The following is a 115003-nucleotide window of genomic DNA, read 5'->3' on the forward strand; positions in this document are numbered from 1 at the left end:
TTTTTTTACCGTCAAGTTTTTTTTAAGATTTCAATAATTACAGTTTTTTATAATCGGTAGGTTTCATGTTTTTCCTTTTCTTAAAGTAATTGGAAAGATGGCTTTCGTCAGTAAAACCAAACTCGTGCGCAATTTGTTTAATGGGCAACTGATTGTTGTGAATTCGTTTTTCGATTAAAGTAGTTCTCAGATTATGGATGTAATCGCGATAGCTTATAGCAAAAGTCCTTTTAAAATAGGCACTGAAATACGTTTGAGCAATATTAAAATGATCTGCTATCACCTTAATCTGAACCAGCTTTGGGTTGTAAATGTTTTGATGGATATAAGTTGCAATTTGCTCGTTATCGATAGGGGCGGACTTCAATTGCAAGTTCATGCAACGGATGGTTTCTTTAATCAAACCAAAAATGGAAAGAATTTGATAAAAAACAATAGGCGAACTTGAAACATCGGTTTTGCAATTATAGGCCGTAATGTTTTCGATCGTATTTTTTAAAATGGTTTTGCAGGGATCGTCTAATTTTAAAAGGGTCTCCTTTAGCAATTTATTTCGCATAAAATCCTCGGGTGTGTTGAGGAGCAAATCGTCGCAGAAAAGATTTTTGTTGGAATCGAAATAATTGTCTGTAAACTTGATGTATACAAAACGTGTTCTTTTTTTTATCTCAAAATAATGCTCATCTTCCGGAGAAATCACAAACAAATCCCCCGATTTATACGGCAATAAGTTGTGGTTCAGATGGTGAATTCCGTTTCCTTTTTTGATATAAATAATTTCATAATAGGTGTGGGTGTGCGGAACATGAGGAAATACGTCATCTTCAAATTCATGAATGACAAGCTTTTCAAACTGATTAAATTTCGGCATAACTTAAATTTACAAGTTTATATCACAAATGTACAACTTATTTTAAGGTTAACGGTGTTAAATTTGCAGCATAGAAACTCTATTCCTTTCTATTTAATACAAATGAAAAAAAGTCTTATCGCACTCTCATTAGGAGGTTTAACAATTGGTATTACCGAATTTGTTATGATGGGTTTGTTGCCAGATATTGCCTCAGACATGAAGGTCTCCATTCCGGTTGCCGGATATTTAATTTCTGCTTATGCACTGGGTGTTGTAATAGGTGCTCCGCTATTGGTAATCCTGGGAAGAAATTTAGCACCCAAAAAAATGCTTTTGATATTAGCTTTGATGCTAACTGTTTTTAATGCGCTTTCGATTATTGCGCCTACCTATAACTTTTTATTCGCTTCCAGATTTCTCTCCGGATTACCGCACGGTGCCTTTTTTGGAGTTGGAGCGGTAGTCGCGAGCCGTTTGGCCGATAAGGGCAAAGAAGCCCAGGCAATTGCGATTATGTTTTCGGGTTTAACCTTGGCAAATTTAATTGGGGTGCCCATTGGTACCTATATAGGACATAATTTTATCTGGCGTTATACATTTGTTTTAATTGCTGCGGTAGGTTTGCTCACCTTTTTGTTTATCTATTTGTGGATGCCTAATCTGGAAAAAAGCGGGAATGTCAATATGAAAACCCAATTGCTGTTTTTTAAGAAAACAGAAGCCTGGCTGATTATTGGAATTACGGCCATTGGATTTGGCGGACTCTTTGCCTGGATTAGTTACATCGCACCATTGCTGACCAATGTTTCTAAGTTTGAAGCGGAGGATGTATCGTACATTTTGATTCTGGCTGGTTTAGGAATGGTAGTAGGAAATTTTGCCGGAGGGAAACTGGCCGATAAATATTCTCCTGCACCTACCGTATTGGCTTTGCTTTTTGTGATGGCGATTGATTTGATTCTGGTGTATTTTTTCTCCTTCAATCAATACGTGTCCTTATTCCTGACCTTTTTAACGGGAGCCATTTCTTTTTCGGTGATTGCTCCAATTCAGATGTTGATGATCAAAACGGCTAAGGGTGCCGAGATGATCGCTTCGGCAGCACTTCAGGGAAGCTTTAATATTGGGAATGCTTTGGGAGCCTTTTTAGGAGGTTTGCCTTTGTCTGCCGGATACAGTTATGCTTCGCCAAACTTGATAGGTCTTGGTATGGCGCTAAGCGGTATGGTAATTACGTTTGCTTTAATGCAAAAACATAAAGTCAATTTACAGCTTCAGAAAGCATAATTCTATTGTCATATCCTTATTAAGAGAAGTTTGTTATGCAAATTTTTTAAAAGAGGTTACCGTATTAATAAAAGAGTCTTTGAACCAATCGGGTTCGGAGGCTCTTTTTTTTGCCTTCTATTCATTTTGAATCGATTCGAAGCAGGGCTGTGGTATACTGTAGTTGTTATTAACAGGAATAGGATGTCATTGTGCCGCGGATATTTGTCCTTCAATATTAAATTCCGTTTTCTTGAAGCAGTTTGTTATGGTATTTTTTGCCCAAGAACAGAATTGCTAAAGGGAAAAACAAAACTTAATAATATGACAATGAGTTGTCTTGTAATCGATTGTTTTTTTTATGAAATCGCAACAATTGTCAAAAAAACAAAAATATATTTAATATTTATCACTAGATTAAATTACATATGTCACATAAAAAAGCGGTTTTATTTTTGATGTTTTATTTATTTTAGGAAATTTTTAGGATTTTTAATTTTTTATCTCAAAAAAATATTTAAGTTTGTGTAATCGATTACAAATTTTTTTAATGACGAAAAATTACCTTATTTGCAAGACCGTAAACAGCTCGAAAAAGTAGTTGCTGTCAAAGAAATCAGGAATTTATAAGCAGTAAAAAAAAGGTAACGGGATAAAAACGAAATAACCACTTAGAATAACCAATTAATAACCTAAAACAATCACCCCCATGAATTTTAAAGATTTATTTAACAAAGGAGCAAATTGTTGTTTTGCAGTTGTTTTCTTATTGTGCTTACTGGCCAGCAATCAAATGAATGCTCAAAGTATTACACTCGAAGGAACCGTTAAAGATGCTGCAGGACTCACGTTGCCAGGTGTTAATATTTTAGAGAAAGGAACAAAAAATGGAACTTCTTCAGATTTTGACGGACGTTACAAATTAAAACTGACCAATCCCAAAGCAATAGTGACGTATTCGTTTATAGGTTTTAAAACCAAAGAAGTCAACGCTGCCGGAAAAACGAAAGTTGATATTGTGCTGATCGAAGATTCAAATGCTTTAAATGAAGTTGTGGTGGTGGGTTATGGAACCGTTAAAAAATCAGATTTAACAGGAGCGGTTTCTTCTATTTCAGGAAATGACCTGAAGAAAGTTCCGGTTTCTAATATTGCAGAAGCCTTAACGGGTAGAATTGCCGGAGTTCAGGTTACTTCGAGTGAGGGTTCGCCGGATGCCGATATTAAAATCAGAGTACGTGGCGGTGGGTCCTTAACACAGGATGCTTCGCCTTTAATTATTGTCGATGGTTTTCCGGTAAACAGCATGAATGATATCGCGGCTTCAAATGTAGAATCGATGACCGTATTGAAAGATGCTTCTTCTACTGCTATCTATGGATCCAGAGGAGCAAACGGAGTAATCATTATTACTACTAAAAGCGGGAAAGACGGTAAAATGGCCGTTAGCTTCAATATGTTTTATGGCATGAAAAACATGGCCAAAGAAATTGACGTGCTTCCGGTGGATGATTTTGTGAAATGGCAATACGAATATGCTTTGCTGGATCAGACAGACAAAACGATAATGACCAATCCAAGCTCGTATACCAAGTATTTTGGCAATTGGCAGGATCGCGATTTGTACAACGGATTAAAAGGTACCGACTGGCAAAAGCAGGTTTACGGTCGCCGTGGTGAAGTTAACAGTCGTGATTTAGGAATTCGCGGAGGCAATGAAAAGCTGAGCTACAACTTTAACTACGCGTACTACGATGAAAAAGCCATTATGGTAGGTTCGAATTTTAAAAGAAACAACCTGTCATTGGCTGTAAAAAATAAAGCAAGCGACAAAATTGACCTTGGTTTTACCGTACGTTACTCCGATACAGATATCAATGGCGGCGGGGCGAACGATCAAAATCAGGCTTCATCGCTAGACAGCCGTTTGCGTCATAGTGTGGGTTATGCTCCAATTCCGATGCCGGGATTAACAACAGATAACGACGATCAGTCTGTAAACAGCTATCTGGTAAATCCGTTTTTAGCCATAACAGACAACGACCGTCAGCAGAGCAGAAAAAATTACAACTTATTAGGAAGCTTTGGATGGAAACTGGCCAAAGATTTAAAATTTCAAAGTGATTTGGGACTGGATAATTCCAATTACTCCGATTATCGTTTTTACGGTTCTTCTACTTACTTTTCGAGTACCGCTAAAATTGGCGCAGGTAAACCGGGTATGGTCATGAGCGATCGTAAAGATGTACGTTTTAGAAATGCGAATACCTTAAACTATGATTTCAAAAATATACTGGGAGAAAATCATCATTTAACGGCACTTTTGGGAGAAGAAATGATTACCAGTACTTCAAACACCGTAACAACAACCCTTTTAAATTATCCGGAATTCTTTAATCTGGATCAGGCTAAGAAATTAACCACTCAGGGAACTCCTTTTTCCGTTGATAATTTTTACAGCCCCGACGATAAATTATTGTCTTTTTTCGGACGTTTAAATTACGATTACAAAGATCGTTACCTGTTAACGGCTTCTTTTCGTGCCGATGGTTCCAGCAGGTTTTTAGGAAACAACCGCTGGGGGTATTTCCCGGCAGCGGCAGCCGCATGGAAAATTTCGGAAGAGAGCTTCCTGAAAGAGGCGTCCTGGCTGAGTCTTCTTAAGGTAAGATTGAGTTATGGTGAAGCAGGAAACAATAATATTCCGGTTGGACAAACGGTTCAGAGTTATATGTCCGGTACAAATTCCTTCATCAACGGCTTCGACAGCTATTGGTCACCATCGAGTGTTTTGGCCAATCCCGATTTAAAGTGGGAGACCACCGTAACACAAAACATCGGTCTTGATTTTGGATTTTTCAAAAATCGTTTAAACGGAACTTTTGATGTATATAAAAATGTAACGAAGGACTTGCTGATCGAGTTTCCGGTAGGAGGTACAGGATATAAAACGCAGTTTAGAAACATGGGAGAAACACAAAATACCGGTTTTGAAGCTACCTTGAATTTTATAGCCATTGAAAAGAAAAACTTTGGTTTAAGTTTTTCTGTGAATGTTGGGATGAACAAAAATAGAATTAATTCTCTTGGGGTGATGGATAATTTTGGGGTAAACACTAACTGGGCATCAACAGATGTTGGGAATGATTATGTAGTAAATGTTGGTTCTCCAATGGGATTAATGTACGGTTATCAAAGTGACGGACGATACGAAGTTTCAGACTTTGATTATGCGGGAGGAAAATATACTTTAAAAGCAGGTGTTGTGGATGCCAGCAGTGTTGTAGGAGCTTTGCAGCCCGGAATGATGAAACTGAAAAATGCCGACGGCTCTGCCGATAATAAAGTTACGGCCTCCGATCAAAAAGTGATTGGGAATTCAAATCCTAAACACACGGGAGGTTTAGTCATTAATGCGAATGCTTATGGTTTTGATCTTTCAGCTGCTTTCAACTGGAGTGTTGGAAATGATATTTACAACGCCAATAAAGCTGAGTTTTCAACCTCAAACAGAAACGGGCAGTACAAAAATTTAAGTACCGAAATGGCAGACGGTAAAAGATGGACAAATTTAGATCCGGCTTCAGGGCAACTGGTAACAGATCCTGCCGCTTTAGAGGCGTTGAACGCCAACACTACAATGTGGTCTCCTTATATGCAGAAATTTATGTTTACAGATTGGGCAGTAGAAGACGGTTCGTTCTTCAGGCTAAATACGCTGACTTTAGGCTATAGTACGCCTCAAGCCTTAACGTCTAAGCTGGGCGTAAGCAAACTACGATTTTATCTAACAGCAACGAATGTGTTTGTAATTACGAATTATTCTGGTCCGGATCCTGAAGTTTCAACAAGAAGAAAAACGCCGCTAACACCGGGAGTTGATTATTCGGCTTATCCGCGCAGCAGACAATTGGTTTTTGGTTTAAACCTTAATTTCTAATTTAAAACTTATCACAAAATGAAATATAAAGTAATAATAGCAGGATTGATAATCTCGGGTTTGTTGACTTCCTGTCAGGATTTAGGAGAGGAATACTTTGATACTCCTGCTCAATCAACATTAGACGAACAGCTTATTTTTTCTACGGCAGGACTGGCGCAGGGTGCTGTTGACGGAATAAAAGTCTCATTTGGAGAAGAACAGTCCTACCGAGGAAGGCTTTTGACTTATCAGGGTTTGAATACAGACACGGAATGGCTTTTGGCTTCTTCAAGTGACAATGCCAAATCAGATTTAGTAGTCTACGATGCTAAGGCTGATAACACAGAAATGAACTCGGCCAAAAATGCCTGGGCAATGATGTATGAAGGAATTGAGCGTGCGAATTTGTGTATCAGAGGGCTGCGCAAATATGGTAATCCGTTACCGAATACAGCGATGGGGCAGCTGTTGGGAGAAGCGTTGGCTTTACGTGCAATTTATTATGCCGATCTGGTACGAAACTGGGGAGATGTTCCTGCTCGTTTTGAGCCGGTTGCTACTTCGACCATCTACGTACCTAAAACGAGCCGTGATGAAATTTACAAGCAATTAATCGCTGATTTGGGCGAAGCTGCAAATTTGGTGGCATGGCCTAATGACACCGCGGCAACAACAAGTACAGAGCGCATCAACAAGGCGTTTGTAAAAGGTTTCAGAGCCCGTTTGGCTATGATGGCCAGTGGTTTTCAGCAATATTCAGATGGGGTGAGACGCAGTACAGATCCTGCGCTTTCAGTAGGTACCATGTACAAACTGGCATTAGACGAGTGCCGTGCTGTAATTGCGAGTGGTTCGGCACATTTAGAGCCGACTTTTGAAGGGCTGTGGAGAAAATTCAATCAGGAAAATATAGCAGCCGGAGGAGAATCTCTTTGGGAAATTCCCTTTGCGGCTACACGAGGCAGAGTCTTATTTACTTTTGCTGTGCGTCACGATGCTTCAGATCAGTTTCAGCAGATGGGAACAAACAAAGGAGGGGTGAACGGACCATTACCTTTTGTTTTTTATGATTATGATCAGACCGATAGCCGCAGAGATGTTACCTGTGTTCCATACAAATGGGGAGCCGCAGTAAATGGTAAAGCAAAACAGGAACTTACAGATTTGCAAACCTGGTATTTTGGTAAATACCGTTTTGAATGGATGAACCGTATCGTTACGGCACCAAATGACGATGGGGTAAACAAAATTTATATGCGTTATGCCGAAGTACTTTTAATTGCTGCTGAAGCGGCTAACGAATTAGAAGGGCCCGGATCAGCTGCCATTTATTTAAAAGAAATCCGACGAAGAGCTTTTGCTTCCGGAAGTCAGGCTGTAAAAGTAGATGCCTATGTCGATGGTCTGACCAGCAAGCAAACCATGATGAATGCAATTATCGAGGAGAATAAATACGAATTTACAGGAGAAATGGAGCGCAAATTTGCCCTGATGCGCTGGAATTTATTGAAAGCAAAATTAGACGAAGCCAAAATTAAAATGGCCCGTCTTAAAGCCCGCAGCGACGAATATGCGACTGTACCATCGACCTTATATTACAAATACAAAGCAGATAATACGACATTGGAAGTTTACGGGCTGAACCGTGGTGAAACACAGGCGCAGGGTGCTGATTACACTTCAAAAAGCTGGGATAAACTGGAGGACAATAAAATAACCACATTGTACAAAGCCGGAGTCAATCCTGATAAAAGACAATTTTGGCCCATCTGGCAAACTTTTATTGACGGAAGCAATGGTCAGTTAGTAAATGACTGGGTTTTCGGAAACTAAAAACAATTAACAAACAAACTATAGTTGTAGAATTATGAACGCAAAAGATATATTTAAAGGGTTGCTGGCTGTATTTTTATTGGTAGTTGCCGGTTGCGAAAGTTATAATGAAGCAGTGTTGCAAGATATAGGAGCCAACAGCCTATTTTCTCCAATCGAACTTAAAGCAGCGGTTAAAAATCAAACCACGGTCGAACTAAACTGGACCGCCAAAGAGGATGTTGATCATTACATCGTAGAATTCAGTGCGGATGATCCCGACTTTAAAACGATTTACAAAACAGTTAATGTTACGGCTAAAGAACTTCCGGTAAAAGTAGCGTTAGAGGGAGAAACGGTTTATTCGATACGGGTAAAGGCAGTCAGTTCAGCCGGACTTGCTGATTCGAAATGGTCGGTAACAACAGCAGCAACATTGTCCGAACAAATTTTCTTTCCTGTACAGCCTGCCGATATTGAAGCAACGCAGGTAACACTAAGATGGACACCGAACAGCGCGGTAACTCAAATTACCGCAGCTCCTGGCGGAATTGCACACACCATTACAGCTGCCGAAAAAACGGCCGGTGTGGCAACAGTTACTGGATTAACAGGGGAAACAGCTTATACGGCTACTTTGTTTAACGGAACTAAAAAGAGAGGAGTGGTCACTTTTAGCACCGGAATTGATATTGGAACCGGAATTTTAGTGAAACCTACAGACGATTTGAATGCAAAAATTGCAGCAGCAAACCCCGATGCTGTATTGGTATTGATGCCTGGGGAATACAATGTTTATACGGGAGAGATTATCCTGAGCAAACCAATTACAATCAGAGGTTTGAGAGCGGATAATAAACCATTGCTTCATAATAAATTTACGCTGAATGCGGGAGCTACAAAGGTTAGTTTGATCGATCTGGATCTTAACGGAGATAAAACCCAAAGTGATGCGGTGAAATACAATGACGTAAGTACGGCTTACGGGGCGCTTTTGATTAGTGGCTGTAATGTTCATGATTTTGTAAAATCATTTATAACACAAACAGCGACCGGTATTACTAAAATTGCGTCGGTAACGGTTGAAAATACTGTGGTCACCAATATTCTGACTGTTCAGGGAGACTGTATCGATTTCAGAACCTCGCACCTGGCATCGCTTATTCTTAAAAATAGTACTTTTAATAATTGTGCCACAGGCAGGGATTTCATCCGTATCGATAACGCGCTTAATATTACGGGAACAGGTTTAACAACAACCGTTTTAGTAGATGCCTGTACCATTTCAAATAAAGCGATGACTGCTTCGAATCGAATTTTGTATGTGCGTTTTGCCAGTAATGCTTCCATAATTCGAAACACACTTTTTGATACGCCATTGGCAATGTATACCAATCAGGCTTCAACTACAGCGCCAACTTTCTTAAATAATAATTATTTTAATTCGACTGCACTGCATACGGCTGGTATAGCGGCAGTAAAATATGATGCTTCGGGAACTTATGGGACTTTAGATCCGCAGTTTGTAAACAGCGCAGCAGGAAATTTTACCATTAAAAATCAAGTCCTAATTGATAAAAAAATTGGAGATCCGCAATGGAGGCCATAGTTAATTCAAAGGTTGTTTATAAAAAGGGATGTCATTGATTTGACGTCCCTTTTTTGTTTAAGGCAATGAGGAAAATTATTCAATATCCAGATCAAACTTTTCTAACAAACCGGCAAGTGCGGCATGAGATACTTTAGTTTTTTTGATTTTATTTTCTGAGGGGTCAAAAGCATAATTTCGTGACGTTCTAAAATCGGTTTTCTCCAAAATGCATTCCACAAAAGTGGCATTGGCAAGATCGCAGTTTTTAAAAACGGCATTCGACAAATCAGTATTTGAAAAATCAGAATCTTTTAAAGAACAGTCGACGAAACTGGTCTTCTTTAGTTTTTTGTAGATAAAAGTAGAATAATCAAGAAGGCAGTCCTGAAAAGACATCGAGAATAAAAAACTGTTGCAGGCACTAAAATCGAGACCCATTAATTTACAGCCAATAAATTTGATGTTTTTAAGACCTGTATTTTTAAGGATAGCGAGTGAAAGATTACAGTTTTTAAAGGTACAATCTGAAAAATCAATTGAAGTAAAATCGCTTTTGGAAAAGTTACAATTGATAAAATCGCAGTTTACAAATTCGTTATCCGATAGTTTCTGATCAGAATAATCAATAGTGTCAAAGGTTTTGTTTTGATGCAAAGCGGTTTCCATAGTAATAAATTGAGGGTGAAGAAAAGGGGTTGGGGAAATGTGATTCTATTCTAATTCGATACAGTCGAAAATCTCGTTCTTAAGAATCCTTTCTGTTATTTCTGTTTCACTGTCGATTCTTAAAATATTATCGCAGTCCTCCAGGTCAAAATTCCATATCGCATTGGGCAGCAATTCGTCAAGTAAGGCATTTGCGAATTCCAGCTTTGATTTTGTATCAATTGAAGTTTTGAAAACATAGATCATAAATTTGCTTTTTTTTACGGAGCAAATTTCAATAAATCCTTCTCCCTTTTATAGGATGCAAAAGGCAATAATTAGGATTTATCAATCAATTTTCGATATTGAATGGGAGTGATTCCTTCCTGTTTTTTGAAGAAACGGCTAAAGTAAGAATGATCCTCATGTCCTACCTGCATTGCGATTTCGCTTATCGAAAAAGTAGTTTGGTACAGCAGGTATTTGGCTTCAGTTATAATGGTCTCATCAATCCATTTGGCTGCAGACTTGCCTGTTGCTGATTTGACCGATTTGTTTAAATGATTGGGTGTAATATTAAGCAAAGAAGCATAATAATTAACCTGATGTTGTGTTTTGATGTTCGCGTAAATGAGTTTTTTGAACTTTGCAGCAATAACAGCTGCGGCAGTACTGTTTTTAGAAGTCTTTGGAGCACTTCTGTTCATTTCAAAAAACAAAGCCATTAAATAAGCCTGAACAATATCAGAATTGTTAGTTTCTGATTCAAGATAGGCTGCCTGTAAGCGATTAAAGAGATTGACTATGAAATGAAAGTTGTCTTCGGAGATGGAGATTTTAGGATTTCCTCCAATTTTAAGAAAATCAAAATCGTTTAACATTTCGCTGTTGCCGTACTTCCCGATTAAAACATCCGGATGAAACTGACAAATAAAACCAACGTGTTTGGTATTAATGTGCTCGATAGAAAAAATCTGCCCGGCAGGAACGACAATCATTTCATTGGGATGGGTCTGGTATTCCTCGAAACCAATTTTCACAAAATGAACTCCCGAGGTTACGAAAATTATAGTATGACAGCTGTGTTTTGATGGAGGGACGGCATAGCGAAGCTGCATCATTTCTTCTGTTTTTAAACAAAAAAAATGATCAGAATTCGATCTGAACAACAGTTGTATTGGATTTTCCGGTCCCAGAAACTTTTCCCGAAATCCTTTTGCACCGTATGTTTTTATCGTTCCGGCTGTCTTGTTTTTCATCATTTAATAATACAGTCTAAAATCGAGTAATTTGCACAGGGTATAGTGTTTTTGATAGAGTTCTTCTACGACTTCCGTTAGATCGTCGTTTTCTTGATACAAACTAAAGAAAGCTTTGTCGATTGTACTGCAGCTGGCTATTTTGTTATAAGTAGAGCCGTAGCCCGAAATAGCCCGTGCACCGGTAATGTCTAAAAAGTATTGTGCTTCGTCGTCGTTTAGATCAAGTACTTTTAAATTGGCAAAATGAATAATCTTTCCTTTCATCTTTCCTTCAAACAGCTCTGCAATTTCTTCCAGACTATAATAGTAATCATGAAGGCAGATGTTGTTAGGTTCGCCCGGCATTACTAAATAAATAATCTCATAATCCTTAAAATTATGGTCTTCATAAAGTAACACATTTAAACTTTCTTCTAAGCTTTCAATCGTGTCACAGGTTTTGTAAATGCTGGCAATCCCCTGATCAATAGCTATCTCTTCCAGGTTTTTTACCACCTGGGTAACAGTGCTGTTCTCTACGTCAGGAACACCTTCAAGGCAGAAGATGAATTTTTCGTAATCCATACCATTGTGTTTTCCGGTTACTGATCTGTGATGAAAAGATCCCCTTGTTTTCGTTTTCACAAAAGTATTTTTAATTGTCGAAAAATTACCGTCGGAAAGGTATTTTAACGCATTTTTGACATTAAAGAAAGGAATGTAGCTTCCGGAAATAAAAAATCCACTTTTAGTACACTAAAAATGGATTTTAAGATTGAGTTTCATTCTTTTGCCTTCTATGGATTTAAGTGAAGTTTTGTGATTAGAGAGTAAAGAGCGGGCGCAGGGTGATTTACTTTAATTGGAACCAACAGTTTTTGCCACCATTTTTGTTCTTCTATTATGGAAGGAGAAGGAGAAGGGTGATTGTAGTTGGTTGCGACAGCTACTCTTTTATGTCCGCACGCAGCACAAAATGTTGCATGTGGCGTTCGGTAAGGTTTAGTACAACTTTCACAAGGCGGGCCATAAAGATCAATTCGGTGGTGCATAATAGCATTAGGATCGGTTTCTTTAAATCCGGTTAATTGCTTATAATAATCAAGAAGTTCACTGAATCGCTCTGTCCTGGTCATATTACATTTTCCTTGTTCAAAGCCATCACGATAGAGTTTGGTTGCAATTCGGTATTCTTCTGTGTGTAACATAGGAACTTCCATTTTACAACGCCAACACCAAAGTTTTTCCATGGTTCGTTTTTTTAATGATTTTAATTTTATGGTTAGTGTGTTATAGTTTTCTTTTTGTGATTTTTATTCTTTTTATTTTGCTAAAATAGATTAGTTTTCAGAGAATAACTTACGGTTTCACGTACTTGGCAGCAAAATTCGTTTTTTAATACATTAATACACTAAGTAGAAATACCTGATTTTGCTTTGTGTTGCGAGGTGAAAGCCTGAGCGTGAAAACACTTACCATATTTTGTGCCGTTTTTTTTAAAGTAAGCGCTTCTCTGTGAAAAGTTTTATAATGCATCGATTTGCTCTTGCCTTTTCGCGGCTTTTTTAGTCGTTTCGGATACTGAAGTCAGAAGGGAGTGCTAATTGTTAAATCGGCTGTAGTAAAAAGATCTCTATTGGTCTAAAACATTTTGTAGGGATGCAAAGAAAACAGAAAAGAGGAAACCTCACTTTTGAGACTTCCTCTTTTTAGAAAATAAATTTTAATCGTAAACCATAAATCGGTGATGGTTTATTCTTCCTGCTCTAAATTATCAGCAGCCGAAATCTGATCCAGTATATTGGTTTGATTGGGTGAGATATAGTTTTTTACTTCAGGAGAAGTTTCTTTTTTAAAAAGAAGGTCTAATGCATTATAAAGTCGTAATAAAACCTCTCTGTCTTCTTTTTCAATTTCTAAAGCAGTATTAAAATTAAAAACATAATTATTCGAATTGCGTACTTCTACTTTTATCGTTTTTGATGTGATTTTAAATTTAACTATATCCATATTGTTCGAATTGTAGGTGTTTTTTCTAAAATTTCTCACTCCAATTCGTTGCTTTAGAAGTGATAACTTTAAATAAAAAACCCTAATCAATTGATGATTAGGGTTTTATTTTTTGTAGCGAGGACGGGAGTTGAACCCGTGACCTCAGGGTTATGAATCCTGCGCTCTAACCAACTGAGCTACCTCGCCAAGACTGCAAGTAGAACCGAGTTCCTCATTGCGGGTGCAAAGATAGAAATAATATTAAAGCATACAAGCATAAATTGAAGAAAAAAAAATATTTTTAAAAATGCATTGTTTTCGGACATATATTCTTATATTTCCAAAAAAATTAAAAGTAGCACATGGATCCAAAAATACGTTACGAAATCGAGTTTCCGATCAATTCTTCGCCACAATTATTGTATCAATATATATCAACACCATCTGGTTTATCTGAATGGTTCGCCGACAATGTAAACTCAAGAGGAGAATTCTTTACCTTTATTTGGAATGATTCGCAGGAGAAAGCACGTTTGGCTTCCAAAAAAACAGGTGAGAAAGTCAAATTCAAATGGGTGGATGAGAGTAGTAAAGACACCGAATATTTTTTTGAACTGCATATCCTGGTGGATGAATTAACCAAAGATGTGTCGTTGATGGTAGTCGATTTTGCTGAAAAAGAAGAAGTAGGAGAAGCTAAACAATTGTGGGAGAATCAGATCTCGGATCTGAAACATCTTATCGGATCTGTTTAGTAAAATTCTATTTTATACCTTATATTTGCCCTGAACAAAATTCAGGGTTTTTTTATGATCAATTTTAACGGAACTATAGTGGCAGAAGAAGAGAATGTATTAACTCAAAATCGTGCGTTTTTATACGGAGATGGTGTTTTTGAAACAGTAAAAATTGTCAATAATAAAATCTTGTTCCTTGAAGATCATTATTTCAGATTAATGGCTTCCATGCGTGTGGTTCGAATGGAAATTCCAATGAATTTTACCATGGAGTATTTTGAAGAGCAGCTTTTGAGTCTGGTGCAGCAAAAAGGTATTTCGGCAGCTGCCAGAGCCAGAATTACAGTTTTTAGAAAGGAAGGCGGATTTTATTTGCCTAAAACGAATGAAGTTTCCTTTTTGATTCACGCAACCGCTCTTGAGAGTGTCTTATATGCTTTAAATACGGCTGAATACGAAGTGGATTTGTATAAAGACTTCTATGTAACCAAACAATTATTATCGTCTATTAAAACTACAAATAAGATGATAAATGTAACCGGAAGTATTTTTGCTCATGAAAATGGTCTGGCCAACTGTGTTTTGCTAAACGATACTAAAAATGTTGTTGAGGTATTACAAGGGAATTTGTTCATGGTTCTGGGGAAAAAACTAATTACCCCGCCAATTTCTGAAGGTTGTTTAAATGGAATAATGCGCAAACAGATTTTAGCTTTGGCTAAAAAAGTAGAAGGCATAGAAGTGGTAGAGGAGGTAATTTCTCCGTTTGATCTTCAAAAAGCTGATGAATTATTTCTGACTAATGTAATCATGGGGATACAGCCGATAACCAAATATCGAAAAAAAGAGTTTACTAGTAATTTGGCTCACTTATTAGTGCAAAAACTAAATGAATCCATTTCTGAAAATTAATTCAGATATGGATTTTCAGGTGCATTTGACCAAATAACATAGTCGCCTCCAAGTTCAATGATTTGCTCTTTCCAAAAATGGGTGGTCGATTTTCCGATAATTTTGTTTTTATAACTATTATCGGTGATGATCCAGGAATTTCCCTGCATTTCATTCTCAAGCTGATTTTCATCCCAACCCGTATATCCTAAGAAAAAACGAATGTTATTTTTACTGATAGATCCATCGTTTATTAGGTCCTTGGTGGATTCAAAATCGCCTCCCCAATAAATCCCGTTAGAAATCTCAACACTGTTTGGGATTAGCTCAGGAATATTGTGGATAAAATAAAGGTTATCCTGTTCAACAGGACCTCCGTTATATATCTTGAAAGTGGCATCAATTTCAGGTATTAAGTCATTAATAGTATACTTTAAGGGTTTATTAATGATAAAACCTATTGATCCTTCTTTGTTATGGTCTGCTAATAAAATTACCGATCTATTAAATGATAAATCTCCAATTATAGAAGGCTCGGCAATAAGCAGGTGTCCTTTTTTTAATTTTTCTGAAATCATACGGCTACAATTTTTATTAAATTTAATCATAAAATTTCTAAAATCCCAAATAAAATCGTTAAACCGCATAAAAAAACCCTCCATAAGGAAGGTTTTGATTATATTATAAGTTAAGGGAACTTTCTTACTTAGTTCACTGCACCTTCTAATTCAGCTCCAGCTTTAAATTTTACTACATTTTTAGCAGCGATCTGAATTGTTTTTCCAGTCTGTGGGTTTCTACCGTCTCTAGCAGCTCTAGCAGATACTGACCATGATCCAAAACCTACTAACGAAACTCTACCACCTTTTTTCAAAGTAGCTCCTACGTTTCCTAAAAATGATTCTAAAGCTAATTTTGCCGCAGCTTTTGTGATTCCTGCATCAGCAGCGATAGCATCGATTAATTCTGATTTGTTCATAATATTAGTTATTAATTGTTGGTTAAAAAAAATTGTTAATACACAAATTTAGTAGGAAATCCGTTCCTTGCAAGTGTTTTCTTTAATTTTAGCAAAAATTGTTAATAACTTGCTTTTTTTGTTCATAAAGCGAGGCGTTAGCAGGTCAAAATCAGGTAGAAACCCCTGTTTTATTGAGCTTAATAGACTTTTGCCGTATCCGAAAAAGTGATGCCGTTTAGCAATTCTGCCACCTGCATTCTTTTTTTTCCCGGCAGCTGTAAACTTAAAATTTGAATGTACCCATCCTGAACGGCAACTTTTATTTCTTTTTTACTGCAAATCAGGCTTCCTGTCTCATGCGAATGTGTTTCGGAAAGTAGTTTTGCTTCGTATATTTTGATGCTTTGTTCTTCCTCTTTGTCTTTTAAGAAACACCAGGACGCAGGATACGGACTCAAACCACGAATTAGGTTGTTGATTTCGGCTCCGGATTTTGTCCAGTCGATTTTGCAGTTTTCTTTGTTTAATTTGTAGGCGGTTTTAATTTCGGCAGTATCTTCCTGGATAGTAGTTTTTACATTTCCGTTTTCAATCACCTTTAAAGTTTCAATCACGGTTTCGCTACCTAATAACATAAGTCGGTCGTGTAGTTGTCCGGCATTTTCTTCCGGTTCAATTGCAATTTCCGAGTTTAGGATCATTGCTCCGGTATCTATTTTGTCATCAATAAAGAAGGTGGTAACTCCGGTTTTGGTTTCTCCGTTGATGATTGCCCAGTTGATAGGTGCTGCACCACGGTAATTTGGTAATAGGGAAGCGTGCAGGTTAAACGTTCCAAGGCTTGGCATTTCCCAAACTACTTTTGGTAACATTCTAAAAGCTACCACAATTTGCAAATTGGCGTTCAACGCTTTTAGCTCGGCTAAGAAACTTTCATCTTTTAGATTCGTTGGCTGTAGTAAGGTCAGGTTGTTTGCCAGTGCATATTCTTTTACTGCAGAGTATTTTATTTTTTGTCCACGTCCTGCAGGCTTGTCTGCTGCAGTGATCACGCCAACAACGTCGTAATTGTTTTTAAGAATGGTATCCAGAATGCCAACAGCAAATTCCGGAGTTCCCATGAAAATAATTCTCAATTTTTCCATTATGATTTTAAAGTGTATTTATTATTCGCCAGTACGGTGATATGATTGTTTTCTAATAATTCCTGAAGCACCACAATAATATCGTTGGCGTCCAGTTTGATCTGAGTCTGAATTTCTCTGGAGGTCAGCGCGGTTGATTTTAATAAATGCAGAATTTTATCGGCAATCGAATCAGCTTCTGTAATTTTTCCTTTTCGGGTAATACAATAGGAGCAAACGCCACAGTTTTCAGTGGTTTCTTCTCCGAAGTAATCCAGTATCAGTCGGTTTTTGCAGGTTTTGCTCTCTTTTATATAATAGAGAACAGCCGAAAGTTGCTCTTTTTTGAGTTCATTCTGTTTTTCGAGGTATTTTGAAACACGGTTTATGGTCAGTTCATCCTCACGGACTTCGTTAAATAATATAGTCGCGTCGTTGTTTTTGGCTTTATATTCAATGATTTCTTTTCCTTTTAGTTTTTCTAAAAGAGTAGCAACCTGTTCTTCCGTGTGCTGTGATTTTTTTGCAATCAGCGAAAGATTAAAAGGGGTTTTCATTTCGCAAACTCCGGGATACGTTCTTAAAATCGTCAGTATGATTTCTTCGTCATTTGGATTCAGACTCGTATAACGAATCACTTCTTTTGATTCAATTAAAAATTGCAGGGTGATTTTTTCTGAAAATTCCTGTGTCATGGTAATAATTCCCTGCTGGTTTAAAAACTGTAAAGCATTGTAGGTCTTTAGGGTAGGGAAGTCGTATTTGTTGCAAAAATGATTCAGTTTGAAAGAAAAGGAATCGTCTAATCCTTCTCCGTAAGCAATTTGAAAATAAGTACAGAGTTTGATATACATGGTTTTGAGGAACTTCTTATCGGGTAAGATGCTCAAAAACTGCTGTTCAGTCTGGTTGGCATCTGAATTGTTGAAAAGCAATACCGAGAAAGCTTTTTCTCCATTTCGGCCCGCTCTTCCGGATTCCTGATAATAGTTTTCCAGGTTTTCGGGGAGCTGTGTGTGGATAACCGTTTTTACATTGTCTTTGTCGATTCCCATTCCAAACGCATTGGTCGCTACAATAACCTGTGTTTGTTCCGACATCCACAACTGCATGTTTTTGTCTTTTTCTTTAGGAGAAAGTCCACCGTGGTAATAAGTTGCGGTAAATCCTAACGATTGGAGTTGTGTTGACAGGTTTAGGCACGATTTTCGGTTTCGTACATATATAATAGAAGGCTGCGGGTTTTTCTTTAAAATTTGTTCGGTGCGGTACAGTTTGTCTTCCACTTCGAAGACCATATAAGCAATGTTTTTTCTTTCGAAAGATTGCTGAAAAAATAGGGGATCTTTGAGTCCCAACTCTGTTTTAATGTCTTCAATGACTCTTGGAGTTGCTGTTGCAGTCAGAGCTAAAAAAGGAATTTTTGGAAAATACTTCTTGAGTTCTGAAATTTTGAGGTAAGCCGGGCGAAAATCATGTCCCCATTGGGAAACACAATGGGCTTCGTCGATTGCAATTAAATTAATGGGGAGGTTTTTAATGCGTTCCAATATCCAGTCCGATTGAAGTCTTTCGGGAGAAAGGTATAAAAACTTGTAATTTCCGTATTGGCAATTGTCGAGAAGATCGATAATTTCTTCGGTATGTATGCCTCCTGTAAGCGCAATCGCTTTTATGTTGCGTTTCTGCAGGTTGGCTACCTGATCCTTCATTAGGGCGACCAAAGGCGAAATGACTAAACAAACGCCTTCCTTCATCATAGACGGAACCTGAAAACAAATCGATTTCCCTCCGCCTGTGGGGAGTAATGCAAAAGTGTCCTGACCATTCAAAACGGAGTCAATAATCTCCTTTTGCAACGGTCTAAAACTGTCGTGTTTCCAGTATTTTAAGAGAATTTCTTGCGCTTCTGGCATTGGTCCTGTTTTAAAGTTAAAAAATTTAGAAATCAGTTTCTAGTTTTACAACTTTAAACATATGCCTAAATTTTATCTAAGATATAAAGAATTCTGTTCTCAACCGTATCTTTAGGTACTTCAATTAAGTCGTAACCGTATTTTTTATAGGTATCAACAAGATGTTTCTGAATTTTTTGTGCCTGATCAAAATTCTCGTAACGCTCTGCGTCGCTCTCGTAAATTTCTTCCCAGGGTGGTAAAATAAAAGTTTTAGTATATTTAAAATCCTCACAGGCCTTTGCAAAACTCTCCGGATAATCATCATTGATATAATCCATATAAGCCACGACATCAGGAATTCCGCGGTCGATAAAAACTACATTGTGAGGTTCTTCATTTGCATCTTCGAATTGTTTAATTCGGCCATTCAATAGCATTTCGCTGAACAATAAAGGTTGTTCTAAAAATAATTGATCGATGCCTCTTTGTTGTGCTTCGAGTGTAACTTGTCTTGAAATTTCAGGGTAACAGCAGTAGCCACGAGCTACCAATTCGTTGATAAGAGTAGATTTTCCCGTTCCCGGGCCACCAATGAGAACTATAATTTGTTTTTGCACTTTCTAAAAATAAAGCGCAAATTTACCTAAACTTATTGGTATTTAAAAAGATTATTTTGCCTTAAGCGGACGATTTCGCAATTTTAAGAAATAAAGGTCCTGCTCTTCGCTGTGATCTTGTGATTTTAGGATTAAATTTCGCTACCTAAAACAATTACTCACAAAATAAATATTTTCCGGAATTTACATCCTTCTTTTTTGAAGGTATGATAATATGCGATTTAAATTTCTTTCCCTTTAAAACATCGTTTACAAAATCCAGAACATATTGTTTTCCGTCGTGAAAAAGGTAGCCGGAAAATTCATGTCCGCCGCCACAGAATGTAATAAGTTCAATATCTTTATGAAGGTCGTTCATTTGGTTGTACACCGCATAGGATCCAAATAAAATTAACCAGCCTGAAGCATTGGTTGGGCAGGAGCGATGTGAACCTGCACTATAAGGAACCGTTGTGTCGTTATTTCCGTGCGCCAGTAACATTGGAATCGCTTTTTCTTTGGTGATTAAATTGATATCCATAATGGCTCCGGAGCCTCCAATGAAACCGGAGTATTTGAAATTTTCGGGTAAATTGCTGGCGTATAAATTCATGAGTTTGTAATCCCAAAAAGAGGCATGAAAGCCCATTTCGGCACCCGCACTGATTCCGGAAATAAAGAATTTGGAGGTGTCGAGATTATACTGATTCGCATGCTGAATTAAAAACGAAGTAGCCTGCCACATATCGCTAACACCCATTTGAATCGCTTTTATTTTTTCGGTTAAAGTTCCTTTGCAGCCAAAATCACTTCCTTTCATGTACAGGGTGTAGGAAATGCTGGCAACCGCGTAGCCGTTTTTTGCCATAAACAGTCCGAAATCTTTTTCACTTGTACGTTCTCCACCAGAAAATCCACCGCCAAAAGCAAAAAGGATCAGGGGTGTTTTTTCGTTTGTTTTCTTTTGAGGTAAGTATAAATCTAAATCCAGTTTGATCGTGTCATTTTGGAAATAAGTCATGGTTTTAACTTCCTGTGCTTTCATTAAATTAAATATAAAAGTAACCAGAAGAAGGAAAATGCGCGTTTTCATGGTAATGTATTTTGAATCATGCAAAGTCGGGAAGGCGCAAAGTCAAATTATAGAAAATGTAAAAAAACTTTGCAACTCCGTGACTTTGCGAGCAAATTTCTTTGCGATGAATTCCCAAATATAAGATGAAATTTGACAAAGAGATAATGTTGTAAAGTTTTTTTCTCTGCACCTTTCAATCGCTGTAACTTTGCTCCTTTAAAACAAAGTTTTAAGTCTGAAAAAAATCTAAAATCTAAAATCGAAAGTCTGAAATCAAAACCGTATATTTGCGTTTATTTTTAATTACGAATGGAGAACGATAAAGAAAAAAACACCGCTGAATTTTACGAGAGATTAAAAGTTGAGTTAGACAATTCAAATACCTGGCCAGCAGAATACTTGTATAAATTCATTGTACCTTCAGTAGACGATAATGTAGAGCGCGTTGAAAAAGCTTTTAACAATATGGGTGCGGTTATCAAAACAACAAAGTCGAAAACCGGTAAATTTACCAGTGTTTCTGTTGATGTTACCATGCATAGTGCTGACGAAGTGATTGGCAAATACAAAGAAGTTTCTACCATAGAAGGTATAGTTTCATTATAACTTATGAACGAAAAATATAGAAAAGAAGTCGCGAATGATGTTGTTTTTAACTTAGAATATAATTCTGAAAGACAACGGTTAATCATTCCAGAATACGGTCGTCATTTGCAAAAACTGATTGATCAGGCTACTGCAATTGAAGATGCTGAAACGCGTAACAAAGCTGCGAAATACATTATTCAGGTAATGGGAAGTCTGAATCCGCACTTGCGTGATGTACCGGATTTTCAGCATAAATTATGGGATCAGCTTTTTATCATGTCTGATTTTAAATTGAATGTTGAATCGCCATATCCAATTCCGTCCCGCGATGTTCTGCAATTGAAACCGGATGTTTTACAGTATCCGCAGAATTTTCCAAAATACAGATTTTATGGTAATAATATCAAGTATATGATAGATGTTGCGAATAAATGGGAAGATGGCGAGATGAAAAATGCATTGGTATTGGTCATTGCCAATCACATGAAAAAGTCCTACCTGAGCTGGAACAAAGATACCGTTAAAGACGATGTGATTTTTGAGCATTTGTATGAGTTGTCGGGAGGTAAAATCAATTTGTTGCAAAGCACGGAAGAGCTTTTAAATACAACCGATTTGTTGCGTACCAACAAGCGTATGTCTAACAAAATTACGCCGCCAGGACAGCCAAAAATCCAAAGCAATAAAAACAATAAAGGGCCAGGAAAAACGAAGCCTTTTCAGAAAAATAATAATCAGAAATAAAAAAGGAGCTAAGTGTTTAAGGGGCTAAGGTTCTAAGTTTTTTCTCTTAAAAAACTAGTGCTTTAGGGCCTCAAACTTAGAACCTAAAATAAATAAATAAAAAAGTTGCTAAGTATCTAAGAAGCTAAGTTGCTAAGTCTTTTTTTAAGAAAAACTTAGAACCTTAGAACCTCAGTAACTCAGAACCTAAAAAAGAAATATGGGAATTTTTAAAATCGAAGGAGGAATTCCTTTAAAAGGAGAAATCACTCCGCAAGGAGCAAAAAACGAAGCATTACAAATTTTATGTGCCGTGCTTCTAACAGGAGAAAAGGTGAGAATTAATAATATTCCCGATATTATTGACATTAATAAACTAATCACTTTATTAGGTAATTTAGGAGTTAAAATTCAACGAAATGAGCCGGGTTCGATTACGTTTCAGGCAGATGAAGTTAACGTTGGATATTTGGAAACAGAAGCTTTCAAAAAAGAAGGTGGAGCGCTTCGTGGTTCTATTATGATTGTTGGGCCGCTTTTAGCTCGTTTTGGTAAAGGTTATATCCCAAAACCAGGAGGAGATAAAATTGGTCGTCGCAGATTAGATACTCACTTTGAAGGTTTTATTAACCTTGGAGCAAAATTCAGATACAACAGGGAAGATCATTTTTACGGAGTAGAATCTCCGGCAGAAGGTCTTATCGGAACAGATATGTTACTTGATGAAGCATCGGTAACCGGAACGGCAAACATTGTGATGGCTGCTGTTTTGGCTAAAGGAAAAACTACCGTTTACAATGCTGCTTGTGAGCCTTACTTACAGCAGTTGTGTAAAATGCTAAACTCTATGGGAGCTAAAATTACCGGAGTAGGTTCGAATTTACTAACGATCGAAGGTGTTGAAAGCCTTGGCGGATGCGAGCACAGAATTCTTCCGGATATGATTGAAATCGGTTCCTGGATTGGTCTTGCAGCGATGACTAAAAGCGAAATTACAATCAAAAATGTAAGCTGGGAAAATTTAGGTTTAATTCCAAACACCTTTAGAAAACTGGGTATTACTATTGAAAAACGCAATGACGATATTTACATTCCTGCTCATAAAGACGGGTATGAAGTAAAAACAGATATTGATGGTTCTATTTTGACAATTGCCGATGCACCTTGGCCAGGATTTACTCCTGATTTATTGAGTATCGTTTTGGTTGTGGCAACACAGGCAAAAGGCGATGTTTTAATTCACCAGAAAATGTTTGAAAGCCGTTTGTTTTTCGTAGATAAATTAATTGATATGGGAGCAAAAATTATGTTATGCGATCCGCACAGAGCGGTGGTTATGGGACATAATTTTGAGTCTCAACTGAAAGCAACAACAATGTCGTCTCCTGATATTCGTGCGGGGATCTCGTTATTGATCGCAGCTCTTTCAGCAAAAGGAACAAGTACTATCCAAAATATCGAACAAATTGACCGTGGATACGAGCGTATCGATGAGCGATTGAGAGCAATTGGAGCAAAAATCGTAAGAGCTTAAAAGAAAATTGCCACGAATTCACGAGTTAAAACAAAGATTGTGTACAATTCGTGAATTCGTGGCGAAAAAAATGTCGTTAAATGACAGATGAACAAAAAGCTGTAAAAGCTACTTATTTCAGTATTATAGGAAACACCTGCTTAGCCATCTTAAAAGGGCTGGCAGGTTTTTTTGGCAATTCTTATGCCCTAATTGCCGATGCAATTGAATCTACTACTGATATCTTTTCGTCTTTTTTGGTTTTATTCGGAATCAAATATTCCAACAAACCTGCGGATGAGAATCACCCTTATGGTCATGGTCGTGCTGAGCCTTTAATCACTTTTTTGGTGGTTGGTTTTTTGATTACCTCGGCTACCATTATTGGATATGAAAGTATCGCTAATATTCAGACACCGCACGATTTGCCAAAATCATGGACGCTTTATGTTCTGGGAGCAATTATTATATGGAAAGAATATTCGTTTCGTTTGGTGATGAAACGAAGCAAACAAACCAATAGTTCGTCACTAGTGGCAGATGCCTGGCACCATCGCAGTGATGCGATTACTTCTGTTGCCGCATTTACCGGAATCTCGATCGCATTGATCATGGGGAAAGGGTATGAGTCGGCAGACGATTGGGCGGCACTTTTTGCTGCTTTTTTTATCTTATACAACAGCTACAAAATTTTCAGACCGGCATTGGGTGAAATTATGGACGAAAATCTGAATGATGATTTAGTCGAAGAAATCCGTGTAAAGGCTTTAACCGTTCCCGGTATTCTTGGTACGGAGAAATGTTTCATCCGTAAAGCAGGAATGCGCTATCACGTAGACCTTCATGCCATAGTTTCGGCTAAGATTTCGGTGAAAGAAGGACATGAATTATCACACAAACTCCAGGATACCTTAAAAGAGAAAATCCCACAATTAGGCAATGTTCTGATTCATATTGAACCGGATGATTATCATTGTTGAACGTGAGGTTCTGAGCTACTAAGGAGCTAAGGTTCTAAGTTTTTTACTCAGCTTCCTAGCCTTAGGATCTCAGCACCTTAGTATCTTAGCACCTTTTTCTAATCTAGTGCATTCAAAATCTTCAATCCAAATACAACACCATTTTGCTGGATTCCTCCCTGACAGGAATGTACATAATCCAGTCGGAAGATTTTAAACTTGCCAAATCCTAAATTGTCTAAACCAGCGGTAAACTCCGTGTAAGGTTTTCTGTCCGGTATGGCTAGTGAATGAAAACCAATGTTCATGGTTGATTTTAAAAGATTCAAAATCGGGATTTTATTCATGATAAAACCTTTGTCATTGTGCTCCAAATGCATTTCAAAATAACGGTCATTCGTACTGTTGGTGTAATAAGGCATTAGGTTGAAAACATTCAGGTAACGATCACTGGTTCCGATATGAGTCTGGTTTCCGTTAAAATGTTTGTAATCGATAAACGAAATGTTATCGGCATTAAAGAATTTTGCGGCTTTAAAAGTCATGCCTAATACCCCTTTATTACCCAAAGATAAATCGTAGTATACCGCCGCTCCGATTTTTTCAAATTCATATTTCTTTTCACTGGCAGCAAATGCTTTTTCGACAGATAAGAAAAGGGTTGGGAATTTGTCGTCTTTAAAATTATATCTTCCGTCGGGTCTTGAAATGTATTTGTTTCCAAAGTTAATTCGGGCGCCTAAAGAAGTCTTAAACAAATGGTGCTGGCTAAATGCCGGAGTCGTAAAATCGTTTGGTGCCAATGGATTGTTTGACGAGTAGAAGTCCTCTTTTTTAAAGAATGAATAATCAGTAGTGTTAAAAAGCGGTTTGCGCTGCTCATAACCTATGTTTGCACTCAGGTTGACGCCATTTAGAATATTTTGCGAATAGTTAATCTGTGCAAACTCCAAATTGTAAAGCTTCATATAATTGTCTTTGAAAAACAATGAGCTTACAGAATTGACCAGCTTGCTGATTGGTTGAGCACCATTGAACTGGGCGACTTTCGTTCCTCCTGAAACTCTGATAAAAGCATAATTTATATTGTTGAATTTATGACTGAATTCTCCAGTAACTCTAAAGCGATCCTCTGAAAAGCCATAATTAAAAGTGGTGCTGATCGAAGTTGTTTTGCTCTCATCTTCACTCCACTTTTTAAAAGAGGAACCGGAATCTAAATTAAACCCCTGAACGGTATTAAAACTTAAAGAAGTCAGATTCAATAGTCCTTTATAGTCAAAAGAATGTCTTTTGAAAGTGTTTTTATAATCGTACCCCATTAGCAAATCTGTCACTTTAAACTTGTTGTTTTTGGCATCAACAGAGTCGGTGTATTTTTGAGATTTTCTGATAATGAGCAGACTGTCTTTTTTGGTGTAATCGGTACTTTCTTCGATCGTTAGCGGGATGGGACGAATGTTGTTCCAGAAAGCATCGTCTTTTTTGTTGGCATTAGGTTCAAAAGCAACCACTTCATTTCCGAATGTTTTCTTTTCAAAAGAGGCCGGAAATTCGTAATTAGAATATACATAATTAAATTTTCCCGAGAACTTAATTCCAAAAATACCGGCCGTAAAATCTAAGGTCTGCGCATTTTTGATCCAGATTTTGTTTTTTGTATTGTAGCTAAAGCTTTGGTTGAGGCTCATCACTTCTGTGAATTCGTTTTTCATGCGATAGCCTTTGATGTCCAGGTCAATAGCATAAATAGCAAAGCTGTCGTCGACTATGTAAATATAGCCTTCAAAAACAGGTTCTTTGTCGCGTTTTGGAATTACTTTGATTTTGTAAACCTGCTGCTTGTTGTCATCATAAAAAGAACCTTCGAGTTTGTATTTGTAATAGCTGAAAGCATTATCGGCAATAGGAGAAATGAGTTTTACATCAAAGTCTAAAGTATTTTCGTAAAAATCATAAGTCGACATTGAAGCGGTGTTATAGCTGTATCCCTTGTTGTTTCCTGAGATTTTAGAGGCAATAATCCGCTCTTTTAATTTGTTGGGTTTCTCAAAAGTAATTTTAGAGATGGTTTCAGATAAATACAGAATTCCTGTTCCCGTTGAGTCCAAATTAGAAGCCATATCGTCACCCAGATCTACTTTTTTCCCCAGAATCTTCTTAGGCAAATCTTTCACCTTAAACATTCCTTTCGAATAGAAATCTGCGGTATATCGGGCAACTTTATCGGAGTTGTCTTTTTTACTGGCAATGGCGCTTTTAATAATGGCGTTGGCAGGATTGTTTTTAGGGTCGATGACCACTTCGTTTAGGGCAAAGCTTTCTTCAGACATTTTTACATCCGGAAGTGTTGTTTTTGCATCGGCAGGAATCGTTATTTTTTGAGTCTTATATCCCAGATACTGAAAAACGATTTTGTTTTTGCCGGGTTCTTTTACCGTAAGCTGAAATTTACCCTGTTCGTTAGAAGTTGTTCCGCTATAGGTGTTTTCTTCAAAGATGGAAACAAAAGGCAAAGGAGCCCCTTTTTCGTCGGTTACGGTTCCCTTTATTTGGGCGAAGTTTGAAATAGAAAAAAATAAAAAGGCGAGGAAAGTATAGTTTTTCATGTAAGTGTTTCTCTCACAAAAATAGAATAACTTAAAAATGAGCCTATTAAAAATTTGTTAAATTAAAAGTTGCGAAATGTTAGCTGTAAAATGTGCGATGAACGATGTAAAATGTGTGATCTGAAACGTTTTATTTGTTTAAATTGTAAATTCAGGAACAACACATTTGGTAACGTTTTAAGAATCAAAAATCGCTAATCAAAATTAATCTGTTGCACCCAGCTCTCATCTTACAGCTTACATAGTACATTTTACAAAAAAGATTGAATCGCCAATTCGTAACTTTTTAGTCCAAAACCAAGGATAACACCTTTGGCATTTCCGGATAAGTACGATTGATGTCTGAAACTTTCACGCGCATAGGTGTTCGAAATATGTACTTCGATTACGGGAGTCGTAACAGCTTTCATGGCGTCTCCCAATCCGATAGACGTGTGGGTATAAGCTCCGGCATTCAGAATAATTCCGTCAAAAGTAAAACCGCATTCCTGAATTTTTCCAATCAATTCGCCTTCAATATTACTTTGATAATAGGACAGTTCAACGTTTGGAAATTTAACCTGCAACGTTTCAAAATAATCTTCAAAAGTTTGACTTCCGTAAACTTCCGGTTCTCTTTTTCCTAAAAGGTTCAAATTGGGTCCGTTGATAATGCAGATTTTCATGGGTTTAGTGTGATGTGTGAAATGTGATATGTAAAATGTGAAATGTGAAATGTGATATGTAATGCAATTGGTATTGCCATTGCATAACTGTAAAAATAAAAAAACCGTTCCAATTAATAGAACGGTTTTTGTAAAAGTATGTGATATATTTTTTAGAATAAGAATCCGGCAGATAGCTGAACTACAGAATTTCTAACATCTGCACTTGATGAAACATCTGTTAAACCTAAACTATAACGACCCTGAACAAAAATACTGTTAGTGATTTTTAATCCTAATCCGGCATTAAGAGCGAAGTCGAATGTGTTAGCATCATTAAATCTTACGTCGTCTTTTTGACTTACTAAGAAAGAAGCCTGTGGTCCAACTTCTAAACTTAATGATTTTGTCATATAAATTTTAGCCATTACAGGAACAGATAAATAAGCTAGTTTGTTTTTAAAGTCTTGTTGAGCATCTTTAAATTTATAAGTTGCACCTTGAGTAGAATATAAAAGCTCTGGTTGAATAGAGAATTTTTCTAATAATTTAACTTCTGCAACTACACCAACGTGGTAACTTGTGATACCTTCTTTGTCAAAAGCTACACCTTGTAATGATGCGTCTCCAGGTTGACTTGCAAAGTTAACCCCTGCTTTAACTCCAAATTGTACTAATTGAGCCTGAATTGTAGCTGAAGTTGCGATGAACAAAACAGCTGCTAAGATTATTTTTTTCATAAAAGTGTTTTTAAAATTGATGTTTTTAAATGTTATATATTAGTCAAAACTACAGAATTAGGATTTTATTGTTTTATATTTTGGTTTAAATAATTACTAAATTTCCCATGTTTGTTGATTTTTAGGCTGTAATTCACTCTATTTAAGAAGTTTATTGCGAATCACTTTTTGTATTCAAAATTCAAAATTAGTCAGATTTTTATTTCAAATTAAATTTTATAGCTGTTTTATTTAGTAAGTTTATTTTGATATTCGCGCTTTGATTTGATCCTTAAAATGGGACGGTAAAGCCTGCTAAATTAGGATATGTTTTTAGGTCTAAGAGCCTTAAGCTGTATTTACTATTTTATTTTCTTTAATGCAAGTTCATTTTTAATAAGGTTATCTTTATATTTGATCTCGAATAACCCAAAAAAACAAATTGTAATGAAAAGAATAATTTTGGCTGCTGTAGCAGTAATGGTATTTGGTTTTGCTAATGCGCAAAAAACTAGATTTGGAGTAAAAGGAGGTCTTAATATTTCAACGGTAGTTGGAGGTGATGTTGAAGACACTAAATCGCTTATAGGTTTTCACGTTGGAGGTTTTGCAGAAATTCATGTTGTTCAGCGATTTTTTATTCAGCCAGAACTTTTGTTCTCGACTCAGGGAACTAAAGTTGATGGATTTTCAGGGAATGACGCTGATATTAAATTGAACTATTTGAACATTCCGGTAGTGGCTAAGTATTACATCATTGATAAAAAATTCAACGTTGAAGCTGGTCCACAGCTGGGTGTATTGTTATCGGCTAAAGCAGAAGGTAATGACATTAAAGATTTTACCAGATCAGTAGATCTTGGTTTTAACTTAGGAGCGGGATACAGTTTTACAGACAATCTTTCGGTAGGACTTCGTTACACAATTGGTTTGTCTCCTCTTTCGGATAAAGATATCGACAATTCAGATGATTATTATGACAGTGCTAAAAATAGTAACCTTGCGTTATCTTTAGCGTATAAATTCTAATTTTTGAAAACAGTATTTGAGAACCTTCCTTAATCGGGAAGGTTTTTTTATGCCTAAAAATGTTTTACTTTGTACCTATGAAATGGGATCGTTACATAAAAGATTATCAGTCGTATCTGCGCATCGAGAGAGGTTTGTCTAAAAACACTATCGAAAATTATGGTTTTGACATCGAACGGCTGTGTCTTTTTTTGGAAACGAACCGCATCGAAATTTCTCCGCTTAAAATTGATGATGAAACGGTGCAGCAGTTTATTTATGCAGTTGCCAAAGAAGTTAATCCACGCTCGCAGGCGCGAATTATTTCGGGTCTGAAAAGTTTCTTTAATTATCTGGTGTTTGAGGATTATAGAAATGACAGTCCGATGGAGTTGATTGAAACTCCCAAAACCGGAAGAAAATTGCCGGATACATTATCGGTAAAGGAAATTGATGCGCTTATTGCAGCAATTGATTTGAGCACCAACGAAGGCGAGCGCAATCGTGCAATGCTCGAAACTTTATACGGTTGTGGGCTTCGGGTTTCCGAATTGGTTACTTTGAAAATTTCGGATTTATTTTTTGACGAAGGTTTTGTGAAAATTACCGGAAAAGGAAATAAAGAGCGTTTTGTTCCTGTGGGAAAAGTGACTCAAAAATACATACAGATTTATCAGAAGGAAATTAGGGGGAATCTTAAAATAAAGAAAGGCTGTGAGGATACTTTATTTTTAAACCGAAGAGGTAATCAGCTTACACGTGCTATGATTTTTACCATTATAAAAGATTTGGCGGTGAAAATTAACCTGCATAAGAGCATTAGTCCGCATACACTAAGGCATTCTTTTGCAACTCATTTACTCGAAAATGGTGCCGACCTAAGATCGATCCAGTTGATGTTAGGACATGAGTCTATTACGACCACCGAAATCTATGTGCATTTGGACAGGAGTTTTCTGAAAGAAGTAATGTTATCTTTTCATCCTAGGAAATAATTTTTGAAGCAGGAAGTCGTTTTTAAATCAAAAAGTAATATATTGTATAAAGTTTTGTGTTAATCAGCGAATAAAAGTGATTGTTTTAACTTTTGTTTTAGCTATTGAGATCATTGTTTTAATATTTCAATCTACATAAATAAGTGATATATGGTTTTTGATTTATATGGAAATGAGAATTGCTTAGAGGTAAATAATTTTTATAAAAAATTGCTTGCCGAAATGCCGGATTTGCTGTTTCAGTTTGTTGTCGACAGCGAAAACAGGTATACTTTCCCCTTGGTCAGCAAATCAGCTGATGCCATTTTTGAGCTTAGTGTAAAGGATTTTACCGATGACATTAAATTGGTTATTTACGATCGGATTTTTGTTCAGGATCGTGATCTCTTTTTTCAGTCTTTGGTCAAAGCACGTAAGGAAGTACAGCCCTGGAATGTTGAATTTAGAGCTCTTTTGCCTAAAAAAGGAATGCGTTGGTTTAAGGTTTCGGCCAAAACCGAACGGTCTCCTGACGGACGGGTTAGTTTCTTCGGGCATGTTTCGGACATTACCGAGCTAAAGGATAAAGAGGAAAAGTTACGGATTTCCGAAGAACGATTTCAGTTTGCCCTGGAGGCTTCTACGGCCGGAATTTGGGATTGGAATATGGTGACCAATACGGTCTTCTATTCGTCATTGTCCTTAAAGATCCTGGAGTTGGAATCGACCGATATTTTTGATGACCCGGAACGCTGGGATAAGATTGTGCATCCCGATGATCTTCCAAAATACTATTCTGATATTCAGGAACACTTTGATAATAAGATTCCCTATTACGAAAACTACCATCGTGTAATGACATCAAGTGGCAATTATAAATGGATTTTAGACCGCGGAAAGGTTATTGAAAGGGATGAGAACGGAAAACCATTGCGTGTAATTGGTACGCATACCGATGTTTCTTTGCAAAAAGAGAAAGAATTAGAACTCTTGAAAACAATGAAATTGTACAGTGATCAAAACAGCCGTTTGGTAAACTTCTCGCATATCGTTTCGCACAATTTAAATACGCAGGCCGGAAACATAAAGTCTATTTTGGATTTTATAGATGCAGATGTGGATAAACAAACGGTTAACGAAATGTTAGAACATTTGCGAACGGTTTCTAACGATTTGAACGATACGATTGCCAATTTAACCCAAATTGTTAAAACGCAAAGTAATATCAATATTGCCGTAGCGCCTTTGAGACTTTCGGAGTATATTGAGAAAACAATTTCAACCATTAAAGGTTATGACAAACAAACAAACGTTACGATTGTAAACAACGTTCCAAAGTATCTGACGATTAATTTTAATCCGGCTTATCTGGAAAGTGTTTTGCTGAATTTTACAACCAACGCGATCAAGTATGCACATCCGGACCGTGACCCTGTTGTGATCTTCGATTTTTCGATTGAACCCGAAGGCTATAAATCGTTAAAGATTACAGACAACGGTTTAGGGATCGATTTAGCGGTTTATGGCGATCTGTTGTTCGGAATGTATAAAACCTTCCACAAACATCAGGAAGCACGCGGAATAGGCTTGTATATTACCAGAAACCAGATCGAGGCGATGAAAGGAAGTATCTCGGTAGAAAGCAAAGTAGGAGTAGGAACGAGTTTTAAAATAATCTTTAACGATATTTAGAATAGAAGAAGTAGATATAAAAAAGAACGGCTATCAAATGATAGCCGTTCTTTTTTATGAATAGTGAGAAGATTACTTCGCGATATTTACCGCTCTGGTTTCTCTAATTACAGTAACTTTTACCTGACCTGGATACGTCATTTCGGTTTGGATTTTTTGTGAAATCTCGAAAGATAAATTCGCAGCATTGTCATCAGAAACTTTTTCACTTTCTACAATCACACGAAGTTCTCTACCAGCCTGAATTGCATAGGCATTTTTTACACCGCTAAATCCGTAAGCTACTTCTTCAAGATCTTTCAAACGTTGAATATACGAGTCTAAAACCTGACGTCTTGCACCTGGTCTAGCCCCTGAAATAGCATCACAAACCTGAACGATAGGAGAAAGTAATGATTTCATTTCGATCTCGTCGTGGTGTGCTCCAATGGCGTTACAAACTTCTTCTTTTTCACCATATTTTTCAGCCCATTGCATTCCTAATAAAGCGTGAGGTAAGTCACTTTCAGTATCCGGAACTTTACCAATATCGTGAAGTAAACCGGCTCTTTTGGCTAGTTTTACGTTTAAGCCTAATTCGGCTGCCATGATACCACAAAGTTTAGAAACTTCTCTTGAGTGCTGTAATAAGTTTTGTCCGTAAGAAGAACGGTATTTCATTCTACCCACCACTTTAATAAGTTCAGGGTGTAAACCGTGAATTCCTAAGTCGATAACCGTACGTTTACCAACTTCGATAATTTCGTCGTCAATTTGTTTTGCTGTCTTGGCAACTACTTCTTCGATTCTTGCAGGGTGAATACGTCCGTCAGTTACAAGTTTGTGTAAAGACAAACGTGCAATTTCTCTACGTACCGGATCAAAGCAGGAAAGGATGATCGCTTCCGGTGTATCGTCAACGATGATTTCAACTCCCGTTGCAGCTTCAAGAGCTCTAATGTTACGACCTTCACGTCCAATGATTCGACCTTTTACGTCATCCGATTCAATGTTGAAAACAGAAACGCAATTTTCAACTGCTTCCTCCGTTCCAACTCTCTGGATCGTATTGATGATAATTTTCTTAGCTTCTTGCTGAGCAGTAAGTTTAGCTTCTTCGATTGTGTCCTGAATATGAGACATTGCTTTGCTTTTAGCTTCAGCTTTTAAGCCTTCAACTAATTGCTCTTTTGCCTCTTCAGCAGAAAGTCCTGAAATTACTTCAAGCTGCTGCAATTGACTTTTGTGTAATTTGTCAACTTCAGTTTGTTTCTTGTCTAAAACTTCAATTTTGTTGTTGTATTCTTGTGTTTTAGCTTCAAAATCGTCGTTTACTTTTTTGGCTTTCGAAAGTTCGTTTGAAACTTGCGATTCTTTATCACGTACTCTTTTTTCTACCTCTGCTACTTTTTTATCTCTTGCTAAAATAACTTGTTCGTGCTCTGATTTTAGTTCGATAAAACGCTCTTTTGCCTGAAGGATTTTATCTTTTTTGATATTTTCTGCTTCTAAATTAGCATCTTTTAAAATGGAAGCTGCTTCTTTTTTTGCGTTTTTAATGAGGTTAGAAATATTGCTTTTTTCGATAATTTTAGCAATTGCAAAACCTGCTGCAATCCCTACAATACCTGAAATAATGATCGTTATTATGTCCATGTTTGTTAAAATTTATATATAAAAAAAGCCTACATTAATTGCTTGAATAAACTCGTAAAGACAAGTTTTGAGCTAACTCACTGTTCAAGTTTCCAAGCCGAAGCATGGCATACTATAGTAGCGACGATTTGCTCATTCTAAATTGTTAGTGTTGAGTTTACCAATTGTGAACTAATGTAGGCAGTATCTTAGTTGTTGTAAAAGAACGTTTAATTTTCGAGATATTGATCTAATAGCGAATTTAATCTTTTAATTCTTTCGATAGTTTCTTCACCATCGATTGCGTTATCAATTTGTTTTTGTTCGACTTGTGATGCAAATTGCAGGGCACACATCGCCAGAACATCCTGTTTATCGCGAACCGCGTAACTTTCTTCGAATTGCTTGATCATAGCATCAATTTTTTTAGAAGCACTTCTAAGTCCTTCTTCCTGAGCTGGCTCCACCGTTAACGGGTAAACTCTGTCTGCAATTGATATTTTAATTCTAAGCTTTCCGTCCATGTCGTTTTTTAATCTGATAGTTGTGCTATACAGTAATCAATTTCGCGAATTAATGAATTTATTTTAAGCTTTGTCTCTCTCTTGTTGTTGTCGCTGCCGAGCAACGAATTGGCTATCTTAAGTGTTTCATATTGCTTTTTCAAAGCTTCAATTTCTTCAGATTGTTTCTGGATAATTTGCGCAGCTTTGGTTAATTCTAATTGTAAAGCCTGATTATTATTCTCCAGGCCCTTTGATTTCTCAAAAAGCTTTTCGACTTTATATTCAAGAGTATCAATTATTTCGGCAATTACACTCATTATAAATCCTATTCATTACTTAATCCTACAAAGTTAGTATTCCTTTTTATTAATGCAATTTTTTATCGATTTTTTTACATTAAAAATAAACAAATAGATGAAATTCAATCGATTGTATTTTTGTAGCATTCTGCTCGGTTTTCGCCTCTTAATTTTTTATCTTAGCAAAAATGTTGCTTATGAGATTTTCACTGCTTAGTCTGTTTTTTTGTCCGTTTATTTTCGCACAGACCCAATATCCGAAAGATTATTTTAGTCCTCCACTTGAAATTCCGATGCAGCTTTCCGGTAATTTCGGGGAGTTGCGACCGAATCACTTTCACGCGGGTTTTGACTTAAAAACAAATCAAAGAGAAGGATTAAATGTACATGCCATCGCCGATGGATATGTGTCGAGAATTAAAATCTCCACTTTTGGAAACGGGAAATGCATTTACATTACCCATCCAAACGGCTATACTTCGGTGTACGGACATTTGCAAACACCTGTTGGTCCAATTCTGGATTATGTCATGAAAACGCACTATAAAGAAAAGGCATATGAGATCGAAGTATTTCCAAAAGCTAATGAATTACCAGTAACAAAAGGTCAGCTTATTGGACTTTCGGGTAATACAGGTTCTTCAGAAGGACCGCATTTGCATTTTGAAATTCGCGATACCAAAACAGAGTTTGTTATTAATCCGATGTTTTTTGGCTTCGATAAAAACATAAAAGACACTAAGAAACCAAGTATTTCGAGTGTTTATGTTTATCCAATGGAAAATACGACTGTAAATCAGTCCAGACAGCCATTGTTGTTAAATGTTGCCCTTCAAAAAGACGGAACCTATCTGGCCAGCAAAGTAAAAGCCAATGGTAAAATAGGTTTCGGAATTTCTGCTGTAGATTATGACGATGTTTCGTTTAATAAAAATGGAGTTTTTAATGTCTCCACTTTTGTCAACGGAAATCAAAATTACAACTATCAGTTTAATACCTATTCCTTTGATGAAATGCGTTATATAAATGCGTTCATCGATTATGGAAAATATAAAAAATCAGGACAGCGGGTACAGAAACTTTTCATGAAAACACCCTATGCGTTGAGTATTATTAAGACCGATTCGTTACGTGGCGTGGTTTCGGCTGAGCCAAATTTAACTTCGAGTTATCGAATTGAGGTTTCAGATTATTTTGGGAATTTAAGTGCGGTTACCGTTCCAATTGAGTACGACACCGCAACACCAATCGTAAAAGAGGAGCCTGTAACATCGAAATATTTTATCAAAGTCAATAAAGATTCGAATTTTGAAAAAGACAATATGTCTGTGTTTTTTCCGGCTGGAACTTTTTATGACGATTTTAATTTAAACTTTGATGTTAAAAATAATCGCATTCATATTCATGACGATACTGTTCCGGTGCATTCTAATTTTACTATTACCATTAAAGACAATTCGTTTCCGGAAGCCTTAAAGGACAAACTTTTTATTGGAAGATTTAGCGGAAACAACGCCAGTTATAATGGAACGCTACGAAAAGGAGATGTTTTTACGGCCAAGTCAAAAATATTAGGACAATATGGTTTGGTCTTAGATACCATTGCGCCAACCATTAAAATCGCAAAGCCAATTCAGGACAAGTGGATTACCGGAACGAAAAAAATTGAATTTACCATTAATGATGCTTCTTCGGGAATCAAATCGTATAACGGTTATTTAAACGGAAATTGGATTTTGTTTGAATATGAAAGTAAAACGAGAAAAATTACCCATACTTTTGATGATACCCTTGTGGCAGAAGGGGCAAATGATTTAAAAATAGAAGTGATTGATAATGTAGGAAATTCTGCTATCTTTGAAACTCATTTTTTTAGAAGCCAACAAAAATAAAACCAAAGCATTTGAATCAAAGTAAGTTAATAGCCGTTTTTCTTTTTTTATGCATGAGCAGTATTTCATTTGCTCAGAAGGCTCATGTGAAAGGTATAATTCTGGACAGCGAGAATCATCCTGTTGCGGGCGTAAATATTAGCGCTTCCGGGAATGTTTCACAATCCGATTCAAATGGTTTTTATGAAATCATTGTGCCGTCAGAGAAAAAGATCTCTTTGATTTTTACGCACGTCTCTCTAAAAATGATGAGTCTGACAGTGCATTTGATATCCAATGAAGTTTTTGTTTTCAATCCTCTAATGAGCAGTTCGGAAGAACAAATGGGAGAAGTTTTTGTTTCTTCTAAGAATAAAAAAAGGGTGCAGGGGATCACCAATGTAGATGTTGCCACCATAAAGAAAATTCCCGGAGCCAATGCCGGAATCGAAAATATATTAAAAACACTGCCTGGTGTAAATTCAAATAATGAACTGAGTTCTCAATATGCTGTTCGTGGTGGAAATTACGATGAAAATCTGGTGTATGTCAATGAGGTAGAAGTCTACCGTCCGTTTTTAATTCGCTCGGGACAACAGGAGGGACTGAGTTTTACCAATACAGATCTTGTACAAAATGTCGACTTTTCGGCTGGAGGATTTCAGGCAAAATTTGGCGATAAACTTTCCTCTGTTTTAGATATTACGTACCGAAAACCAACTCAGTTTGGTGCTTCTCTCGAAGCTAGTTTACTGGGTGGAAGTATGTCGGTTGACGCGGTTTCCAAAAATAAAAAATGGTCAGCCGTAACCGGTGTTCGTTACCGAAACAACAGTTTACTGGTGAATAGTCAGGATACACAAACCAATTATACACCGACTTTTGCTGACATTCAAACGAATATTAATTATGATATTTCTGCAAAATGGCAGCTTAGTTTCTTAGGGAATATTTCTCAAAACAAATATTTGTATCAGCCTTTGACGCGCGAAACAAAATTCGGAACCATTGATCAGCCTATGGCGCTGGCGGTGTATTATGAAGGTAAAGAGCGCGATCGCTACAATACTTATTTTGGTGCCCTGAAAACGACTTACAAAGTTTCTCCGAGTCTGACTTTAAAATTCATAGGTTCTCTTTTTCATACCGTAGAGCAGGAGCATTTTGATATACTGGCACAATATCGCCTGGGAACTATAGAAAATGAAGAGACTTCAAATGTTGATTTTACGCGTGGAATAGGTTCACAGTTGAGTCACGCCCGAAATGATCTGGATGCTTTGATTGCAAATGCAGAGATCAAAGGTTTTAAAGAATGGAAAAATGACAGCCAGTTGGAATTTGGTTTGAAATATACCCGCGAATCTATCCGCGATCGAATTAACGAGTGGGAGATGATCGATTCGGCAGGGTTTTCGATCAATCCACCGATTGCTTTTTTACCTAAAAACAGTCAGCACTACACACCTTATACCGGGCCGTTATTGCCCTATCAGGATGTGCGGGCAACAAACTTTAATACCATAAACCGATTTTCGGGCTATGCGCAGTATAATAAAAAAGCCGAAATTGGATCCAGTCAGGTTTGGTACCATCTGGGGGCTCGTTTTCAGAGCTGGAATGTTTCCGGAGCCGCTGTAGAGGGTAAAAATCAAACCGTTTTTAGTCCACGCGCCCAGTTTACTTTAAAACCGGATTGGGATATGGATATGGTTTTCCGACTTTCGGGAGGACTTTATCATCAGCCGCCTTTTTACCGTGAACTACGAGATTTAAAGGGCGTTGTAAATCCAAACGTCAAAGCGCAGGAATCGGTTCATATTGTTTTGGGGAATGATTACAATTTTAAAATATGGAACCGTCCTTTCAAATGGGTGACGGAACTTTATTATAAATCACTTTCAGATGTCAATGTGTATTCAATCGATAATGTGCGAATCCGATATGTTGCCAATAATAATGCGAAAGCGTATGCTCAGGGAGTTGATTTTAGACTGAACGGTGAGTTTGTACCCGGAACGGAATCGTGGATTAGCTTTGGTTATTTAAAAACCGAAGAAAATTATGAAAACAAAGGTTACATCGCTAGACCAACAGATCAGCGTTTGAAATTTGCCATGTTGTTTCAGGATTATATGCCAAGTATTCCGAGTGTAAAATTATACCTGAACTTAGTGTACAATACCGGTTTACCGGGAGGAGCTCCGGCCTATTCGGATCCGTACCTGTATCAAAGCAGGCTGAACGATTATCGCAGGGCTGATGTAGGTTTTGCGAAGGTTTTTGTAGATGGCAGTACTAAAGTTGCCAAAGCAAAATGGTTGAAAAACTTTAAAGAATTGTCCGTTGGAGTTGAGATTTTTAATCTTTTCAATAATCAGAATGCGATTACCAATACCTGGGTTCGCGATGTGTATTCTAAAAATCAGTACGCAATTCCAAATTATATGACTTCGAGGGTTTTTAATGTGAAGTTGAATGCGAGACTATGATTGTAAAACGTGAAAAACGAAAGAAGATTTTTTACGTTCCGGGAATGATTTCTTTAATCTTAATTCCTTTGTTTTGTTTTTATCATTTTTATAAAGTTGATGCTTTTAAGGTTTATGGGGTGTCGGATATTTATTTAGTTCCGGATAAAGAAGAATTTGAAAAGTATAAAATTAAAGACTTAAGAAAATACAAAGATTTTATTTTTAATGGTGACAAAACGCAAGAACTAAAATTGCAGGAACTAAGGTATTTTGTTCGGGATTTAGTTAAGAAATATGATACTTTGAATGGAGCGAAAATTCATTTTGGTTCAAAAACAGATTATAATACTTTTGTAAATGTTATTGATATTTTGAAAGTAGAGAAGGTTCCAACCTGGGCTCCGTATAGAGATGATATATGTGTATTAGCGAGTGCTAAACCTAAACCAAAGTCGAAAAAAGATCGTCGGTTTTTTTGTGGGACAGCCAGGTATTCAATAGAAAATACAAGTAGAATAGAGGAAGAAAGTAAAAGAAACGTACTTGATGTTTTTCAGGCTTCTTTCCTAAAACAACAATGGGGTATATTTATAGGCTATCTCGGGTTAGTTTTTCTCAATATCTTTACACTAGTAAAATTCAATAAAACTAGATAATACAATCAAAAATACTATATTTGATATCCTAATAGAATTAGCATACATGAAAAAATCCTTAACCTATATAGCCCTGGCAATCATCGGAACACTAGTGAGTTGTAAAGATGAAGTAAAGAAACCAAAAGTAATTTACGATACAGCCAATAAAACCAATGTTGTCGCAAAAACCGATTCAACACAGATTGAAATAGCCGATTTGCCTATTCAGATGGAAGGGACAAATTATTTAATTCATCCTGTTGGGGATCTGCGCGTTTTTGAAAAAGGAACAAAAGCACGTTACGGATCTTCAAGTGTGAATGATGTAAGTTTTACAATTTCTAATTTGGGCGAATTTGAAATCACCGGTTATCTGCAAAACCTGAAATTCCAGAAAGTCGATTCAGATTCTATACGTCCTTTGACGGATAAACCAGCCCTGATTTTGACAGCTACTTATTTAAAATCGGTTGCGGATAAAACGCAAAACCAAATTATGGTTTATACTTTAGCAGACTCCGACACCAATAAAGACGGTAAAATTGATACTAGTGATATTAAAACCTTATATTTGAGTAACATCAGCGGTGAGCGTTTTACTAAAATTTCAGAAGACTTTCAGGAATTGGTAGACTGGAATTTAATCGAATCAAAAAATCGTTTGTATTTTAGAACGATCGAAGATACCAATCAAAACGGGCAGTTCGATAAAAACGATGTACTGCATTACAGCTATATTGATTTAGCTTCAAAAAAATGGGAAGTGAAGAGTTATAAGCCTATTTAAAGGTGCTAAGATACTAAGGTTCTGAGGTGCTAAGATTTTGGGACCAAGAAAAAGCCCTTTAAAAATTAATTTTTAAAGGGCTTTTTCTTTTTAAGAGGATGCCTAAAATCATTTTAATCTGTGTAATCTGTGGCAGAAATAACTCAGAATCTTAGAGCCTTAGAACCTCAGCCCCTTAAAAAAAAACTAAATCAAAATATCACTTTCTAAATCAGATTTCTCGATATCGAGATCAAATCCCAGACGTTCCGTTAAATCGATTACAAGCTTTTTATACCAGTTTTCCGATTTCGGATGGATGTATATCTTTTCTATCAGTTGTTTCAGGTCAACGTTGATTTTTAAGCCATCATTTAGTTTAATGTCGCTTTTTGAAGTATCTGTAAGAATTCTGACCTCTCTTTCGTACTGAAAACTTTTACGCTTAAATAAAAAGGGGAAGAATAAATCATCAAACGGGATGTACTCTTTTTTGTAGTCGATATAATTTACCTCGCCAATGTATTGATCGAAATTGTTTTCCGGTCTTACAGCATTCTGTAATCTTCTAATGGTAGACTGAATTGCTAAACCCTCATTGTTTTTGGTGAAAATCTGCCACATGGCAAACGATTCATATTCGTTGATGTGCCAGCTGCTTATGGCTACCTGTTCTCTATGGGTTTTGTAGTAGTTTAAAAAATCAGGATTGTCGATGGCCAGTTTTTTAATCTCTTCGAATGTCGGTTCGCTAAAAGTGCCCTCGTATTGGTCCTCAAACTTGTCAGAGCGTGACATGAATAATTTCTTAGACAATAATAAATCAAGGAATTTAGACAAGTCTAAGTATTTCCAGACAATTGTATCCGGATCATCTGGCAGTTTTATATTCGGATTGTTGAGATACATGTTTTCAGATTTAAGGGGTACTAAATAAAAAAGCCACAGATTACTCAGATAAATATAAGATTTTAATTCGTGGATAGAAAAATAATCTTCGGTAATCTGGGTAATCTGTGGCTAAGCCTTTTGTTTTTTATTTAAGATTCGAAAGACTGCATGGTAACCAGTTTGTTATAGGTTCCGTTATGCGCAATCAGTTCGTCATGTGTTCCTTGTTCTACAATTTTTCCTTTTTGCATGACTACGATCAGATCTGCTTTCTGAATGGTCGAAAGACGGTGAGCAATTACAATCGAAGTTCTGTTTTGCATCATATTTTCTAAAGCGACCTGAACAAATTTTTCACTTTCGGTGTCCAATGCTGATGTGGCTTCATCCAAAATCATAATCGGAGGGTTTTTTAACACTGCTCTGGCAATCGACAGTCGTTGTTTTTGCCCGCCTGAAAGCTTGTTTCCGCTGTCGCCGATGTTGGTATAAATTCCTAATGGAAGTTCTTTTACAAACTCATAAGCATTGGCGATTTTCAGAGCCTCGATAATCTCGTCGTCTGTCGCATCAAGTTTTCCTAAGGCGATATTGGCTTTGATGGTATCATTGAACAAAATACTGTCCTGAGTTACCAATCCCATTAAACTGCGAAGCGACTGCAGGTCCATGTCTTTAATGTTGATGCCGTCAATTGAAATTGTTCCGTCGTTTACATCATAAAAACGGGTCAGTAAATTGGCAATCGTACTTTTTCCGCTTCCCGATTGTCCAACAAGTGCAACGGTTTGTCCTTTTTTGATCTCAAGAGAGAAGTCTTTTAAAACCGTTTCGTCTTCATACTTAAAGTTGATGTTCTGAACGCTGATGTTATTGTCGAACGATGTTTTTTCAAACGCCTTATCTTTTGATGTAATGGTGTTTTCCTGCTCTAAAATTTCAAGAACACGTTCAGCTGCGGCATTACCTCTTTTTACGCCGTATGAAGCTTTAGAGATTGCTTTTGCCGGAGTTAAAATGTTATAGGCTAATCCCATATAAGCAATAAAGGAAGGGCCGTCGAGTGTTTTTTCAATTAAAACCATTTGTCCTCCGTACCAAAGTAAGATGGCAATCACGGTGATACCCATAAACTCACTGGCTGGCGATGCTAAGTTCTGACGATTCCCGATACTATTGGATAGTTTAAAAAAACGTTCTGTTGAATTTTGAAAGATAGTGTTGAAGTAATTCTCGGCATTGTATCCTTTTACAACTTTTAAACCGCCAATGGTTTCTTCAATAGTAGATAAAAAACTTCCTTGTTCCTGTTGTGCCTTACCGGACTGTTTTTTTAACTGCTTTCCAATTAAAGAGATGATATATCCCGAAACAGGAATGAAAATAAAGACAAATAAGGTAAGTTTAGCGCTGATGATTAACATCGCGCATATAGTAAAAACAATAGTTAGAGGCTCTTTTACGATAAGCTCCAAGATGGCTAAAAACGAAGTCTGAACCTCATTGACATCGGCAGAAATTCTGGAAATAACATCTCCTTTTCTTTTTTCAGAATAAAAAGCCAAAGGCAATTCCAGTGTTTTTTTGTACAGTGCATTTCGCATGTCTCTTAAAACACCATTTCGTAAAAAATTAATGAAAAACATAGCAAGATAATCGGCTAAATTTTTCAATAGAAAGATCGAAATAATGAGTGCCACCATTACCGAAAGTATAAATCCGGGATTATTAGGATCTGTATTTTTTGTAATGTAATAGCTCAGATAGTTTTGTGCAAATTCTTTTGCATGGGTAATTCCTTCGTAAGTTGGCATAACATAAATCTTCTTTGTTTTATCAAATAAAACCTGAAGCATCGGAATTAATGCCATAAAGGAAAGGGTGCTAAAAAGGGCATACAAAATATTGAAAAAGATATTTAGGAATGCGTATTTTTTATACGGATATATAAAAGGAACTATTTTTTTAAAATTACTCATTTATTTATGATGTTGTTTTCTGCTATGGCAATGGCTCTTTCGAGTTTTTCCAGCAATAATTTTTTTTCAGGTAATTGGGTTAAATAAGCGGAGACTTTGATTTGTTCATCATTGTCAAGCATTAAGTAATTAATTTGTTCGGGAGATTTTTCACTGCACAAAATTAATCCAATTGGTTTATTTTCACCTTCTTTTTGTTCATTTTTCTCTAACCAGCGTAAATACAATTCCATTTGGCCTTTGTAGCCTGCTTTAAATTTCCCGAGTTTTAAGTCAATGGCAACCAGTCGGCGTAGGCCACGATGGTAAAAAAGTAAATCGATGTAAAAATCTTCATCATCAATTGTTATCCTTTTTTGACGGGCGAGAAAAGCAAATTCACTGCCCATTTCGGTGATGAAATTTTGTAATTGAGCTAAGATCGAACTTTCTAAATCTTTTTCAGAATAGGTGTCATGCAGTCCTAAAAAATCTAGGAAATAAGGGTCGCGAAAAGTTAAATCCGGACTAATTTGTTTTTGGTTTTTTAGTAAAGCCAGATCATTAACGATTGTTTCTTCTGGCTTTTTGCTGATGGCAGTTCTTTCAAAAAGCATACTATCCATACGTTCTTGCAGGGTTCGCACGCTCCATCTTTCATGAATGCTCATTTGGATGTAGAATTCACGTTTTATCTTACTTTCAATGTAAATTAAGGATCTGATATGAGACCAGGTCAATTGTGCACACAGTGTGTGCACAATTGTAAAGTCTTGTATTTCAGAGTTTAATCTAATGAAGCTGTGTAGGTTTCTTTTGTTGAAACCGCTTCCGTATTTATCAGAAAGAATAGTGCTTAGGTTCTGGATAAGTTTCTTTCCATAATCAGCGCGATCATTTTTTAGAATCTCTTCATTGATCGTTTTTCCAATTTTCCAATATAAGAGCGTTAGTTCCTGATTGACAGTCTTGGCAACAAAATGACGTGATTGATCTATTAGTCCAATGATTGAATCTAATAGTTCAGGTTTGTCTTTTGTGTCAGGTTTGTCACTCATTACTGTTTACTTCAATTGCATTTCTGCAATGATATTTTGTATTTTTCCGTCTAAATAGCTTTCTGCTTCATCAAAATCCTGAACCGATTCTAATTCAGCATTAACGCTGATGTAGAATTTAATTTTTGGCTCTGTTCCGCTTGGTCTTGCACAAATTTTAGAACCGTCTTCGGTATAATAAATCAATACGTTGGATTTAGGAACATCCATAACAGATTCTTCACCGGTCAATAAATTTAAGGCAATTGACGATTGGTAGTCTTCCATCATAATGACACGCTGACCGCTGATTTCTTTTAACGGATTTTCGCGCAGACTGATCATCATCTGGTTGATTTCTTCCAGACCTTCCATTCCTTTTTTAGTTATGGAAACCAGGTGCTCTTTGTAGAATCCATTTTCAACATAAAGCTGTAAAAGCTCTTTGTAAACACTGCTTCCGGCTGCTTTTGCCTGAGCGGCAACTTCGATGATTAATAAGGTTGCTGCAACAGCATCTTTATCTCTTACAGCATCACCAACCATGAAACCAAAGCTTTCCTCGCCACCTCCGATAAACTGAAGTTCAGGGAAATCTTTAATCATTTTGGCAATCCATTTAAAACCGGTCAATCCTACTTTGCATTCCACACCATAGTTTGTGGCCAGTTCCATCATCATTGGAGTCGACACAATTGTTGAACCAATGAATTGTTTTCCGTTAATTTTACCTGCTTTTTTCCATTGTTTCAATAAGAAAGCAGTCATTAAGATCATGGTTTGATTTCCGTTCAGTAAAATCATTTTGCCTTCGTTATTTCTAACGGCAACGCCAAGACGATCGCAATCAGGATCTGTTCCGACTACAATATCCGAATGTGTTTTATCCGCCAAAGCCAGGGCCATTGTCAAAGCTTCAGGCTCTTCAGGATTTGGGGATTTTACAGTTGGGAAATTTCCATCAGGAATGGCTTGTTCCGGTACGATGTGTACATTTTTGTAACCCGCCTGTGATAAAGTTTCAGGAACAGATTTTATCGATGTTCCGTGCAAAGAAGTAAAAACAATATGCAAGTCGTCTTTTGCCTCGGCCGGTGTATTAAAACTGGCATTTTCAATAGACGATTTTATAAAAGCTTTGTCGATTTCGGAGTCGATATACTCGATCAGACTTTCGTTGGCTTTGAATTTAATTTTATCGTAACCTAAATTTTCAATAGTATTGATAATTGCAGCGTCCTGTGGAGGAACGATTTGCCCGCCATCTTCCCAATACACTTTGTAACCGTTGTATTCCGGTGGATTGTGAGAAGCTGTTAGTACAATTCCGCATTGGCAGCCTAAATATTTAAGTGCAAACGATAATTCCGGGGTTGGTCTTAAATCAGAGAACAGGTAAACCTGAATTCCGTTTGCTGAAAAAACATCAGCAACAATTTTTGCCAAAGTATTACTGTTGTGACGGCAATCGTAGGCGATAACAACTTTTAAAGGCTGATTTGGGAAAGCAATATGTAAATAATCAGAGAGACCCTGAGTGTTTTTTCCAAGTGTGTATTTGTTGATTCGGTTGCTTCCAACACCCATCACACCGCGCATTCCTCCAGTTCCAAATTCCAGATTTTTATAAAAACTTTCCTCAAGTTCCTTAGGAGAAGTTGTCATTAATTCTTTAACAGCAGCTTGCGTTTCGCTATCAAAGGTTGGCGTTAACCATTCGTTTACTGCATTTAGAATACTAGGTGCTATATTCATCATTCGTGTCTTTTTATATTTAAATAATAATAGAGTTCAGGAACTATTTATTGTTATGAGTTCGTTTTATGCTGTGTTCAGAATTTACTCTTTTTACGGTTGGAAGCAGTAAGAAGAACCCGATTCCTAATAACAGTTTTGTGTTAGAAATTAACCTCTCGGGCTACTTTATAACGGGCTTCGTTGCTTTTGGTTCTCAGGATAATTTCGCCCAGAAAACCGGCCAGAAACAATTGTGTTCCCAGGATCATCGTGGTCAGTGCAATAAAAAACCACGGGTTACTGGTGATCAGGCTGTATTTCATTCCGTTATACATATGGTATAATTTGGAGATTCCGATATAACCTGCCAGTAAAAATCCAATAATAAACATCAAAGATCCAATGGCGCCAAACAAGTGCATGGGTCTTTTTCCGAATCGGGATAAGAACCAGATGGTGATTAAATCAAGGAAACCGTTTATAAAACGCTCCATTCCAAATTTAGTTTCGCCATATTTACGGGCCTGGTGAATAACCACTTTTTCGCCAATTTTATTAAAACCGGCATTTTTTGCCAAAACCGGAATGTAACGGTGCATTTCGCCCGAAACTTCAATGTTTTTAACAACGGCATTTTTGTAAGCTTTTAGTCCGCAGTTGAAATCGTTCAGTTCAACACCCGAAGTTTTTCTGGCGGCCCAGTTGAATAATTTCGAAGGAAGGTTTTTTGCCACAACCGAGTCGTAACGTTTTTTCTTCCAGCCTGAAACCAAATCAAATTTCTGCGCTGTAATCATTTCATATAAACCCGGAATTTCGTCCGGGCTATCTTGTAAATCTGCATCCATGGTAATGATAACATCACCCTGCGCTTTGGCAAAACCTGCATGCAAAGCCTGCGATTTTCCAAAGTTTTTCATGAAACGAATTCCTTTTACATTCGGATTATCGTTAGAAAAACCTTCAATAATATTCCAAGAATCATCTGTACTTCCATCATCTACAAAAATGATTTCATAAGAGTAATTGTTAGATTGCATCACTTTAATAATCCACGAATAGAGTTCTTGTAGTGATTCCTCCTCATTTAGAAGCGGTATAAGTATAGATAAATTCATTTATTTTTTTTATTCTTGTGTAGTTTTGCTTTTAAAAAATGCTGCGAAAATTAATCCAAAAATGGCACTGATAACGATTGCAAAAACAGATCCTTTTAATAATTCGAAAGTCGAGTAAGGGCTGCTTTCTTTCATTTTGTTAATGGCTTCATTGATAGACGAAGCAGGAGCTCCAAATTTCTGCATCATGTTTGCCGTGTATTTGATCATGATTTCATTCAGAGTGTCTTTCGCACCCGGATCAATAACATTAAATAAAACAATATTAAATAAGGTAGAAATTAAAACGCCAATTACAGCTGCCAAAAAGTAAGTTGTAAAAGCCTCCTTGAACGAAAAAACTCCTTTTAATTCTTTCTTAGTTTTAGAAAGTAAAATAATACTGATTGTCAGACTGATTACGATGCCGATAATGCCCATCCACCAGGCAGTGAACAGATTTAAATCGATTGCATATATTGTAGCAGTAAATAATGCAGATGCAATTCCAATCATTACACCGTAAGTAATTCCATTCTTTTTTATAACTTCATTAATCATATTTTTATATGTTTTAAAATTAATCCACAAATATAGTAATTCCCAATACACACTAGATATATATTAAAAAAATTAATACAAATCACAAGGCCGTTAAAATTATTGATTAAAAGATTTGTTAATTCGAAAAAAGTTGTAAATTTGCACACTTAAAAATAATTAAAAGTTTTAAACAAAAAAGAGTAGAGTTGTTTACACCTTTTTCTAACCATGGAAAAGCTTCAAAATAAAATTGCTCTAAACAATAAATAAAATAAAAAGATGAAAAAAGGAATTCACCCAGAAAATTACAGATTAGTTGCATTTAAAGACATGTCAAATGACGAAGTTTTTATCACTAAATCTACTGCAGATACAAAAGAAACAATTGAAGTTGACGGAGTTGAGTATCCAGTTGTAAAAATGGAGATTTCTAGAACATCTCACCCATTTTATACTGGTAAATCTAAACTTATCGATACTGCAGGACGTATTGATAAATTCAAAACTAAATATGCAAAACACGCTAAAAAATAATAGCTGTTTTATATCATACAAAAGCCTTCCATTCGGGAGGCTTTTTTTATTTAATAAAGACAAGTACAAAGTTTTACGTAAAGCCATTAAGGTTTCTATTTACAAAGCTTTGCGAACTTTGCGTAAAACCTCAGCGCATTTAGCGGTTAAAAAAAATGTGCTATATCTGTTACAGTACAAATGACACAAATAAAATAATTGTAACTTTGAACCCGATAACCAAATCAAGATTTTAACAAGTATCAAATTTAATTATTTATGAATTACATTCTTTTTGACGGTCCCGTCCGGAATGCTTTATTACCTTTTACTTTTACAAGACCTGTTGCCGATATATTAATTGGAATTATGACGATTCGCCAGAAATGGGAAGCACGTTTAGGTTCGACAATTACTACCATTACCGAAGATTATTTATCAGAAAAATTCCCAATGGTAGAATTGGAAGAAAATGTAATGATTAATGCGGCGTATTTGCCAAATGATACGCTTGCTGAAATGGTTTCTAACCTGACTACAAATCAGGCTATTTTTAAGGGAGAAGATGTAATCGCTTTTTTCACCAATGAAAATCAGGAAGAAGTTGATTTCGATTCTTATGAAATCATCCAATACAATGAAGATTGTCTGACCGTAGAACATACCTGGGATATCTTTTCTAAAAATGATGCTGCAATTCGCGAAGATTTTCAGTATTTGACTGAAGACCGAAAATCACAGCCAATTCCGAAAAGCGTCAATGTGATTGCACCCGAAAATATATTTCTTGAAGAAGGAGCGAAATTAGAGTTTGTAACGCTGAATGCTTCAAACGGGCCTATCTATATCGGTAAGAATGCTGAAATTATGGAGGGAACTGTAATTCGTGGTCCTTTTGCTTTGTGTGAAAATGCACAGGTAAAACTAAATGCCAAAGTTTACGGAGCTACAACAGTAGGACCGGGATCAAGAATTGGAGGGGAAGTTAAGAACTCGGTGCTTTTTGCTAATTCAAACAAAGGACATGATGGTTTCTTAGGAGATTCTGTTTTGGGAGAATGGTGTAATATTGGAGCAGACAGTAATAATTCGAACCTGAAAAACAATTACGAAGAAGTGAAATTATGGAGCTATGAGACAGAAGGGTTTGCTAAAACAGGACTTCAGTTTTGTGGTTTAATGATGGGAGATCATAGTAAATGCGGAATCAATACCATGTTCAATACCGGAACAGTAGTAGGGGTGAGTGCTAATATCTTCGGAAGTGGTTTTCCGCGCAATTTTGTTCCGAGTTTTTCATGGGGCGGAGCGGCCGGTTTTACAACCTATGTCACTAAAAAAGCTTTTGAAACCGCAAAATTAGTAATGGGACGCCGAAACATCGACTTCGATGCAACAGAAGCCGCAATCTTAGAGCACATTTTTGAGGAAACTAAAAAATGGAGAAAGGATTAAATTAGATAATTAGGCAATTAGATAATGAGATAATTTGAAGAGCCGTTATTTGCTTACGCAAATAGCGGCTCTCGTTTTTTAAAGATAAAATTTGCATTTCAAAAATTATCTAATTGACTAATTATCTCATTTTCTAATTATCAGATTGCCACATTTTCTAATTATCTAATTGCCTAATTATCTAATTAATCTATCTTTGCACCACGAAAAAAATGGGTGGTCAAATAAACGATTAACCGATTAAACAAATTCACAGAAGATAATGATTACAGTTAACGATATTTCAGTTCAGTTTGGTGGAACTACATTATTTAGCGATGTTTCTTTTGCTATCAATGAAAATGATAAAATTGCCCTTATGGGTAAAAATGGTGCGGGAAAATCGACACTTTTAAAAATAATTGCGGGACAAAGTAAACCTTCTACCGGAAGTATCTCAACTCCAAAAGATGCTGTTGTAGCTTATTTGCCGCAACATTTACTGACTAAAGACGGTTCTACTGTAATGGAAGAAGCTTCTAAGGCTTTTGGCGAGATTTTTAGAATGAAAGCTGAAATCGATGAAATCAATGAGCAATTAACCGTTCGTACTGATTATGAAAGTGATGCTTATATGAAACTGATCGAAAGAGTTTCAGATTTAAGCGAGAAATATTATGCTATTGAAGAAGTAAACTACGAAGCTGAAGTAGAGAAAATTTTGATAGGTTTAGGTTTTGAGCGCGAAGATTTTACACGTCAGACTTCTGAATTTTCAGGAGGATGGAGAATGCGTATCGAATTGGCCAAAATTCTTCTTCAAAAACCGGATTTGATTTTGCTGGATGAGCCAACCAACCACATGGATATCGAAAGTATTCAGTGGCTCGAAGAGTTTTTAGTGACTTCTGCAAAAGCAGTTGTGGTAATTTCGCACGATAGAGCGTTTGTTGATAACATCACAAACAGAACTATCGAAGTGACTATGGGAAGAATTTATGACTATAAAGCAAAATACTCTCATTATTTAGAACTTAGAAAAGACCGTCGTATACATCAGCAAAAAGCTTACGATGAGCAGCAAAAAATGATCGCAGACAACAGAGCGTTCATTGATCGTTTTAAAGGAACTTTTTCGAAAACGGATGCGGTTCAGTCTCGTGTTAAAATGTTAGAGAAATTAGAGATTGTTCAGGTTGATGAAGTAGATACCTCGGCATTACGTTTAAAATTCCCACCAGCTGCACGTTCAGGTCAATATCCTGTTATTGTAAAAGAAATGTCTAAAACGTATGGGGATCATGTTGTTTTTAAAGATGCTAATATCGTAATCGAACGTGGTCAGAAAGTGGCTTTTGTTGGAAAAAATGGAGAAGGAAAATCGACCATGATTAAAGCGATCATGAAAGAAATCGGTGTTGATTCAGGAAGTGTTGAAGTAGGTCATAATGCACAAATTGGATATTTTGCACAAAATCAGGCTTCATTGTTGGATGAAAACGCTACTATTTTCGAAACGATTGATGCTATTGCTGTGGGGGATATTCGTACGCAGATCAAAAACATTTTGGGAGCCTTTATGTTCCAGGGTGATGATATTACCAAAAAAGTAAAAGTACTTTCAGGTGGAGAAAAAACACGTCTGGCCATGATTAAATTGTTGTTGGAGCCTGTTAACTTATTGATTCTGGATGAGCCTTCGAATCACCTGGACATGAAAACCAAAGATATTATTAAAGATGCCCTGAGAGATTTCGACGGAACTTTAATTCTGGTTTCTCACGACCGTGATTTCCTTGACGGATTGGCGACTAAAGTTTTCGAATTTGGGAACAAACGCGTAAAAGAACATTTTGAAGATGTGGCAGGTTTCCTGGCGCACAAAAAAATGGATTCTATGCGTGAAATAGAAAAATAAGATATTTTCATAAAATACTTGATGGTGTGTAAATCCTAGAAACAATAGCTGCACTTCGGAGAGAAAACGAAATAAATTATACCTTAAAAAGCACAAGAAATTCAATTCTTGTGCTTTTTTTATGGTCGTGAGTTAACGAATTAAATTTCTTTTTTAAGAACGGCTCTCTTTTTAAAGTACAAGGCAATATAGGCAAGAACAGAACAGATCAACCCAATAATAATCATATTCCAGACCGCTGTTGTGGTTTGCGAATACGTGCCATCTTCAATAATTAATATTCTGAACGCTTTCAAAAAGTGGGTGAGTGGAATTACATTGGCAATGGCTTGTACCGCCTGAGGCATCTGACTTAAGGGCCAGGTGAAACCACTCAGGATAAAGCTTGGCGTGGCAATGACCATTAAAATTTCGGTTGCTTTCAGTTGATTCGGCACTACGATGCTCACAAGAATTCCGATAAAAGAGACGGAGAGCACAAATATTCCGGCGATGAAAGTCAGCGGGGCCAGATTTTCATAAAATGGCAGTCGGAACCACAACGTGAAGAGCCAGTAGATGATCCAGATTCCAAAGCTCATGATCAGGTACGGAATGATTTTTACAGCTAACATTTTTAAAACAGAAGGGCATTTTTTGACCAGATCCTTAAAAGTTCCGTTTTCAAATTCTGATGCAAATGATAATGCCAGCCCTAACAGTAAAACCTGTTGAAGCACGGTGGCTAAAACTCCGGGCCAGAGAAAATACATATAGTTCGTACTTCGATTGTATTTTTTAATAAAAGTAGTTTTGAAGGGCTCGTATTGCGAAGCAAGTAAATTTTCGGGTACACCTTGTTTTCTTAAAGTTTCAATCTGAATACCGGCTTTTAAAGTTCCCAAACAAATTTGTATCGCTGTGGAGGCATAATTAGCGGTCAAAACATTGGAAGTGTTTACGATGGTGGTGATTTCAGGATACTTTTTGGTGAGGGTCATTTTTTCGAAATCCTTTGGAATAATAACCACGCAGGCGGCTTCTTTTTGAATGGCAATTTTAGAAAGGTTGTTCTGATCGTATAAAAGGGAGGAAATAGAAATCACTTCATTATCCTCAAACATCTGGATTGCTTTTGAGCTTAACTCAGAGCGGTCCTGATCGACCACAATAATAGGTAAATCAGTAACCTTGCCTTTTCCGTAAACATAGCCCAGTAAAACGCCATACAGGATTGGTGCGCCAATAAAAAGGATTCTCAGGACATTATTTTTCCAGAATAACTGAAATTCCCGTTTAAGCAATGAAAAGAAATTTTGCATAGTTAAAGAGATAAGGTGACGGTCGTTTTGGTAATGAGATCTTTTGTTTGCTCAATGTTGGAAGGTGTTATTTTTATTTCAAACAAGCTTTCCTGCATTTCATAATCAGGATAGGCCGTGGCGATATTGCCATAAGCTCCCAATTGTTTTATAGTCGAGACGATTCCTTTGATGTTTTCTTTTTTATAGGGAACGTGAACGGTGATTTCTTGTCCTTTTTTAAAATCGCCCAATTGTTTTTCGGGAATTGTAAAACGAAAATAAGTGCTGTTGGAGATGTAGCCATTAAATAGGGTGTAGCCAGGCAAGGCCAGTTCGCCAAGGTTTAAAGTAATCGTCTCGATACTCATGTTTTGCGGGGCAAGTATATAGCGCTCCTTGTTGGCGGTTTCTACTTCCTGCAAGGCTCCAAGCGCTCGGTCTTGTTGTCCGAGTGCCATCGTTTGCTGTTCGATTCGCGCTCCTTTTTTAGCATCGTCCAGTTCGGCAATCACAGCATTGTATTGTGCCTGTGCGCCCTGATACTTGGCAAAAGTTTCATCATAAGTTTGTTGTGAGATCAGAGAATCCTTAAGCATATTGGTCAGTCGTCGGATCGATTTCTGAGCAAACTCATATTGTTCTTTTAAGCCCATTTTTTTGGCTTCCAGTTGTTTAATCTGATTTTCAGTAGCACCCTTTACGGCCATTTTATATTGGGCTTTCGCAGATACGACGGCTCCTTCGGCCTGATTTTTTTTGGCATCTACTTCAGGAATATCCAGTATCGCCAGCGTGTCTCCTTTCTGAACCTGATCTCCTTCTTTGACAAATATTTTCAGAATCTTGCCCGGAATTTTACTCACAACGGCAATTTGCTCTTTTTCTATTTTCCCCTGAATTAAATCTCCTTTTTTTGCTTTCTGACAGGCCAAAAAAAGGAAAATGATTGTGGTGCTAATGATTGCTTTTTTCATAAAACAGAACTTTTATTTGGATAGTTTTTTAGACAAATCGCCCGTTGCAATTATAGTTTCAATAGCAGCAAGCCTTTGTTCTATTAAAGTAGTGGTCTTGTTTACAGATGCTTTATAAGAGTCGTTCTCTGCTTCAAGCCGTTCCGAGATGTTGATAAGACCTTCTTTGTATTGCTTAATGGCAAGCGTTAAATTATTGCTGGCTACTTTTTCCTGTTGTTGCGTGATGTCTATTTTTTGGGTTAAAACGGTATAATCGACCAGATTCTTTTCGAGTAGCAATTCAAGTTTTTCTTTGGCATCGTCAATTTGGTTTTGTACCTGTTCAATATTAATCTTAGCCTCGTGTACTTTGTGTTTTCGTTCAAAACCTGAAAAAACTTCCCACTTCATGGCGGCTCCCACAACCCAATTCTGACTTATGGTTAGCTCATTGAGTCCCAAATACAAGGCCTGGTTGATTCCGGTAACAATGGGTGTCGTGGCGTTGGCATTGAATAAACTCGAGTAAGAAACCCCTCCAAAAGCCCCAAGGGTAGGTAAGTAAGTTCCTTTTTCCTTCTTTAATAAATATTCATAAGCTGACTTAAATGATTCCAGTGCTTTTATTTCCTGTTTGTTTTGGGTACTTAATTTTTCATCCGTAATTAAATAAGGCGTTAAGGTATAATGAACATTGTCGATATCGGCAATGGAGTAACCGGTTAAATATTGAATTTTTTTGTAAATCAGCTTTCGTTTGCCATCCAGTTCAATCTTTTTGGAAGCCAGTTCCAGTGCCGCCAATTTTATCTTATCCCGGTCATACGGAATCGCAAGTCCTTGTTCGATTGCTTTTGTAACCCGTTTGGTTTCCGTATCAAGTCGGTTCTCGCTGTCTTTGATTAATTGGTCTATTGCTTTTAATAATTCCAGCTGATCAAAAGTGTTGATAACCTCTTTTGTGATTTCGTCTTTTTCAGATTCTTTTAAAAACACAGTTCCTTTCGTTTTTTCTTCAATTGCTTTCGCTCCGTTAGGGATTTGCATGCCGCTAAACAAAACGGTTTTTGCCATTACACTTCCGTTAAAAATGTTGCCGTAGTTTTTAAAAGCAGTTTTTCCATCAAACAAAGGATAGTTTACAACAGGTATTGTAGTCGTAGGAAGGTCAACGGTAAGTTTGTTGTCAAAATAGGAGTAAAGCGCACTGGCCTCGATTGTTGGGATGTACTTGTTCCAGACTCCTTTTTCCTGAAGATTTAATTTTTCGATATCTAAATCTTTGTTTTTTAAGGAAGCACTTTTTTCGATAGCCTTTTGAATGGCTTCTTCCAGAGTAGAAGAAACGGCGATCTGACTGTGCGCAAATTGGAAGGAAAGAAGAAAAAGAAAAGGAAGTAGATGTTTTTTCATTGCAATTTTTGTTTCAGTTATTGGACAAATCGTACGACAGTTTTTGTAAGATGACACAAAGAATTGGGAGGCAATCAGAGACCGATTGTAACAAAGTTAAGAATATTAGTCTTACATTAGTGCTGTTGAGGTATTTAAAAAGCAAAGTGCATTTAATTTTTTTTAGTATTTTATACTTGTGTAACAGAAAGTTATTGCGCCGTATTGGAGTTTGTCTGTTTTTTCATACCTTAGTAAATGTATTTCCAAATTAACTTATTTTTAACATGAAAAAGAGTTTTATATTTTTGGTAGTTTTGGCAGCTCATTTCTTTAGCTTGCCTCTGTTTTCTCAAACTGATAACGAACCTGTTGCTTTAGGTTTGCCAGGTGATAATCTTAATTTATATGCGGTTTTAGATGTCTTTCAGAAATCCAAAACTTTAGAGGAATTTGAAAGAGTGCTGAACGAACAGGACAGTAAGGTTAATAATTTAGATTTAAACAATGACGGAGAGATCGATTACATTGAAATCGAAAGTCAAAAGAAAGGGAACAGACATGTGATTGTACTTCAGGTTGCTATAAACAGTAAGGAAAAGCAGGATGTAGCGGTTATCGAAGTAGATAAAGACAAAAAGAACAATGTACATGTTCAGATTATTGGAGATCAGGATTTGTATGGTAAAAACTATATAATAGAACCTTCAGATACAGTAGGAGGAACACCAAATCCAGGGTATAATGGAGGTGGTACCGTAATTGTAAATAATAACACCACAAACAATTACAATACAACAGCTGCTAATCCGAACTATGTAACTGCAAATGTAAGTGTATGGCCGGTAGTGCTGTATTTGTTTTCTCCGGTATATGTAGTGTACCGATCTCCTTGGTATTGGGGGTATTACCCTTCTTACTGGCGTCCGTGGCGTCCTGTTTATTATCACGATTATTGGGGATATCATGGGCATTATTACAGAGAACCTTATTATCGAAGAACGGAGAGATTAAGAAATCAGAGGTATTATAATACGTATGCATCAAGAAGAAATTCATCGGCAGTAGTTCGAAATTACAGAACCAGTGGCCGCTACAATGCAACTTATAACGGACGAGAGTACAGAAGACCGGCTCCGGTGACCAATACAAGACCAACCCGACCGTCTACAATGCGCCCGGGAACACGTCCGACTAATCCGTCAACCCGTCCAGGAACAACAAGACCCGGAAACCGTCCGGTTGATCCGTCAACAAGACCAGGTACAACAAGACCGGAAACAAGCAGACCCGGAACTACAAGGCCAACAACACGTCCGGTAACGCCAACGAACCCGTCAACACGTCCGGCGGTGAGACCTGCGCAGCCTTCCAATCGGCCAACAAATCCAACTACCCGACCAGTAACACGGCCAACGCAGCCTACAACACGTCCTGCGACCCGACCGGCTGGTACCAGAAATGCGACACCGCCGTCTACAAATCGAGGGTCGAGTCCTAATAGAAGGCAAGGTTAAATGGTGAATGTTAGATTAATTTTTGATTTACAGTATTTATGAATAAATCGCTACTCCTAAAAATTGTTCTTTTTTGTATAGTGCCATTTTTTATGAAGGCGCAAACTGCTCCCGCTGAAAATGAGGTGAAGTATCCGCAATTTCAGTTCAAAGGACTTTTTCAAGCGCGCTATTTGGAAAGTACGGGTAAAAATGTTGATGTTTTGGGAGTTCATCATTCCACTGGCGATGTAACACAAAGCTCGTTTGATATTAAAAGAATGCGTGTCGGGTTGAATACCAAACTGAGCGAAGCCACAGAGGTTGTGATTTTGGTGAATTTAGCCGACTTTAAATCAGATCCGAAATCGAAAGTTCTTGAAAATGCTTACGGAAAATATACATTTAGCAAATATTTGGCGTTAACAGGAGGTAAGTTTCGTCCGGCATTCGGTATAGAAGAGCTGGTTCCTGTAGACATTATCAAATCATTTGATTTTTCCAATCAGTATTATGAGTTTGGTAAAAACGGCTGGACGAGTTTTCAAATTGGAGCTTCGGCAAGCGGGGCATTTGATCTCGGGAAAATCCCTGTAAATTATGCGATATCGGTTTTAAATGGTAACGGAAAAAATCAGGAAAAGGACAATGATAACGGCAAATTGTACGCAACCAGATGGGTTTTCGGTTTGTCTAAAGAGCATAAAATTAATCTGGGTTTAAATGGTGGAATTGGAAAAAGATCAGATCAGAAAGTTTTTGCTTTAGGGATTGATGTCACCAGTGATTTTAAGCTTACTGACCGGTTTACTTTTGATTTGCAAATAGAATACAAACAGGGAACCAATCACAATTTATATTTTTCATTACCAGCAGATACCCGAACCCCAAATGTGGATGATTATCAAATGAGAGGGATTTACTTTTTACCCAATTTAAGATATCTGGTTGATTACAAAAAACTGACTTCGCTGGAATTGTCCTGTCGTTTTGAGTCGTTTGATAATAATTACAAAGTCAATTCTAACGTTCGTCAAACCTATACACCAATGTTAAGCCTTGAATTCGGAAAAGCATATACGGGACGAATAGAATTAGGATTTGAAATAGATCATTTCGATAAAAATATTCCCGATACCTCATTTTACAACGACAATCTATTCCTGATTCAGTTACAACTCCGTTTATAATCTAACTTAATTCCTTTTTTATGAAAGAAGTACAAATACCTCAAACCCTGATAACACTTGCAGCCGGACTTGCCATTTGGTTTATTCCTGCGCCGGATGGTGTGGTTAATGAAGCCTGGCATTTGTTTGCGATTTTTGTGGCAACCATTCTTGGAATCATTTTAAAAGCAGCTCCTATGGGGACTATGTGTATGATTGCGATTGCGTTAACCGCTTTTACACAGGTTCTGGCTCCTGGAGATGCAGGAAAATCGATTACGCTCGCGCTGAAAGGGTTTGGCGATAAGGTAATTTGGCTCATTGGGATTTCGTTTTTTATCGCAAGAGGATTTATAAAAACCGGTTTGGGAAACCGAATTGCTTTTTTGTTCATCAGGATATTCGGAAAAAGTTCACTGGGACTGGCTTACGGGCTGGGTCTTGCCGATTTGGTTCTGGCTCCGGCCGTGCCGAGTAATACGGCAAGAGGGGGCGGAATTATTTATCCCATCATGAAATCCATGTCGATGAGTTTTGGTTCAATGCCGGATCAGCCTGAAACGCACCGAAAATTAGGATCGTATCTAACCCTGAGCAGTTACAATGCCAATTTGATTGCTTCGTCAATGTTCTTAACAGGAACAGCAAGTAATCCGATGTGCCAGAAATTTGCGCTGAATCTGGGAATTAAAATTAGCTGGATTTCATGGGCGACGGCAGCGATAGTTCCGGGTCTGGTGGCATTTTTTGTAATTCCTTTTGTATTGTACAAAATTTATCCACCCGAATTGAAAAAAACCGGAGATGCTCCGCAAATTGCAGCTCAAAAACTAAAAGATATGGGGGCAATTACCCGCAACGAATGGATGATGCTGTTAACCTTTTTTATTCTTTTATTTCTTTGGATGACAGGCGACCTGTTTTCTATTGATGCAACAACGACTGCTTTTATCGGGCTGGTGATTTTACTGTTGACTTCAGTATTAACCTGGGATGATGTGAAAGCCGAAAAAGGAGCCTGGGATACCATAGTGTGGTTCTCCGTTTTGGTGATGATGGCAAGTTCGCTCAATGAACTCGGATTTATTGGCTGGTTTAGCAATTTGGTAAAAGCCGAAATTGGCGGTTTAAGCTGGCAGATGGCTTTTCCTATTATAGTATTGGTGTACTTTTTTAGCCATTATCTTTTTGCAAGTGCAACAGCCCACGTAGCGGCAATGTATGCGGCATTATTGGGTGTCGGAATTTCACTTGGGATTCCCGGCCTGCTGTTGGCTTTTATGTTAGGATTTGTAGGTTCGCTTTACGGGACTTTAACGCATTACGGACACGGACCGGCACCAGTTTTCTTCGGAAGCGGTTATGTCGATTTGAAAAGCTGGTGGGTCAAAGGCCTGATAACCGGTTTGGTTATGCTTTTTATTTATATGGTAATAGGAGGGTTGTGGCTCCGATTAATTGGCTACTTTTAAATTCGGATTCCCGGAGGAAGTAATTCTTTGTATTCCGGATTTTTTTTAATAAACAATACAATTTTTGGATGGATAGGCATTATTCTGAATTTCTTTTCTATAACAATTTCCATGATACTTTTAAGTAAAGCATCAATTGTAGCCTGATTGTCAAAACCTTCAGGGGTGTTGATTTTGGTTAAGAAAATTTTCTTTTCCTGAAATGAATACTCCACAGAAAGTAATCCTTCAGGGACTATGGTTTCAAATTGTCTAGCAAAAGTGTTGTCTTTGATTTCCATAGTTTCAATAGGTTCCATATTAGTCATGTTTTGGGGATTGGATTAAAAAATAATAATAAAAAGAACGTGAGTAACTTTATAAAGAACATTGTGGAAAAATGTTTCGATATCAGTTAATAGGAATGCAAAGTTAATCATTTGATTTTCAATATGGAATTATTTTTTTAAGGGGCGTATTCACTCTGAATTGCGCGTGTTTATTGCTTTTATTTGATTTAGGCAATAAATTATGGTGCAACATTTGCAGTGGATATTGCTAAAAAAAGTAATTTTAGCTTGAAATTAAAGCTGTAACCCTAACTCTCTTTCTGTCAAATGAGTAAAATTCCTGTATATTTTATGCCCGGTCTCGCGGCGAGTCCTGCTATTTTTGAACGAATCAATTTAGACGAGTCTGTTTTTGAGGTGTGTTTACTGGAATGGGAACTTCCGCAGCCAAAAGAAGCGCTGTCGGATTATGCGCTGCGAATCTCTAAAAATATTAAACACGAAAATCCGGTTCTGATCGGGGTTTCCTTTGGGGGAATTTTAGTTCAGGAGATTGCCAAACATATACCAACCCGAAAAGTAATTGTCATTTCGAGTGTTAGAAGTAATGCCGAATTTCCAAGAAGAATGAAAATCGGAAAAACAACAAAAGCCTACAAGCTCATTCCGATGAAATTAATTTTGAATATCGAAAATCTCGCGAAGTACTCTTTTGGCGAAAAAGTAAACAAGCGCATTAAGCTGTATGAAAAGTTCCTGGCAGTCCGCGATCTTAATTATTTACAATGGGCGGTCGAATCGGTTATTTTGTGGAACAGAAGCGAAATTGATCCCAATGTGATCCATATTCACGGAGATCAGGACGATGTTTTTCCTATCAAGTACATCAACAGCTGTATTGTAGTAAAAGGAGGGACACATATTATGATTCTTAATAAATACAAATGGCTGAACGAGAATCTGCCTTCGATCATCTTGGAAAAGTAAAATTCCAAATTTTTTAAATTCCAAGTTCCAAGTTCCAAATTCCAGGTTTCAAGTTTCAGGTTTCAGGTTTCAAAGTTTTTACGCACAATATTGTCATTCCGACCAAAGGGAGGAATCACACCAGCAATTCCGTAAATCTTTTGGAATTTGGGGTTTATAGTATTGGAATTTCCTTTACGCGCAATATTGTCATTCCGAGGAACGAGGAATCACACCAGCAATTCCGTAAATCTTTTGGAATTTGGGATTTATAGTATTGGAATTTCAGAATTTGGAATTTTCTTTACGCACAATATTGTCATTCTGACCAAAGGGAGGAATCACACCAGCAATTCCGTAAATCTTTTGGAATTTGGGGTTTATAGTATTGGGATTTTCTTTACGCGCAATATTAGAAAGCGGATCTAAAATAAAAAAATCCCAAACTCTTTTGGAATTTGGGATTTGAGATTTGGAATTTGAAATTTCCAATATTGGAATTTGAAGACCTTAGATTTTCTTCATTTGTTCTTTCATCATTGAAATTTGCTCTTTCAGCATTCCTTGTTTGTCTAATTTTTTAGCTTCGTTTAATAAATTAGTCGCTTCCAGTTTTCTTCTGCGTGACATTGCAACTCCGGCAAGGTTTAATTTTGCTACGGCAAGATCCATGTCCATTGATAATCCAAGTTCGATTGCTTTTTTGAAATGTTTCTCTGCCTGATTGATATTGGTTTGAGATAACATGATACCGTGTAAGTAATTAAAGTATCCCTGTTGTTTTCTAACTAATGCAGCTTCAGGGTTTTTGATGTATGCCAGCCATTTTTTAGCTCCTTCGAAGTCTTGTTTTCTTAATTTAAGGAAAGCTAAAAGAATAAATTCGTTTTTAAAGTAAAGGAAAATAGGAATTGCAGTTAATAATATAAGGAAAATTCCATTACCGATATTACTCTCTGTAAATTGCCAAATGCCTGCGACTACAAGAAGTCCGGCCAAAATAAGTTTAATATTTTTGTGAAACATAATTATTGTAAATTTGTGATTGCAAAGATAGTAAAAGGAATTAAAAATATTTTTATAAAACTACTTGCCAGAAAAAAAAGTCTTTGTATATTTGCACTCGGTTTTGGAATAATGATATTCAAAACAGAAAAACAGATATTAGATACCATTTTAAAGATACAAAACAATGAGCAAAAGAACATTTCAACCATCGAAAAGAAAAAGAAGAAATAAGCACGGATTTATGGACAGAATGGCTTCTGCGAATGGAAGAAAAGTTCTGGCGCGTAGAAGAGCTAAAGGAAGACATAAATTAACTGTTTCTAGCGAACCTAGACACAAGAAATAATGTTTCTATAAACATAAATAAGGCGTTACTTTTTTAGTATCGCCTTTTTTTATACCTTGTCGGTAAAAAATCTGCAACGTTCTAGTTTAGAATAGACTACGAATGTTTTTTAAAGTACTTTATATAACTACACAATACAAATTAAAATGCCTAAAGACACATCAATAAAATCAGTTTTAATAATAGGGTCAGGACCTATTGTTATTGGTCAAGCTTGCGAATTTGATTATGCAGGTTCTCAATCTGCACGTTCTATTCGTGAAGAGGGGATTGAAGTTATCTTGATAAACTCGAATCCAGCGACAATTATGACCGACCCAAGTATGGCCGATCACATTTACTTGAAACCATTAACGACAAAATCGATTATTGAAATTCTGAAAGAACATCCACAAATTGATGCTGTTTTGCCTACAATGGGTGGACAAACTGCACTGAATTTATGTTTGGAAGCAGAAGAAAAAGGAATTTGGCAGGATTTCGGAGTAAGATTGATTGGGGTTGATGTCAATGCAATTAATATTACAGAAGACAGAGAGCAGTTCAAACAACTTCTGGAAAGAATAAATGTACCAACTGCGCCTGCAAAAACAGCTACTTCTTATTTAGAAGGAAAAGAAATTGCTCAGGAATTTGGTTTCCCGTTGGTAATTCGCCCTTCATTTACACTTGGAGGAACAGGAGCTGCGGTGGTTTACAAAAAAGAAGATTTTGATGAGCTTTTAACAAGAGGTCTTGAAGCTTCTCCAATACATGAGGTTTTGATTGACAAAGCTTTAATGGGATGGAAAGAGTATGAGCTGGAACTTTTAAGAGATAAAAACGACAACGTTGTCATCATCTGTTCGATCGAAAATATGGACCCAATGGGAATTCATACCGGAGACTCGATTACAGTAGCACCGGCAATGACATTATCAGATACAACATTCCAAAAATTACGTGACTATGCAATCCTGATGATGCGTAGTATCGGAAATTTTGCAGGAGGCTGTAACGTACAGTTTGCAGTTTCACCAGATGAAAAAGAAGATATCGTAGCCATCGAGATTAACCCTCGTGTGTCCCGTTCATCCGCTTTAGCATCAAAAGCAACCGGATATCCAATTGCTAAAATTGCTTCTAAACTAGCTTTAGGATACAACTTAGACGAATTGCAAAATCAAATTACAAAATCGACTTCGGCTCTTTTTGAACCAACTTTAGATTATGTAATTGTAAAAATACCACGTTGGAACTTCGATAAATTTGAAGGTGCCGACAGAACTTTGGGACTTCAGATGAAATCTGTTGGAGAGGTAATGGGAATTGGACGTTCGTTCCAGGAAGCCTTACACAAAGCCACCCAGTCTTTAGAAATTAAAAGAAACGGTTTAGGCGCTGACGGAAAAGGATATAAAAACTACGAGCAAATTATCGAGAAACTAACTTTTGCAAGTTGGGATCGTGTTTTCGTAATTTATGATGCCATCGCAATGGGAATTCCGTTGAGCCGTATTCATGAAATCACAAAAATCGATATGTGGTTCCTGAAACAATACGAAGAGCTTTATACTTTAGAGAAAGAAATTTCAAATTACAAGATAACGGATCTTCCGAAAGAACTTTTACTGGAAGCCAAACAAAAAGGTTTTGCCGACAGACAAATCGCGCACATGATGAACTGTCTGGAAAGCGAAGTACATACTTTGCGTATGGATAAAAACATTAACCGTGTGTTTAAACTGGTAGATACCTGTGCAGCTGAGTTTAAGGCAAAAACACCTTATTATTACTCGACTTTTGAGGCAGAAATCGAAAAAGCAAACGGAGAGCGTTATGTAGACAACGAAAGTGTTGTAACAGAGAAAAAGAAAATCATCGTTTTAGGTTCCGGACCAAACAGAATTGGACAGGGAATCGAGTTTGATTATTCTTGTGTACACGGAGTTTTAGCGGCGAAAGAATGCGGGTACGAAACGATCATGATTAACTGTAATCCTGAAACAGTTTCGACGGATTTTGATACGGCTGACAAATTATACTTCGAACCAGTTTTCTGGGAACATATTTACGACATCATTCAGCATGAAAAACCGGAAGGTGTTATCGTACAGTTAGGTGGACAGACGGCTTTAAAACTGGCTGAAAAATTATCTAAATACGGAGTAAAAATCATCGGAACCAGTTTTGATGCTCTTGATCTAGCGGAAGACAGAGGAAGATTCTCTGATCTATTGAGAGAATTACACATTCCTTTCCCGGAATTCGGAATTGCAGAAACAGCTGACGAAGCTTCTGCACTTGCAGATACTTTAGACTTCCCGTTATTAATTCGCCCTTCTTATGTATTAGGAGGTCAGGGAATGAAAATTGTAATCAACAAGAAAGAGCTGGAAGAGCACGTAATCAACTTGTTGAAAACGATTCCAGGAAACAAACTGCTTTTAGATCACTATTTGGCCGGAGCAATCGAAGCTGAAGCGGATGCGATTTGTGATGCTGACGGAAATGTATACATTATCGGAATCATGGAGCATATCGAGCCTTGCGGAGTTCACTCTGGAGACAGTAATGCGACTTTACCTCCTTTTAACTTAGGAGAGTTCGTAATGCAGCAGATCAAAGATCATACGAAAAAAATAGCAAGAGCGTTGAAAACAGTTGGTTTGATCAACATTCAGTTTGCGATAAAAGACGATACAGTTTACATCATCGAAGCAAACCCAAGAGCTTCCAGAACGGTGCCGTTTATTGCAAAAGCATACGGAGAACCTTATGTAAACTATGCTACAAAAGTAATGTTAGGACACAATAAGGTAACTGATTTTGACTTTAACCCACAGTTGAAAGGATATGCGATCAAACAACCGGTCTTCTCTTTCAGTAAGTTCCACAATGTAAACAAAGCATTAGGACCTGAAATGAAATCGACTGGAGAAAGCATCCTGTTTATTGATGACTTAAAAGACGATCAGTTCTACGAATTGTATTCAAGAAGAAAAATGTATTTGAGTAAATAATCTCAAATCCTGATAAAAAAAGCTCCATAATTGGAGCTTTTTTTTGTTTAATAAAGGTGAGTTAGTTGATTATAATCTTTTTAGAAGTATTGTTGATTTTTAAAATATAGTTTCCGGAAGTTAAACCCGGTAAAGCAATTTTATTACCCTTGACATCAAGAGGTTTGTAGCTTTTAACTAAACGGCCAGTCATGTCGTATAACTCAATTGTTTTTACCACTTCGTTTTTGCTTTCAACATACAAATAGTCGATAGCAGGGTTAGGGTAAATTCTAATGCTTTCGGCAGCAGGTTTGTTCTCAATTCCTAAAGTTTGGACAGGTATTTTTACCACCTTACACTCTTTGTTTTTAATACCATTTCGATCGTAAATGCTTGCGTAGAGATTTCCATTGTAAATAGTGATTCCTTGTATAGGGCAATTTGCGCCAAAATCGTAAAATAGGGTTAGATTGCCATCAGCAGCAGCTAAACGAGAAATGGTTTGACCCGAAGAAATGTACAAATCGCCATTGGAAGCAAAAGCGAAAAATTTGAATGTTACTTTTGGTTTTAAAGAGTAAGCGGTTTTTGTAAGCACACCGGCTGGATTTATTTTTTTAAGGAATTCATCCATATACTCACCAACGATTAAATTTCCGGCTTTGTCAAAAATTATTCCTGATGGAGATTCAAGAGTGGTGGGATCGTAAAAAAAAGTGCTGACTGTGCCTGTTGTGCTTATTTTTTTAATGTTACCGGAATTTATTTCTGAATAAAAAACGTTTCCGGCTGCATCGATTGCAATTCCATAGGGAGCTCCACTAACAGCGTAACTCGTTGTAACACCTGCAGCTGTTATTTTGGTGACTTTGTTTTCATAATCTTCAGTTATCCAAAGGTTGTCGTTAGCATCAATAGCGATTTGTCTCGGGCTAATATTTGTTGAAGCAAAAGTACTTTGCACAAGGCCAGGGGTTACTTTGATAATTTTTTTAGTACTATAATCAGCAATATATAAATTTCCGTTTGAATCAAATGCAATCCCGTTTGCATCTGGAAGTTCTGTTACATAATCAGAAGGAGTTTGAGCACTAAGACTAAAGGCGGATAATAAGGCTAAGAGTAGAATTTTTTTCATGATAAATTAATTTTGGTTTGTTGCGATTGCTTTTGTAACATAGTAGGAAATGATATTCGTATTGCGCGACAAAACAGAGTCATAAAAAAGCCCCATAAATTGGAGCTTTTTTTAAGTTAGTAAAGGTGAGTTAGTTGATTATAATCTTTTTAGAAGTATTGTTGATTTTTAAAATATAGTTTCCGGAAGTTAAACCTGGTAAAGCGATTTTATTGCCTTTAACATCAAGTGGTTTATAGCTTTTAACTACACGACCAGTCATGTCGTACAACTCAATTGTTTTTATAACTTCGTTTTTGCTTTCAACATACAAATAATCGATGGCAGGGTTTGGATAGACTGTAATGTTTTCGGTATCAGGTTTGTTTATATTGGCAACTCCTAAAGTTTGGGTAGGTATTTTTACCACTTTATATTCTTTATCTTTAACACCATTTCGATCGTAAATGCTTGCGTAGAGATTTTCGTTGTAAATAGCGATTCCTTTTGTATTATAATTATTTCCAAAATCATAAAATAGACTTAGATTGTCATTGGCAGCAGCTAAACGAAAAATTTTTTGATTTGAAGAAATGTACAAATCGCCATTGGAAGCAAAAGCGAAAAATTTTTGTGTGAATTCATCTTTTAAAGAATAGGTGGTTTTGGTAAGCACACCGGCTGGATTTATTTTTTTAAGGAATCCATCCATGTAATCACCAACGATTAAATTTCCGGCTTTGTCAAAAATTATTCCTGATGGAGATTCAAGAGTAGTGGGATCGTAAAAAAAAGTGCTGAGTGTGCCTGTTGTTCTTATTTTTTTTATGTTACCAGAATGTAGTTCTGAATAAAAAATGTTTCCGGCTGCATCAATCGCAATCCCAATTGGAGTTTCACTAGCAGCGTAACTCGTTATAACACCGGCAGCTGTTATTTTGGTGACTTTGTTTGCAGTACCTTCCGTTATCCAAAGGTTGCCATTAGCGTCAATAGCGATTTGTCGTGGGGAAATATCTGCTGAAGCAAAAGTACTTTGCACGAGGTTGGGAGTTACTTTGATGATTTTTTTAGTAAAAAGATCTGCAATATATAAGTTTCCGCCTGAATCAAACGCAATTCCGGATGAACTTGGAAGTTCAGCTACATAATCTGAAGCGGTTTGTGCACTAAGGCTAAAAACGGGTATCAGTGCTAAGAGTAGAATTTTTTTCATAGTAGTTAATTTTGATAAAAGTAAAATTTTAATGAAAATTCTTATAATGATTGTAATAAATGCTGCTAATAATGTAGTTTCCGTTTAATAAATGGATTTATTTGGTTTGCTGCGATTGCTTTAATAACACAATCGGAAATGATATTCGTACGGACGTAAAATACGGTCATAAAAAAAGCTCCGGTTAGGGAGCTTTTTTTGTGGTTTAATTTGGAAGTTGTTTTTGATTAAGTTCAGTCGAAATATTATTGATCTGAAGAGTACGCCATATTGTCTCTCGTGTTTTTTTGTACTGAAATAGCACCAAAAAGGGCCAGTAAAAAAGCAAAAGCATAAAACCCTTTTTCGCTTGGCAAGATCGTAGCATTCCAAAGGCCTACGATTAATAAAACAATAGATAAAAGAGTTCCGAACCAGCAGATTCCGTAATACATATCGGTTACCGGAAGATTTTCCAATCTGTCTCTCACACTTTTCTGTAATGAAACTACGGCAAACAGTCCAAACATTAAAACGGTGAAATAATATCCTTTTTCATTTAATAACATTTCGGCTCTGGCAAGTCCTACTATAAATCCAACTGTTCCTGCTCCAAGAGCTACCCAGGATGCCGCTATAAAGGCATTCGATGTTTTTTGTACCATAATTAGTGTAATAATTTTTTTTTGGTTGATGAACAAATATAGATAAAATCAGTTCATCTTAAAACAAACGGGGGCAGTATTATTCAGTATAATCTTCTAAAAATGTTAAATAAAAAAAGCTCCAAATTATGGAGCTTTCTCGTTTTAATATAAGTAAGAAGTTATGGTTTCATCAACTGCTGTAAAGGCTTTAATTGTTCCATATCAATTTTAGAGGCTTTCAAAACCGACATCAGGGTCATGATGTTGTTCGGATTCATGTTTTTTCCCAGTACACGCACCACTACAAAACCGCTTTCTTTTTTGTTGGCAAAAACCACAAACTCTTCGATATTGTCGTCAGGGCCTACATAGCTTATGGATGCTCCGTCTTTACCTGAGCCAACCTTCATTAATTCCTGGTATTTTGGATTTTTCAGGATCTCTTTTAGTTTGCCGCGTTCTGTTTCAAATTGTGCCTGATTTTTTGGTGTTTCTTTAAAAGCCAGGATATTCATTTTGTCAAATGATTTTAAAGCTTCATTTTGTTCCGCAGATAATTTTGCTTTTTCCACATTTAAGATCGTTGACGAAATATCAAGTGCGATAAAATCTTTATTGTCTGTGTTTTCAACAAAATACTTCTGTAAGGAAGGAGTAGAATTACAACTTACTAAAGTTAGTAAAACTAAAAGGGCTGAGGTAATAACGTTTGCTTTCATCTTATCTTTTGCCTTTAGAAGCTTTTTTTAAGTCAGCACCACCAGGAAGCTGCATTTTATCTGTCAGTACTGAGATTTCGTTTAAGTCAAAATTACCTGTAAGGGAAAGTAACACGCTTTCGTTGTTTTTTGCACCGTCAACAAACATAAGTAATTCTTTAATTTGCGTATCGCTTGCACCTGATCTTACCATGATGCGTACATTTTTCCCGCTGTCGTTTACTTTCATAAGTTCTTCTAATCCGGCTGTTTTGATGTATTTGTCGGCAGAAGCTTTCATGTCGGCTTCGACTTTAGGATTTTTAGTGGTAAACACTTTTAGGTAGTCTAACTTTTTAATTAAGTTAATGTATTGTTGAGTTTCTTTATCAGAAGCGTCAACTTTCACTTTGCTCATTAAATCGAACATTTTTTTGTTTACGATTACTGAGGTTACGTCGTCCTGACCATCAAATTTGTCAAATGCTCCCTGAGCATAAAAAGTATGGCTAACGAATGCTAAAACTAGTGTTATGATAAAATTTTTCATTTGGATTAAGATTTAATTACTGTTTAAAAATTCTGTTTTTTGATTGTTCGTATTCTTTAATGTATTGTACACTTTCGATACCTACATTAACATTGTTTGATAATAAAGCCAAAGCTTTTTGCGTTGCGGCAAGTGCTTCTTCCGGATTATCATAGGTTCCTAATTCGGTTTGCGCTGTAACCGGAGTTACATTTTTTTCGCTCACATAAAAATAGGTTCCAACTCCTAGTAAAACAACAGCTGAAGCTGCAATCGATAACCACGCTACTTTTCGTTTTTTAGTTTCTAGTGGTATTGTCTGCGTCGATTTCTGTTCTTTTACCTGAGAGAAATAACCAAACATAGGTTTGTATTGTTCCAAATGCTGCGCAACATCCGGTGAAGAAAAATATTCTTTTAATTGATTTTCTTCGGCAATAGTTGTTTCTCCCTCAAAGTATTTTTCTAATATAATTTCTATTTTACTGAATTCCATAACTGTGTGTATTAACCATTGATTCTCTTATTTTTTTTCTCGCTCTTGAAAGTGCTACTCTGATAGCCGTTTCGTTCATATTGACAATTTTTGCAATTTCATCAAATTCATATTGTTCTACATCCCGTAACTGAATTAAGATCTGTAATTGTTCGGGTAAGTGGCTTATAATTTTTTCAACCCATTCTAAACTATTCGAATCTTCCAGTTTTTTGTCCAGTTGAGGCTCCCGGTCGGTATAGTTATTATGGACAATTTTAAGATTTCCGGCTCTTTTTGATTTTAACTGATCCAGGCAATAATTTTTGGTCATTGTCATCGCAACAGCTTCAACACTATTGTAAGTTTCAAGAGTATCTTTTTTGTTCCATAATTTAACCATAATCTCCTGAGTGGCATCTTCGGCTTCTTCGGTACTGGTTAATAATCTTTTTGCCAGACGAAAAACTTTGTCTTTAAAAGGATTTATTAATTCTATAAACACATTCTGATTCATAAAATCTATTGGTTATTCGTTAGCTTATATAGTGAAGACGAGACACTATTATTTTTGTTACACGGAGGTTTAAAAATTTTACAATAAAAAAGCAATAAAATTCTTAGAGTTAAAACTAAAGATAGTATTTTTACGTTAATACTACATAAGAGATCCCTATATGAAAACAATATTAAAGAGTGTACTGTTATTATTTTTACTTGCTTTTTCTTTGCAATCATGCGAAGATCAGGACGATGTAGCGGCTCCGGCCTCGTTACAGGTAAACGATTTTATCTGGAAAGGCTTGAATCAGTTTTATTTATGGCAGGCTGATGTTCCTAATTTGGCCGATGACCGTTTTAGCGATCAGATAGCATTAAATAATTTTTTGAGCGGGTATTCTAAACCACAGGATTTATTTCAGGATTTATTGAACAAACCTATAAGTAAGTTTCCAAAAGGTCAGGCGATTGATCGTTTTAGCTGGATTGTAGATGATTATACCGTTTTAGAGCAGGAACTTCAGGGAACTTCAAAAAATGCCGGTGTAGACTTTAGACTAAGCTACAAACCCGGAAGTACAACTGATTTAGTAGGTTATGTACGTTATATTATTCCTAATTCTGATGCTTCGAAAAAAGACATTAAAAGAGGGGACCTTTTTACCGGAGTGAATGGAACTTCATTGACGGTTTCCAATTATCAGGCACTTTTGGCAGCTGACTCTTATACTTTAAATATGGCTTCCTATACCGGTACCAGTTTTGAAAGTAATGGAAAAACAGTTGCGTTGGTAAAAACAACTTTAGACGAAAATCCGGTTTTTATCAATAAGGTTATTACAGCCGGAGGTCATAAAATTGGTTACCTGATGTACAATGGTTTTTATGCCAATTATGATTCGCAGCTTAATGCAGCTTTTGGAGAACTAAAAGCACAAGGTGTTACCGATTTTGTTTTAGATTTAAGATACAACGGTGGTGGCTCGATACAAACGGCAACTCGTTTGGCTAGTATGATTACAGGGCAGTTTACCAATAAGGTTTTTTCGAAAGAGAGATGGAATGCAAAAATCAACGAATTCTATGAAAGTGAAGACCCTGAGTCATTGCTGAATAAATTTGTAGATAAAATTGATGGAACTGCAATTAACAGTTTGAACCTAACCAAAATTTATATTATCACAACAAGTGGTACGGCTTCTGCAAGTGAATTGGTGATCAATGGATTAGTACCTTATATTTCAGTAATTCAGGTAGGAGAGACTACTGTTGGGAAAAACGTAGGATCGGTAACCTTATACGATTCTCCAACTTTTGGAAAAACAAACAGAAATCCAAACCACAAGTATGCGATGCAGCCTTTGGTGTTGAAAATTGTGAATGCTGCTGATTTTGGAGAATACACAGACGGTTTAAAACCAACGTATGAAAAACTGGAGCGTATTACTAATTTAGGAGTTTTAGGAGATCCAACAGAGCCGCTGTTAAGTGTGGTGGTGTCTCAAATTACCGGAGTCAGCGCGAAAAAAACAGGCGAGGACAGTGGGGTAGCTTTGAAAGGCTTTACAGATGCTAAAGCAATGGACGGAATTAAAAATCAAATGTATCTTGAAAAAGCTCCCGAGGGACTTTTACGAGCATTGAAATAAAAAAAGGGGCAGTCTAAAGTATGAACTTTCTCTTATTATGTTATTGGTTTAAGTTTCTACTTTAGTTCGACGCGGATAAAACAGATTTACTTCGTAAAAACGCGGATAAAAACAGATTTTTTTCCTCATTTAAAAGTTTTTTTAATTTTTAGAATCCGCTTTTATCAGCGTCTTCGCGATAGCGAATCCGTCAAATCAGCGTTGAATTAAGACGTATAATTTTTGCCGATCAATAAACTGCTTTTGGATTATAATTCAATCTAAAATTATTTATAAAAACAAAAGAGGCTGTCCTTACTTTTCGGACAGCCTCTTTTTTTTGGTCAAAAACCAAAACTAATTCTAAAAATTAATCGTTGAAATAGAAACCGTTTGGTCCAACACCAACTGTTAATTCTTTTTGTAATGTTCCGCTCAAATTGTAGATGTAAGCTTTACTGTTTGATTTAAAATCACCTCCGTCAGCAATAAAAATTCTATCATCTTTTACTGTAAAACCATACATTTTTCCATAATCAGAAGTTGAAGTGTATTGGAAAATTGGAGTAGTGGAAGCCGTAGTTGCAGTATAATCTATTGCATAAACTGCCGTATTTAAGGTGTAGTATATTTTGTTGTTGTAAATATCTAAGTTTTTAACTCCGTCAAGTGACTCCGGGAAAGTGATTTTAGTGATAGAGTTGTCAGATAATTTTACTTTTACAATTTCGCTTCTTTCTCCATAAGAACTTCTGATTGCGTATAAAATACCATCTTTCTCTTCCATAGTATCTGCTCCAAAACCAATAGTTAGTGAAGTTTCCAATTTGTTTGTAGCCGGGTTAACCACAAGTAATTTGTCACTATTGTAAGGTTCTGTTACATAAAGCTTGTTGTTGTGAAGCTCGATATGGTTTGCAGTTGCATTTAATGGTATTGTCGTTTCTACTTTGTTGGTAGCTAAATTAATTACAGCGATAAAATCATCGGTGTTACCAGCCGGGTTTGTTTTAGACCAATACGTATTAGCATTCGTTACATAAGCTTTACCGTCTTTTACAACACCGTATCTTGGTGCGTTTAAACCAGTTTCAATTTTAGCTAATAGTTTAAAGCTATAACGGTCTACTACATTAATCACATTCGAACCACCAGCAATGATATAGGCCTTGTCTCCGTCAAAAAAGATGTTTTGAAGAAATTTTCCAACAAAATCAGTAGTGTTTACCGTTTTGTAAACATCTTTATTGAACGTATTTAAATCGTCAGAGATGAAAGAAACAGAACCACCGTCAGTAGAATTCCCTTCATTTAAGATGAAAATTCCATTATCATAAACTCCTTTAGGATTGTCGGAGTCGTCGTCATTAGAACAAGAAACAAAAAGCGATACGCTTAATGCCAATAAAAATAATCTAGTCAGTTTCATTATATTAAAATTTAAGGTTTAAGTACAGGTTGTAATTTCTTCCCGGCATTGGTCGGTGTTCCAGACTTTGATAAAATGTATTCCACACATTCAGCACCTGAATACCTACCCTGAAAGAAGATAAAAGTTTAAAATCGTAATCCAGGCCAACGTTTGAAACCGTATAAGCCGACACGATTTTTTCAGGATCATTGTCTGCCTGCGTGTATACAAAGCCATTATAGAGAAATTGATAATGGGCTGAAATGTTGTTTCTGGAGTAGGCAACGGCAGCAGTAACTTTATGAAAAGGAACAAAAAACAATTGCTTTTTGGTTTCGACATTTTCTGAAACTGTATAAGCATAAGTCGCATTAGCCGTCAGGTTGTTTTTGCCAAAACTCTTTTTCCAGCTCAACAGGGTTTCAGCTCCATAACTGTTCACTTTGTCTGTGTTTTGCGGCCTCCAAATCCCATTATTTCCGGGAACCCATTGCAATAGATCTTTTATTTTGATGTAATAAAAAGTCTGAGTCAAAGAAAAATTCTGAACGGTAAAAATATTTCCAATTTCTGCCTGATAAGAACTCTCCGGTTTTAAATCACGATTTCCGCCTTCTTCCCAATACAAATCATTAAAAGTTGGAATTCTGAAATTTCTGGATACATTCAATTTCAAATTATACAATTTCCCAAACTGATAAGAGGAACCCGCTGAGAATAGTACAGGAGATTTATAATTGTCTGTAAACTCTTTGCGAACCCCAAATTCGTTTTTCCAATTAGGGGAAGCCTCTTGTTTTATAAGTAAAGCTGCCGAACTTATTTCTCTCACATTATCTCCAAAACCACTTCCGTATCCTTTAGTTCGGTTGTAATCCAGAATACCATTTAGTTGTATGGATTTTAGCAATTGATAGCCCAGATCCGCTTTTGTAGTTAAGCTTTCTGTTTTTCCGTAGGTATAAATATTGCTGGAATTGTCGGCATAATATTTATAGTTTTCGAAAATATAGGCCGTTTTTAAATTGGTTTTGAACCTGCCAAAATCGCCATCGTACTCTAATAAGTTTCGATTAAAACCATTCACATATTTGCTTTTCGTTTCAGATTCAGAAACCAGTGAAGTATTTCGGTCTGTATTTGAAGTTTGGGTATATAATTTTAAACTGTTTTTGGCATTAATTTTATAACCTGCATTTGCATTTAGTGATATAACATCGTATTGACCGTTTTGATTCCAGCGCTGTTCGCCTTTCCAGTTGTATTGATTCAGGTACTTGTAATCGTTTGTCGAACTGTTTTTAGAGAAACCAATCTGAGCGCTCCATTTTTCGTTGGAGATATTGGTTTTATAATTAATTCCAATCGTATTAAAACTTCCGTAATCCAGTTTTAAAGTATTCTCAAATCGATTATAAAAGGCCAGATCGTTATTTAAATGCACCGTTCCTCCAACCGCTCCACTGCCGTAAATAACACTTCCTCCTCCTGCTTTTACGGTGATAGAATTATAATCGGAGCCGGGAATAGTATTAAAATCGGTACTTCCATTCATTTGAGAATTGATGTTGATTCCGTTCCAGATTACTGCAGTTTGTGATGATGTAGTACCTCTAAAGGATACGGTAGAAAGCATTCCACGACCGTATTCTTTAAAATAAATAGTCGAATTAAAGTTTAATAAATCAGTCAGTAAAGCCTCATTCTTACCAATAACAGAGTCATTTAGTTTTAAAACCGATTGCGAACTGGAGTATTTTTTAAGATTGGCGTCGGAAACGACAACATTTTTAAGTTTGGTAATAGAATCACTTTGCGCCGAGATAATCTGACACAAGCACAAGAAGTAAAAGACAAAAAGTTTTTTTAAAGCCATAATTTCTACACTCTTTTTCCCGAGAGCTCGATATTGGTTACAAAGGCAGGTCTCCTGGCTTGCGTCTTGTTGTTTACCTTCCCATTCGCCAGAGCGAGCAGTGGTTTTGTAGTTAACAACAAGCATTCTTTTCAGAACAAAGCTTACAGTTGCGGGTACAGCTCAAGATTTATTACTTGATTCCCTTTTAATGTGTATGAATGAACACAACCTTAATTTTGTGCAAAGATAAAGTTAAAATTATTGAATTTTCAAATTTGTTTTAGTTTTTAGAAGGAATTCTAAACAAATCGTAATTTAATACTCTATTTTAATAACCTGTCCGAAGGCTACTTTGTTGTTAAAGGCATCTTTCAGAGGCAATGCAGACTGATGGCATAAAATACTTCTGATGACACCCGCATGAGAGACAATTACTACAGGAGTGTTTTGAGCGTTTACAATGTACTCGTTTAAAAAGGCGCCCACCCTTTCATGAAGTGCTGTAAACGACTCGCCGTTGGGTACCTGTGTTGTGACAAAATCTTCCATCCACGGATTAAGCTGCTCCGATGGAATGGCCTCCCAGTTTTTCAGTTCCCAGTCGCCAAAATTCATTTCCATCAAACGGTCGTCTGTAACCATTGAAATGGGGTTTGTCTTATGCTGAATGTATTCGGCCAACTTAACACAGCGTGTTAATGGACTTGAAAAGAGCAGGGCTTCTGAGGGTAATTGCGAAACAATTTCTTCAAAAATAGTTTCAAACGGAACTGCCAAATCTACATCAGACTGGCCGTAGCAGATTCCTTTTTCGCAAGTGGTTTCGGTATGGCGAACTAGATAAACTTCCATATCAAAAGAATACTTAAATAATAGATTACTTCACAAACCTGTTGCGTGGCTCCCAGACAGTCACCTGTATAACCATCAATCCATTTTTGGAAATAACGGGCTAAGAAGTAACGCATAATAAATACCGGAAGTAGAGCTAAAAGGAATTTATACTGAAAATAAGAAAACACCAATAAAGGAATCAATCCGAAGAAAAAGGAACCGGTAATTTCTTTCCAACTGTGTTTTTTGGCTATAGGTTTACTTTTACTGGTAGCATCATCACGAGAATATTCATGAGTAAAAATGATTGATATTGCTGCCAGACGGCTTAAAGAATGAGCAGAAATAAACAAAAGAAAAATTAGAAAAATGTTAGTAGTGAAAAGAGTAACGGATTCAGAAAGTAGTTTGAATTTCAGTAAAAAAAGCATCACCAAACCAATTGCTCCATAGGCGCCAATTGCGCTGTCTTTCATAATAAGCAGGATTTTTTCTTTGGTCCAGCCGCCGCCAAAACCATCACAGACATCGGCAAAACCATCTTCATGGAAAGCTCCGGTTGTGAGTATCGAGGCAACTATTGCCAAAAGAACAGCAGTCTCCGTAGATAGAAAAAGCGAAGAAAGGTAGAAAGCCAAGAAGGAAATGCTCCCCACAATCCAACCTATAAAAGGAAAATAGCGTGTTGCCTTGTTTAAATAGTCGGGATCGTGATTGATGTTTTTAGGACAAGGGATTCTGGTGTAAAACATTAAACAGGTAAAGAAAATATGGAGTTCTTTTTTCATTTAAGAGAATTGATTAGGACAAAATTAAAGGATAAAACTGAAAACTGAGACCGAGACTGAGACTGAAACTGAAAACTATTTCCTACTGACTCCTGCGCTTTCAAAACTGGCCATTTCATTCAAAAAAACTTCGGCCGATTTAATAATTGGAAACGCAATCGCACAGCCTGTACCTTCGCCTAAACGTAAATCCAGATTTAAAATGGGCTTCGCTTCTAAATAATTCAATAATTTCTGATGTGCTTTTTCGGCGGAGCAATGGCAGAAGACAGCATTTTTATGAATGGCAGGATTTATTTTGGAAGCCACTAAAAAGGCTGCACTACAAATAAAACCATCAACCAAAAGAAGCATATTATGCTCAAAAGCAGTTAACATTCCGCTGGCAATCTGCATGATTTCAAAACCGCCAAAATAGGCCAGTTGCTGGTTTAATTCTGCCGGGCCTGTGTAGTTTTCAATGGCTTTTTGAAGCAGGTTTTGTTTTTGAAGTAATTTTTCGTTTTCAACACCTGTTCCTTTTCCCACACATTCTTCGATAGAAAATCCGGTAAGAAGACTCATCAATACGGAGGCAGTAGAGGTGTTTCCGATTCCCATTTCTCCAAAACCAATACAGTTTGAACCTTTTTTTGCGATAGCTTCAACAATTGATTTCCCTTTTTCGAAACACAATTGTAGTTCTGTTTCACTCATTGCCGGAAGGTGTAAAAAGGACTGGGTTCCTTTGGCTATTTTGGCATTAATCAGATTGGCATTTGTGGGGAAATCATAATTCACACCGGCATCTACGATCGATAGCTGAATGTCATTTTGCTTGCAGAAAACATTAATGGCAGCTCCTCCTTCGAGAAAATTACTGACCATCTGTCTCGTAACATCTTGCGGATAGGCGCTTACTCCATGATTGGCAATACCGTGATCCGCAGCAAAAACAACAATAGCTGGATTTATAATTTTGGGGTTTAAAGTTTCAAAAACAGTGGCCATCTGAAAAGCCAGAGTCTCGAGCGTTCCTAAAGCACCAATAGGCTTGGTTTTAGAATCTATTTTCTCCTGTAGCAGGGTACTGAAATTGCTCTTATTACTGTTTGTTGTTTCAAATTTTAAAGGAAAATGGGGAACCTGATTCTCAACGATGTTTTTAATTTCGGTACAATCCGGAGCTTCTGATTTATGTTTCCAGTGCAATTGCTGCAACATGGGTTGATTGTCGTAATTGGTCGCTGGTTTTCCAATACAGAAGTAGCCCAGTGGCTCTATGTTTTCGGGTAGATCAAGAATTTTTTTAAACTGATAATAGTTCAAAATAGACACCCAGCCCATTCCGTACCCTTGTTCTGTCAGGGAAAGCCAGATGTTTTGTGCCGCACAAACCGAACTGAATTTTACAGCTTCGTTGCTGCCCACTGTTCCAATTGTAAATTGGTTTAACACCGATCGGTCGTAAGCGATAATGAGTCCGATAGGGGCTTCTTCAATCGCTTCGAGTTTTAAGGATTTATAGTGTTCCTTTTGTTCTGGATTGTCGGTAAGTTCTTCGGCTTTTTTGTTGTACTCTAAAAAAAGATCTTTGATCGCACTTTTGACTTCAACCGATTTGATAAGATAATAGCGGGTAGCATCGGTTAATCCAACAGATGGCGCCCAGTGCCCTGCCTGCAGTGCTTTTTGAATCACTTCGTCAGGGACTTCATCATTTGTAAAGTGGCGGGTATCACGACGTGATTTTAATATATCGTCTAAATGGCTCATAATTTTTAAATTCCAATTTTATAAATTCCAATTTCCAAATCGATTACAAAAACCAATTCAAAAAAGAATTTTAAAGTTTAAGTAAAGATAAAGTATAGCGTTGGAATTTGGAATTTAAAAACTTGGAATTTATTTTCATCCCTATCCTTTTATCTTAACGGGGATTCCGGAAACCATTAAAATGACTTCATCTGCTTTTGAGGCTAAAAACTGATTCATCCAGCCTTGCAATTCGGTAAATTTTCTGCCAATATGAGTTTCGGCATGTACGCCCATTCCGATTTCGTTGGTTACAATAATCAAGGTAGCGTTTTCCTGCTGGGCTATCGCCAGAAATTCCTTTTTTGCTTCTTCTAAACTTAAGGATACATCATTTTTGTGGTCTATAAAAAAGTTGGTCAGCCAAAGAGTGACACAATCAATTAAAGCCACTTTTTCAGAAAAGTCAATTTCGCTTAAGTGTTTTTCTTTTTCAATATTGGTCCAGCGTTCGTCACGTTCCTGTTGGTGCCTGTCGATTCTGTTTTGAAAATCGTCGTCCCATTTTCTGGCGGTGGCCACATATATAGGTGTGTCTGAAAGTTGTAAGGCCAGGTTTTGGGCGTAACTACTTTTTCCCGATCGTTCGCCTCCTGTAATTAGGTAAATCATTTTAATTGTTAATTATTGATTGTAAAATGTGAAATGTTGATTGTGAAATGTGAAATGTTGTTTATGTGTTATGAAGTGTTCGTGTGTAATAACTCATAATTCATAACTCAAAACTCATAACTTTTAATACGGGCAATGTCGGCAATCGTTTCCGCAGCAGCTTCCTCTTTTTAAGTGAAACCAGGATTTAAAAACATAATTTCCATTTTCGATATAATAATCAATACCCTCAATTAATTTCTCTTGTTTGGGTAAAGATATTGCTTTATTTTTAAGTGCTTTTTGAGGAGTAAGAGTTTCTACGTAGGCATCAATTTTATCTTCACAGGCCTCCTTAAAGCAAACAGGGCAAAGGCAGTCTCCACCGGAAGAAAGATTAAAAATAGGAGGGAAATCATTACACCAACACTTGTTTTCATTTGAAGTATCTCCGCAGCTGAAAGAGGATTCACAGCTCGAGCAGACTTTTGTTTTTATGGGATTCATGGAGGGAAAATGAGGTTTATTTGGTTTTGTAAGAATAAAGGTAAACAAAAAATTTAGAAATTGCGTTACCTTTGTCAGTAATGAAATTGTAAAATTTAAAACGAATACGAGTCAAATTACATGCCATAAAAGCGGCAGAATGAAACCGGATTCCTTAAAAAAATAATAGAACCTAAATATGAGACATTTACTACCCAAATTGATTTTTATTTTACCATTTTTTCTTCTTGTCGGATGCAAAAAAAATGAAGCTCCGGAAAGTGTAAAAACTGAAATTGCAAAAAATAGTATCGAGTTTGCGTCCGGACTTTCGATTGTAAAACATGAAGGATATTCAGTAGTAACGGTTTCAGAGCCATGGCCGGATGCACATACTAAGTTTACTTATGTTTTGAAAGAAAAAGAAGCAAAAGTACCGGACAGTTTACAAAAGTACACCACAATCAAAGTTCCTTTACAATCAATCGTAGTGACTTCAACGACCAATATTCCATTCCTGGAAATGTTGGAAGTTGAAAATAAACTTGTTGGTTTTCCACATACCGATTATATTTCTTCTGAAAAAACCAGAGCTTTAATAGATAAAGGCACTGTTAAAAATGTAGGACAGAATGAGAAGTTGAATATCGAACAGTTAATAGAGTTGTCTCCGGATTTAATAGTGACTTTTGGAGTAGACAATAACAATCCGATGCTTGACAATTTGAAAAAAAGCGGTTTAAATGTTTTAATTCAGGCCGACTGGATGGAGCAATCTCCACTTGGAAAAGCAGAATGGATTAAACTTTACGGGGCCTTATTTGGTAAAGAAGAACAGGCAAAGGAACTGTTTGACAAGATTGTCCTGAGCTATGAGCAGGCTAAAAAATTAGTGGCAGGTAAACCGGCAATTTCAACTGTTCTATATGGTTCTATGTACGAAGATGTTTGGTATGTAGCCAAAGGAAACAGCTGGGTGGCACAGTTTATGAAAGATGCTCAGGCCAATTATTTATGGGCAGATTTAAAAGGTACAGGAAGCGAAGGCTTGTCTTTTGAGAAAGTATTGGTGAAAGCAAAAACGGCTAATTTTTGGATCGCCGCGGGCTCCTTTAAGACTCTGGACGAATTCGGAAAAATTAATACGCATTATAAGGAATTTGATGCTTTTAAATCTAAAAATGTTTATACGTTTGAAGGTAAATCCGGAGCAACAGGAGGAACGGTTTATTATGAGCTGGCTCCAAGCCGTCCCGATTTAGTGTTAAAAGATTACATCAAGATTTTTCATCCGGAGCTGTTGCCTAGTTATGAATTTACTTTTGCCTCTAAATTAAACTAAGTTCATTGATTCATAAAAAACGAAATATAATACTGTTTTCAGTACTCGGTCTGGCGCTGTTGTTTATGTTTTTCTTAGACATTAGTCTGGGGTCAGTCACCATTCCTTTTAAGGAAGTGTATAATAGTATGACCGGAAACCACGCCAGTAAATCGACCTGGGAATACATTATTGTTAATTATCGCCTGCCCAAAGCAATTACAGCTGTTTTGGTTGGAGTAGGATTGTCTGTAAGCGGTTTGCTGATGCAGACGCTGTTTCGAAATCCGTTGGCAGGACCTGATGTTCTTGGACTAAGTTCGGGAGCAATTCTGGCTGTCGCGGTTGTAATTTTGGGGGCTGGTTTTCTGCCTTCCTTTTTAAATTCGGTTTTATTATCGCCATTCGGAATCGTACTGGCCTCTACAACGGGAAGTGTTTTGGTTTTGATGCTGGTCCTTTTGGTTGCACAACGCTTGCGGAATACGATGGCAATTTTAATTGTCGGATTAATGTTTGGGAGTTTTACCAGTGCTATCGTTGGGGTTTTGACCTATTTTAGTTCGGCGGAACAACTGCAAAAATTTACCTTTTGGTCGCTGGGAAGTCTTGGGAATCTTTCCTGGACTTCGATTTCAATTTTGGCGGTTTGTGTTGTTTTTGGCTTGTTTTTGAGTGCCGGAAGTATCAAGCCATTAAATGCATTGCTTTTAGGTGAAAATTACGCTAAAAGTATGGGCCTAAATTACAAGAGAGCCCGACTGGTGATTATTTTTGCGACCAGTATTCTGGCCGGAAGTGTTACTGCTTTTGCAGGGCCAATTGCCTTTATAGGTCTGGCGGTGCCACACATTGCAAAGCTGACATTTCAGACGAGTAATCACGCAGTTTTATACTGGAGTACTTTTTTTTACGGAGGAATAATCATGTTGTTTTGCGATATGGCATCACAACTACCGGGATTAGAAACCACCCTGCCAATTAATGCCATCACTTCTATAATAGGTGCACCAATTGTCGTTTGGTTACTCATGCGAAAAAGTAATTTTCAGTAAATAAATTAGCCGCAGATTCAACGGATTCAACGGATTTTCGCAGATTACTTTAAAAAAAACTTAGAACCTTAGCAGCTTAGAACCTTAGTACCTTTAAAATAATGAAAACAATTCTTAAGACCACAAACCTTAGTATCGGCTACAAGTCGAAGAAAGGAGTTGTGACCATTGCTGAAAATTTAAATTTGAGTTTAACCTCGGGGAAACTTATTTCGCTAATTGGAGCAAACGGAATTGGGAAATCGACTTTGCTTCGAACGATTACCGGAATTCAGCAGCCGCTAAGTGGACAAGTTTTTTTGAATGATAAAAACATAAGCAGCTACAGACCTTTAGCGTTAGCCCAAAACTTAAGTTTAGTTTTAACCGAAAAACTACCACCGAGTAATTTATCGGTTTTCGAATTAGTGGCTTTGGGACGTCAGCCTTACACCAACTGGATTGGCACTTTAAGTGAGACGGATATCGAGAAAGTGCACGAAGCTTTGCAGTTAACTCAAATCGAACATCTGGCTCAGAAAAAGCATTTCGAAATTAGTGACGGACAATTGCAGAAGGTTTTGATCGCAAGGGCACTCGCACAGGATACCCCGCTGATTATTCTGGACGAACCCACAACACATCTCGATTTACTGCACAAAGTTTCGTTGTTCAAACTGCTTAAGAAACTGACAGAGGAAACTCAAAAATGTATTTTATTTTCGACCCATGATATCGATTTGGCGATTCAGTTAAGTGATGAAATGATTATTATGACTTCGGAATTAGTAGTACAGGACGCGCCCTGTAATTTAATTTCCAAAGGAAGTTTTGCAACCTTATTCAAGGATGAACATATTGTTTTTGATGCCGAAAAAGGAAAGTTTGTAATTACTTAGAAAATCTCAGCGAGTCATTTATCAATCTTAAAGAAAGAGCAAAACACCCATAGAAGTAAGCCATTAAATATTCTTTAATGCAATTTGTCTTTTTGCTTCGCCAACCACAAAAGCCACAGAATTGGCAATATTAAAACTTCGGATTAATTTTGACATCGGAATCGTCAGGTGATTCTCAAAACGAGCTAAGACTTCCTTGCTCAGACCAACACTTTCTTTACCAAATACCAACCAGTCTCCATCTTGAAACTCTGTTTCCAGATATGATTTTTCGGCATGAGAACTCATCAGGAAAACACGCGACTGATCCGGGATCTGCTGAATCCACTCTTCAATATTTTGGTATTCTGTAACCTCAAGATGCACCCAGTAATCTAGTCCCGAACGCTTCAGATTTTTATCGTTGATCACAAATCCGAATGGGTGAATCAAATGTAACCTGCTTTCTGTACCAACGCACAAACGTCCAATGTTTCCGGTATTATTTGGGATTTCAGGTTCTACAAGAACTATGTTTAGCATTTTTTTTGAGTTATGAGTTATGAGTTATGAGTTATGGGTTATGGGTTATGGGTTATGAGTTTTGGAATTTGTGATTTGGAATTTGGTTTTTGAGTTATAGGTTATGCGTAATTATCTAATTCTCAAATTCACTCATTATCTAATTCAAATTCGGTTACTTCCAGCACCTCTCCGGCCTTTAAGTTTTGCAAATATACATTTCCTATACGAACACGAACCAATCTTAAAGTTGGAAATCCAACGGCTGCCGTCATTTTTCGAACCTGACGAAATTTGCCCTCATTTATAGTGATCGAAGCCCAGGAGGTTGGACCATGCCGCTCATCTCTGATTTTTTTGGCTCTCGGACCAAAATCAGGAATCTCGGTAACGATAAAAGCAGAGCAGGGTTTGGTTTTATACTTGCCGCCATCAAAACCTATTTCAACACCTTTTTGTAATGCCTCAATTGCTTCAGGAGTGATAAGGCCATCGACTTGAACGTAATATTCTTTATCCACTTTTTTGCTTCTCACCAGTTCGCTTACCCTTCCGTCTGTCGTGAGTAAAAGTAGTCCTTCGGAGTCCTCATCAAGTCGGCCGATTGCCATGGTGCCTTCCGGGAAATCATACAACTCTCCTAAAAGCTTTTTCTTTCTTTTTAATTCGTATATAAATTGACTCAGATAACCGTAAGGTTTAAAAAGAAGGAAGTGTTGGTGCATGCTGTATTTTTTGACTGCAAAGATAACGTTGTTTCATAAAGGACATAAACTTCTGCTGCAATTATTCAAAGCTCGGAATTTCCTTTTTTTTGAGGCAAAATTTTAAGTAAGAAATACTTGAATAAAAAGCAAGAACATGTTAATTCGTACAAAAAATAAATATCTCGTGAAGCCCCGCCAGATCTAAGAATAATTGAAAGAACTGACGTAAAATTTGATTTTTGCTTGAAAATTTTCACAAAAGCGCGATACGATAAGTTTATGTTTTCACAATATTCTGTTAACTTTAAACAATATAAATTTGATTTCTAAAAACTCTATTTTTTTAAACTGTATGAAAAACAATTACTCTGTACGCCATCTCATGGCTTTTTTAAGTTTTTTTTGTTGGTTCGGGAATCTTTTTGCCCAAACCATGCCTACCCCCCAATCTATAACGCCTGAATTTGTACAAGATTTTAGTACTTTAGCGGCAGGATCAGCAACTTATCCACCAGGTTTTCAGGGTTGGACAGCTAGTGCCAGTGCACCGGGGACAAACTATAATACAGCCTTAATTGCGACTGACCAAAATCTTCGAATCAATAGTACTGCAAACACTAATTCAGGAGGTGTTCACAATTATAACGGGAAGATTGGCTTCTTGGATACCGGTAGTTTAGATGCAGCAATAGGTTTTGCGTTTGTAGCTACCAATAGTAAAAATATTCAGGTGAAATATGATGCTATGGTCATTCGTAATCCTTATAACGGAACGACTAATGTTTGTATTTATGAAATGGCATTGCAATACAGAATAGGAACCACAGGACCTTTTATCACCTTACCGAAAACGGCTTATTTAAGTGATAAAACGGTTCCATTAGATGTAAGTAAGACTGATCCAATTAATCGTACCACAATTAAAACTAATTTACCTGCGACCTGTAACAATCAACCAATTGTTCAGATTAGATGGATCGCTAAACAGAATGTTGGTGGAGGAGCACGTCCTTCATTTGCGATTGATGATTTAGATATTAGAGAAGATATTGTTGCACCAGTAAGCGCAGTTGGCTATCCAAAAGCGGATAATATCTTATCGGAAAGTTTTGATTTCTCTGATAAATTAGACGAGGTAGGAAAAACGTATTATGTTTTAGTACCGGGAGGAAGTGCAGCACCAACAGCCGCACAAATAAAAGCGGGTCAGGATGCGAATAGTGCTGCCGCTTTGCAATCAGGATTTTTAGATGTTACGGATATTACTCAGGTATACACTAAAACTTTTTCAGGCTTAACACTGGATACCGATTATACGGTTTACTCTGTTACCGAAGATATTTTTGGAAATTTATTGGCTACCCCTGCCAAAGTTGATGCTTCAATTTTAAGTGCACCAGTTCCTTCTTTGGTAACAACGGTTTCTGCTTTAGATTTTGGATTTTCAGAAACAGGCTTTAATTCAGATAATTTTAATTACCAGATTCAGGGAACCAACATCACGACTGATGTTACCGTAACGGCTACCGGAAAATTTACCGTTTCGAAAGATGGAACTGCGTTTGGAACTTCAGTTGTTTATGCTGCGTCTGACTTTGCTTCAGGAGCAACACCAACCGTTTATGCCAGATTTGCACCAGATGCTCTTGGAAGTTTTTCAGGACAAATTGAAAATAAGAATCTTGGAGCAGCAACTAAAATAGTAACGCTTAGTGGAACAGGAATTGATCCGTACACACAAGGTTTTAACGATGCAAATGTTTTAAGCAATAGCGGATGGACACAGTATAATGTTGCCGGTACTGCAAATAAATGGATTACAACAACTGTGGCCAGAAATATAAATTCGGGAACAGGAGCAGTAATCATGAACGGTTATAGCGATAACGGACCGAGTAAAGATTGGTTGATTTCTCCAAAATTACGTCTGGATAATACGGCCAAATTTGATAAAACGATCCTGCTTTCTTATTATTCCCGCAAATTTTATGCAGGTACCGATTTGAAATTAATGGTTTCTACCGATTACGATGGAAAGAGTAATCCGGAAAATGCAACCTGGACGGTACTTGATGGTAAATTCCCTACTACAACAGGAACTTATGCTCAATCGCAATACATAAAATTAGAAGGTTACAAAACAGACCATACCTATTTGGCTTGGGTTTATGAAACGACCGCTGGAGGAGCAAACAATGCAGCTGAATGGTCATTTGATGATTTTGCTATTACCAATGAGACTGGTTATATAGATGCAAACCCTGTTTTAGATTTTGGAGATGTAAATTTAAGCGAAGTTTCGGGAGCTCAGGCTTTTTCAATTAAAGCAGAAGGGCATGGAGATATTACGCTTACAGCTCCTGCAGATTATCAATTGTCTTTAGATAATACTTTATTTCAATCGACTATTGTGGTTAATGCAGCCGATGCCGCAGCATCTAAAAAGATTTACGCAAGGTTTGTGCCATCCGTAAAAGCATTAACGATCTCAGGTGCTTTAACCGTAAGCGGAACTGCTTTAAACAAACAAATTGGATCATTTACAGGTTCTTCTATACCAAAAGCAGATACGTTTGATATCGTAACTTATAACCTGGAGTTTTTTGGAACCGATGTAAAAGACAAGACGAATAAAGAATTTGGACCTACAGACGACGCGCTGCAAATTGAAAATGTAGCTAAAGTAATGAACAAGTTAAATGCCGACGTTTACGTTGTTCAGGAAGTTTCGGATGAACCGGCTTTAGATGCTTTGGTACAAAAAATAAGCGTTAACGGTAAAACGTTTGATAAAGTAATTTCGCCTTCATGGTCGTATTCCTTTAAACCGTTAGACCCAAATTTCCCACCTCAGAAATTAGTGGTGATTTACAATACGCAAACAGCAACAGTAAAAAATACCAGAGTAATGTTTAAAGATTTGTACGATCAGATTCGTGCTAAAACGGTAACACTAAATAGTTATCCAAGTCCTGATGGCGACGATGGAGATTTCTTCTCTTCAGGTCGTCTGCCTTATATGGTACAAATCGAAACCAATATTGGTGGAGTAAAAAAACTACTTAATTTAGTAGACCTTCACGCACGTGCCAATAGCGGATCGGATATGAACAAATACAACATGCGTAAATACGATGCAAAAGTGTTAAAAGACAGTTTAGATACTTACTACGCCAATTCGAATTTGATTATTTTAGGAGACTACAACGATGATGTAGATGAATCCGTTATCAGTCCAAATCCATCCTCTTACAAGGTGTTTGTAGACGATGTGACCAATTACACACCACTTACTTTAGAAATTAGTAAAGCAGGAGCTTACAGTTATTTAAGTTCAAATGGGTTTTTAGATCATATCATGATTTCAAATGAATTAAACGATCAGTACATTAAAAATTCAACTGCTGTTTATGATCCGCGTAACGATATTGCCAATTATACCAATACAACTTCAGACCACGGTCCGGTAATTGCCCGTTTTGAATTGAAACCAACATTGTCTGTGATCGATTTTGAAACGAAGAACGGTTATTTTGTTCAGGCTTATCCTAATCCAACGACAGATGTTGTTAACGTGGTGGTGAAAACAGCTACTGATAAAAAGTTGAAATTGAAATTCTTCGACCTTTCTGGTCATTTACTTGGAAATCCTGTTGAAATCAATGCGACACAGGATTTAAGCACAACGGCTGTTCCGGTAAGTTACCTGCAATCGGGAATCTACTTTTATACTTTAACCGAAAACAACAAAGTGGTTTACAAAGGGAAGATCATTAAGAAGTAAGAAGTGAAATGTAAAATGTGAGAAGGAAATTGATTTGTTGTTTCTTTTAAACAGTTTGCTAATAGCTTTTAATAAAAAAGAAAAAGCAGTCCAAAGTAATTTGGGCTGCTTTTATGTATTTAAAATAATGCTTTGAATGCTGTCGGGTTTGTATTGGGGGTGATGGTGTGAAAATAATTCAGTTGCCATTGTTGTGTTTTCTGGGCCTGTTTGCTTGTCGTTTCATCCCAGGGCGGATAAACTCTGGTGGCTCTTTTGCCTTCTTTTGTTGAAGTTGTAAAAATCCCTTTTTCCAATAGAACAGCTTTCGGAAAAACAAATTGTCCAAACAAATCATCCTTTCTGACACTCACAATCACAAAATCAATAGGGTCTGAGAAATCAAATGGCTCAATAATACCTGTTGCATTGCGTTTCCATAATGTTACAAATTGCCCGATTTTCGTAGGCGTAATCTTCGCCGTTCTGTAGCAGATCTGCTTTTGATTGAACTGAAAGCGATACGCATCATAATCGCTGCTTTCTGCTTCCGGATGAGGTTGGGTGACGCTTAAATTGCAACAGTCATAAAGCAATTCTTTAGCAATGATAAGATCTTTGGGTAATACTTTCAGATCAGTCCAACTGTTTTTGATGGTCATGTTATCGTTTTTTTCTAAGTAATTTTGGGTAAAATTACCACAAAAAGAACTTTAAAAAGAAACATTCAATCCAAAATTCAATCCCCATTGAAACTGATTGAAAGACTGGCTGTTTAACGGATTGATGTAATAATTCATGGCCGGCTCAACAAAAACACTTGTTTTTTTGTAAACACGATATTGTACCGTACTGCTTAAAGTAGAACCGTAGATGTAATCGTTGGCGTTAACATTTTTTCCAATTGAATTTCCGTTTAAAGCCATATTGTTTGAAATCAGTTTGCCCACAAAACCACCTGTATTCAGATTGATACGGGTCTTGTTTTTGTTAAAAATGGAGTAGGAAACCTCCAAAGGCATTTCGATGTATCGCAAGCTTTGGTCTAAATTTCCGCTTTCAATCGTATTACTTTCAATATTGTTTTGTTTCAAGGCATTGGTCGTGGTTTTAGAAACAAAGATATAACCATCATTGGTGCTAATCTGAGGTGATGCCGCAACCACAGTTGCATTTTGATTGAAATAGTCGTTAGAAGTCATAGCCGAATTAGGTGGGCCATTGCTGATGTAAGATACATTGGCAACGCTTTGTCCCAATTCGTTAATCTTAAAACCGGAACCCACGGCCCATTTGTTGTTGATTTTATATTTCGTTTTAACGCCATACGTGCTACCCTGTTTAGAGTCGTTTACATTGCCCAGCGTTTTGTCGTTTTTATAATTTTCTGAACTGGCGAGTCCGGCAAAGACTTCAACAGCCCATTTTTCGCCTTTCGGAACCGTTAGTTTCTCGTCTTTTTCTTTCTTGTTTTCGGGACTAATAATACCTTTTTCTAAATTTTGTAGTTCGGCCAGCTGAACGGAATCCTGCTTGCTTAAAACAGTAGTGAATTTCGAATTGCTTTTCGGATTACCCGCTAGTTCTCTGCCAGATACTGCATTTTCATTTGAAGCTTTTGCATGAGGATTTGAAAAGGAACCTGGGTTATTTAAAGCGATACCAAAATTGTTTTTAGGTTTTTGTTGCTCCTCAAAAACAGAACCGGATACTTGATTTTTGGAACCTGGACTGAACGGATTTGTTTTTCCGGCGCTAAAAGTTTTTTCCGCTAAAATTTGATTCGCAGCTTTTTTATCAGCACTTAGAAGTTGGTTTTTTGAATTTGAATTGAACCCATTCGTTTTACCGTAAACAGAAGTCTTCTCCGCTAAACTTTGATGAGCCGTTTTTTTCTCCGGATTTAAAAATTGATTTTTCGAAACCCCATTAAAGGCATTGGATGGATTGGAAGAATACACATTTGCTTTTGCTGAAACAATTGCTTTTTCGGCGGCAGTCTGAGCTTCGTTTCTTTTGGTAACGGCTGAATTTAGAGTAGCATTTTCCGAATTGGTTTTGTTTGGCTTGTCAGCATGAGCAACTGCCGTTTTTTGATTTTGATTTTTGATTGGAAGAACCGACGGTGCAGTCCCGTTTTTTAAGACAGGATGAACACCGGTATCATTTGATTGTTGCTGCGTAGTAGTTACAGCAGCTCCATTGTCTTTATTTTGAATGGTAGGGTTAGAATTTGTATTGTTATTTTTCTCCTCTAAAACAACAGTATTGTCTTCAACAGCACCATTTTTTACGGTTTTAACTGCCGAAGTAGAATTAAAATGTAAAACAGAAGGAAGCAGCAAGCCTAATAATAAGCATGCAGCAGCCGACCACCAAAGAATAGCTCTCTTTTTCTTTTTAGGCTGGTCCAATTTTTCTTCAATCTGACCCCATAATTCAGGGGGTGGAACACTTGAAAAGTCTTCCATTGATGAAAAAATATCTTCTATATTTTGCTTTTTCATGCTATTTTAAAATTTTTTATGCTCAGTATTTTTTTTTGCAAAATGTGCTTGGCACGGTTTAAATTTGACTTTGATGTTCCTTCAGAGATTTTTAAAAGTTCGGCTATTTCTTTATGCTTTAGTTTTTCAAAAACATACAGGTTGAAAACGGTGCGGTACTGATCGGGTAAATCCCGAATGTATTCCAGCAGTTTTTCCTGTTCAACCGGAGCAATATCCAATTCCTCCTCTTCAACAAAATCGGTGTCCGGATCAAAAACATCCAAAAAGAAACTTTCTTTTTTCTTCTTGTTCAGGCTTTCAATCAGCTTATTAATGAAAATACGTTTTAGCCAGCCTTCAAAGCTTCCTTCAAATTTGTATTGGCCGATTTTTTGAAACACAATGACAAAAGCCTCCTGAAATACATCTTTGGCATCGTCTTCGTTTTTCATATACTTCAGGCAAATACCATATAAAACAGGAGAGAACAACTGATAAATTTTCAGTTGTCCCTCTCTGTCATTTTTGATGCACATCCGTATGTATTTTTCTAAATCGTCTTTCAAAAAAGTGGTTTTTTTGGTTTTGCAAAAATAGGTTTTATAAGCTTATAAAACTATCTTTTGTAAATAGTACGAGAGGCATCAGTGTTATTGCTGACTATTGTTAGGTTTTGATTGTCAAGGTTTTCTATGATATACGTCTTCCCCTCAAAGGTGATTAGGTCGTGTTCGGCCTGATCAAAGTAACCAATTCCTTTTTCGACTTTATAAGTGCTATTTCTTATTTCAACATCATTTTTATAGGTAATCACTCTTCCGTTAGGCGTAAAAACAACTTTTTTCTTAAACCCGATCGTCTTTGGAGTTGCCGTATAAGGATTATCGCTTCCTCCAATTGATTTTTCCCAAATCCACGTGTTCACAATTGAACCGGAATTGATACTTGTAGCTTCCAATGAATATGCCGACGAAAAGAGACAGCATAGGATACTAAATAAGAAATATTTTTTCATAAATCCGATTATTTTTGAGCTGCAATTTTATCCTTAATCACTTTTTTGAAAGCCTTTACTTCAGCACTTTGATCGGCTGTATCGTTGTTGTCAATAAAAACTTTCGTAACACTTATACCCTGACGAAGTTCAAAATAAACACCTCCCTGATCTGCAGCGTCCGGAGAACCATAGGTTTTAGTTTGTCCTTTTAAAGCTAAAATCTCAGCTGGTACTGTTTTTAAGAATGCTGTATAATCTCCTTTTTTAGTGGTGGCAGTGTATCGGTATTGATTAAAATCGTAAGCACCGGCTTTAACGTTTAGGAACTTCTGAATATTAAAATCGTTGATCTGATAAAATTTTTGACAGTCTGCACCAGTACATTGACCGCTAAAGCTCCCAACGATGACAGCATCGCGATTTTCGGCTACTTTATTAAACAGGATGGTTTTGATTGTTTTTGGGATCAGAATAAAATCTGATGGATAGGTAGCTCCCGGAGCAACAACTTCGCCTACCTCAGGTGATTTTTCGTAATAGTTGATTAAAACTTCACATTTGTTTTGCACAATCGTGGTTATTTTAATTTGATAACCATTTGTAGGTTTAAGTCCTGCAAAAATACCAACGAGCATATCTTTAGTAAAATCTATAGGTATAATCGTAGCATTTGGGCATGTATTTTCTTTTTTGGTGAAGTAAGCATTCAGTCTTTCTTCAGAGCCGGCTAAAAATGCGACAGGATTGGTAGGTAAAGAGTTAACGCTATAGTTGCACAAAAGTGGAATTCCGGTAAAAGCTAAGTCTTCACTTTCTCCACAAGCTACATTCATATCTTCATTATTTAGGGAGCAGGCACTGAATCCAAAAGCTATAAACAAGCTCAACATTAATTTTTTCATGATAAAATTTTAATAGTTTATAATTAGTAGATGCCTTTTTTTTGAAATGGTTGCGTGAAAAATATTTTTTTTCATTTAAAAAGTGATCGTGAAATTTCTAATTTAGAATTATTGACTACGTATAATTGCGTACTTTTACTTCATATAAAAACAGAAATATGTCTGAACTTCTTCCGTACTTGTTGGCTTTTGTAGTAGCGTTATGCTTAGGGATATACTTAGGAAAATTGTTGTTTGCCGCTCGATTTCAATCGGAAAAAGTAAGTCTGGAAGAAAGGCTGAAGGCAACTGTCAATCAATTGCAACTACAGAAAGAGCAGTTGGAAAATGAAAGAAGAGGTTTTGAGAAACAGCTTCATTCCATCAATTCGGAAAAAGAAAATATACGAACCGAAAAAGACAGTTTGGCGATTCAGCTTTCTAAAAAAGAGGTCGATTTTGAAAACTTGTGGGAACGTCACAAAGAACAAAAAAACGAAGTAAGCGAACTGCAAGAGAAATTTACCAAAGAGTTTGAAAATTTAGCCAATAAAATTCTCGAGGAAAAATCGGCAAAATTTACCGAACAAAACAGTGAAAACATGAAAAGTATCCTGTTGCCTTTACAGGATAAAATTCAGGGTTTTGAACAAAAGGTAGAACAAACACACAAAGAGAGTATCGATTACCATGCAGCTTTGCGCCAGCAGATTCTGGGACTGAGTGAAATGAATGCCCAGATGAGCAAAGAGACCTTAAATTTGACCAAAGCTTTGAAAGGCGACAGTAAAATGCAGGGGAACTGGGGGGAATTGGTTTTGGAACGTGTTTTAGAAAAATCAGGTTTAGAAAAAGGAAGAGAATACGAAGTACAGCAAAGCTTTACCAATGCGGAAGGGAACAGGGTTTTACCCGATGTAGTAATCAATTTGCCCGATGGTAAAAAAATGATCGTCGATTCGAAAGTTTCTCTGGTGGCCTATGAAAAATGGATCAATGAAGAATCGGAGCTCCTCAAAGCAGATTTTCTCAAAGAACATGTAAACTCTATTAAAAGGCATGTCGAGCAGTTGGGAGGTAAAAATTACCACGATTTGTATCAGATTGAAAGTCCCGATTTTGTACTGTTGTTTATTCCGATTGAACCTGCGTTTGCGATTGCTTTAAATGAAGATTCGACTTTGTACAATAAAGCATTTGACCGAAACATCGTTATTGTCACCCCCACAACTTTACTGGCAACTTTACGAACGATTGACAGTATGTGGACGAACCAAAAACAACAGGAAAACGCCTTTGAAATTGCCAGACAGGCGGGAGCCTTATACGATAAATTTGAAGGTTTTGTAACGGATCTGGTACGAATAGGCAATAAAATTAAAGACACCAAAACGGAGTACGAAAACGCCATGAGCAAGCTCGTAGACGGAAGAGGGAATTTAGTTTCGAGTGTCGAAAAATTAAAGAAAATGGGAGCGAAAGCCAAAAAGGCACTTCCTGAAAATATTATTGCAAGAGCTTCAAATTCTGATGAAAATCAATCTCTAAACTAAAATAAAAAGGAAAAAGATTTGCCGCGGGTTACCGTTTCGTCAGGACCGTTTGCCGAAAAACTTTGTCCATTATAACTACAAATAAAAAAATATGACTGCAGATTTTAAACCCGTTTCTTCATCGAAAATAAGTATTTCAGAATTAATGCTGCCTTCGCATACCAATTTTAGCGGAAAAATCCACGGAGGGTATATTTTACAGCTATTAGATCAGATTGCCTTTGCCTCTGCCTCAAAGTTTAGCGGTAATTATTGTGTGACCGCTTCTGTTGATACCGTAAACTTCCTGAAACCCATTGAGGTTGGAGAATTGGTTACCATGAAAGCATCTGTAAATTATGTTGGAAGAAGTTCGATGATTGTTGGGATTCGTGTGGAAGCCGAAAACATTCAGACCGGAACCATCAAACATTGCAACTCGTCTTATTTTACAATGGTGGCCAAAGACAAAGAAGGAAAAAGTGTGCCTGTTCCGGGACTGATACTGTCCAATTTAGAAGAGGTGAGACGTTTTAGAAAATGCATCAAACAAATTGAAGCTAAAAAAGAAGTAGAAGAACACGCGAGAATGACCGACGTTAATTCTATAGAAGACCTGGCCAGTTTAGACCAGTATAATGTGCTGTTAGAGATTCACTAGGATAAGGTTTTAGGATGTTAGATGTGAAATGTTAGATGTGAAATGTTAGATGTGGGAATTGAAATGTGGAATGTGAAAAGTATTTACAAGCGAAACACATTCCTTCCTTTGGCATAACACTCTGCGTTTTATTAAAAGTGAAACGCCTTTTTCGGTTAGAAAATCTATATTTCTATGTGTTAAATCATTACCCCAGCAGATTAAGATATTTTATTTACAATCAAATCAAATACAAATGGTAAAGTTTGGATATACAATTTTATATGTCGAAGAAGTAGAAAAGTCCGTGTCGTTTTATGAAAAAGCATTTGGATTTTCAAGAAAATTTGTAACTCCTGAGGGAGATTATGGCGAACTGAGTACAGGCGAAACCACAATTTCGTTTGCTTCAAAAAACTTAGCGGCCCAAAATCTGAAAGACGGTTTTATCGAAAGCAAGCCGGAGCATAAACCTTTTGCTATTGAATTGGGTTTTGTAACCGATAATGTAGAAGAATTGGTGACGAAAGCAACTTCTTCAGGGGCCCAATTAGTAAAAGAGCCAACCCAAAAGCCATGGGGGCAAACAGTCGCCTATGTGCGTGATTTGGATGGGTTTTTGATTGAGATTTGTACTCCGATGCAATAAGAGCATCAGGAAGTTTCGGATCTACTAATGACGGTAGGCAGGCTCCCTTAAGAACCTTTTTTTATAAGCGAAACATTCACAAATATTTAGCAAAAATAGAGAACCATACTGCTGAAAATATCGTAACTTTAAGTATAAATGATTGGGTTGCTATTTTTTCACGGAGTACTGCCATTCTATTTTTTTATGCTCGTATTAAGTCCAGTTATTTCTCTTCTTAAAAAAGGAAAAAATCGAATGACATAATTGTTTAATTCTTAACGATTATGAAAAAAATTACACTATTAGTTTTGCTGTTTATTGCACATTCTGTGATTGCCCAGGATAAACTTTTTACCAGTACCGGAACGATAAACTTTGAAGCTTCGGTACCCTTCTTTGAGGATGTAAAAGCGGTAAACAGACAGGTCACAATTGTTGTGGAGCCTCGGACAAGTACATTTATTTGTACCCTGATTGTAAAAGATTTTCGATTTAAGTTAGACCTGATGGAAGAACATTTTAATGAAAATTATATGGAGAGCCGTCGGTATCCCAAAGCTGTTTTTAAAGGTAAAATTGAAAAATTTGATCTGAAAGATATAGACGAAATCGAAAAAGAATATCAAATCAAAGGCAAGTTGGTAATGCGCGGAAAATCGAAAGTGATTATGGTGAACGCGCTAATCAAAAAAGTAGGAGATGGAATCCAGATTGTTTCCGATTTCCCGATTTTGATCTCTGATTTTAATATAGAAATTCCGAACAGAATCGCGGCTAAGATTGCTAAAACGGTGAATACCGAATTAATCGCAGTGGTCAGAGGCGGAGATCCGATGTATCTAACTTTAAAGTAAAGCCTAATTCAGGCAGTTAACCAGCGCGCTTTCCAAATCGGTAAATTGAAATTCAAAACCCGTCTTTTGTATTTTTTCAGATGAAACCCGTTGTCCTTTCAGGATGGCTTCGCTCATTTCGCCTAAAATAATTTTAAGAATAAAGGCAGGTACTTTTGGAAGCCAGATTTTATAACCGTACAACTTGGCAAGTGATTTTGAAAAACTAAGGTTCGTAGTATTGTCTGTGATACAGGCATTATACGGACCTTTTATATTTTCGTCTGTAAGTGCTTTTAAATAAATCTGACACAAATCGTCAATATGAATCCAGGGAAGGTATTGCTTTCCTGTGCCCAGCACTACACCAAAACCGGCTTTGAAATTGGGTCCCAGTTTTTTTAGAAAGCCTTCATTTCTTCCCAAAACAATTCCGGTTCGGATTTTAGCAGTCCGAATGCCCAAAGCGCTAATTTTAGCTGCTGCTTGTTCCCATTCCACACAGGTTACACCTAAAAAATCATTTGCGGGAGCGGTATCCTCTGTGCACACGGTAGGACTGGTAACGGCACCGTAAATTCCAACTGCCGAAGCCGAGATAAAAGCATCCAGCACTTTATTGTTTTTTTTTAAGATCGAAAAAATCAAATCGATGGGCTGCACACGACTCTCTAAAATGACTTTTTTACGTCTTTTTGTCCATCTTTTTTCCACGATTCCTTCACCTGCTAAATGAATGATATAATCAGCCTGAAGAATCGCTTCTTCGTTGATATAATCACTTTTTAAATTCCATTTGTAATAGGTGATTAGTGAGGTGTTTTCCCGGGCAGTACGACTCAAAATCGATACCGTAAACCCGTTGTCAATGAGTAGATCGGTTAGTTGTTTTCCAACAAATCCAGTGCCTCCGGTTAGTAAAACATTCTTTGCCATGATAGTTTATAATATATTTAACAGTGCATTTTGTTTAAGGCAAAGTAAAGGTACTTAAACATTCCTTACCTTTAAGGCAAATTCTAAATTTTAATGAAATGGCGACTAAAAATAAGACTATCACAAGAGAAGATATCGTTTCAAAATATATGGAGGAAGTTTTAGAAAAGGGGCAAAAACCAAAATCGGTATATCATTTTGCGAAAGAAAATGAGTTTACGGAAGCTGAGTTTTATGCTTTTTTCGGAACATTGGAAGGTTTAGAAAAAGAAATATTCAGATTGTTTTTTGCGAACACAGTTGATTTGCTGCATAAAAATGCGGACTATCACGAATATGACATGAAAAACAAAATGTTAAGCTTCTACTTTACTTTTTTTGAGATTTTAACGGCTAACAGAAGTTATGTGCTGCAAGCTCTTAAAATAGACAGGAATCCGCTTAAAAATTTAGTACAGTTGACTTCACTTCGCGAAGCATTTAAAGAATATGTGTCGGAAATACTTACCGATGACTACAGATTGGAACAGGAAAAATTTCAGAAATTTCAGGAAAAAGCGCTTCAGGAATCCGCCTGGCTGCAATTGATGATGACTATAAAATTCTGGATCGAGGATTCGTCTGCGGCCTTTGAAAAAACAGATATTTTTATCGAGAAATCAGTTAATGCATCTTTCGAACTGATGAATGTTGCCCCAATGAATCATCTGATAGATTTTGGAAAATTTCTGTTTAAAGAGAAAATATACAGCAAACAATGAAAACGATCGATTATATCCCTACCTCAAAAATAGAACGAGCCAGTAAATTGGTGCAAACCGGTGCAAAGATTGGAGTAAACTATATCAAGCATTATGCGGAGAAAATGGTAAACTCTGATTTGACCCGTGATAAATTGAATGAAAATAATGCAGAAGATATTTACGACGGACTCAAAAGTCTGAAAGGAAGTGCGCTTAAAGTGGCTCAAATGCTGAGCATGGACAAGAACTTTTTGCCTCAGGCCTATGTAGAGAAATTTTCGTTATCGCAATTCTCTGTTCCGCCATTATCAGCCCCTTTGGTTTTAAAAACATTTAAAACCAATTTTGGGAAAACACCCTATGAGATTTTTGACGAGTTTAATGCTAATTCTGTCAATGCGGCCAGTATTGGTCAGGTGCATCTGGCAGTGAAAAACGGTAAAAAACTCGCCGTTAAGATTCAATACCCGGGTGTTGCTAATAGCATTTCCTCCGATTTGGCTTTGGTAAAACCGATCGCCATCAGAATGTTTAATTTGCAGGGAAAAGATTCCGATAAATACTTTAAAGAAGTAGAAGATAAACTAATTGAAGAAACCAATTACTTGCTGGAACTCCAACAAAGTAAAGAAGTGGTAGAAGCCTGCAGTAAAATCGAAAACATACTATTTCCGGATTATTATCCTGAGTTCTCTTCGGAGAAAATCATCACGATGGATTGGATGAGCGGCATACATCTTTCAGAGTTCACCGCTAAAAATACAGATCGGGAAGTGGGTGACAAAATAGGTCAGGCCCTGTGGGATTTTTATATGTATCAAATTCATGTTTTGCGAAAAGTGCATGCCGATCCGCATCCCGGAAATTTCCTGGTGGATGAAAACAACCAGCTAATTGCGCTTGATTTTGGCTGTATGAAGCAAATTCCGGATGACTTTTATGTGCCGTACTTTGAACTAATCAATAAAAATGTAATCACTGACGAAAAGCTTTTCAATCAAAAATTATTCGAACTGGAAATTCTTCGTCCCGATGATTCAGCTTCAGAGATCGAATATTTTACAGAAATGTTTCATGACCTGTTGTCCCTTTTTACCAAACCTTTTCAGGACGAGACTTTCGATTTTGCCGATGAGACTTTCTTTGAAAATATTGCCAAATTAGGGGAGCGATTCACCAACGATACCAATCTTAAAAAAATGAATGGGAATCGAGGATCCAAACATTTTATTTACATGAATAGAACCTTCTTTGGTTTGTACAATCTGATGTTTGATTTGAAAGCGAAGATTGTAGTAGAGAATTATGTGAAGTATTAAAAAAAGTTTCAGGTTTCAAGTTTCAAGTTTTTTGTAACGTGAAACTTGAAACCTGAAACAAAAAAAGAGCTATCTCAAAATTCCCTTTTTATAAGTGGCAATCGCCCGATCCCGAGCAAAAGCATGATCCACCATTGGTTCGTTATACCCTAAATCGAATTCCGGAATCCATTTGCGGATGTAGATTCCTTTTTCGTCAAACTTTTTTTGTTGAATCTCGGGATTGAAAACCCTGAAATAAGGTGCGGCATCACAGCCTGTTCCTGCTGCCCATTGCCAGTTGCCGACATTGGAAGCCAGTTCAAAATCCAATAATTTTTCGGCAAAATAAGCTTCACCCCATTGCCAGTTAATGAGTAAATGTTTGCATAAAAAACTGGCGACCACCATACGCACCCTATTGTGCATATAACCCGTTTCGTTCAGCTGACGCATTCCGGCATCGACCATTGGATAACCCGTAGTTCCGGAACACCAGCGTTTAAAATCGGCTTCGTTATTGCGCCACTGAATACCATCGTAAGCCGACTTGAAGTTCTGGTTCACAACATTCGGGAAACTGAATAAAATTTGGATAAAAAATTCTCTCCAAATCAACTCGCTCAAAAAGGTTTGGTTTTTTCGATTGGCCCAGTTGACTAGTTTGCGTGTACTAACCGTTCCAAAACGCAAATGCGGTGAAAGGTAGGAAGTACTGTCTAAAGCAGGAAAATCGCGTGTTTCTTTGTAATTGGAAATCTGACTTAAATCGGGAGGGAGTACTTTTATAGTGCTTTTTTCAAAGCCAATTTCAGCTAATTCCGGAAAGACAAACTCATTTTTGCTGAAATTCCCATACCAGGGTTTGGTGTCAAATTCAGGAGCCTGCCCCAGGAGATGGTATTTTTCGAGCCATTTGTTTTTGTATGGCGTATAAATGGTATAGGGAAGCCCGTCAGCTTTTGTGATTTCTTTCTCTTCAAAAATCACGTGGTCTTTGAAGGAATGAGATGCGACATTATTTTGCGCTAATAATTGCTGAATGGCAGTATCACGTTGGATGGCAAAAGGCTCGTAGTCTTTATTGAAGAAAACATGCTGAATGTCAAATTCGCCTATAAGGGCTTTCCAGACATTGATCGTAGTTCCTTTTTTAATTAAAACAGAAGAATCAATTGCTTTTAGTTGTTCGTTTATTTTTTGAAGCGAATCAAAAATGAAATGAACGCGTGCATCCTTTTTCGGAAGGTTTTCCAGAATTTCATCGTCAAAAATAAACAACGGAATTACCGGAAATCCCGATTGCAGGGCATGAAACAAGCCCGTATTGTCTTCTAAACGCAAATCGCGTCGGAACCAGAAAAAAGAAATTTTTTGTTTTGTCATTGTAGTATTTTCTGCTTGATTTTTTTTTCACAACTTTGACCGGGAAGGGAGTTTTAAAACCTTTCTACTGTGCTAAAAGTTGTATGGAGGCTTTAGACTTTTGAATTAAAGAGTTCTTCGATTTTGTTGTAGCGATAATCAAAAATAGTTTTGAGTTTGTTTTTTACGACAAGTCTGTTCATGATCCTGCCCAGATATCCCAATGGTAATGCATAGTGGACAACATCGATCATTTTTGTTCCCGTTTCTGAAGGTTCAAAAAAATGTTTGTGGTGCCAGAGGGCGTAAGGACCAAAACGCTGTTCGTCTACAAAATAATGATTCTCTTTTGAAACCGTGATGATCGTGACCCAGTTAATTTTAATACCCAAAAGAGGTTTCAAAGTATAGGTAATGATTTGCCCGGGATACATGCGCTTGTTGTCAAAATCCTGAATTTCGAAACTCATGTTGTCGAGTGTTATCGTCTGAAGATTTTTTGGACTTGAAAAAAAAGCCCAACATTCTTCGATAGTAGCGTTTACATGCTGTACGGTTTCTATTTTGTATACTTTCATAACATCAGTTTAAATTTTAACGCGTTGGATGTAATTTATTTTAATACCTGCTGACCTGGGTGTTGTATTTCTAAAATTGATGTGTTATTTTTTTTTGTTAATGACAACCAACGGGTTAGATTAATCTCGAAAACAATATGTGCCGAGCCTACGGCTCTTTTTATTGCGATGTCTTTTTTACGACGGATTAAAATCCGTCGCTACAATATGGTTCGAGCCGATGGCTCTTTTATTGCGATGTCTATTTTTACGACGGATTAAAATCCGTCCTACAATATGATTCGAGCCGATGGCTCTTTTATTATGATGTCTATTTTCTATGATGGATTAAAATCCGTCGTTACAATATGGTTCGAACCGATGGTTCTTTTTATTATGATGTCTTTTTTATGACGGATTAAAATCCGTTGCTACAATATAATCCGGGCCCATGGCTCTTTTACGACGCTAGAGTTCCGAAGGAACAATAAATTTTGTAACAACGGATTTTAATCCGTTGCAAACAAAGCGTCATGAGAATGAGTTCCAGCGGAACGACACATTTCGCAACAGCTTTAAATCACGACAACGATCTTCGTTTCTTTTTGAAATTTAATCAACCTTGTATATTTCATTCTAACACCTTGCAACCTGGGTGTTGTATTCCTAAAATCGATGTGTTAAACTTTATAATATTTAAAAGGGACAAACAGCATCCCGAAACATTCTCCGTCTTCTTTACCTAAGTGTTTGTGGTGTATTTTATGTGCTTTTCGCAAGCCAATTAAATATTTGTTTTTGGTGTTTTTAAACCATTTAAAACGCTGGTGGATGAGAACATCGTGAATTAAAAAATAACAGGCACCATATAGCGTTACCCCACAGGCAATAAAAAATAAATAGTTGAATCCGCCCTGAACGCCAAAATAAAACAAGACGATACTCGGAATAGCAAAAATGACAAAAAAGATATCGTTGCGTTCAAAGGTGTTTTCATATTTGGGTTGGTGGTGATCCGCATGAAAATACCACATCAGTCCATGCATGATGTACTTGTGGGTGAGCCAGGTCACACATTCCATGAATAAAAAAACACCTAAAAAGATTAAAAAAGAAATCATTTTGTTTAATTGCTATAGCGTTGGAAATTGATTTTAAACTAATTTTAATTTATACGTTACAAAAGATTGTGCTAAAAGCCCGGCTTTCGTATAATTAGAAACTCTGATTCGCGAATTTCCAATCTCATAATAGGGTGTATTTTTAAGCTTTTGAAGCAGTTTCCTGTAATAAATGTAAGCAGTATAAACGCCAAATTTGGCTTCAATAGGCAGTTTTACAATACCCTGATAGGCAATTCTGAAATCTTCCTCAATTTCGGCGATGATGGTGTTTTTTGCTTCTTCGTCAAAGGAATTTAAATTTACACCCGGGAAATAATTTCGGTTTAAAACCAAATTGTCTTCTTTCAGATCTCTCAGAAAATTAACTTTCTGAAAGGCTGATCCCAGTCGGGTTGCCTCATTTTTGAGTTGTTCGTATTTTTGTTCGTTTCCTTTTACAAAAACCTTCAGACACATTAAACCTACCACATCTGCCGAGCCATAAATGTATTCTTCATACTCGGTTTGCGTTGGATAACTGGATTTGATAAGATCGAGTTTCATGCTTTTTAAAAATGCCTGAATCAGGTCATCAGTAATGTTATACTGTTTTACGGTATGCTGAAAAGAGTTGAGAATAGGATTAAGACTAATTCCCTTTTCCATCGCTTTATAATATTCTTTTTCGAAATCCCCAATAAGATCTTCTTTCTCAAAATCATGAAAAGAATCGACAATTTCGTCAGCAAAACGTACAAATCCGTAAATGCTGTAAATCGCATCACGAATACCCGGCGCCAACATTTTGACCGCCAGCGAAAACGAGGTACTGTAGCTTTGCGTAACCAGCTTGCTGCATTTGAAAGAAACAGTGTCAAATAGTGATTTCATCGGTTAAGATCTAAAAGATTTTTGAATTAATTCAGCTGCTAGTTTTCCTGAAATTAAAGCAGGCGGAACACCTGGACCGGGCACTGTTAATTGTCCCGTGAAATATAAATTACGAACTTTTTTACTTTTTAGTTTTGGCCTCAAAAAAGCAGTTTGTAATAATGTATTGGCCATTCCGTATGCATTTCCTTTATAGGCATTGTAATCGTCAACAAAATCATTCTTGCAAAATGATCTCTTAAATATAATGTTATTTTTTATTTGTTGATGGGTCACTTGTTCAAATCTCGTGATTATTTTTTCAAAATACTTTTCACGAAGTGCCTCGTTATCTTGTATTCCGGGTGCTAACGGAATGAGAAAAAAACCGCTTTCCATCCCTTGTGGTGCAGCAGACAGATCTGTTTTAGAAGGGAAGTTAGCATAAAATAATGGTTCGTCGGGCCATTTCGGATTGTCGTAAATGTCAGCGGCATGCTGGTTAAAATCAACATCAAAAAACAAAGAGTGATGGGTGACGTTGGCTATTTTTTTATCAAATCCCACAAAAAACAAAAGAGATGAGGGAGCAAAAGTACGGCTCTCCCAATATTTTTCAGAATAAGCACGATGCTCAGTATCTAGTAAAGTCTCGGTATGGTGATAGTCGGCGCCGCTTAAAATAACATCTGCTTCTATCGTTTTCCCATCAATTAAAAGCGCTGTTGCTGTTTTGTTTGTAACGACAATCTTTTCAATCGCGGAGTTGGTTTTAATGGTTACTCCTAATTCCAGGGCCAGTTTTTCGATTCCGCGTACCACATCGTACATTCCGGTTTTGGGATGCCAGGTCCCCAAACCAAAATCGGCATAATTCATAAAATTGTAAAAGGACGGTGTTTTGGCAGGTTTTGCTCCTAAGAATAAAACGGGAAATTCAAGAATTTGTATTAGTTTTTGATTTGTGAATTGTTTTCGGATGTCGGCACTTACCGTGCTGAAAAACTGATTCAGTTTTAAAGTAGTCTCGGGTGTAATTAATTCGAGTGCCGAAACTCCGGGACTATAGACCAACTCTTTAATGGCAATGTCATAATTACTTTGGGCCTTACGGATGAAGTTTTCGAGTTTTTTACCGCTGCCGGTTTCAATTTCTTCGAAGGTGTTTTTTATTTCTTCTAAATTATCAGCAATCGTAATGAAATCATTTAAACCAAAATACACCCTGTAAGCCGGATTGAGTTTGATGAGTTCGTAATAATCAGAAGGGGTTTTATCGAAGTCCCGAAAGAAACGTTCGAAAACATCCGGCATCCAATACCAGCTTGGCCCCATGTCGAATGTAAAGCCTTCTTTTTTATATTGTCTGGCTCTGCCGCCAATAGTCTCGTTTTTTTCATAAACCGTGACTGTATTGCCTTGCTGTGCAAGGTAACACGAAGCGGCTAAAGAAGAGAAGCCTGATCCTATTATTGCTATTGTTTTCTTCATTTGTTTAACAAATATACAAAAACTTTAAACAAAATATTACAGCATACTGATTGTTTCTTCCATTGAATCGAAAACGCGTATTCTTTCCGATAAAACCTTCTGATCGATATGCTCGACCATATTACCCATAAGCCAGATTTCGTTGTTTTTTTGAAGTAATTTTTGCCCCATCGATTTTACATATTGATTGATTACGTTGCGATCGGGCTGAATAGTCATGAAAGATACAAACGTAATGTTTTCAAAATGCTTGGTTAAATCCTGCAGGTTTTCGATAGGCATACTTTCACCCAAATAGATGGTTTTGTATCCATTTAATAGAATCTCGTATTGCAGATAGAGCAATCCTATTTTATGAATTTCATTCAGAGGGAGCGAGAGTACAAAAATCCTGTTGGTTTTAGTTGGTTTTAAAATTTGAAGGCTCTCAGTATAAATTAAGATTTTCTGCTTGATGAGGTGACTCATGAAATGCTCATTGGCCGGAGTGATGGTTTCGGATTGCCATAATAATCCCAATTCTTTTAGCAAAGGAAGAAAGTGATCTTTGAAAACTTCCCGAAAGGATTTTTCCGAAATAAGCCAGTCAAAAGTATTGAAGAAGATTTCCTGATCAAAATTCATCATTGCCATCTTAAATGAAGTGATGGCGTAATTCTGTGAGTTTTTCTTTGAGATGATTTCGCGAACCAGCTGTGGGATTTTTTCTTCGGGATAGGTCGCTATTTTAGATATTTTATAACCGTATTCGTGTAATAATGTTATGTTTAAGAGTTTTTGCAGATTTTGCAAATTGTAAAGCCTGATATTGGTGTCAGTGCGCATGGGCTCTAAGATATTGTATCTTTTTTCCCAGATACGAATGGTATGCGCTTTTATGCCGGATAAGTTTTCAAGATCTTTTATGCTGAAAACAGTTTTAATGTTGTTTATCATTATTGGCTATTTAGTAAACAAAAATAGAATAAAATCTCAAATTACCTTTATAACTTGAGTAAAATCATAGATTATGAGAGGCTTACCGATTGGTAATCGTTTAATTTGTCTAAATGAAGGATCGTTTTAGAGCCATCTTTACTTCTGTTGTACATCGTTTCAAATTTGGCTCCGTAAATCACTTCATCAAAAGTATAAGATGTTCGTGCCGCAACGGTATTGCTGTACATATCGTCAAAAGTGGTAATGAAAACTAATATCTCACCGTGTACTTTTTTAAAATCATCCTGAGTAAAATTGTACAAAGGACTGTTTTCTGTAATGGGATGCACCAGCGTCCAGCTTAAAGAAAGAGCATTTATTCGTTCCAGTTCCAGATCTAAGCTGTAGAATTTATTGGTTTTTACACCATTTTCTTTCATACTTAATCCCAGTGTCATTTTGGCTGTTGCATCTGTAAAATTGGTGTTTTTAAAAGGAACAAGACGTACCATCAGACCTCTTTTATCCCGGTAAGGCGAAATTAAGGCGTGGTCGGCAAATTTTAAAAAAGCGGTCGGCTTGCTAAATCTTCCAAAGAACAAACCTGTGGCTATGGCGAAACTTAATAATCCAATCAGAGCTTCGGCAGCTGAAAGGGCGCTTGTCAAAAAACCGGTGGGGCTAATGTGTCCATAACCCACAGTAGTAAAAGTCTGCGCACTAAAAAAGTAAGCCTGTCCAAACTGCGTCAGTACACTTTCCGATTGTTTAATCCCGTCAAGATGCTGAATTCCGATGGCATAATAGGCAATTGCAAAAATAAAGTTGATGCCAATGTAAAAAGAAAACAAAATAAGCATGAATTTCCAGTTTGGCATGTCAATCATGGTGTGGTACCAGCTAATGCGGCGCAGCAGGTGCATTCCTCTTTTTTCGACATTAGGAGTTCCGTTTTTATTCACAAAACGATTTCCGTAGCTGTTTGCATTTGGTCCGAAACCGGAATTGATATCGGCTTGAGCTTTTTGGTTTATTTTTTTGAGGAGCGCCATTGCTTTTTGGTTTAGGTAACAAAAGTAAAAATATCTTTCAGACCAGAAAATGGGCTGTAAAGAAAAAGCAACCTGTAAAATAGATTCTACAGATTGCTTTGGTGTTTGTTGTTTTAAGAGGATACTCTATTTGCAAAAAGTTGCTTTGTTTTTGATAGCACTCTGGCTGCCTAATTCAATTGCTTTTGTGAAGTCTTTGCAGGCATTTTTTTGGTCGCCCATTTTGTTGTAAGCCAAAGCTCTCAGGTTGTAAGCGATATAATCTTTTGGGTTCAAACCTAAGGACGAAGTGCAGTCTGCAACAGCCTCTTTGAAATTCATTAACTTGTAGTTCACGTTGGCTCTTCCGGTAAAAGCATCGGCATTCATGCTGTCAAGATCGATGGTTTTGCTAAAATCAGCAAGGGCACCCTTAAGGTCGTTGAGTTTTAGTTTTGCAACACCGCGATTTTGATAAGCCTCTACAAATTTTGAATTCATGCTGATGGCTTTTGTGTAATCGGAAATTGCTCCTTTAGTGTTGCCTGCTTCGGCTTTTTTTATGGCCTTGTCAAAATAGCCGGTTGCTGATTGTGCCCAGGTAGCACAAGTGATCATAAGAAATGATAGTAATAAAAATTTTTTCATAAACCAATTTGGGATTAGGTTAGTAGGTTAATAATTCGGAAACGAATGTAGTAAAGTTTTTGTTTTGTAGGAGAAGTTCTTTTATGAAATATTTATTATTTTTTTGCAAAATCAACAGGTTTTAAACCCTCACCAATGATGGTTATTTGTTGTGATTCATAAGCTGTTTGAAATTAAGTTCTTAACTTAGCGTAAATCGTTATGTTTTTCTATTGCGAATTGAAATGATGAACATAATGTTTCTTCTATTTGATTTTTTACGACTCCTTAAATTAAAGTATGATAATATGAAACAAGTCTTTTTTTTGTCTCCGTTAGTATTTAGTTTGATGGTTTTGTGGAGCAACGGCGCCGCTGCTCAGGAAAAAACAAAGTATCCGGATGCGGCACAGAGTGATCCGGTGAAGATGGGATGGATGAAAGGTTCTCCGCCACCGGACAATAAGATTCCGCGATTTGAAGATGGAAGCTTTTTTCAGTTTCCGGCTCTTCGATGGAGTGTGGCGCATATGCGTCAGTTTATGCCAACAGTAAATGTTTCGCGGGGATTGGGCGAAGCAATACCATTAGCAGAAAACAGCAATAAAGATATTGATAAAATTAAGTTTGTTCCTTTGGGCGAAACAAAAACGATGACTTGGGAAGAGTCTTTGCAAAAAGTCTATGCCGATGGTGTGATTGTGATGCATCACGGGAAAATTGTATACGAAAAGTACTTTGGAGCTTTAGCAATAGACGGTCAACATGCGGCTATGTCGGTTACAAAATCGTTTACCGGTACACTTGGCATTCTATTGGCAAAAGAAGGTTTGATTGACACTACAAAAACCGTTTCCTATTATATTCCCGAACTTAAAGAGTCTGCCTTTGGTGATGCTTCTGTGAGAGAGGTTATGGATATGACAACGGCGCTACAGTTTAGCGAAGACTATGCAGATCCTAACGCCGAAATATGGAAGTTTTCGGCAGCCGGAAATCCATTGCCAAAACCTAAGGGTTATACTGGGGCCAAAACCTATTATGAATATTTGCCAACCGTTAAGAAAAAAGGAGTTCACGGAGATAGTTTTGGATATAAAACCGTTAATTCGGATGTTTTGGGATGGATAATTGCCAGAGTTACCGGAAAAACGGTGGCTGAGGTTCTGTCTGAAAAAGTATGGAGAAAAATAGGAGCGGAGCAAGATGGATATTTCTCTGTAGATGCGATTGGAACGCCTTTTGCTGGAGGTGGTTTTAATCTTGGTTTGAGAGATATGGCGCGTTTTGGCCAGCTCATTTTAAACAATGGAAAAGTGGGTGAGCAGCAAATTATTCCTAAAGCGGCAATCGACGACATTAAAAAAGGGGGTAACAAACAAGCGTTTGCCAAGGCCGGATATTCTCTCTTAAAAGGATGGAGTTATAGAAATATGTGGTGGATTACGCATAATGCACATGGAGCGTTTTGCGCGCGTGGTGTACATGGACAAGTTATTTACATCGATCCGAAAGCCGATATGGTTATTGTGCGTTTTGCGTCTAACCTAGTTGCGGGTAACGCCGCAAACGATCCATATTCTTTACCGGCTTATGAGGCTGTAGCAGATTTTTTGATGAATAGCAAGTAGATGCCAAGCCTTTTTGGAAAAATAGCAGTTTCGGGCTGGAGTTCATTTTTTATCTTCAGGAGAAGAACACTGGTTGTTTTATTCTGATTTCTCCCTTCTGGAAAATGGATTGGTGTTTAATCTCCAGATGGCACCAATCTGGAAATTGCCCGAAGACAAACCAATGTTGCTTTTGTTGTCGTCTGAGAAAGAAGAGAATATGACATTGTTGATGTATGATAGACCAAGTGACCATTTTTCTTTGTTGTACCCAAAGGCTATTCTGGGGAAAAAGGTGGGATACACTTCTATTCTTTGTTTTCCAAAATCGTTTATTCTTTCGGTACCAACATTAACACCTATTGTTGCCGATCCGCTCGTATACCATTTTTTGCTGATTGCCCAGGTATAAGCATAACCTCCACTGACACCAAATTGGAAGTTGCGTAACGCATTTTTAGATTTGTATACAAAAGAACTGTCGGAGTTTATTTTCGAAAAATAAACGCCTCCTCCAAGCAGGAAACTTCCGGCTGATTTTAATTGTTTTTCGTTTTGCATAAAAGCAGCTTTGTACGAGAATTTTTTGTTATTAAAAACATACTGTCCAAAGGCGCCATATTGCTGGATTTTTAGATCGGGATATAATTGTACATTTTTGCCGGCATCGTCGGCGATATAGAAACCACGATATTTTTGAACGAAAAGATCAATGATGAACTTTCGTCCGTAATTATGAATCTGAAAATCGAGTGCTTTGGTTCTTCCTTTTTCCTTGTCTTTCATAAAGCTAAGACCCTGTCCGTAACTAAAATCGATTATGGTGTTTTTTATAGAGATGCCAAGACCCAGGTTCATCGGTGTATTGGGCATGAATTTTTTAATGTCTCCATTCGTTTCCTGTTGCAACGAAATGAATTTCATCGACAAATAAGTCCTTACGGAAGCTTTGTTTTCAAAAGGTTTGATGTAGGTGGTGTCGGTTTGCGCAATGCAAAAATACGGGAGAACAAAAGTAAGCAGTAGCGAAAAGTAGGATTTCATTAGATTGTCGAACGGAAAATGATTGAGCTTATTGTTTAGGCGGAAGTTTTATCGTTTCTCGACAATAAAGAAAACAAAAAAAAGGTCAGGTAAATGAATACCTGACCTTTTGTGACCCGACTGGGGCTCGAACCCAGGACCCCATCATTAAAAGTGATGTGCTCTACCAACTGAGCTATCGAGTCAATGCTATCAAGGAAAGTATTTTGTTAAATCACAATTTTTGTGACCCGACTGGGGCTCGAACCCAGGACCCCATCATTAAAAGTGATGTGCTCTACCAACTGAGCTATCGAGTCATATTCTTTCCTTGAACGCGGGTGCAAATATAAGAAGTTATTTTTGATATTTCATAGCTTCTCTTAACTTAAATTTAATAAAGAAGTAACATGTTGAAACGTAGGACGTAAGCTGGAAAAAAGTGGAAGTGTATTTGTGTGTATGGCTTTTTTTGTGATCTTGACGGTATAGAATTGGAACAGTTTTATGGGAAATTTGTAGATTTTAGATGGTATTTGGGTTCCCCGGCTTAGATTTCATTTGAATAGAGTGATTATCGTCAGTTCGTTTTCGAACAATTTAGCATATAATCAATAAGATGCCATTAGAGCTTTTATAGTCAATATTATTAAAAACATAGGTGTGAAATGATAAATGAAAGAACAGAAAGTCAGACACTCATTAGTATAACAAAATGTGCTATCCTTAAATTATTTTTTAATATAAAGGCTAATAAGTTTATATAGTGGAAAGACCAGACTGATGAGGGCTAAGTAAAAGATAATCAAATTAGTATTAATTATTCTGCAGACTAATAGAATGCTGCAAATCACAAATATAAGAATAAGAATGGGGTAGTATTTTTTATTATTAATCCAGGTCCAAATGTTATATTTTCTAGTGATAAAAATACCAAGAAGTCCTGAAATATATCCAATAATACTGCCTATTATCACATCTAATGGGTAATGAGCTCCTATTCCTACTCGTGTAAAAGCGAGAATAGATCCTAAGATGATGAATGTGAAATAATATAAAATTCTACATTTCAAATTTTTGGGTGCAAATGGAAACATTAAAATAGTGAGTGTCGCAAAAATTGTGATGGAGTGCCCGGATGGTAGACTATTGTGTGCGCAAATTGCTTTTCCTGCGATGAAAAAACTTGTATTGTCAAACACTGCTGCAGGTCTTGGAACGGCAAATAGATGTTTAAGCAGGCAGGAGAATATCAAAGTGACTATTAGGGTTGATAGTAGAGATTCCCATATTTTAGGAGTGTACACAATTAAAATGCTTATGAAAGAAGAAAAAACCAAACAGTCTCCAAACTGAGTCAGGTTGTATATTAGATTTGGATATTGTCTCAGATGATGATTGATAAAAAAGAAACTGTCTTTTTGAATCTGTATGTATTTGTTAACACACAAAGCGTCTTTGCTGTACAGAAATAAAATAAGTGTAATTAAGAAAAATAGGGGAGGGAGAAACAAGAAAGGTTTGACTTTTGAATAATTGTCATTACTATGGGGTTTCATTTGTTGATTGTTTGTTTTTAATCCATTAGATGTTTTGAATTTTGGTAAATTCTAAACAAAAGTAGAGTTAAACAAACGGCAGAAATTCGTATTGTAATATTCGCTATTGTTTGGTAAACAATTGGTTGTAAGTGTGTAGCGGTTGTTTTTGAGGATTAGATAAAAATGAAAAATAGATAATGTGAAATAATAGGTTTCACTTATGAAAATTGTCGGGCAGAAGTCGGGAAATACCGCAATAAAAAAAGCGCAAACCTTTGTATGTACAGGTTTGCGCTTTTTTATAGTGACCATGGAGGGATTTGAACCCTCACGCCCTTGCGAGCACCACCCCCTCAAGATGGCGAGTCTACCATTTCTCCACATGGCCGAAAATTAAAAAAGGTCAAGTAAATTAATACTCGACCTTTGTGACCCGACTGGGGCTCGAACCCAGGACCCCATCATTAAAAGTGATGTGCTCTACCGACTGAGCTATCGAGTCAATGCTATCAAGAAACTTAAATTGTGAGTCACAGTTTGTGACCCGACTGGGGCTCGAACCCAGGACCCCATCATTAAAAGTGATGTGCTCTACCAACTGAGCTATCGAGTCATTTTCGCTTCTTGAACGCGGGTGCAAATATAAGAAGTTTTTTTTATTATTTCCAAGCTTATTTATTATAAATTTGTCTTTTTTTAATCAAAATTTACAACCTCTTAGTTTATAAGGTATTATTAAAATGAAAAAAATCGTATTGTTAGGATATATGGGTTGCGGGAAGTCAACGATTGCCCAAAATATGTCAAAAATTACAAATATTCCGTTTCTGGATTTAGACAAATGTATCGAAAATAGAGTCAATTTATCCATAAATGAGATTTTCGAGCAGCATGGAGAGATTTATTTTAGAAAATTAGAACACGAAATGTTTGTAGAATTGCTCCAGTCTTCTGAAAATAGTATTATAGGTTTAGGTGGAGGGACACCTTGTTATGCCAATAACCATGAATTGCTAAAAGGTGAGGGTGTGGTTTCTATATATTTAAAAGCTTCGATAGAGACTTTGTACGGAAGGTTGATTCATAATAAAAGCAAACGCCCGTTAATTGCGGATATGAATGAAGAGGAAATGAAAGAGTTTATCGCGAAACATTTATTCGACAGAAGCTATTATTACAACCAGGCACAATATAAAGTTACGGTTGATGACAAGACTGTCGAAGAAACGGTTCAGGATATTTTAGCAATTTTAGCTTAAGAAGGCATAGTTGTCGCCGTTTTCATCAAAAACGACCTGCACATGCTCTAATAAAGAAGTAGACAGAGAGATTCCTTTAAAATCAGCTTTTACAGGATACTTTTTGTGGTTTCTGTCTACCAGCACTGCTGTTTTGAATTTCTTAAGCGGAACGTCTAAGAAATGACGAACAGCATATATTAAAGTAGTTCCCGAATTTAAGACATCATCAACCAGTACCAAACCTTTGTTTTCGTACTCTTCTTTGGTTAATGACGTAGAAATAGGCAACTGCGGATTTTGTTTGTCAACTTTAACTTCGCAAAGCGAAACTTTAAGTGTTGAAATACTGGCTAAGGCCGAAGCAAGTTTTTGAGCAAAAACAGAACCGTTTGAAGCGATTCCGGCAATTACAACTTCGTCTTCATCAACAAAAGTTTCATAGATCTGATAAGCGATACGTTTTATTTTGTGTTCGATTTCCTGATTGGTTAAGATGATGTTTTTGCTCATGATTTATTTTTTTTTGCTAATATAACTAATTTAAAATCCAATTTTCAAATCCCAAATTCCAAAGTTTAGAAAGGAATTTTAAAATTATAGTGTTGAGGTTTTAAATTTTTACATACGTAAGTTTTGGAATTTAAGATTTGGGATTTGGATTTTGGATTTTGAAAATTAAACTTCCTCTTCCTCGTCAAAAATCTCATTGTCGTATTCGTCAATATCACGACGGTCTTTTTTGGTAGGTCGTCCGGTACCGCTTTTGCGATAGTGTTCTTTGGATAGTTTTAGCAATTCCAGATGTGCATACGCTTCAGGAGGGGTTTCGTTTTTTCGATAAATGTCAACCAGTTTTGCGCCAACACGGTTTTCAGGAATGTCGAGCACGGTTATAATTTGTGTAATCTGATCTTTTCTAAAGGTGATTCTGTCAGTAGGAAAAACCTCTTTGGATGGCTTTGCAACTTGTCCATTTACAGTGATATGGTTTTTTTTGCAGGCTTCCGTAACCATGTTTCTGGTCTTGTAATATCGCACGCACCAGAGGTATTTGTCTATTCTCATAATTTTTCTAAAATCAAAGTTAAAATCTTTACAAAAATAAATCAATATTGTATCTTGCGCACCTAAAAAATTAACAATAATGAATAAATTTAAATATTATTTTATTTTATTGCTTGCGGGTATTTCGTTCGTTTCTTGTAGTAAAAAGGATGATGATGAGGTGGTGACGGTTCCGTTAAGAGATTATGCAACGCAATATAAAGCTGATAATGATTCTATTGTCAAATTTTTAAAGACCAATTATATGACGGTTGTCAATAGTCCTGGAGCTCCGGAAGATCAGGATGTGGTGATCAAAAAAATAGTTGCCGGTGACGGAAATGTTTCGATTTGGGACCAAAAGACCTATGCTTTAAAAACAAGACCGGTCTATAGTAATGACATCACTTATAATGTGTATTATTTGGTTTTAAGAGAAGGAACTGGAAGTGCGCCAACCAATACAGATCGAATTGTTTGTTCTTATACGGGGACTTTGTTGAGTAATAAGGTGTTTGATACTTCGAATAATTTCCAGAAAGATTTTAATTTGTTTCCATATGCACCTGAGAAGACAGTAATTGAAGGTTGGTCGGAGATTTTTCCAAAGTTTAAGACGGGTACTTCAAGCACAGATGGTAATGGAGTTATTACCTATAGTGGTTTTGGAGCAGGAGTTATGTTTTTGCCTTCAGGATTGGCTTATTACGAGAGAGTTAGTGACGCTATTCCGGCTTATACTCCTATCGTTTTTAGTGTTAAATTATACGATCTTCAAAGAATGGATAACGAGTCTAGTATTTCTCCGGCTACAGGCGACAGGACTATAGTAGGTGATGGTGTTCCTGATTATTTAGAGGATATTAATGGAGACGGCTATTTGTACGACTACAATATTAATAAAACAAAATACCCAAATCCACCGGCTGGATTAGTAGATGATACGGATGGTGATGGAATCTCTGATTTCCTTGATTTTGACGATGACGGAGACGGTTTTACAACCCGATTTGAGATTACAAAACCTGCAGGGGAAGTGGGTATCGTAAATGGTATTAATTATGGTGTAAGTAAATATTATCCTTGGGAGCCGCTTGTAGATAATCCGTTAACTCCTAATGTAGATGAAACGGAGCCAAGAGGTATTCCAAGAAGACCAACAGGAGCACTTGCAGATCCTAGTAAACCGGAATCGTATACCAATTCAAGAAAATACATAGAAGCGGATTATACAGATAAACCAAGATTAAAAATTCATTTGGATAAAACCTATCCTTATAAGCAGAATTAAATTTTAGTTTGCAGTAAATAAATGAAAACCTCGAAAGTGATTTCGAGGTTTTTTTGTGGTAACAGCTAGTGTTTTATGTGTTCAGGTTTGCAGATTAGCAGGGCTTAAAAATTTTGTTCCTTGCAGATTTGCTTTGCCAATTTGCTATCGCTCGGGTTGCAGTTTTTTTTATATGCGGAGAAAAAACTTGGCGTCTTGCGGGTATTCTACTTTGCCAAAGTTTCGGCTACTCTTTGCTCTGTGTTCTTTCTTCTTTCTTCGCAAGCCTGCGTACCAAAACAAAAAACCTCGAAAATTACTTTTCGAGGTTTTTTTATACGGTAAGAAAATTGAATTTATTTTCTTTTGATTACTCTTTCTACAGCTTCAACAATCGCTTGGTTGTTCAATTTGTATTTTTCCATTAGTTGTTCCGGAGTTCCAGATTCACCAAAACTATCGTTAACGGCTACAAATTCTTGCGGTGCAGGATTGTTTAAAGCTAATACTCTTGAAACGCTTTCTCCAAGACCTCCAAGAATGTTGTGCTCTTCTGCAGTTACCACACATTTTGTTTTGGCCAATGATTTTAGAATGGCTTCTTCGTCAAGTGGTTTAATAGTGTGGATGTTGATTACTTCAGCAGAGATTCCTTTTGCTTCAAGAGCTTCGGCAGCGATAAGAGCTTCCCAAACTAAGTGTCCTGTTGCAACAATGGTTACGTCAGTTCCTTCGTTTAATAAAATAGCTTTTCCAATTACGAAAGGCTCGTCAGCAGGTGTAAAGTTAGGCACAACCGGACGTCCAAAACGCAAGTAAGCAGGACCATGGTGGTCTGCCAATGCTAAAGTGGCTGCTTTAGTTTGGTTGTAATCGCAAGTATTG

Annotated in this window: 105 protein-coding genes, 6 tRNA genes and 1 riboswitch (1 of these 112 only partly in view); of the genes, 40 read left to right on the forward strand and 71 right to left on the reverse strand. The window is 36.9% G+C overall.

Translation table 11 applies throughout. From position 1 onward, the window contains the following. Positions 1-37: 37 nt before the first annotated feature. The gene (locus tag ACN1CN_RS16705) at positions 38-871 is read right to left on the reverse strand and encodes an AraC family transcriptional regulator (RefSeq protein WP_419136453.1); all 834 of its coding nucleotides are present in this window, start codon (positions 869-871) and stop codon (positions 38-40) included. 102 nt (positions 872-973) lie between these two features. Between ACN1CN_RS16705 and ACN1CN_RS16710 the strand changes: the two genes are divergently transcribed. The 4 genes from ACN1CN_RS16710 (at position 974) to ACN1CN_RS16725 (ending at position 9462) form a co-directional block, all read left to right on the forward strand. After that, on the forward strand, positions 974-2140 hold the full coding sequence (locus tag ACN1CN_RS16710; RefSeq protein WP_419136454.1) for an MFS transporter: 1167 nt from the start codon (positions 974-976) through the stop codon (positions 2138-2140). Between the two features lie 688 nt (positions 2141-2828). Then, positions 2829-6059: a SusC/RagA family TonB-linked outer membrane protein gene (locus ACN1CN_RS16715; protein ID WP_419136455.1), complete on the forward strand. Its 3231-nt coding sequence runs from the start codon at positions 2829-2831 to the stop codon at positions 6057-6059. 18 nt (positions 6060-6077) lie between these two features. Beyond that, positions 6078-7874 (forward strand): RagB/SusD family nutrient uptake outer membrane protein, encoded by a 1797-nt coding sequence (locus tag ACN1CN_RS16720; RefSeq protein ID WP_419136456.1) that lies wholly within the window; start codon positions 6078-6080, stop codon positions 7872-7874. A gap of 34 nt (positions 7875-7908) precedes the next feature. Further along, on the forward strand, positions 7909-9462 hold the full coding sequence (locus tag ACN1CN_RS16725; RefSeq protein WP_419136457.1) for a DUF4957 domain-containing protein: 1554 nt from the start codon (positions 7909-7911) through the stop codon (positions 9460-9462). Between the two features lie 75 nt (positions 9463-9537). Here the strand turns inward: ACN1CN_RS16725 and ACN1CN_RS16730 are convergent, their stop codons facing one another. From ACN1CN_RS16730 to ACN1CN_RS16760, 7 genes are all read right to left on the reverse strand, one after another. After that, entirely contained in the window at positions 9538-10110 is a 573-nt protein-coding gene (locus ACN1CN_RS16730) for a pentapeptide repeat-containing protein (protein WP_419136458.1), read from the reverse strand. Between the two features lie 45 nt (positions 10111-10155). Continuing rightward, positions 10156-10356 (reverse strand): hypothetical protein, encoded by a 201-nt coding sequence (locus tag ACN1CN_RS16735; protein WP_264525177.1) that lies wholly within the window; start codon positions 10354-10356, stop codon positions 10156-10158. 71 nt (positions 10357-10427) lie between these two features. Continuing rightward, positions 10428-11348 carry a helix-turn-helix domain-containing protein gene (locus ACN1CN_RS16740; RefSeq protein WP_419136459.1) on the reverse strand — a complete coding sequence of 307 codons (921 nt, stop codon included), beginning with the start codon at positions 11346-11348 and terminating at the stop codon, positions 10428-10430. A 3-nt stretch (positions 11349-11351) separates the two neighbouring features. After that, entirely contained in the window at positions 11352-11915 is a 564-nt protein-coding gene (locus ACN1CN_RS16745) for a DUF6642 family protein (RefSeq protein WP_419136528.1), read from the reverse strand. Between the two features lie 212 nt (positions 11916-12127). After that, positions 12128-12538, reverse strand: coding sequence for a hypothetical protein (locus tag ACN1CN_RS16750; protein WP_264525175.1), 411 nt, complete (start codon positions 12536-12538; stop codon positions 12128-12130). Positions 12539-13082: 544 nt separating this feature from the next. Continuing rightward, complete coding sequence (locus ACN1CN_RS16755; RefSeq protein WP_264525174.1) at positions 13083-13340, reverse strand: hypothetical protein; 258 nt, start codon at positions 13338-13340, stop codon at positions 13083-13085. 115 nt (positions 13341-13455) lie between these two features. Then, positions 13456-13529: transfer RNA gene (locus ACN1CN_RS16760), tRNA-Met, on the reverse strand. A gap of 155 nt (positions 13530-13684) precedes the next feature. Here ACN1CN_RS16760 and ACN1CN_RS16765 point away from each other — a divergent pair. Together ACN1CN_RS16765 and ACN1CN_RS16770 are read left to right on the forward strand one after the other, a co-directional pair. Continuing rightward, complete coding sequence (locus ACN1CN_RS16765; protein WP_026984135.1) at positions 13685-14077, forward strand: START-like domain-containing protein; 393 nt, start codon at positions 13685-13687, stop codon at positions 14075-14077. 54 nt (positions 14078-14131) lie between these two features. Next, positions 14132-14971, forward strand: coding sequence for an aminotransferase class IV (locus tag ACN1CN_RS16770; RefSeq protein ID WP_419136460.1), 840 nt, complete (start codon positions 14132-14134; stop codon positions 14969-14971). On the opposite strand, the gene ACN1CN_RS16775 is transcribed toward ACN1CN_RS16770, so the two are convergent. The 6 genes from ACN1CN_RS16775 to ACN1CN_RS16800 form a co-directional block, all read right to left on the reverse strand. After that, a complete protein-coding gene (locus tag ACN1CN_RS16775; protein ID WP_173965240.1) occupies positions 14968-15528 on the reverse strand; it encodes a YqgE/AlgH family protein in 561 nt (186 codons plus the stop codon). The genes ACN1CN_RS16770 and ACN1CN_RS16775 overlap by 4 nt on opposite strands. Positions 15529-15656: 128 nt before the next feature. Beyond that, positions 15657-15929 (reverse strand): HU family DNA-binding protein, encoded by a 273-nt coding sequence (locus ACN1CN_RS16780; RefSeq protein WP_017498096.1) that lies wholly within the window; start codon positions 15927-15929, stop codon positions 15657-15659. Between the two features lie 179 nt (positions 15930-16108). Further along, positions 16109-17056, reverse strand: a complete 948-nt coding sequence (fmt, locus tag ACN1CN_RS16785) for a methionyl-tRNA formyltransferase (protein ID WP_264525172.1) — start codon at positions 17054-17056, stop codon at positions 16109-16111. Next, entirely contained in the window at positions 17056-18951 is a 1896-nt protein-coding gene (locus ACN1CN_RS16790) for a RecQ family ATP-dependent DNA helicase (protein WP_419136461.1), read from the reverse strand. The genes fmt and ACN1CN_RS16790 overlap by 1 nt, the downstream gene beginning before the upstream one ends. A gap of 65 nt (positions 18952-19016) precedes the next feature. Then, positions 19017-19550, reverse strand: a complete 534-nt coding sequence (locus ACN1CN_RS16795; RefSeq protein WP_264525170.1) for an ATP-binding protein — start codon at positions 19548-19550, stop codon at positions 19017-19019. A gap of 154 nt (positions 19551-19704) precedes the next feature. Continuing rightward, positions 19705-20622, reverse strand: coding sequence for an alpha/beta hydrolase family protein (locus tag ACN1CN_RS16800; RefSeq protein ID WP_419136462.1), 918 nt, complete (start codon positions 20620-20622; stop codon positions 19705-19707). A 291-nt stretch (positions 20623-20913) separates the two neighbouring features. On the opposite strand from ACN1CN_RS16800, the gene ACN1CN_RS16805 reads away from it, so the two are divergent. The 4 genes from ACN1CN_RS16805 (at position 20914) to ACN1CN_RS16820 (ending at position 24408) form a co-directional block, all read left to right on the forward strand. Beyond that, a complete protein-coding gene (locus ACN1CN_RS16805) occupies positions 20914-21210 on the forward strand; it encodes a DUF493 domain-containing protein (protein ID WP_264525168.1) in 297 nt (98 codons plus the stop codon). Positions 21211-21213: 3 nt separating this feature from the next. Next, positions 21214-21936, forward strand: a complete 723-nt coding sequence (locus tag ACN1CN_RS16810) for a DUF4290 domain-containing protein (protein WP_264525167.1) — start codon at positions 21214-21216, stop codon at positions 21934-21936. A gap of 199 nt (positions 21937-22135) precedes the next feature. Further along, positions 22136-23449 carry a UDP-N-acetylglucosamine 1-carboxyvinyltransferase gene (gene murA / locus ACN1CN_RS16815; protein ID WP_419136463.1) on the forward strand — a complete coding sequence of 438 codons (1314 nt, stop codon included), beginning with the start codon at positions 22136-22138 and terminating at the stop codon, positions 23447-23449. Positions 23450-23529: 80 nt separating this feature from the next. Then, positions 23530-24408 (forward strand): cation diffusion facilitator family transporter, encoded by an 879-nt coding sequence (locus ACN1CN_RS16820; protein WP_419136464.1) that lies wholly within the window; start codon positions 23530-23532, stop codon positions 24406-24408. A gap of 98 nt (positions 24409-24506) precedes the next feature. Here ACN1CN_RS16820 and ACN1CN_RS16825 read toward each other — a convergent pair whose 3' ends face one another. The 3 genes from ACN1CN_RS16825 to ACN1CN_RS16835 all read right to left on the reverse strand — a co-directional run bounded on the left by ACN1CN_RS16825 (position 24507) and on the right by ACN1CN_RS16835 (position 28380). Further along, complete coding sequence (locus ACN1CN_RS16825; RefSeq protein ID WP_419136465.1) at positions 24507-26996, reverse strand: DUF5686 and carboxypeptidase regulatory-like domain-containing protein; 2490 nt, start codon at positions 26994-26996, stop codon at positions 24507-24509. 251 nt (positions 26997-27247) lie between these two features. Further along, complete coding sequence (gene aroQ / locus ACN1CN_RS16830) at positions 27248-27661, reverse strand: type II 3-dehydroquinate dehydratase (RefSeq protein WP_419136466.1); 414 nt, start codon at positions 27659-27661, stop codon at positions 27248-27250. Positions 27662-27813: 152 nt separating this feature from the next. Beyond that, positions 27814-28380 carry a porin family protein gene (locus ACN1CN_RS16835; protein ID WP_264525162.1) on the reverse strand — a complete coding sequence of 189 codons (567 nt, stop codon included), beginning with the start codon at positions 28378-28380 and terminating at the stop codon, positions 27814-27816. Positions 28381-28806: 426 nt separating this feature from the next. Here ACN1CN_RS16835 and ACN1CN_RS16840 point away from each other — a divergent pair, with 426 nt between their 5' ends. The 3 genes from ACN1CN_RS16840 to ACN1CN_RS16850 all read left to right on the forward strand — a co-directional run bounded on the left by ACN1CN_RS16840 (position 28807) and on the right by ACN1CN_RS16850 (position 32033). Next, positions 28807-29388, forward strand: a complete 582-nt coding sequence (locus tag ACN1CN_RS16840) for a porin family protein (RefSeq protein WP_264525161.1) — start codon at positions 28807-28809, stop codon at positions 29386-29388. A gap of 77 nt (positions 29389-29465) precedes the next feature. Further along, positions 29466-30362: a site-specific tyrosine recombinase XerD gene (gene xerD, locus ACN1CN_RS16845; protein WP_419136529.1), complete on the forward strand. Its 897-nt coding sequence runs from the start codon at positions 29466-29468 to the stop codon at positions 30360-30362. Positions 30363-30512: 150 nt separating this feature from the next. Next, positions 30513-32033 carry a PAS domain-containing protein gene (locus tag ACN1CN_RS16850; RefSeq protein WP_419136467.1) on the forward strand — a complete coding sequence of 507 codons (1521 nt, stop codon included), beginning with the start codon at positions 30513-30515 and terminating at the stop codon, positions 32031-32033. Positions 32034-32105: 72 nt separating this feature from the next. Here the strand turns inward: ACN1CN_RS16850 and rny are convergent, their stop codons facing one another. The 3 genes from rny to ACN1CN_RS16865 all read right to left on the reverse strand — a co-directional run bounded on the left by rny (position 32106) and on the right by ACN1CN_RS16865 (position 34470). Further along, positions 32106-33668, reverse strand: a complete 1563-nt coding sequence (gene rny, locus ACN1CN_RS16855) for a ribonuclease Y (RefSeq protein ID WP_264525159.1) — start codon at positions 33666-33668, stop codon at positions 32106-32108. Positions 33669-33877: 209 nt separating this feature from the next. Continuing rightward, entirely contained in the window at positions 33878-34171 is a 294-nt protein-coding gene (locus ACN1CN_RS16860; protein WP_012022231.1) for a cell division protein ZapA, read from the reverse strand. Between the two features lie 8 nt (positions 34172-34179). Then, entirely contained in the window at positions 34180-34470 is a 291-nt protein-coding gene (locus ACN1CN_RS16865; protein WP_173965255.1) for a hypothetical protein, read from the reverse strand. A gap of 179 nt (positions 34471-34649) precedes the next feature. Here ACN1CN_RS16865 and ACN1CN_RS16870 point away from each other — a divergent pair, with 179 nt between their 5' ends. Genes ACN1CN_RS16870 through ACN1CN_RS16885 form a run of 4 tightly spaced genes read left to right on the forward strand, consistent with a single transcriptional unit; the run spans position 34650 to position 40222 of the window. Further along, positions 34650-36344 (forward strand): M23 family metallopeptidase, encoded by a 1695-nt coding sequence (locus tag ACN1CN_RS16870; protein WP_419136468.1) that lies wholly within the window; start codon positions 34650-34652, stop codon positions 36342-36344. A 53-nt stretch (positions 36345-36397) separates the two neighbouring features. Further along, positions 36398-38815 (forward strand): TonB-dependent receptor, encoded by a 2418-nt coding sequence (locus ACN1CN_RS16875; RefSeq protein ID WP_419136530.1) that lies wholly within the window; start codon positions 36398-36400, stop codon positions 38813-38815. Then, a complete protein-coding gene (locus ACN1CN_RS16880) occupies positions 38812-39453 on the forward strand; it encodes a hypothetical protein (protein ID WP_419136469.1) in 642 nt (213 codons plus the stop codon). Before ACN1CN_RS16875 ends, ACN1CN_RS16880 begins: the two co-directional genes overlap by 4 nt. Before the next feature lie 46 nt (positions 39454-39499). Further along, complete coding sequence (locus ACN1CN_RS16885) at positions 39500-40222, forward strand: hypothetical protein (protein ID WP_419136470.1); 723 nt, start codon at positions 39500-39502, stop codon at positions 40220-40222. A 186-nt stretch (positions 40223-40408) separates the two neighbouring features. Here the strand turns inward: ACN1CN_RS16885 and ACN1CN_RS16890 are convergent, their stop codons facing one another. The 6 genes from ACN1CN_RS16890 to ACN1CN_RS16915 all read right to left on the reverse strand — a co-directional run bounded on the left by ACN1CN_RS16890 (position 40409) and on the right by ACN1CN_RS16915 (position 47482). Beyond that, positions 40409-41110: a hypothetical protein gene (locus ACN1CN_RS16890; protein ID WP_291287552.1), complete on the reverse strand. Its 702-nt coding sequence runs from the start codon at positions 41108-41110 to the stop codon at positions 40409-40411. Positions 41111-41241: 131 nt separating this feature from the next. Next, positions 41242-43071: an ABC transporter ATP-binding protein gene (locus ACN1CN_RS16895; protein WP_419136471.1), complete on the reverse strand. Its 1830-nt coding sequence runs from the start codon at positions 43069-43071 to the stop codon at positions 41242-41244. After that, on the reverse strand, positions 43068-44108 hold the full coding sequence (locus ACN1CN_RS16900) for a PDDEXK nuclease domain-containing protein (protein ID WP_419136472.1): 1041 nt from the start codon (positions 44106-44108) through the stop codon (positions 43068-43070). The genes ACN1CN_RS16895 and ACN1CN_RS16900 overlap by 4 nt, the downstream gene beginning before the upstream one ends. Before the next feature lie 6 nt (positions 44109-44114). Beyond that, complete coding sequence (locus tag ACN1CN_RS16905; RefSeq protein ID WP_419136531.1) at positions 44115-45842, reverse strand: phospho-sugar mutase; 1728 nt, start codon at positions 45840-45842, stop codon at positions 44115-44117. A 143-nt stretch (positions 45843-45985) separates the two neighbouring features. Next, positions 45986-46942 (reverse strand): glycosyltransferase family 2 protein, encoded by a 957-nt coding sequence (locus tag ACN1CN_RS16910; RefSeq protein WP_419136473.1) that lies wholly within the window; start codon positions 46940-46942, stop codon positions 45986-45988. 9 nt (positions 46943-46951) lie between these two features. After that, on the reverse strand, positions 46952-47482 hold the full coding sequence (locus tag ACN1CN_RS16915; RefSeq protein WP_419136474.1) for a DUF4199 domain-containing protein: 531 nt from the start codon (positions 47480-47482) through the stop codon (positions 46952-46954). A gap of 261 nt (positions 47483-47743) precedes the next feature. Between ACN1CN_RS16915 and ACN1CN_RS16920 the strand changes: the two genes are divergently transcribed. The 3 genes from ACN1CN_RS16920 to ACN1CN_RS16930 all read left to right on the forward strand — a co-directional run bounded on the left by ACN1CN_RS16920 (position 47744) and on the right by ACN1CN_RS16930 (position 51329). Next, the gene (locus tag ACN1CN_RS16920; protein WP_008464817.1) at positions 47744-47998 is read left to right on the forward strand and encodes a type B 50S ribosomal protein L31; all 255 of its coding nucleotides are present in this window, start codon (positions 47744-47746) and stop codon (positions 47996-47998) included. A 258-nt stretch (positions 47999-48256) separates the two neighbouring features. After that, on the forward strand, positions 48257-49432 hold the full coding sequence (locus tag ACN1CN_RS16925; protein ID WP_419136475.1) for a GlmU family protein: 1176 nt from the start codon (positions 48257-48259) through the stop codon (positions 49430-49432). A gap of 262 nt (positions 49433-49694) precedes the next feature. Beyond that, positions 49695-51329, forward strand: coding sequence for an ABC-F family ATP-binding cassette domain-containing protein (locus ACN1CN_RS16930; protein WP_291287556.1), 1635 nt, complete (start codon positions 49695-49697; stop codon positions 51327-51329). A gap of 140 nt (positions 51330-51469) precedes the next feature. Here ACN1CN_RS16930 and ACN1CN_RS16935 read toward each other — a convergent pair whose 3' ends face one another. From ACN1CN_RS16935 to ACN1CN_RS16945, 3 genes are read right to left on the reverse strand one after another with little or no spacing between them, the layout of a single operon-like run. Next, entirely contained in the window at positions 51470-52630 is a 1161-nt protein-coding gene (locus ACN1CN_RS16935) for an ABC transporter permease (protein ID WP_419136476.1), read from the reverse strand. Between the two features lie 2 nt (positions 52631-52632). Further along, positions 52633-53586 carry an HlyD family secretion protein gene (locus ACN1CN_RS16940; protein WP_419136477.1) on the reverse strand — a complete coding sequence of 318 codons (954 nt, stop codon included), beginning with the start codon at positions 53584-53586 and terminating at the stop codon, positions 52633-52635. A 12-nt stretch (positions 53587-53598) separates the two neighbouring features. After that, positions 53599-54981, reverse strand: a complete 1383-nt coding sequence (locus ACN1CN_RS16945; RefSeq protein WP_419136478.1) for a TolC family protein — start codon at positions 54979-54981, stop codon at positions 53599-53601. A 266-nt stretch (positions 54982-55247) separates the two neighbouring features. On the opposite strand from ACN1CN_RS16945, the gene ACN1CN_RS16950 reads away from it, so the two are divergent. The 3 genes from ACN1CN_RS16950 (at position 55248) to ACN1CN_RS16960 (ending at position 59097) form a co-directional block, all read left to right on the forward strand. Beyond that, positions 55248-56477: a hypothetical protein gene (locus tag ACN1CN_RS16950; RefSeq protein WP_419136479.1), complete on the forward strand. Its 1230-nt coding sequence runs from the start codon at positions 55248-55250 to the stop codon at positions 56475-56477. A gap of 92 nt (positions 56478-56569) precedes the next feature. Further along, positions 56570-57646, forward strand: a complete 1077-nt coding sequence (locus ACN1CN_RS16955; RefSeq protein WP_419136480.1) for a porin — start codon at positions 56570-56572, stop codon at positions 57644-57646. Between the two features lie 20 nt (positions 57647-57666). Continuing rightward, on the forward strand, positions 57667-59097 hold the full coding sequence (locus ACN1CN_RS16960; protein WP_264525144.1) for an anion permease: 1431 nt from the start codon (positions 57667-57669) through the stop codon (positions 59095-59097). Here ACN1CN_RS16960 and ACN1CN_RS16965 read toward each other — a convergent pair. Continuing rightward, positions 59094-59405, reverse strand: a complete 312-nt coding sequence (locus ACN1CN_RS16965) for a GNAT family N-acetyltransferase (protein WP_291287562.1) — start codon at positions 59403-59405, stop codon at positions 59094-59096. The genes ACN1CN_RS16960 and ACN1CN_RS16965 overlap by 4 nt on opposite strands. 288 nt (positions 59406-59693) lie before the next feature. Here ACN1CN_RS16965 and ACN1CN_RS16970 point away from each other — a divergent pair, with 288 nt between their 5' ends. Continuing rightward, positions 59694-60353, forward strand: a complete 660-nt coding sequence (locus ACN1CN_RS16970; RefSeq protein WP_419136481.1) for an alpha/beta hydrolase — start codon at positions 59694-59696, stop codon at positions 60351-60353. Between the two features lie 489 nt (positions 60354-60842). Here the strand turns inward: ACN1CN_RS16970 and ACN1CN_RS16975 are convergent, their stop codons facing one another. After that, complete coding sequence (locus ACN1CN_RS16975) at positions 60843-61358, reverse strand: hypothetical protein (protein WP_068845085.1); 516 nt, start codon at positions 61356-61358, stop codon at positions 60843-60845. A 166-nt stretch (positions 61359-61524) separates the two neighbouring features. Between ACN1CN_RS16975 and rpmH the strand changes: the two genes are divergently transcribed. Both rpmH and carB read left to right on the forward strand, forming a co-directional pair. Continuing rightward, a complete protein-coding gene (gene rpmH / locus ACN1CN_RS16980) occupies positions 61525-61686 on the forward strand; it encodes a 50S ribosomal protein L34 (protein WP_008464848.1) in 162 nt (53 codons plus the stop codon). Between the two features lie 146 nt (positions 61687-61832). Next, complete coding sequence (carB, locus tag ACN1CN_RS16985) at positions 61833-64688, forward strand: carbamoyl-phosphate synthase large subunit (protein WP_264525142.1); 2856 nt, start codon at positions 61833-61835, stop codon at positions 64686-64688. Between the two features lie 61 nt (positions 64689-64749). Here carB and ACN1CN_RS16990 read toward each other — a convergent pair whose 3' ends face one another. The 7 genes from ACN1CN_RS16990 to ACN1CN_RS17020 form a co-directional block, all read right to left on the reverse strand. Continuing rightward, positions 64750-65808 (reverse strand): T9SS type A sorting domain-containing protein, encoded by a 1059-nt coding sequence (locus ACN1CN_RS16990; protein WP_419136482.1) that lies wholly within the window; start codon positions 65806-65808, stop codon positions 64750-64752. A 130-nt stretch (positions 65809-65938) separates the two neighbouring features. Then, positions 65939-67003, reverse strand: coding sequence for a T9SS type A sorting domain-containing protein (locus tag ACN1CN_RS16995; protein ID WP_419136483.1), 1065 nt, complete (start codon positions 67001-67003; stop codon positions 65939-65941). Between the two features lie 245 nt (positions 67004-67248). Then, positions 67249-67647, reverse strand: coding sequence for an inner membrane protein YiaA (yiaA, locus tag ACN1CN_RS17000; RefSeq protein WP_291287566.1), 399 nt, complete (start codon positions 67645-67647; stop codon positions 67249-67251). A 161-nt stretch (positions 67648-67808) separates the two neighbouring features. Continuing rightward, positions 67809-68348: a DUF4252 domain-containing protein gene (locus ACN1CN_RS17005; RefSeq protein WP_291287567.1), complete on the reverse strand. Its 540-nt coding sequence runs from the start codon at positions 68346-68348 to the stop codon at positions 67809-67811. A 1-nt stretch (position 68349) separates the two neighbouring features. After that, entirely contained in the window at positions 68350-68877 is a 528-nt protein-coding gene (locus ACN1CN_RS17010; protein WP_264525138.1) for a DUF4252 domain-containing protein, read from the reverse strand. Positions 68878-68893: 16 nt separating this feature from the next. After that, positions 68894-69352, reverse strand: a complete 459-nt coding sequence (locus tag ACN1CN_RS17015; protein WP_264525137.1) for a hypothetical protein — start codon at positions 69350-69352, stop codon at positions 68894-68896. Then, a complete protein-coding gene (locus ACN1CN_RS17020; protein ID WP_264525136.1) occupies positions 69339-69848 on the reverse strand; it encodes an RNA polymerase sigma factor in 510 nt (169 codons plus the stop codon). Before ACN1CN_RS17020 ends, ACN1CN_RS17015 begins: the two co-directional genes overlap by 14 nt. A 160-nt stretch (positions 69849-70008) precedes the next feature. On the opposite strand from ACN1CN_RS17020, the gene ACN1CN_RS17025 reads away from it, so the two are divergent. Beyond that, positions 70009-71481 carry a S41 family peptidase gene (locus ACN1CN_RS17025; RefSeq protein WP_264525135.1) on the forward strand — a complete coding sequence of 491 codons (1473 nt, stop codon included), beginning with the start codon at positions 70009-70011 and terminating at the stop codon, positions 71479-71481. 349 nt (positions 71482-71830) lie between these two features. On the opposite strand, the gene ACN1CN_RS17030 is transcribed toward ACN1CN_RS17025, so the two are convergent. From ACN1CN_RS17030 to ACN1CN_RS17060, 7 genes are all read right to left on the reverse strand, one after another. Beyond that, the gene (locus ACN1CN_RS17030; protein ID WP_419136484.1) at positions 71831-72889 is read right to left on the reverse strand and encodes a YncE family protein; all 1059 of its coding nucleotides are present in this window, start codon (positions 72887-72889) and stop codon (positions 71831-71833) included. A 4-nt stretch (positions 72890-72893) separates the two neighbouring features. Further along, positions 72894-74747 (reverse strand): TonB-dependent receptor plug domain-containing protein, encoded by a 1854-nt coding sequence (locus ACN1CN_RS17035; protein WP_419136485.1) that lies wholly within the window; start codon positions 74745-74747, stop codon positions 72894-72896. A 26-nt stretch (positions 74748-74773) separates the two neighbouring features. Then, positions 74774-74977, reverse strand: a riboswitch (cobalamin riboswitch). 67 nt (positions 74978-75044) lie between these two features. Next, positions 75045-75581 carry an alpha-ribazole phosphatase gene (cobC, locus tag ACN1CN_RS17040; RefSeq protein WP_419136486.1) on the reverse strand — a complete coding sequence of 179 codons (537 nt, stop codon included), beginning with the start codon at positions 75579-75581 and terminating at the stop codon, positions 75045-75047. Further along, on the reverse strand, positions 75566-76351 hold the full coding sequence (locus ACN1CN_RS17045; RefSeq protein ID WP_419136487.1) for an adenosylcobinamide-GDP ribazoletransferase: 786 nt from the start codon (positions 76349-76351) through the stop codon (positions 75566-75568). Before ACN1CN_RS17045 ends, cobC begins: the two co-directional genes overlap by 16 nt. Positions 76352-76426: 75 nt before the next feature. Continuing rightward, positions 76427-78106, reverse strand: a complete 1680-nt coding sequence (gene cobT / locus ACN1CN_RS17050; protein ID WP_419136488.1) for a nicotinate-nucleotide--dimethylbenzimidazole phosphoribosyltransferase — start codon at positions 78104-78106, stop codon at positions 76427-76429. Between the two features lie 141 nt (positions 78107-78247). Then, complete coding sequence (gene cobU, locus ACN1CN_RS17055) at positions 78248-78757, reverse strand: bifunctional adenosylcobinamide kinase/adenosylcobinamide-phosphate guanylyltransferase (RefSeq protein ID WP_419136489.1); 510 nt, start codon at positions 78755-78757, stop codon at positions 78248-78250. Positions 78758-78880: 123 nt separating this feature from the next. Then, entirely contained in the window at positions 78881-79243 is a 363-nt protein-coding gene (locus ACN1CN_RS17060) for a DUF5522 domain-containing protein (protein ID WP_264525126.1), read from the reverse strand. Positions 79244-79421: 178 nt separating this feature from the next. On the opposite strand from ACN1CN_RS17060, the gene ACN1CN_RS17065 reads away from it, so the two are divergent. The 3 genes from ACN1CN_RS17065 to ACN1CN_RS17075 all read left to right on the forward strand — a co-directional run bounded on the left by ACN1CN_RS17065 (position 79422) and on the right by ACN1CN_RS17075 (position 82476). Next, positions 79422-80564 (forward strand): ABC transporter substrate-binding protein, encoded by a 1143-nt coding sequence (locus tag ACN1CN_RS17065; protein WP_419136490.1) that lies wholly within the window; start codon positions 79422-79424, stop codon positions 80562-80564. A gap of 5 nt (positions 80565-80569) precedes the next feature. Next, complete coding sequence (locus ACN1CN_RS17070) at positions 80570-81598, forward strand: iron chelate uptake ABC transporter family permease subunit (protein WP_413614370.1); 1029 nt, start codon at positions 80570-80572, stop codon at positions 81596-81598. Between the two features lie 101 nt (positions 81599-81699). Continuing rightward, positions 81700-82476 (forward strand): ABC transporter ATP-binding protein, encoded by a 777-nt coding sequence (locus ACN1CN_RS17075; protein WP_419136491.1) that lies wholly within the window; start codon positions 81700-81702, stop codon positions 82474-82476. Between the two features lie 63 nt (positions 82477-82539). On the opposite strand, the gene ACN1CN_RS17080 is transcribed toward ACN1CN_RS17075, so the two are convergent. Both ACN1CN_RS17080 and ACN1CN_RS17085 read right to left on the reverse strand, forming a co-directional pair. Next, on the reverse strand, positions 82540-82998 hold the full coding sequence (locus ACN1CN_RS17080; protein ID WP_264525123.1) for a tRNA (cytidine(34)-2'-O)-methyltransferase: 459 nt from the start codon (positions 82996-82998) through the stop codon (positions 82540-82542). A gap of 128 nt (positions 82999-83126) precedes the next feature. Continuing rightward, positions 83127-83702 carry a pseudouridine synthase gene (locus ACN1CN_RS17085; RefSeq protein ID WP_419136492.1) on the reverse strand — a complete coding sequence of 192 codons (576 nt, stop codon included), beginning with the start codon at positions 83700-83702 and terminating at the stop codon, positions 83127-83129. Between the two features lie 334 nt (positions 83703-84036). Here ACN1CN_RS17085 and ACN1CN_RS17090 point away from each other — a divergent pair, with 334 nt between their 5' ends. Next, the gene (locus ACN1CN_RS17090; RefSeq protein WP_419136493.1) at positions 84037-87468 is read left to right on the forward strand and encodes a choice-of-anchor J domain-containing protein; all 3432 of its coding nucleotides are present in this window, start codon (positions 84037-84039) and stop codon (positions 87466-87468) included. A gap of 119 nt (positions 87469-87587) precedes the next feature. On the opposite strand, the gene ACN1CN_RS17095 is transcribed toward ACN1CN_RS17090, so the two are convergent. Genes ACN1CN_RS17095 through ACN1CN_RS17115 form a run of 5 tightly spaced genes read right to left on the reverse strand, consistent with a single transcriptional unit; the run spans position 87588 to position 91835 of the window. Further along, on the reverse strand, positions 87588-88109 hold the full coding sequence (locus tag ACN1CN_RS17095; protein WP_419136494.1) for a MepB family protein: 522 nt from the start codon (positions 88107-88109) through the stop codon (positions 87588-87590). A 51-nt stretch (positions 88110-88160) separates the two neighbouring features. After that, positions 88161-89954, reverse strand: coding sequence for a hypothetical protein (locus tag ACN1CN_RS17100; RefSeq protein WP_419136495.1), 1794 nt, complete (start codon positions 89952-89954; stop codon positions 88161-88163). Continuing rightward, the gene (locus ACN1CN_RS17105) at positions 89951-90502 is read right to left on the reverse strand and encodes an RNA polymerase sigma factor (RefSeq protein ID WP_419136496.1); all 552 of its coding nucleotides are present in this window, start codon (positions 90500-90502) and stop codon (positions 89951-89953) included. Before ACN1CN_RS17105 ends, ACN1CN_RS17100 begins: the two co-directional genes overlap by 4 nt. Before the next feature lie 50 nt (positions 90503-90552). After that, a complete protein-coding gene (locus tag ACN1CN_RS17110; RefSeq protein ID WP_419136497.1) occupies positions 90553-90951 on the reverse strand; it encodes a hypothetical protein in 399 nt (132 codons plus the stop codon). An 8-nt stretch (positions 90952-90959) separates the two neighbouring features. Next, positions 90960-91835: a protease complex subunit PrcB family protein gene (locus ACN1CN_RS17115; protein ID WP_419136498.1), complete on the reverse strand. Its 876-nt coding sequence runs from the start codon at positions 91833-91835 to the stop codon at positions 90960-90962. 158 nt (positions 91836-91993) lie between these two features. On the opposite strand from ACN1CN_RS17115, the gene rmuC reads away from it, so the two are divergent. The 4 genes from rmuC (at position 91994) to ACN1CN_RS17135 (ending at position 95471) form a co-directional block, all read left to right on the forward strand. Then, a complete protein-coding gene (rmuC, locus tag ACN1CN_RS17120; RefSeq protein ID WP_419136499.1) occupies positions 91994-93367 on the forward strand; it encodes a DNA recombination protein RmuC in 1374 nt (457 codons plus the stop codon). Between the two features lie 91 nt (positions 93368-93458). Beyond that, a complete protein-coding gene (locus tag ACN1CN_RS17125) occupies positions 93459-94007 on the forward strand; it encodes an acyl-CoA thioesterase (protein WP_419136500.1) in 549 nt (182 codons plus the stop codon). Between the two features lie 235 nt (positions 94008-94242). Further along, complete coding sequence (locus tag ACN1CN_RS17130; protein ID WP_419136501.1) at positions 94243-94635, forward strand: VOC family protein; 393 nt, start codon at positions 94243-94245, stop codon at positions 94633-94635. 266 nt (positions 94636-94901) lie between these two features. After that, positions 94902-95471: a YceI family protein gene (locus ACN1CN_RS17135; RefSeq protein WP_419136502.1), complete on the forward strand. Its 570-nt coding sequence runs from the start codon at positions 94902-94904 to the stop codon at positions 95469-95471. A gap of 3 nt (positions 95472-95474) precedes the next feature. Here the strand turns inward: ACN1CN_RS17135 and ACN1CN_RS17140 are convergent, their stop codons facing one another. After that, positions 95475-96386, reverse strand: coding sequence for a TIGR01777 family oxidoreductase (locus ACN1CN_RS17140; RefSeq protein WP_419136503.1), 912 nt, complete (start codon positions 96384-96386; stop codon positions 95475-95477). A gap of 98 nt (positions 96387-96484) precedes the next feature. Between ACN1CN_RS17140 and ACN1CN_RS17145 the strand changes: the two genes are divergently transcribed. Both ACN1CN_RS17145 and ACN1CN_RS17150 read left to right on the forward strand, forming a co-directional pair. Next, a complete protein-coding gene (locus ACN1CN_RS17145; RefSeq protein ID WP_264525109.1) occupies positions 96485-97147 on the forward strand; it encodes a TetR family transcriptional regulator C-terminal domain-containing protein in 663 nt (220 codons plus the stop codon). Continuing rightward, a complete protein-coding gene (locus ACN1CN_RS17150) occupies positions 97144-98448 on the forward strand; it encodes an ABC1 kinase family protein (RefSeq protein ID WP_419136504.1) in 1305 nt (434 codons plus the stop codon). The genes ACN1CN_RS17145 and ACN1CN_RS17150 overlap by 4 nt, the downstream gene beginning before the upstream one ends. Before the next feature lie 69 nt (positions 98449-98517). Here ACN1CN_RS17150 and ACN1CN_RS17155 read toward each other — a convergent pair whose 3' ends face one another. The 8 genes from ACN1CN_RS17155 to ACN1CN_RS17190 all read right to left on the reverse strand — a co-directional run bounded on the left by ACN1CN_RS17155 (position 98518) and on the right by ACN1CN_RS17190 (position 106410). After that, the gene (locus ACN1CN_RS17155) at positions 98518-99813 is read right to left on the reverse strand and encodes a cryptochrome/photolyase family protein (protein WP_419136505.1); all 1296 of its coding nucleotides are present in this window, start codon (positions 99811-99813) and stop codon (positions 98518-98520) included. Positions 99814-99905: 92 nt separating this feature from the next. Then, positions 99906-100370, reverse strand: coding sequence for an SRPBCC family protein (locus ACN1CN_RS17160; protein ID WP_264525106.1), 465 nt, complete (start codon positions 100368-100370; stop codon positions 99906-99908). Positions 100371-101029: 659 nt separating this feature from the next. Further along, positions 101030-101470 carry a carotene hydroxylase gene (locus ACN1CN_RS17165; protein ID WP_419136506.1) on the reverse strand — a complete coding sequence of 147 codons (441 nt, stop codon included), beginning with the start codon at positions 101468-101470 and terminating at the stop codon, positions 101030-101032. Positions 101471-101503: 33 nt separating this feature from the next. Further along, on the reverse strand, positions 101504-102343 hold the full coding sequence (locus ACN1CN_RS17170) for a phytoene/squalene synthase family protein (RefSeq protein ID WP_419136507.1): 840 nt from the start codon (positions 102341-102343) through the stop codon (positions 101504-101506). A 3-nt stretch (positions 102344-102346) separates the two neighbouring features. After that, on the reverse strand, positions 102347-103813 hold the full coding sequence (locus tag ACN1CN_RS17175; protein ID WP_419136508.1) for a phytoene desaturase family protein: 1467 nt from the start codon (positions 103811-103813) through the stop codon (positions 102347-102349). 36 nt (positions 103814-103849) lie between these two features. Continuing rightward, positions 103850-104749 carry a MerR family transcriptional regulator gene (locus tag ACN1CN_RS17180; protein WP_173967592.1) on the reverse strand — a complete coding sequence of 300 codons (900 nt, stop codon included), beginning with the start codon at positions 104747-104749 and terminating at the stop codon, positions 103850-103852. 71 nt (positions 104750-104820) lie between these two features. Beyond that, complete coding sequence (locus ACN1CN_RS17185) at positions 104821-105783, reverse strand: ion channel (protein WP_419136509.1); 963 nt, start codon at positions 105781-105783, stop codon at positions 104821-104823. A gap of 126 nt (positions 105784-105909) precedes the next feature. Further along, positions 105910-106410, reverse strand: a complete 501-nt coding sequence (locus ACN1CN_RS17190) for a tetratricopeptide repeat protein (RefSeq protein ID WP_264525101.1) — start codon at positions 106408-106410, stop codon at positions 105910-105912. Between the two features lie 287 nt (positions 106411-106697). Between ACN1CN_RS17190 and ACN1CN_RS17195 the strand changes: the two genes are divergently transcribed. Further along, a complete protein-coding gene (locus ACN1CN_RS17195; RefSeq protein ID WP_419136510.1) occupies positions 106698-108020 on the forward strand; it encodes a serine hydrolase domain-containing protein in 1323 nt (440 codons plus the stop codon). A gap of 78 nt (positions 108021-108098) precedes the next feature. Here the strand turns inward: ACN1CN_RS17195 and ACN1CN_RS17200 are convergent, their stop codons facing one another. The 7 genes from ACN1CN_RS17200 to ACN1CN_RS17230 form a co-directional block, all read right to left on the reverse strand. Beyond that, a complete protein-coding gene (locus tag ACN1CN_RS17200) occupies positions 108099-109043 on the reverse strand; it encodes a DUF4421 family protein (protein ID WP_419136511.1) in 945 nt (314 codons plus the stop codon). 112 nt (positions 109044-109155) lie between these two features. Next, positions 109156-109228, reverse strand: a tRNA-Lys gene (locus ACN1CN_RS17205). Between the two features lie 41 nt (positions 109229-109269). Continuing rightward, a tRNA-Lys gene (locus ACN1CN_RS17210) sits at positions 109270-109342 on the reverse strand. A gap of 411 nt (positions 109343-109753) precedes the next feature. Continuing rightward, positions 109754-110581 carry a phosphatase PAP2 family protein gene (locus ACN1CN_RS17215; RefSeq protein ID WP_419136512.1) on the reverse strand — a complete coding sequence of 276 codons (828 nt, stop codon included), beginning with the start codon at positions 110579-110581 and terminating at the stop codon, positions 109754-109756. A 287-nt stretch (positions 110582-110868) separates the two neighbouring features. Beyond that, positions 110869-110951 (reverse strand) — tRNA-Leu (locus ACN1CN_RS17220). A gap of 41 nt (positions 110952-110992) precedes the next feature. Then, positions 110993-111065 (reverse strand) — tRNA-Lys (locus tag ACN1CN_RS17225). Positions 111066-111103: 38 nt separating this feature from the next. After that, positions 111104-111176 (reverse strand) — tRNA-Lys (locus tag ACN1CN_RS17230). A gap of 127 nt (positions 111177-111303) precedes the next feature. Here ACN1CN_RS17230 and ACN1CN_RS17235 point away from each other — a divergent pair. After that, on the forward strand, positions 111304-111822 hold the full coding sequence (locus tag ACN1CN_RS17235) for a shikimate kinase (protein ID WP_291287447.1): 519 nt from the start codon (positions 111304-111306) through the stop codon (positions 111820-111822). Here the strand turns inward: ACN1CN_RS17235 and ACN1CN_RS17240 are convergent. Next, complete coding sequence (locus tag ACN1CN_RS17240; RefSeq protein ID WP_291287448.1) at positions 111814-112314, reverse strand: phosphoribosyltransferase family protein; 501 nt, start codon at positions 112312-112314, stop codon at positions 111814-111816. The genes ACN1CN_RS17235 and ACN1CN_RS17240 overlap by 9 nt on opposite strands. A gap of 165 nt (positions 112315-112479) precedes the next feature. Next, positions 112480-112869, reverse strand: a complete 390-nt coding sequence (locus tag ACN1CN_RS17245; protein ID WP_419136513.1) for an RNA-binding S4 domain-containing protein — start codon at positions 112867-112869, stop codon at positions 112480-112482. Between the two features lie 79 nt (positions 112870-112948). Between ACN1CN_RS17245 and ACN1CN_RS17250 the strand changes: the two genes are divergently transcribed. Continuing rightward, positions 112949-114139 (forward strand): FKBP-type peptidyl-prolyl cis-trans isomerase, encoded by a 1191-nt coding sequence (locus ACN1CN_RS17250; protein WP_419136514.1) that lies wholly within the window; start codon positions 112949-112951, stop codon positions 114137-114139. Between the two features lie 335 nt (positions 114140-114474). Here the strand turns inward: ACN1CN_RS17250 and ACN1CN_RS17255 are convergent, their stop codons facing one another. Then, positions 114475-115003: the 3' portion of a transketolase family protein gene (locus ACN1CN_RS17255; protein ID WP_017498449.1), read on the reverse strand. The gene runs 425 nt beyond the window's last position; 529 of the gene's 954 nt are visible here — the last part of the coding sequence; the start codon falls outside the window, past its right edge; the stop codon is at positions 114475-114477.

This window comes from Flavobacterium sp. T12S277 (assembly GCF_048514875.1).
Taxonomy (GTDB): Bacteria; Bacteroidota; Bacteroidia; order Flavobacteriales; family Flavobacteriaceae; genus Flavobacterium.

What these genes read in the sequence shown, in the direction of transcription:
- ACN1CN_RS17035 (WP_419136485.1), bottom strand. Translation starts at nt 74,747, where the DNA reads ATGGCTTTAAAAAAACTTTTTGTCTTTTACTTCTTGTGCTTGTGTCAG.
- ACN1CN_RS16920 (WP_008464817.1), top strand. Translation starts at nt 47,744, where the DNA reads ATGAAAAAAGGAATTCACCCAGAAAATTACAGATTAGTTGCATTTAAA.
- ACN1CN_RS16945 (WP_419136478.1), bottom strand. Translation starts at nt 54,981, where the DNA reads ATGAAAAAACATCTACTTCCTTTTCTTTTTCTTCTTTCCTTCCAATTT.
- yiaA (WP_291287566.1), bottom strand. Translation starts at nt 67,647, where the DNA reads ATGGTACAAAAAACATCGAATGCCTTTATAGCGGCATCCTGGGTAGCT.
- ACN1CN_RS16805 (WP_264525168.1), top strand. Translation starts at nt 20,914, where the DNA reads ATGGAGAACGATAAAGAAAAAAACACCGCTGAATTTTACGAGAGATTA.
- ACN1CN_RS16705 (WP_419136453.1), bottom strand. Translation starts at nt 871, where the DNA reads ATGCCGAAATTTAATCAGTTTGAAAAGCTTGTCATTCATGAATTTGAA.
- ACN1CN_RS17005 (WP_291287567.1), bottom strand. Translation starts at nt 68,348, where the DNA reads ATGAAAGCAAACGTTATTACCTCAGCCCTTTTAGTTTTACTAACTTTA.
- ACN1CN_RS16710 (WP_419136454.1), top strand. Translation starts at nt 974, where the DNA reads ATGAAAAAAAGTCTTATCGCACTCTCATTAGGAGGTTTAACAATTGGT.
- ACN1CN_RS16965 (WP_291287562.1), bottom strand. Translation starts at nt 59,405, where the DNA reads ATGACTAATATGGAACCTATTGAAACTATGGAAATCAAAGACAACACT.
- ACN1CN_RS16990 (WP_419136482.1), bottom strand. Translation starts at nt 65,808, where the DNA reads ATGAAAAAAATTCTACTCTTAGCCTTATTATCCGCCTTTAGTCTTAGT.
- aroQ (WP_419136466.1), bottom strand. Translation starts at nt 27,661, where the DNA reads ATGAAAATCTGCATTATCAACGGACCCAATTTGAACCTTTTAGGAAAA.
- murA (WP_419136463.1), top strand. Translation starts at nt 22,136, where the DNA reads ATGGGAATTTTTAAAATCGAAGGAGGAATTCCTTTAAAAGGAGAAATC.
- rmuC (WP_419136499.1), top strand. Translation starts at nt 91,994, where the DNA reads ATGTCTGAACTTCTTCCGTACTTGTTGGCTTTTGTAGTAGCGTTATGC.
- rny (WP_264525159.1), bottom strand. Translation starts at nt 33,668, where the DNA reads ATGGACATAATAACGATCATTATTTCAGGTATTGTAGGGATTGCAGCA.
- ACN1CN_RS16750 (WP_264525175.1), bottom strand. Translation starts at nt 12,538, where the DNA reads ATGTTACACACAGAAGAATACCGAATTGCAACCAAACTCTATCGTGAT.
- ACN1CN_RS16885 (WP_419136470.1), top strand. Translation starts at nt 39,500, where the DNA reads ATGAAAAAATCCTTAACCTATATAGCCCTGGCAATCATCGGAACACTA.
- ACN1CN_RS16790 (WP_419136461.1), bottom strand. Translation starts at nt 18,951, where the DNA reads ATGCCAGAAGCGCAAGAAATTCTCTTAAAATACTGGAAACACGACAGT.
- ACN1CN_RS16770 (WP_419136460.1), top strand. Translation starts at nt 14,132, where the DNA reads ATGATCAATTTTAACGGAACTATAGTGGCAGAAGAAGAGAATGTATTA.
- ACN1CN_RS17130 (WP_419136501.1), top strand. Translation starts at nt 94,243, where the DNA reads ATGGTAAAGTTTGGATATACAATTTTATATGTCGAAGAAGTAGAAAAG.
- ACN1CN_RS17145 (WP_264525109.1), top strand. Translation starts at nt 96,485, where the DNA reads ATGGCGACTAAAAATAAGACTATCACAAGAGAAGATATCGTTTCAAAA.
- ACN1CN_RS16800 (WP_419136462.1), bottom strand. Translation starts at nt 20,622, where the DNA reads ATGAAAACGCGCATTTTCCTTCTTCTGGTTACTTTTATATTTAATTTA.
- ACN1CN_RS16915 (WP_419136474.1), bottom strand. Translation starts at nt 47,482, where the DNA reads ATGATTAATGAAGTTATAAAAAAGAATGGAATTACTTACGGTGTAATG.
- ACN1CN_RS16930 (WP_291287556.1), top strand. Translation starts at nt 49,695, where the DNA reads ATGATTACAGTTAACGATATTTCAGTTCAGTTTGGTGGAACTACATTA.
- ACN1CN_RS16900 (WP_419136472.1), bottom strand. Translation starts at nt 44,108, where the DNA reads ATGAGTGACAAACCTGACACAAAAGACAAACCTGAACTATTAGATTCA.
- ACN1CN_RS17080 (WP_264525123.1), bottom strand. Translation starts at nt 82,998, where the DNA reads ATGCTAAACATAGTTCTTGTAGAACCTGAAATCCCAAATAATACCGGA.
- ACN1CN_RS17065 (WP_419136490.1), top strand. Translation starts at nt 79,422, where the DNA reads ATGAGACATTTACTACCCAAATTGATTTTTATTTTACCATTTTTTCTT.
- ACN1CN_RS17235 (WP_291287447.1), top strand. Translation starts at nt 111,304, where the DNA reads ATGAAAAAAATCGTATTGTTAGGATATATGGGTTGCGGGAAGTCAACG.
- cobT (WP_419136488.1), bottom strand. Translation starts at nt 78,106, where the DNA reads ATGAGCCATTTAGACGATATATTAAAATCACGTCGTGATACCCGCCAC.
- ACN1CN_RS17125 (WP_419136500.1), top strand. Translation starts at nt 93,459, where the DNA reads ATGACTGCAGATTTTAAACCCGTTTCTTCATCGAAAATAAGTATTTCA.
- ACN1CN_RS17095 (WP_419136494.1), bottom strand. Translation starts at nt 88,109, where the DNA reads ATGACCATCAAAAACAGTTGGACTGATCTGAAAGTATTACCCAAAGAT.
- ACN1CN_RS16735 (WP_264525177.1), bottom strand. Translation starts at nt 10,356, where the DNA reads ATGATCTATGTTTTCAAAACTTCAATTGATACAAAATCAAAGCTGGAA.
- ACN1CN_RS16935 (WP_419136476.1), bottom strand. Translation starts at nt 52,630, where the DNA reads ATGCAAAATTTCTTTTCATTGCTTAAACGGGAATTTCAGTTATTCTGG.
- ACN1CN_RS17045 (WP_419136487.1), bottom strand. Translation starts at nt 76,351, where the DNA reads ATGAAAAAAGAACTCCATATTTTCTTTACCTGTTTAATGTTTTACACC.
- ACN1CN_RS17190 (WP_264525101.1), bottom strand. Translation starts at nt 106,410, where the DNA reads ATGAAAAAATTTTTATTACTATCATTTCTTATGATCACTTGTGCTACC.
- ACN1CN_RS17140 (WP_419136503.1), bottom strand. Translation starts at nt 96,386, where the DNA reads ATGGCAAAGAATGTTTTACTAACCGGAGGCACTGGATTTGTTGGAAAA.
- ACN1CN_RS16730 (WP_419136458.1), bottom strand. Translation starts at nt 10,110, where the DNA reads ATGGAAACCGCTTTGCATCAAAACAAAACCTTTGACACTATTGATTAT.
- ACN1CN_RS17090 (WP_419136493.1), top strand. Translation starts at nt 84,037, where the DNA reads ATGAAAAACAATTACTCTGTACGCCATCTCATGGCTTTTTTAAGTTTT.
- ACN1CN_RS16970 (WP_419136481.1), top strand. Translation starts at nt 59,694, where the DNA reads ATGAGTAAAATTCCTGTATATTTTATGCCCGGTCTCGCGGCGAGTCCT.
- ACN1CN_RS16835 (WP_264525162.1), bottom strand. Translation starts at nt 28,380, where the DNA reads ATGAAAAAAATAATCTTAGCAGCTGTTTTGTTCATCGCAACTTCAGCT.
- ACN1CN_RS16875 (WP_419136530.1), top strand. Translation starts at nt 36,398, where the DNA reads ATGAGCAGTATTTCATTTGCTCAGAAGGCTCATGTGAAAGGTATAATT.
- ACN1CN_RS16960 (WP_264525144.1), top strand. Translation starts at nt 57,667, where the DNA reads ATGAAAGAAGTACAAATACCTCAAACCCTGATAACACTTGCAGCCGGA.
- ACN1CN_RS16880 (WP_419136469.1), top strand. Translation starts at nt 38,812, where the DNA reads ATGATTGTAAAACGTGAAAAACGAAAGAAGATTTTTTACGTTCCGGGA.
- ACN1CN_RS17160 (WP_264525106.1), bottom strand. Translation starts at nt 100,370, where the DNA reads ATGAAAGTATACAAAATAGAAACCGTACAGCATGTAAACGCTACTATC.
- ACN1CN_RS17020 (WP_264525136.1), bottom strand. Translation starts at nt 69,848, where the DNA reads ATGAATCAGAATGTGTTTATAGAATTAATAAATCCTTTTAAAGACAAA.
- ACN1CN_RS16775 (WP_173965240.1), bottom strand. Translation starts at nt 15,528, where the DNA reads ATGATTTCAGAAAAATTAAAAAAAGGACACCTGCTTATTGCCGAGCCT.
- ACN1CN_RS17100 (WP_419136495.1), bottom strand. Translation starts at nt 89,954, where the DNA reads ATGAAAAAGCAAAATATAGAAGATATTTTTTCATCAATGGAAGACTTT.
- ACN1CN_RS17115 (WP_419136498.1), bottom strand. Translation starts at nt 91,835, where the DNA reads ATGAAAAAATTAATGTTGAGCTTGTTTATAGCTTTTGGATTCAGTGCC.
- ACN1CN_RS16950 (WP_419136479.1), top strand. Translation starts at nt 55,248, where the DNA reads ATGAAAAAGAGTTTTATATTTTTGGTAGTTTTGGCAGCTCATTTCTTT.
- ACN1CN_RS17245 (WP_419136513.1), bottom strand. Translation starts at nt 112,869, where the DNA reads ATGAGAATAGACAAATACCTCTGGTGCGTGCGATATTACAAGACCAGA.
- ACN1CN_RS17025 (WP_264525135.1), top strand. Translation starts at nt 70,009, where the DNA reads ATGAAAACAATATTAAAGAGTGTACTGTTATTATTTTTACTTGCTTTT.
- ACN1CN_RS17170 (WP_419136507.1), bottom strand. Translation starts at nt 102,343, where the DNA reads ATGAAATCACTATTTGACACTGTTTCTTTCAAATGCAGCAAGCTGGTT.
- ACN1CN_RS17200 (WP_419136511.1), bottom strand. Translation starts at nt 109,043, where the DNA reads ATGAAATCCTACTTTTCGCTACTGCTTACTTTTGTTCTCCCGTATTTT.
- ACN1CN_RS17175 (WP_419136508.1), bottom strand. Translation starts at nt 103,813, where the DNA reads ATGAAGAAAACAATAGCAATAATAGGATCAGGCTTCTCTTCTTTAGCC.
- ACN1CN_RS16715 (WP_419136455.1), top strand. Translation starts at nt 2,829, where the DNA reads ATGAATTTTAAAGATTTATTTAACAAAGGAGCAAATTGTTGTTTTGCA.
- ACN1CN_RS17110 (WP_419136497.1), bottom strand. Translation starts at nt 90,951, where the DNA reads ATGAAAAAATATTTCTTATTTAGTATCCTATGCTGTCTCTTTTCGTCG.
- ACN1CN_RS17195 (WP_419136510.1), top strand. Translation starts at nt 106,698, where the DNA reads ATGAAACAAGTCTTTTTTTTGTCTCCGTTAGTATTTAGTTTGATGGTT.
- ACN1CN_RS17250 (WP_419136514.1), top strand. Translation starts at nt 112,949, where the DNA reads ATGAATAAATTTAAATATTATTTTATTTTATTGCTTGCGGGTATTTCG.
- ACN1CN_RS17030 (WP_419136484.1), bottom strand. Translation starts at nt 72,889, where the DNA reads ATGAAACTGACTAGATTATTTTTATTGGCATTAAGCGTATCGCTTTTT.
- ACN1CN_RS17135 (WP_419136502.1), top strand. Translation starts at nt 94,902, where the DNA reads ATGAAAAAAATTACACTATTAGTTTTGCTGTTTATTGCACATTCTGTG.
- ACN1CN_RS17010 (WP_264525138.1), bottom strand. Translation starts at nt 68,877, where the DNA reads ATGAAAAATTTTATCATAACACTAGTTTTAGCATTCGTTAGCCATACT.
- ACN1CN_RS17215 (WP_419136512.1), bottom strand. Translation starts at nt 110,581, where the DNA reads ATGAAACCCCATAGTAATGACAATTATTCAAAAGTCAAACCTTTCTTG.
- ACN1CN_RS16905 (WP_419136531.1), bottom strand. Translation starts at nt 45,842, where the DNA reads ATGAATATAGCACCTAGTATTCTAAATGCAGTAAACGAATGGTTAACG.
- ACN1CN_RS16895 (WP_419136471.1), bottom strand. Translation starts at nt 43,071, where the DNA reads ATGAGTAATTTTAAAAAAATAGTTCCTTTTATATATCCGTATAAAAAA.
- ACN1CN_RS16825 (WP_419136465.1), bottom strand. Translation starts at nt 26,996, where the DNA reads ATGAAAAACTATACTTTCCTCGCCTTTTTATTTTTTTCTATTTCAAAC.
- ACN1CN_RS17085 (WP_419136492.1), bottom strand. Translation starts at nt 83,702, where the DNA reads ATGCACCAACACTTCCTTCTTTTTAAACCTTACGGTTATCTGAGTCAA.
- ACN1CN_RS16940 (WP_419136477.1), bottom strand. Translation starts at nt 53,586, where the DNA reads ATGAAAAAAGCAATCATTAGCACCACAATCATTTTCCTTTTTTTGGCC.
- ACN1CN_RS16820 (WP_419136464.1), top strand. Translation starts at nt 23,530, where the DNA reads ATGACAGATGAACAAAAAGCTGTAAAAGCTACTTATTTCAGTATTATA.
- cobC (WP_419136486.1), bottom strand. Translation starts at nt 75,581, where the DNA reads ATGGAAGTTTATCTAGTTCGCCATACCGAAACCACTTGCGAAAAAGGA.
- ACN1CN_RS16995 (WP_419136483.1), bottom strand. Translation starts at nt 67,003, where the DNA reads ATGAAAAAAATTCTACTCTTAGCACTGATACCCGTTTTTAGCCTTAGT.
- ACN1CN_RS17075 (WP_419136491.1), top strand. Translation starts at nt 81,700, where the DNA reads ATGAAAACAATTCTTAAGACCACAAACCTTAGTATCGGCTACAAGTCG.
- ACN1CN_RS16840 (WP_264525161.1), top strand. Translation starts at nt 28,807, where the DNA reads ATGAAAAGAATAATTTTGGCTGCTGTAGCAGTAATGGTATTTGGTTTT.
- ACN1CN_RS16865 (WP_173965255.1), bottom strand. Translation starts at nt 34,470, where the DNA reads ATGAGTGTAATTGCCGAAATAATTGATACTCTTGAATATAAAGTCGAA.
- ACN1CN_RS16910 (WP_419136473.1), bottom strand. Translation starts at nt 46,942, where the DNA reads ATGAATTTATCTATACTTATACCGCTTCTAAATGAGGAGGAATCACTA.
- ACN1CN_RS17015 (WP_264525137.1), bottom strand. Translation starts at nt 69,352, where the DNA reads ATGGAATTCAGTAAAATAGAAATTATATTAGAAAAATACTTTGAGGGA.
- ACN1CN_RS16955 (WP_419136480.1), top strand. Translation starts at nt 56,570, where the DNA reads ATGAAGGCGCAAACTGCTCCCGCTGAAAATGAGGTGAAGTATCCGCAA.
- rpmH (WP_008464848.1), top strand. Translation starts at nt 61,525, where the DNA reads ATGAGCAAAAGAACATTTCAACCATCGAAAAGAAAAAGAAGAAATAAG.
- ACN1CN_RS17240 (WP_291287448.1), bottom strand. Translation starts at nt 112,314, where the DNA reads ATGAGCAAAAACATCATCTTAACCAATCAGGAAATCGAACACAAAATA.
- ACN1CN_RS16850 (WP_419136467.1), top strand. Translation starts at nt 30,513, where the DNA reads ATGGTTTTTGATTTATATGGAAATGAGAATTGCTTAGAGGTAAATAAT.
- ACN1CN_RS17185 (WP_419136509.1), bottom strand. Translation starts at nt 105,783, where the DNA reads ATGGCGCTCCTCAAAAAAATAAACCAAAAAGCTCAAGCCGATATCAAT.
- ACN1CN_RS17060 (WP_264525126.1), bottom strand. Translation starts at nt 79,243, where the DNA reads ATGAATCCCATAAAAACAAAAGTCTGCTCGAGCTGTGAATCCTCTTTC.
- ACN1CN_RS16925 (WP_419136475.1), top strand. Translation starts at nt 48,257, where the DNA reads ATGAATTACATTCTTTTTGACGGTCCCGTCCGGAATGCTTTATTACCT.
- ACN1CN_RS16725 (WP_419136457.1), top strand. Translation starts at nt 7,909, where the DNA reads ATGAACGCAAAAGATATATTTAAAGGGTTGCTGGCTGTATTTTTATTG.
- fmt (WP_264525172.1), bottom strand. Translation starts at nt 17,056, where the DNA reads ATGGAAAAATTGAGAATTATTTTCATGGGAACTCCGGAATTTGCTGTT.
- ACN1CN_RS16890 (WP_291287552.1), bottom strand. Translation starts at nt 41,110, where the DNA reads ATGTATCTCAACAATCCGAATATAAAACTGCCAGATGATCCGGATACA.
- ACN1CN_RS16780 (WP_017498096.1), bottom strand. Translation starts at nt 15,929, where the DNA reads ATGAACAAATCAGAATTAATCGATGCTATCGCTGCTGATGCAGGAATC.
- ACN1CN_RS16975 (WP_068845085.1), bottom strand. Translation starts at nt 61,358, where the DNA reads ATGTTTCACAAAAATATTAAACTTATTTTGGCCGGACTTCTTGTAGTC.
- ACN1CN_RS17165 (WP_419136506.1), bottom strand. Translation starts at nt 101,470, where the DNA reads ATGATTTCTTTTTTAATCTTTTTAGGTGTTTTTTTATTCATGGAATGT.
- ACN1CN_RS16765 (WP_026984135.1), top strand. Translation starts at nt 13,685, where the DNA reads ATGGATCCAAAAATACGTTACGAAATCGAGTTTCCGATCAATTCTTCG.
- ACN1CN_RS16870 (WP_419136468.1), top strand. Translation starts at nt 34,650, where the DNA reads ATGAGATTTTCACTGCTTAGTCTGTTTTTTTGTCCGTTTATTTTCGCA.
- ACN1CN_RS17150 (WP_419136504.1), top strand. Translation starts at nt 97,144, where the DNA reads ATGAAAACGATCGATTATATCCCTACCTCAAAAATAGAACGAGCCAGT.
- ACN1CN_RS16755 (WP_264525174.1), bottom strand. Translation starts at nt 13,340, where the DNA reads ATGGATATAGTTAAATTTAAAATCACATCAAAAACGATAAAAGTAGAA.
- ACN1CN_RS17180 (WP_173967592.1), bottom strand. Translation starts at nt 104,749, where the DNA reads ATGATAAACAACATTAAAACTGTTTTCAGCATAAAAGATCTTGAAAAC.
- ACN1CN_RS16860 (WP_012022231.1), bottom strand. Translation starts at nt 34,171, where the DNA reads ATGGACGGAAAGCTTAGAATTAAAATATCAATTGCAGACAGAGTTTAC.
- xerD (WP_419136529.1), top strand. Translation starts at nt 29,466, where the DNA reads ATGAAATGGGATCGTTACATAAAAGATTATCAGTCGTATCTGCGCATC.
- ACN1CN_RS16745 (WP_419136528.1), bottom strand. Translation starts at nt 11,915, where the DNA reads ATGGATTACGAAAAATTCATCTTCTGCCTTGAAGGTGTTCCTGACGTA.
- ACN1CN_RS16720 (WP_419136456.1), top strand. Translation starts at nt 6,078, where the DNA reads ATGAAATATAAAGTAATAATAGCAGGATTGATAATCTCGGGTTTGTTG.
- ACN1CN_RS16810 (WP_264525167.1), top strand. Translation starts at nt 21,214, where the DNA reads ATGAACGAAAAATATAGAAAAGAAGTCGCGAATGATGTTGTTTTTAAC.
- ACN1CN_RS16740 (WP_419136459.1), bottom strand. Translation starts at nt 11,348, where the DNA reads ATGAAAAACAAGACAGCCGGAACGATAAAAACATACGGTGCAAAAGGA.
- ACN1CN_RS17155 (WP_419136505.1), bottom strand. Translation starts at nt 99,813, where the DNA reads ATGACAAAACAAAAAATTTCTTTTTTCTGGTTCCGACGCGATTTGCGT.
- cobU (WP_419136489.1), bottom strand. Translation starts at nt 78,757, where the DNA reads ATGATTTACCTAATTACAGGAGGCGAACGATCGGGAAAAAGTAGTTAC.
- carB (WP_264525142.1), top strand. Translation starts at nt 61,833, where the DNA reads ATGCCTAAAGACACATCAATAAAATCAGTTTTAATAATAGGGTCAGGA.